99 protein-coding genes (1 of these 99 running past the window's edge) are annotated in these 115343 nt (G+C 42.6%); 59 read left to right on the top strand and 40 right to left on the bottom strand.

Translation table 11 applies throughout. The features are described from left to right. The 3 genes from AC19MV_RS08930 to AC19MV_RS08920 all read left to right on the top strand — a co-directional run. A protein-coding gene (locus AC19MV_RS08930; RefSeq protein ID WP_498307079.1) for a beta-helix domain-containing protein crosses the window boundary here: on the top strand, positions 1–2127 show its 3' portion. The gene continues 690 nt to the left of window position 1, outside the view; 2127 of the gene's 2817 nt are visible here — the last part of the coding sequence; its start codon lies off the left edge, out of view; its stop codon occupies positions 2125–2127. Between the two features lie 85 nt (positions 2128–2212). Further along, complete coding sequence (locus AC19MV_RS08925) at positions 2213–4897, top strand: TonB-dependent receptor domain-containing protein (RefSeq protein WP_498307077.1); 2685 nt, start codon at positions 2213–2215, stop codon at positions 4895–4897. Between the two features lie 244 nt (positions 4898–5141). Continuing rightward, positions 5142–6101 (top strand): hypothetical protein, encoded by a 960-nt coding sequence (locus AC19MV_RS08920; protein WP_498307075.1) that lies wholly within the window; start codon positions 5142–5144, stop codon positions 6099–6101. Between the two features lie 129 nt (positions 6102–6230). Here the strand turns inward: AC19MV_RS08920 and AC19MV_RS08915 are convergent, their stop codons facing one another. Further along, the gene (locus AC19MV_RS08915) at positions 6231–6821 is read right to left on the bottom strand and encodes a protein tyrosine phosphatase family protein (protein WP_498307073.1); all 591 of its coding nucleotides are present in this window, start codon (positions 6819–6821) and stop codon (positions 6231–6233) included. Between the two features lie 348 nt (positions 6822–7169). Here AC19MV_RS08915 and AC19MV_RS08910 point away from each other — a divergent pair, with 348 nt between their 5' ends. The 4 genes from AC19MV_RS08910 to AC19MV_RS08895 all read left to right on the top strand — a co-directional run bounded on the left by AC19MV_RS08910 (position 7170) and on the right by AC19MV_RS08895 (position 9193). Continuing rightward, positions 7170–7637, top strand: a complete 468-nt coding sequence (locus tag AC19MV_RS08910) for a hypothetical protein (RefSeq protein ID WP_498307072.1) — start codon at positions 7170–7172, stop codon at positions 7635–7637. 104 nt (positions 7638–7741) lie between these two features. Further along, the gene (locus AC19MV_RS08905) at positions 7742–7984 is read left to right on the top strand and encodes a hypothetical protein (protein WP_498307070.1); all 243 of its coding nucleotides are present in this window, start codon (positions 7742–7744) and stop codon (positions 7982–7984) included. A 119-nt stretch (positions 7985–8103) separates the two neighbouring features. Beyond that, a complete protein-coding gene (locus tag AC19MV_RS08900) occupies positions 8104–8742 on the top strand; it encodes a DUF1287 domain-containing protein (protein ID WP_432401161.1) in 639 nt (212 codons plus the stop codon). Positions 8743–8782: 40 nt separating this feature from the next. Further along, the gene (locus AC19MV_RS08895; protein ID WP_498307068.1) at positions 8783–9193 is read left to right on the top strand and encodes a hypothetical protein; all 411 of its coding nucleotides are present in this window, start codon (positions 8783–8785) and stop codon (positions 9191–9193) included. Positions 9194–9627: 434 nt separating this feature from the next. On the opposite strand, the gene AC19MV_RS08890 is transcribed toward AC19MV_RS08895, so the two are convergent. Beyond that, positions 9628–10062 carry a dCMP deaminase family protein gene (locus AC19MV_RS08890; RefSeq protein ID WP_350431827.1) on the bottom strand — a complete coding sequence of 145 codons (435 nt, stop codon included), beginning with the start codon at positions 10060–10062 and terminating at the stop codon, positions 9628–9630. Between the two features lie 158 nt (positions 10063–10220). Further along, positions 10221–11174: a LysR family transcriptional regulator gene (locus tag AC19MV_RS08885; protein WP_498307066.1), complete on the bottom strand. Its 954-nt coding sequence runs from the start codon at positions 11172–11174 to the stop codon at positions 10221–10223. Positions 11175–11503: 329 nt separating this feature from the next. Between AC19MV_RS08885 and AC19MV_RS08880 the strand changes: the two genes are divergently transcribed. The 6 genes from AC19MV_RS08880 (at position 11504) to AC19MV_RS08855 (ending at position 16661) form a co-directional block, all read left to right on the top strand. Further along, entirely contained in the window at positions 11504–12262 is a 759-nt protein-coding gene (locus AC19MV_RS08880; RefSeq protein WP_498307232.1) for a DUF4437 domain-containing protein, read from the top strand. Positions 12263–13279: 1017 nt separating this feature from the next. After that, on the top strand, positions 13280–13924 hold the full coding sequence (locus AC19MV_RS08875; RefSeq protein ID WP_498307065.1) for a hypothetical protein: 645 nt from the start codon (positions 13280–13282) through the stop codon (positions 13922–13924). Positions 13925–13942: 18 nt separating this feature from the next. After that, a complete protein-coding gene (locus AC19MV_RS08870; protein ID WP_498307063.1) occupies positions 13943–14410 on the top strand; it encodes a hypothetical protein in 468 nt (155 codons plus the stop codon). 88 nt (positions 14411–14498) lie between these two features. Beyond that, entirely contained in the window at positions 14499–14927 is a 429-nt protein-coding gene (locus tag AC19MV_RS08865; protein WP_498307062.1) for a hypothetical protein, read from the top strand. A 359-nt stretch (positions 14928–15286) separates the two neighbouring features. Continuing rightward, positions 15287–15868 (top strand): hypothetical protein, encoded by a 582-nt coding sequence (locus AC19MV_RS08860; RefSeq protein WP_188918343.1) that lies wholly within the window; start codon positions 15287–15289, stop codon positions 15866–15868. A gap of 508 nt (positions 15869–16376) precedes the next feature. Continuing rightward, positions 16377–16661: a hypothetical protein gene (locus tag AC19MV_RS08855; protein WP_498307060.1), complete on the top strand. Its 285-nt coding sequence runs from the start codon at positions 16377–16379 to the stop codon at positions 16659–16661. A 127-nt stretch (positions 16662–16788) separates the two neighbouring features. On the opposite strand, the gene AC19MV_RS08850 is transcribed toward AC19MV_RS08855, so the two are convergent. The 3 genes from AC19MV_RS08850 to AC19MV_RS08840 form a co-directional block, all read right to left on the bottom strand. After that, positions 16789–18723: a B12-binding domain-containing radical SAM protein gene (locus AC19MV_RS08850; protein ID WP_498307058.1), complete on the bottom strand. Its 1935-nt coding sequence runs from the start codon at positions 18721–18723 to the stop codon at positions 16789–16791. A gap of 242 nt (positions 18724–18965) precedes the next feature. Continuing rightward, complete coding sequence (gene mtgA / locus AC19MV_RS08845) at positions 18966–19643, bottom strand: monofunctional biosynthetic peptidoglycan transglycosylase (protein WP_498307056.1); 678 nt, start codon at positions 19641–19643, stop codon at positions 18966–18968. A gap of 137 nt (positions 19644–19780) precedes the next feature. Further along, positions 19781–20413 carry a DsbA family protein gene (locus AC19MV_RS08840; protein WP_498307230.1) on the bottom strand — a complete coding sequence of 211 codons (633 nt, stop codon included), beginning with the start codon at positions 20411–20413 and terminating at the stop codon, positions 19781–19783. 164 nt (positions 20414–20577) lie between these two features. On the opposite strand from AC19MV_RS08840, the gene AC19MV_RS08835 reads away from it, so the two are divergent. The 4 genes from AC19MV_RS08835 (at position 20578) to AC19MV_RS08820 (ending at position 25749) form a co-directional block, all read left to right on the top strand. After that, positions 20578–21855: a glycerophosphodiester phosphodiesterase family protein gene (locus tag AC19MV_RS08835; protein WP_498307055.1), complete on the top strand. Its 1278-nt coding sequence runs from the start codon at positions 20578–20580 to the stop codon at positions 21853–21855. A 373-nt stretch (positions 21856–22228) separates the two neighbouring features. Next, a complete protein-coding gene (locus tag AC19MV_RS08830; protein ID WP_498307053.1) occupies positions 22229–23182 on the top strand; it encodes a TAXI family TRAP transporter solute-binding subunit in 954 nt (317 codons plus the stop codon). Between the two features lie 108 nt (positions 23183–23290). Continuing rightward, positions 23291–25348, top strand: coding sequence for a TRAP transporter permease (locus AC19MV_RS08825; RefSeq protein ID WP_432400114.1), 2058 nt, complete (start codon positions 23291–23293; stop codon positions 25346–25348). Continuing rightward, positions 25348–25749, top strand: coding sequence for a DUF1850 domain-containing protein (locus AC19MV_RS08820; RefSeq protein ID WP_498299686.1), 402 nt, complete (start codon positions 25348–25350; stop codon positions 25747–25749). The genes AC19MV_RS08825 and AC19MV_RS08820 overlap by 1 nt, the downstream gene beginning before the upstream one ends. 120 nt (positions 25750–25869) lie before the next feature. Here the strand turns inward: AC19MV_RS08820 and AC19MV_RS08815 are convergent, their stop codons facing one another. Both AC19MV_RS08815 and AC19MV_RS08810 read right to left on the bottom strand, forming a co-directional pair. Continuing rightward, positions 25870–26793, bottom strand: a complete 924-nt coding sequence (locus AC19MV_RS08815) for a manganese-dependent inorganic pyrophosphatase (protein ID WP_432400112.1) — start codon at positions 26791–26793, stop codon at positions 25870–25872. Between the two features lie 392 nt (positions 26794–27185). Then, on the bottom strand, positions 27186–27647 hold the full coding sequence (locus AC19MV_RS08810) for a NanQ anomerase/TabA/YiaL family protein (protein WP_160056070.1): 462 nt from the start codon (positions 27645–27647) through the stop codon (positions 27186–27188). Positions 27648–27746: 99 nt separating this feature from the next. Here AC19MV_RS08810 and AC19MV_RS08805 point away from each other — a divergent pair, with 99 nt between their 5' ends. From AC19MV_RS08805 to AC19MV_RS08795, 3 genes are all read left to right on the top strand, one after another. Continuing rightward, the gene (locus tag AC19MV_RS08805; RefSeq protein ID WP_498307051.1) at positions 27747–28805 is read left to right on the top strand and encodes an alpha/beta hydrolase; all 1059 of its coding nucleotides are present in this window, start codon (positions 27747–27749) and stop codon (positions 28803–28805) included. A 226-nt stretch (positions 28806–29031) separates the two neighbouring features. Beyond that, entirely contained in the window at positions 29032–29610 is a 579-nt protein-coding gene (locus AC19MV_RS08800) for an LON peptidase substrate-binding domain-containing protein (RefSeq protein WP_432400109.1), read from the top strand. Between the two features lie 74 nt (positions 29611–29684). Next, positions 29685–30686 (top strand): pseudouridine synthase, encoded by a 1002-nt coding sequence (locus AC19MV_RS08795; protein WP_498307049.1) that lies wholly within the window; start codon positions 29685–29687, stop codon positions 30684–30686. Positions 30687–30749: 63 nt separating this feature from the next. Here AC19MV_RS08795 and AC19MV_RS08790 read toward each other — a convergent pair whose 3' ends face one another. The 5 genes from AC19MV_RS08790 to metJ all read right to left on the bottom strand — a co-directional run bounded on the left by AC19MV_RS08790 (position 30750) and on the right by metJ (position 35773). After that, entirely contained in the window at positions 30750–32144 is a 1395-nt protein-coding gene (locus tag AC19MV_RS08790; protein ID WP_498307047.1) for a tetrathionate reductase family octaheme c-type cytochrome, read from the bottom strand. Positions 32145–32199: 55 nt separating this feature from the next. Further along, a complete protein-coding gene (locus AC19MV_RS08785; protein ID WP_432400106.1) occupies positions 32200–33912 on the bottom strand; it encodes a DUF3373 domain-containing protein in 1713 nt (570 codons plus the stop codon). A gap of 151 nt (positions 33913–34063) precedes the next feature. Beyond that, positions 34064–34393, bottom strand: a complete 330-nt coding sequence (locus AC19MV_RS08780) for a c-type cytochrome (RefSeq protein ID WP_498307046.1) — start codon at positions 34391–34393, stop codon at positions 34064–34066. 255 nt (positions 34394–34648) lie between these two features. Continuing rightward, a complete protein-coding gene (locus AC19MV_RS08775; protein ID WP_498307044.1) occupies positions 34649–35389 on the bottom strand; it encodes a sulfite exporter TauE/SafE family protein in 741 nt (246 codons plus the stop codon). Between the two features lie 69 nt (positions 35390–35458). Next, complete coding sequence (gene metJ / locus AC19MV_RS08770; RefSeq protein WP_160056923.1) at positions 35459–35773, bottom strand: met regulon transcriptional regulator MetJ; 315 nt, start codon at positions 35771–35773, stop codon at positions 35459–35461. Positions 35774–35983: 210 nt separating this feature from the next. Here metJ and metB point away from each other — a divergent pair, with 210 nt between their 5' ends. The 9 genes from metB to AC19MV_RS08725 all read left to right on the top strand — a co-directional run bounded on the left by metB (position 35984) and on the right by AC19MV_RS08725 (position 45603). After that, the gene (gene metB, locus AC19MV_RS08765; RefSeq protein WP_498307042.1) at positions 35984–37147 is read left to right on the top strand and encodes a cystathionine gamma-synthase; all 1164 of its coding nucleotides are present in this window, start codon (positions 35984–35986) and stop codon (positions 37145–37147) included. A 114-nt stretch (positions 37148–37261) separates the two neighbouring features. Beyond that, entirely contained in the window at positions 37262–39655 is a 2394-nt protein-coding gene (locus AC19MV_RS08760; protein WP_498307040.1) for a bifunctional aspartate kinase/homoserine dehydrogenase II, read from the top strand. 98 nt (positions 39656–39753) lie between these two features. Continuing rightward, a complete protein-coding gene (locus tag AC19MV_RS08755) occupies positions 39754–40344 on the top strand; it encodes a 3'-5' exonuclease (RefSeq protein ID WP_498307039.1) in 591 nt (196 codons plus the stop codon). A 215-nt stretch (positions 40345–40559) separates the two neighbouring features. Continuing rightward, on the top strand, positions 40560–41045 hold the full coding sequence (locus AC19MV_RS08750; protein ID WP_498307037.1) for a VOC family protein: 486 nt from the start codon (positions 40560–40562) through the stop codon (positions 41043–41045). Between the two features lie 337 nt (positions 41046–41382). After that, positions 41383–42267, top strand: a complete 885-nt coding sequence (gene metF, locus AC19MV_RS08745; protein WP_432400100.1) for a methylenetetrahydrofolate reductase — start codon at positions 41383–41385, stop codon at positions 42265–42267. Between the two features lie 77 nt (positions 42268–42344). Further along, entirely contained in the window at positions 42345–42596 is a 252-nt protein-coding gene (locus AC19MV_RS08740; protein ID WP_498307036.1) for a cysteine-rich CWC family protein, read from the top strand. Positions 42597–42974: 378 nt separating this feature from the next. Next, positions 42975–43511 (top strand): SRPBCC family protein, encoded by a 537-nt coding sequence (locus AC19MV_RS08735; RefSeq protein ID WP_432400098.1) that lies wholly within the window; start codon positions 42975–42977, stop codon positions 43509–43511. 191 nt (positions 43512–43702) lie between these two features. Beyond that, positions 43703–45067: an alanine/glycine:cation symporter family protein gene (locus tag AC19MV_RS08730; RefSeq protein WP_498307034.1), complete on the top strand. Its 1365-nt coding sequence runs from the start codon at positions 43703–43705 to the stop codon at positions 45065–45067. Positions 45068–45204: 137 nt separating this feature from the next. Continuing rightward, positions 45205–45603, top strand: coding sequence for a hypothetical protein (locus AC19MV_RS08725; RefSeq protein ID WP_498307032.1), 399 nt, complete (start codon positions 45205–45207; stop codon positions 45601–45603). A 40-nt stretch (positions 45604–45643) separates the two neighbouring features. On the opposite strand, the gene AC19MV_RS08720 is transcribed toward AC19MV_RS08725, so the two are convergent. The 4 genes from AC19MV_RS08720 to AC19MV_RS08705 all read right to left on the bottom strand — a co-directional run bounded on the left by AC19MV_RS08720 (position 45644) and on the right by AC19MV_RS08705 (position 50211). Beyond that, positions 45644–46762: an ABC transporter permease gene (locus AC19MV_RS08720; protein ID WP_498307031.1), complete on the bottom strand. Its 1119-nt coding sequence runs from the start codon at positions 46760–46762 to the stop codon at positions 45644–45646. Between the two features lie 4 nt (positions 46763–46766). Continuing rightward, complete coding sequence (locus AC19MV_RS08715; protein WP_498307029.1) at positions 46767–47744, bottom strand: ABC transporter ATP-binding protein; 978 nt, start codon at positions 47742–47744, stop codon at positions 46767–46769. Further along, the gene (locus AC19MV_RS08710; RefSeq protein WP_498307027.1) at positions 47741–48700 is read right to left on the bottom strand and encodes an HlyD family secretion protein; all 960 of its coding nucleotides are present in this window, start codon (positions 48698–48700) and stop codon (positions 47741–47743) included. Before AC19MV_RS08710 ends, AC19MV_RS08715 begins: the two co-directional genes overlap by 4 nt. Before the next feature lie 158 nt (positions 48701–48858). Then, entirely contained in the window at positions 48859–50211 is a 1353-nt protein-coding gene (locus AC19MV_RS08705) for a flavohemoglobin expression-modulating QEGLA motif protein (RefSeq protein WP_498307025.1), read from the bottom strand. A gap of 538 nt (positions 50212–50749) precedes the next feature. On the opposite strand from AC19MV_RS08705, the gene AC19MV_RS08700 reads away from it, so the two are divergent. Further along, the gene (locus tag AC19MV_RS08700; RefSeq protein ID WP_498296814.1) at positions 50750–51727 is read left to right on the top strand and encodes a PDC sensor domain-containing protein; all 978 of its coding nucleotides are present in this window, start codon (positions 50750–50752) and stop codon (positions 51725–51727) included. 51 nt (positions 51728–51778) lie between these two features. On the opposite strand, the gene AC19MV_RS08695 is transcribed toward AC19MV_RS08700, so the two are convergent. The 5 genes from AC19MV_RS08695 to AC19MV_RS08675 all read right to left on the bottom strand — a co-directional run bounded on the left by AC19MV_RS08695 (position 51779) and on the right by AC19MV_RS08675 (position 55326). Then, positions 51779–51955: a PA3496 family putative envelope integrity protein gene (locus AC19MV_RS08695; protein ID WP_170293502.1), complete on the bottom strand. Its 177-nt coding sequence runs from the start codon at positions 51953–51955 to the stop codon at positions 51779–51781. A gap of 291 nt (positions 51956–52246) precedes the next feature. Further along, entirely contained in the window at positions 52247–52933 is a 687-nt protein-coding gene (locus tag AC19MV_RS08690; RefSeq protein ID WP_432400090.1) for a TorF family putative porin, read from the bottom strand. 636 nt (positions 52934–53569) lie between these two features. After that, positions 53570–53842, bottom strand: a complete 273-nt coding sequence (gene hbs / locus AC19MV_RS08685; RefSeq protein WP_011638950.1) for a non-specific DNA-binding protein Hbs — start codon at positions 53840–53842, stop codon at positions 53570–53572. A gap of 156 nt (positions 53843–53998) precedes the next feature. Further along, a complete protein-coding gene (locus AC19MV_RS08680; RefSeq protein WP_498307023.1) occupies positions 53999–54796 on the bottom strand; it encodes a response regulator in 798 nt (265 codons plus the stop codon). Positions 54797–54912: 116 nt separating this feature from the next. Beyond that, positions 54913–55326 carry a hypothetical protein gene (locus AC19MV_RS08675; RefSeq protein WP_498307021.1) on the bottom strand — a complete coding sequence of 138 codons (414 nt, stop codon included), beginning with the start codon at positions 55324–55326 and terminating at the stop codon, positions 54913–54915. 66 nt (positions 55327–55392) lie between these two features. Here AC19MV_RS08675 and AC19MV_RS08670 point away from each other — a divergent pair, with 66 nt between their 5' ends. Next, on the top strand, positions 55393–55902 hold the full coding sequence (locus tag AC19MV_RS08670) for a DUF4240 domain-containing protein (RefSeq protein ID WP_498307019.1): 510 nt from the start codon (positions 55393–55395) through the stop codon (positions 55900–55902). 160 nt (positions 55903–56062) lie between these two features. Continuing rightward, positions 56063–56587, top strand: coding sequence for a DUF3016 domain-containing protein (locus AC19MV_RS08665; protein WP_432400086.1), 525 nt, complete (start codon positions 56063–56065; stop codon positions 56585–56587). A 128-nt stretch (positions 56588–56715) separates the two neighbouring features. On the opposite strand, the gene AC19MV_RS08660 is transcribed toward AC19MV_RS08665, so the two are convergent. Further along, positions 56716–57024 (bottom strand): prephenate dehydrogenase, encoded by a 309-nt coding sequence (locus tag AC19MV_RS08660; RefSeq protein WP_188956114.1) that lies wholly within the window; start codon positions 57022–57024, stop codon positions 56716–56718. A gap of 52 nt (positions 57025–57076) precedes the next feature. Here AC19MV_RS08660 and AC19MV_RS08655 point away from each other — a divergent pair, with 52 nt between their 5' ends. After that, entirely contained in the window at positions 57077–57985 is a 909-nt protein-coding gene (locus AC19MV_RS08655) for a TraB/GumN family protein (RefSeq protein ID WP_498307017.1), read from the top strand. 28 nt (positions 57986–58013) lie between these two features. Here AC19MV_RS08655 and AC19MV_RS08650 read toward each other — a convergent pair whose 3' ends face one another. After that, entirely contained in the window at positions 58014–58787 is a 774-nt protein-coding gene (locus AC19MV_RS08650) for a methyltransferase domain-containing protein (RefSeq protein WP_498296804.1), read from the bottom strand. A 286-nt stretch (positions 58788–59073) separates the two neighbouring features. On the opposite strand from AC19MV_RS08650, the gene AC19MV_RS08645 reads away from it, so the two are divergent. Continuing rightward, complete coding sequence (locus tag AC19MV_RS08645; RefSeq protein WP_498307229.1) at positions 59074–59907, top strand: MaoC family dehydratase; 834 nt, start codon at positions 59074–59076, stop codon at positions 59905–59907. A 61-nt stretch (positions 59908–59968) separates the two neighbouring features. Here the strand turns inward: AC19MV_RS08645 and AC19MV_RS08640 are convergent, their stop codons facing one another. Next, entirely contained in the window at positions 59969–61618 is a 1650-nt protein-coding gene (locus AC19MV_RS08640) for a mechanosensitive ion channel family protein (RefSeq protein ID WP_498307015.1), read from the bottom strand. A gap of 129 nt (positions 61619–61747) precedes the next feature. Between AC19MV_RS08640 and AC19MV_RS08635 the strand changes: the two genes are divergently transcribed. Next, complete coding sequence (locus tag AC19MV_RS08635; RefSeq protein WP_498307013.1) at positions 61748–62071, top strand: hypothetical protein; 324 nt, start codon at positions 61748–61750, stop codon at positions 62069–62071. Between the two features lie 16 nt (positions 62072–62087). Here AC19MV_RS08635 and AC19MV_RS08630 read toward each other — a convergent pair whose 3' ends face one another. Then, positions 62088–62213 (bottom strand): hypothetical protein, encoded by a 126-nt coding sequence (locus AC19MV_RS08630; protein WP_498307012.1) that lies wholly within the window; start codon positions 62211–62213, stop codon positions 62088–62090. A gap of 213 nt (positions 62214–62426) precedes the next feature. On the opposite strand from AC19MV_RS08630, the gene AC19MV_RS08625 reads away from it, so the two are divergent. From AC19MV_RS08625 to rraB, 6 genes are all read left to right on the top strand, one after another. Continuing rightward, positions 62427–62717 (top strand): ABC-type zinc uptake system zinc chaperone, encoded by a 291-nt coding sequence (locus AC19MV_RS08625; protein WP_432400080.1) that lies wholly within the window; start codon positions 62427–62429, stop codon positions 62715–62717. Between the two features lie 265 nt (positions 62718–62982). Beyond that, on the top strand, positions 62983–64191 hold the full coding sequence (locus tag AC19MV_RS08620) for a hypothetical protein (RefSeq protein WP_498307010.1): 1209 nt from the start codon (positions 62983–62985) through the stop codon (positions 64189–64191). After that, entirely contained in the window at positions 64175–65080 is a 906-nt protein-coding gene (locus AC19MV_RS08615; protein ID WP_498307008.1) for a metal ABC transporter solute-binding protein, Zn/Mn family, read from the top strand. Before AC19MV_RS08620 ends, AC19MV_RS08615 begins: the two co-directional genes overlap by 17 nt. A gap of 4 nt (positions 65081–65084) precedes the next feature. After that, a complete protein-coding gene (locus tag AC19MV_RS08610; RefSeq protein ID WP_498307007.1) occupies positions 65085–65852 on the top strand; it encodes a metal ABC transporter permease in 768 nt (255 codons plus the stop codon). Positions 65853–66049: 197 nt separating this feature from the next. Continuing rightward, complete coding sequence (locus AC19MV_RS08605; RefSeq protein WP_498296796.1) at positions 66050–66784, top strand: 1-acylglycerol-3-phosphate O-acyltransferase; 735 nt, start codon at positions 66050–66052, stop codon at positions 66782–66784. An 81-nt stretch (positions 66785–66865) separates the two neighbouring features. Then, positions 66866–67303, top strand: coding sequence for a ribonuclease E inhibitor RraB (rraB, locus tag AC19MV_RS08600; protein WP_498307005.1), 438 nt, complete (start codon positions 66866–66868; stop codon positions 67301–67303). 133 nt (positions 67304–67436) lie between these two features. On the opposite strand, the gene AC19MV_RS08595 is transcribed toward rraB, so the two are convergent. Then, entirely contained in the window at positions 67437–68393 is a 957-nt protein-coding gene (locus tag AC19MV_RS08595; protein ID WP_432400074.1) for a GGDEF domain-containing protein, read from the bottom strand. A 17-nt stretch (positions 68394–68410) separates the two neighbouring features. After that, entirely contained in the window at positions 68411–69406 is a 996-nt protein-coding gene (locus tag AC19MV_RS08590) for a response regulator (protein ID WP_432400073.1), read from the bottom strand. Between the two features lie 392 nt (positions 69407–69798). Here AC19MV_RS08590 and AC19MV_RS08585 point away from each other — a divergent pair, with 392 nt between their 5' ends. Then, positions 69799–70605 carry a crotonase/enoyl-CoA hydratase family protein gene (locus tag AC19MV_RS08585; RefSeq protein WP_498307003.1) on the top strand — a complete coding sequence of 269 codons (807 nt, stop codon included), beginning with the start codon at positions 69799–69801 and terminating at the stop codon, positions 70603–70605. A 35-nt stretch (positions 70606–70640) separates the two neighbouring features. On the opposite strand, the gene AC19MV_RS08580 is transcribed toward AC19MV_RS08585, so the two are convergent. Then, positions 70641–71513, bottom strand: a complete 873-nt coding sequence (locus tag AC19MV_RS08580) for a DUF3530 family protein (protein ID WP_498307002.1) — start codon at positions 71511–71513, stop codon at positions 70641–70643. A 96-nt stretch (positions 71514–71609) separates the two neighbouring features. Beyond that, on the bottom strand, positions 71610–74516 hold the full coding sequence (gene rapA, locus AC19MV_RS08575) for an RNA polymerase-associated protein RapA (RefSeq protein WP_498307000.1): 2907 nt from the start codon (positions 74514–74516) through the stop codon (positions 71610–71612). A 372-nt stretch (positions 74517–74888) separates the two neighbouring features. Here rapA and AC19MV_RS08570 point away from each other — a divergent pair, with 372 nt between their 5' ends. From AC19MV_RS08570 to AC19MV_RS08560, 3 genes are all read left to right on the top strand, one after another. Beyond that, on the top strand, positions 74889–76283 hold the full coding sequence (locus tag AC19MV_RS08570) for a PhoH family protein (RefSeq protein WP_498306999.1): 1395 nt from the start codon (positions 74889–74891) through the stop codon (positions 76281–76283). Between the two features lie 243 nt (positions 76284–76526). Beyond that, positions 76527–80231 carry a response regulator gene (locus AC19MV_RS08565; protein ID WP_498296786.1) on the top strand — a complete coding sequence of 1235 codons (3705 nt, stop codon included), beginning with the start codon at positions 76527–76529 and terminating at the stop codon, positions 80229–80231. A gap of 69 nt (positions 80232–80300) precedes the next feature. After that, positions 80301–82697 (top strand): zinc-dependent metalloprotease, encoded by a 2397-nt coding sequence (locus AC19MV_RS08560; RefSeq protein ID WP_498306997.1) that lies wholly within the window; start codon positions 80301–80303, stop codon positions 82695–82697. Positions 82698–82759: 62 nt separating this feature from the next. Here AC19MV_RS08560 and AC19MV_RS08555 read toward each other — a convergent pair whose 3' ends face one another. Next, the gene (locus AC19MV_RS08555; RefSeq protein WP_498296861.1) at positions 82760–84574 is read right to left on the bottom strand and encodes a protein kinase domain-containing protein; all 1815 of its coding nucleotides are present in this window, start codon (positions 84572–84574) and stop codon (positions 82760–82762) included. Between the two features lie 171 nt (positions 84575–84745). On the opposite strand from AC19MV_RS08555, the gene AC19MV_RS08550 reads away from it, so the two are divergent. Both AC19MV_RS08550 and AC19MV_RS08545 read left to right on the top strand, forming a co-directional pair. Next, the gene (locus tag AC19MV_RS08550; protein ID WP_432400067.1) at positions 84746–85093 is read left to right on the top strand and encodes a hypothetical protein; all 348 of its coding nucleotides are present in this window, start codon (positions 84746–84748) and stop codon (positions 85091–85093) included. Positions 85094–85173: 80 nt separating this feature from the next. Continuing rightward, entirely contained in the window at positions 85174–85833 is a 660-nt protein-coding gene (locus tag AC19MV_RS08545) for a thiopurine S-methyltransferase (RefSeq protein WP_432400066.1), read from the top strand. 69 nt (positions 85834–85902) lie between these two features. Here AC19MV_RS08545 and AC19MV_RS08540 read toward each other — a convergent pair whose 3' ends face one another. Next, entirely contained in the window at positions 85903–86160 is a 258-nt protein-coding gene (locus AC19MV_RS08540) for a hypothetical protein (RefSeq protein ID WP_432400065.1), read from the bottom strand. 940 nt (positions 86161–87100) lie between these two features. On the opposite strand from AC19MV_RS08540, the gene AC19MV_RS08535 reads away from it, so the two are divergent. Together AC19MV_RS08535 and udp are read left to right on the top strand one after the other, a co-directional pair. Next, the gene (locus AC19MV_RS08535) at positions 87101–88276 is read left to right on the top strand and encodes a type III PLP-dependent enzyme (protein ID WP_432400064.1); all 1176 of its coding nucleotides are present in this window, start codon (positions 87101–87103) and stop codon (positions 88274–88276) included. A 414-nt stretch (positions 88277–88690) separates the two neighbouring features. Further along, the gene (udp, locus tag AC19MV_RS08530) at positions 88691–89449 is read left to right on the top strand and encodes a uridine phosphorylase (RefSeq protein ID WP_432400063.1); all 759 of its coding nucleotides are present in this window, start codon (positions 88691–88693) and stop codon (positions 89447–89449) included. 99 nt (positions 89450–89548) lie between these two features. On the opposite strand, the gene AC19MV_RS08525 is transcribed toward udp, so the two are convergent. Continuing rightward, entirely contained in the window at positions 89549–90301 is a 753-nt protein-coding gene (locus AC19MV_RS08525; protein ID WP_498306995.1) for an outer membrane protein OmpK, read from the bottom strand. 375 nt (positions 90302–90676) lie between these two features. Here AC19MV_RS08525 and AC19MV_RS08520 point away from each other — a divergent pair, with 375 nt between their 5' ends. The 3 genes from AC19MV_RS08520 (at position 90677) to AC19MV_RS08510 (ending at position 93092) form a co-directional block, all read left to right on the top strand. Further along, a complete protein-coding gene (locus AC19MV_RS08520) occupies positions 90677–91138 on the top strand; it encodes an NfeD family protein (protein WP_432400061.1) in 462 nt (153 codons plus the stop codon). An 86-nt stretch (positions 91139–91224) separates the two neighbouring features. Further along, complete coding sequence (locus AC19MV_RS08515; protein WP_432400060.1) at positions 91225–92154, top strand: SPFH domain-containing protein; 930 nt, start codon at positions 91225–91227, stop codon at positions 92152–92154. Further along, on the top strand, positions 92154–93092 hold the full coding sequence (locus AC19MV_RS08510) for an SPFH domain-containing protein (protein ID WP_498306993.1): 939 nt from the start codon (positions 92154–92156) through the stop codon (positions 93090–93092). The genes AC19MV_RS08515 and AC19MV_RS08510 overlap by 1 nt, the downstream gene beginning before the upstream one ends. 233 nt (positions 93093–93325) lie before the next feature. Here the strand turns inward: AC19MV_RS08510 and AC19MV_RS08505 are convergent, their stop codons facing one another. Continuing rightward, a complete protein-coding gene (locus AC19MV_RS08505) occupies positions 93326–94198 on the bottom strand; it encodes a LysR family transcriptional regulator (protein WP_498306991.1) in 873 nt (290 codons plus the stop codon). A gap of 191 nt (positions 94199–94389) precedes the next feature. Here AC19MV_RS08505 and uvrD point away from each other — a divergent pair, with 191 nt between their 5' ends. The 4 genes from uvrD (at position 94390) to AC19MV_RS08485 (ending at position 99635) form a co-directional block, all read left to right on the top strand. After that, complete coding sequence (gene uvrD / locus AC19MV_RS08500; protein ID WP_498296774.1) at positions 94390–96579, top strand: DNA helicase II; 2190 nt, start codon at positions 94390–94392, stop codon at positions 96577–96579. A gap of 36 nt (positions 96580–96615) precedes the next feature. After that, positions 96616–97476 carry a 4-hydroxybenzoate octaprenyltransferase gene (ubiA, locus tag AC19MV_RS08495; RefSeq protein WP_498307227.1) on the top strand — a complete coding sequence of 287 codons (861 nt, stop codon included), beginning with the start codon at positions 96616–96618 and terminating at the stop codon, positions 97474–97476. Positions 97477–97508: 32 nt separating this feature from the next. Next, positions 97509–98438: an alpha/beta hydrolase gene (locus AC19MV_RS08490; protein WP_498306989.1), complete on the top strand. Its 930-nt coding sequence runs from the start codon at positions 97509–97511 to the stop codon at positions 98436–98438. A gap of 186 nt (positions 98439–98624) precedes the next feature. Continuing rightward, positions 98625–99635 (top strand): hypothetical protein, encoded by a 1011-nt coding sequence (locus AC19MV_RS08485; protein WP_498306987.1) that lies wholly within the window; start codon positions 98625–98627, stop codon positions 99633–99635. A gap of 93 nt (positions 99636–99728) precedes the next feature. Here the strand turns inward: AC19MV_RS08485 and AC19MV_RS08480 are convergent, their stop codons facing one another. The 3 genes from AC19MV_RS08480 to ubiD form a co-directional block, all read right to left on the bottom strand. Beyond that, a complete protein-coding gene (locus AC19MV_RS08480) occupies positions 99729–100310 on the bottom strand; it encodes a nucleoside triphosphate pyrophosphohydrolase family protein (protein WP_498306985.1) in 582 nt (193 codons plus the stop codon). Between the two features lie 151 nt (positions 100311–100461). Then, positions 100462–101160 carry an NAD(P)H-flavin reductase gene (gene fre / locus AC19MV_RS08475; protein ID WP_498306983.1) on the bottom strand — a complete coding sequence of 233 codons (699 nt, stop codon included), beginning with the start codon at positions 101158–101160 and terminating at the stop codon, positions 100462–100464. Between the two features lie 78 nt (positions 101161–101238). Next, a complete protein-coding gene (ubiD, locus tag AC19MV_RS08470) occupies positions 101239–102720 on the bottom strand; it encodes a 4-hydroxy-3-polyprenylbenzoate decarboxylase (protein WP_432400051.1) in 1482 nt (493 codons plus the stop codon). 141 nt (positions 102721–102861) lie between these two features. Here ubiD and AC19MV_RS08465 point away from each other — a divergent pair, with 141 nt between their 5' ends. Beyond that, complete coding sequence (locus AC19MV_RS08465; protein ID WP_498306981.1) at positions 102862–103491, top strand: hypothetical protein; 630 nt, start codon at positions 102862–102864, stop codon at positions 103489–103491. Here AC19MV_RS08465 and AC19MV_RS08460 read toward each other — a convergent pair. From AC19MV_RS08460 to AC19MV_RS08450, 3 genes are all read right to left on the bottom strand, one after another. Then, positions 103461–104789 carry a diguanylate cyclase domain-containing protein gene (locus AC19MV_RS08460; protein WP_498306980.1) on the bottom strand — a complete coding sequence of 443 codons (1329 nt, stop codon included), beginning with the start codon at positions 104787–104789 and terminating at the stop codon, positions 103461–103463. The genes AC19MV_RS08465 and AC19MV_RS08460 overlap by 31 nt on opposite strands. Before the next feature lie 3 nt (positions 104790–104792). After that, a complete protein-coding gene (locus AC19MV_RS08455) occupies positions 104793–105800 on the bottom strand; it encodes an ABC transporter substrate-binding protein (RefSeq protein ID WP_498306978.1) in 1008 nt (335 codons plus the stop codon). Between the two features lie 214 nt (positions 105801–106014). Then, entirely contained in the window at positions 106015–109155 is a 3141-nt protein-coding gene (locus tag AC19MV_RS08450; protein ID WP_498306976.1) for a CHASE domain-containing protein, read from the bottom strand. A 174-nt stretch (positions 109156–109329) separates the two neighbouring features. Here AC19MV_RS08450 and AC19MV_RS08445 point away from each other — a divergent pair, with 174 nt between their 5' ends. Then, a complete protein-coding gene (locus AC19MV_RS08445) occupies positions 109330–111789 on the top strand; it encodes an EAL domain-containing protein (RefSeq protein WP_498306974.1) in 2460 nt (819 codons plus the stop codon). Positions 111790–111798: 9 nt separating this feature from the next. Next, positions 111799–114918, top strand: coding sequence for an ATP-binding protein (locus AC19MV_RS08440; protein ID WP_498306972.1), 3120 nt, complete (start codon positions 111799–111801; stop codon positions 114916–114918). Positions 114919–115343 lie beyond the last annotated feature (425 nt).

The following is a 115343-nucleotide window of genomic DNA, read 5'->3' as shown; positions in this document are numbered from 1 at the left end:
TTTAAAATCAATGATACCCAGGAAATGAATGGCATCAGCTTTGCGGGTGTCGGTGCGGGTACTGAAGTTGATCACGTACAAGTTCACATGAATAACGATGACGGCCTTGAGTTTTGGGGCGGTAATGTATCGGTTTCTAATGTGGTACTGACCGAAAACTTTGATGACTCGTTAGATTGGACCAACGGTTGGCAAGGTAGTGCACAGCACGTTTATATTCGTCTGGCAGATAATGCGTCTAACCGTGGTATTGAAGCAGACAGCAACAGCGATGCCGCAGCATCACCTATGTCGCAACCTGCATTAGCTAACATCACCATTCAAGTGGCTAACGGTACCAATAGCGGCGGTGACGATGCTGAAGGTATTCTATTCCGTAAGGGCACAGGCGCTCACGCTTATAACGTGTTAGTTAAAGGCGATGTAGATTCTGGTGAATGTTTAGAAGTTAACGACGATGCCACCGTTAACAATGCTAATACCGCAGAGTTAACCATGCAAAACAGCTTAATTGACTGTGTTGAACCCTTTAAAAATGCCAAAGTCGACGCTGCAGCTGGCACGACGTTGGCATTAGATGTTGAAGCCTGGTTTAACGGCCAGGATGGTAACCTAATGGGTGCCTCTGATCTAACTGACTACATGCCTAACTCATCTTCGGTTGCATTAACGGGCGGAAAAGCTGACTTAAGCAACGTTGATGCACGCTTGGATAACGCCAACTATATCGGTGCTTTTGATGGCACAAATGACTGGACAGCGGGTTGGACTACCGCCATTCATGACGATGTTGATACTACTCCTGCCGAGCTCCCTGTGATGACGTCTTGCCCAGTGGGTACAACGGCCTCTGACGCGGTAGCAGGTTTATATAAAGATTCATCTGTGACCTTAATCTGTACGCTTGAAGGCAATGTGTTAAGTAACACCACACTGCTTGCTGGCCAAAACGTAATGTACAAAATTGATGGCGGCGCAGTGCTTGTCGGTGCCGATAAAGGCACATCAGCCACCCTTGCTATTCAAGCTGGTGCTAAGTTATTTGCTACTTCTAACAGCTATATTGCCGTAAGCCGTGGGTCTAAAATTATGGCTCAAGGTAGTGCTGACTATCCTATTGTGATGACGTCTGAAGAAGATGTGATTGCCGGTGCAACCGCTGACCGTGGTCAATGGGGTGGTTTGGTTATTTTAGGTAAAGGCTTAACTAACACATGCCCAGATAAAAACGCATGTGATGCTTCGTTTGAGGTCGGTGACTTCCCTTATGGCGGTAACGACAATGCCGATAACAGCGGCCAAATCAGCTACGTTGTTGTTAAGTATGCCGGCTTTAAAGTTAACGATACGCAAGAAATGAACGGTATCTCGTTTGCAGCAGTGGGCAGTGGTACGCAAGTTGACCACATTCAAGTGCATGCTAATGGCGATGATGGCGTAGAGTTTTGGGGCGGTGCAGTTAATTTAAAATATGTTTACCTAACTGAAAACTTTGACGATTCATTAGATTGGACTAACGGTTGGACCGGTAAGGCACAGTTTGTATACATCACTCATGAAGATGGCAACGCAAACCGTGGTATCGAAGCAGACAGCAATAGCTCAGGCGCAGCGGCAACACCGGTGTCAGCTCCAAAGCTTGCTAACTTCACGATTTTACCGGGGGTTGATACGCCAAATGCTAGCGGCGACAACGGCGAAGGTATCTTACTGCGTGTCGGTACAGCAGGTGAGCTTTACAACATACTGGTACAAGGCCGTAAAGGCAGCACTGCTGAGACAGAATCGGGCGAGTGTTTAGAGCTTGACGGTTCGGTGTCGAGCCTAGTGGATAACGTTAATGACGGTTCACTAGTGATGACTCACTCAATCATTGATTGCAATGAGCCATTTAAAACCTCAGGTACTACCGCAATAAGCACAGAAACCTGGTTTATGGGCCAAGAAGGTAACTCAACTTCAGTGGTGAGCATTACCGATGGCATGCCAGCAGCAAGCGATACAACGCTACTTGGTACAGGTAAGGACTTAAGCATTGATGACAGCTTCTTCGAATCAACCAACTTTATTGGTGCATTCGATGGCCAGACTGACTGGCGTCAAGGTTGGGCTTTTGAGCCACAGTAATCACCTTGATAATCTAAATCAGTGACCTATTAATAGCCGCTCGCAAGGGCGGCTATCTCTGAACCGCATACAGGATAGTATAAGTATGAAAACCAAGCCGAGTTTTACCGTTAATAAGTTAAGTCTTGCCATTCTCTCTGTGATTTCGGCGGCAACGTTATTAACAGCTACCCCCGTATACTCGCAAGAACCAGCGCCTGTTCGTGACCCTGGTGAAGTGATTCCAATTGAACCAATTGAGGTTATTTCAGTGACCGGGCGTTTACGCAGCTCAGCATCAGAAGCCACTGAAGAACGTCGTGAACAAATTGCTGTAGCCGATATTATGGGCTCAGAACAAATTTCAAGAACCGGTGACGGTGACGCAGCCGCCGCGCTGCGTCGTGTGACCGGTTTAACCCTTAAAGATGGCAAGTTTATTTATGTGCGTGGTTTAGGTGAGCGCTATTCAAGCACCTCATTAAACGGGGCTACCGTGCCCTCGCCAGACCCAACACGCAATGTTGTGCCTTTAGATATGTTCCCTGCATCTATCATCGAATCTTTGTCGGTGCAAAAATCAGCGTCAGCTAATTCGCCTGCCGCATTTGGTGGCGGACATGTCGATATTCGCACTAAATCTATTCCGTCAGACTTCTTTTTTAAAGCCTCAGTGGGCGGCCGTTACAATACTAACGACTCAGATGACAGCTACACCTACAATGGCGGCGGCAATGATTGGACCGGCCAGGATGACGGCACCCGCAATATGCCTAGCACCATTAATGACACCATTAATCAATATGGTGGCATTAGCCCAATTGATATCGTAAGTGGCTCAAACGGGGCGATTAACTACCCTGCAGCACAAAAAATTAACCGCGACCTGGCCCTAGGCTTATATCGCGATATGACGATACAAAATCAAAGTACTGATCCTGCCGTGCGTGGCGACATTGCCATTGGCGATCGTTGGGACATTAGCGACGACATTATTTTTGGTGCTTTGTCGGCAGTGTCTTATAAAAAACAAGCTGAAAACTACACCAAGCGTGAAGTTGAGTTAGACGGCGACAGTAACCAGGTTCAAATTGAAAACCAAAAAGACACCGTGGGCACCGACTCGATTGTGCAAGTGTCGGGCATGCTTAACCTAGGGTTAGAAATTGGCTACAACCACAAAATCGAAACCTTCACCACTTACCTGCAAGACACCTCAGATGATGTGTCGCTGGGGATTGAAGAAACCATCGATACTCTTGGTGAGCCAAATGCGTTGCAAGTTTATAATATCGATTATGAAGAGCGATCGCTGATCAGTAACCAAATTAAAGGTCATCATTTTATTGAAGACTTAAATGATGCCGAGTTTAACTGGAAGTATTCTGACGCCCGTTCTGAGCGTTATTCCCCTAATGAAGTGTCGTACACTTATAACGTAGTGTTAGACGACAACAACGAGCTTTTGTCGCGTAATCTTAATACTCAAGATGCGCCAAAATATGTTTATAGTCGCCTCAACGACGACAGCACGAACTACGGTTGGGATTTCAGCTACCCAATCAATCTCGATGATGCAATTGTTAAGCTTACTGCTGGCTATGAGTACTTTGAGCGCACCCGCGAAAGCTATGCCACGCGTTTAGGTTTAGATGTTGATTTAAGCCCAACCGACATCAACGGCAACATTTTAGCCGGTGATTTTGACGAGATATTCTCAGACAGCAACATCAGCAACAACACGCTAGATTTAGAACTTAAAGATGCATCAACCGACACTGAAGATTACATTGCTGCCGAGAAAAACGATGCCGCATTTATCAGTATGGATATCGACTTTGACGATGTATGGCGCCTATATGCTGGTGTGCGTTACGAAGACTTTCGCCGTGTAACATTGCCAATCGATCCAGAGGGTGAGATTTCAGACGAAGGCGGCCGTTACGACTTAGCCGATTATGTGATTGCTGAAGACGGTTGGTTCCCATCGCTGTCATTAACCTGGAAACAAACCGACACTACGCAATGGCGTTTAGGTGCGAGTAAAACCATTGTGCGTCCTGACTTGCGTGAAGTCTCGCCTGTGCGCTTTCAAGATCCCGTTACCGGTTTTGATTTTTTTGGTAATCCAGAGTTAGAAAGCTCAGATATTCTAAACCTCGATTTACGTTGGGAGTACTACTCAGACTCGGGCAACAACTTCAGCGTGGGTGCATTTTATAAAGATGTCGATGCGCCGATTGAGCCGATTCAGCGTATTTCAGAAGCGGGCCGCCAGCTTAAGTTTTATAACGCCGAGTCGGGTTACATTTACGGTGTCGAAACTGAATTTTTACAAGAACTTGAATTCCTAGGCAGTGATGGCAGCATTTGGGAAGACTTTTTTGTTGCCGGTAACTTAACGGTAGGGGACTCTGAGATTGATATCGCTCCTAACGGCGAAATCGATCCAACAAATCAAACTCGCCGCATGACAGGGCATTCACAATGGGTGGCTAACGTGCAATTGAGCTACGACTCATCCGACAGTTATCACAGTGCCACATTGGTGTATAACGTGTTTGGTGAACGCATTGCTTACGGTGGGCGTGGTGGCTTAGATGACGTATATGAAAAGCCATTTCATAGCCTGGACTTTACCTATACATTCTTTCCAACAACCAGCACCACGGTGAAATTGAAAGCCCAAAATATTTTAGGTGAAACCACCGAGTACGAGCAGCAAGACTACCAAGTGTATGCCAAAGACCCTGGCACAGAATACACTTTACAGTTCAGCTATGAGTATTAATGTTCTAGTAAGCTAAGATTAAAACGAGTACTGGTTTTTAGTGGTTTTTACTCATCATTTCAATCACTAAAAACGTGCATGGCCACTTTCTTCGGAACAAAGAAAGTGGCCTTTTTTATTCCATTTACTGTCATGTGAGCGATTATCGAACGATATGTTTTATCAATCTTTTTCAACTCAATATTGTTAATATACCCAACATACCTCTACTTTTTGCCAGCGGCTGCTCGAGTAACTCATCATTATGTTTAAGCGTATTTCTGTTTTTTTCTATTTAATCTTAGCGTTATCAACCAGTGCTTGTGCGATGCCAACAGGCATGAGCCAGGCGGGCAGCATTACAGCGCCGTCTATTGACGAAGCAAGTGGATTAGCGGTATCGCGGATTAATGATCAGATATTGTGGGTGCACAACGACAGTGGTGATACCGCAAGGATTTTTGCTATCGATACCCAGGGGCAGCAATTAGCCACACTCAATATTACTGGTGTAAAGAATACCGATTGGGAAGATATCGCCTCGTTTGTTTATCAAGGCGAATCGTATTTATTGATCGCCGATGTGGGTGATAATCAGGCGAAACGATCGCAGTATCAGTTACATTTGCTCAAAGAGCCCGATTTAAGCCTGCTCAATGGCCAAAAAAACCTGTCGGCCCAACCAGTTTGGAGCATGACATTTACTTACCCAGATGGGGCTCACGATTGTGAGTCAGTCGCGGTGGACAGTGTAAAGGGTAAAATACTGCTATTGACCAAACGCGATACGCTGCCAATATTATACGAGCTACCTTTAATGGCTCCGTTAGTACAAAGTGGCTCAAATAATTCACCTGCTCAAGTTATGAATAAGCAAGCTAAAAGACTCGGTGAAATTGCACCTTTACCTACCGCAGTGCTCGATTATGTCAGTATTTATACCTGGGCAGGGTTTGCCGGAAAGCCCACCGCGATGGATATCTCTGCTGATGGGTTATCGGCGGTCATTTTAACCTACACCCACGCGTTTTATTTTAGCCGCACTCAACCCGGTGATTGGTTAAGCTTGTTTTCTACAGCGCCACAACAGATTGCTCTGCCGGCAATAAAACAAGCCGAAGCGGTAGCGTTTAGCCAGGACGGCCAGAGTATTTATATCACCTCAGAGATGATCCCTGCACCTGTGTATAAAATGGATTTGAACAGTGCTGGTACGCCGCAGTAGATAACGTTATTTGCTTTTCCAGATGCAGTCAAGGGTATCGCTTTAAGCCATTATCCTCGAGTGCTTATAACTCGGTTTTCAGCGTTACCTGCACAGCGTCAGCCCTTGCTTTGGATTTTTTCAGTCTGGCTATTGGGTTTGATATTGCTGCGTTGTTTCTTCAATAAGTTGCTGCCACTGTGGATATTCTACAAAACTTTGTTGTAAATCGCCCCATGGCGTTAGCGCCTCGGCCATTGACGGCGCTTTGTTTTGGCTGGCCTGGTATAAATAATAAAAGGCAGAGGCGCGGTAATTAGCGGCGCAATGCACTAGCACTGGTGCATCGCCATTTTGCTGCATCAGGCTGTAAAACTGCGCTAGATTTTCTTGTGTAGGGTTTTGCCAATCAACGCTAATATTGTGATAGTTCATGCCCAGTTGAGTGACGATTTGCTGCTCATTGGCTAATGCATTTGGATTGTCGTTAGGGATAAGGTTTATCACGGTTTTAATACCCGCCTGAGCAAGTTGTTCAAATTGCAGCTCTGTCGGTAAACCCGAGGTCATCACTTGTGGGTTATTAAACTTAACCGCTTTAATGTCACCCAGTTTGCTGGTGTCGATATTCGTCGTACTTTCTGCACTATTCACTCCCACACTGTACACTCCCACGCTGAAAAACAAACAACACATTAATATGCTGGTGGACAGTAGGTTAAAACCTTGTGGTGTATTCATGTGGTTTCCTTGAGTTGATACGTGATAGCGTGTGATGAACTTTCGTTGTGTTCAAGTTAACCATATCATTGTTATGTTTGCAGATAAAAGTGACCTGCTTACAGTGACTGCTTGAGCAGGCCAAGCCTACCGTTATTTCGGTAATGTTTTAGAGCCAGAATCGAGCTCTATCTTTGTGTTCTGCGCCTATGGCTATTAACGTCGTGATGTATAGGCTGAGTAACGTTTAATCGCTTTACAACAATAAGATAGCAACTGTAGGATGATATTAATCAATACGTTAAGGTGCTGGCTTTACTGAGCAAGTTCTTCAATAAGCTTTTAGGGCTTCCAAGGATCAATTCTGTTATGGAGAAGATTAAAGGTATATGTTTTTTTGCTCTGACATTTTTTAGTTTTTTTGGTGTGGTTGTTTTCACCCCTGCGTTTGTTTATGAAGTTTTTCAAACGGCAGAGTCGAAAAGTGTCGAAGCTGAAGTGATAGAGTCTTATTTTGGATATGAAGAGCTTTTTGGTCGTGAAGCTTGCTCTTTAGAAGTTGAACTTAACATTTTATCGACCAACGAAAACGTCATTGTCAGAAATGCCAAGCCTGGTGATATTGCAATATGTAGCTCAAAGAAGAAGTTTGCAGCCAATTATCAGCCAGGAGAATTTACGATTGTTTTTTTATCAAAAAATGGGGAATATTATCTTGCTTTAGGTTCATACCTCGAAGCTATGACACCAGGAATACTTAGTATCGTATGGTTTGTATTTTTCTACTCATATATAAAAATACACCGTAAGAGGGCCTCACAAGTAAGCCCTAACTAAGCAGTTAAACAAGGACTAAAAACAGTGGGCTGTTGGCTTCGCTCTATTTTAACCCACTATTTTTTCGCTTAATGCGGCTTTAAATTTCTAAATGAGTATCAGTAATGTTTAAGCGTAGAATTTTACCAAAAGAATCGGATTTTCCGCTAGGTACTGAATTTTATATCTTTGAGTGGGATGTACCATTGTCTAAAGAGCCTGATGAAAATGGTGAAACAGTTTCCTATTTTAATTGGTGTGGCTCTAAGAGGCAGGCCTATCCAATAGACCGGCTAAAAATTGATAATAATTGGCCTGCTGATTCATTTGAACATTGGCTTGAAATAGTAAAAGATTCATCTAAATAGGTGTTGTAGTGAAACAGAATTTAACAAAGCGTCGAAAAAACACAGTTTTGACTTTGGCGTTAAGCATTTTAACCAACAATCTCTCTCCGCTCAATTGGGCGTATATTCTAAGGATGGTTATGAGTAAATTTGCATTTCTTCTTTTCTTTTTAAGCTCAGCCGGTAATGCTTCTGAATTTAATAAAGATATTGTTTCAAGCTTAATTGAAAGAACGACTCATCATGTGACTTATGACGGTTCTTATTTTTCGATTCCATACCCAAATGGAGATGTACCGAAAGACAAAGGAGTCTGTACTGACGTTATAATTAGAGCTTATCGTAAGTTAGGTACTGATCTACAAAAACTCGTTCATGAAGATATGAAATCTAACTTTTCACTTTATCCTTCGAAAAGGATTTGGGGATTAAATTCAACAGACAAAAATATAGATCACCGCCGAGTCCCTAACTTACAAACCTTCTTTAAAAGACATGGTGTAAATTTAAACGTTAGTGATAATAAAACCGACTACTCTGTTGGAGACATTGTTACATGGATGCTTCCAGGTAACTTACCTCATATTGGGATAGTCATAGATCAGATCAATCCAATATCAGGTAACCCTATGATTGTCCATAATATTGGCCGGGGCCCTGAAGTTGATGATATGATTTTTGATTATAAAATAACTGGCCATTATCGTTTTGTGCCAGAGAAATATAATAAGGATAGTCCGCGCGAAACGTCGCCCATATCCCAAGTGTTAACCCATTAACCATGTCACTTATTGTTAAATTTCTGGAGTTATGTGCATTTTGAGTACTTTTCTCGGCATTTGTTTACTGGTTTTGCCATTGATCATTTTCAATATATATTCAAATCACGAGTTCGATTTATCGTTGTCTGATAACTTAAAAAAATGGAAATGGGCTAAGTATTTTGCCATTATTCTCGTACTTGCTTACGTCATCTATTTACTGATTTATGGGCACAGTTATGTTGTAACGGGGGCCTATGAAACAAGCATCTATATAGAAGATTGGGTGCAGTATTATCTTGTACCAGGTTTATGCTTAGCGGCAGTGATATATTCCAAACCGGTAGGGTACTTTTTTGGTGACAATAGCTCAGAGTTTGGCTCATCGATGAAAGAAGATGTCGCTTTTACTCTTGGTCTTCTGTGGTTGTTGTTTTTTACTTGGCAAATATTCTTAGAAAGCTTGTAAGCGACACGAATTAATCATGACACCCATTGTTTTACCCATTACATTGCCAATGGTTGAGCTTTTGTTCAATATTGACCTAGCTTTTTAAAGCCTGCCAGTAAAGTGAAGTTAGACTGTTCATTCTTTGTTGTGGCGAAGCATTAAGACGCTAATTGGCGTAGGCATAAACGCATAGCATAAACACCTGGATTTCGGCTTAACAGCATTAACTGCAATGCCGGAACGACGTAAGGATTAGCCTCAAGTGAACCCAGTAAATCATTGCTAAGAGTCGCAGAGTGAATGTCAGGGTTAACCTGTAATGAAGTTAGACGGTTTATTGCTTAGCTTTGGCGAAGCGTTAGGAATTGGCACAGGTTAATAATGCAAAGCAAACACCTGGATTCCGGCTTAACAACTTAACTGCATTGCCGGAACGCCGGTGAAAAGTAGGGTTAATCTACTTGCATCCAATCGACTTCAACGCCAGCTTGTTCAAACATATCTTCGCTGACTTTAATCTTGTCTCCCCAGCGTGACAGGAAATCGTCGTTGGGTTTTGGGCTATGTACGGCGCGCAATCCAGTTTGGATAATCTTGGCAGCGCAGTTAGGGCAGGGGAAGTGAGTCACCCAAATTTCACAGCTACTGAGATCGCGTTTTGCATGCAATATGGCATTTTCTTCAGCATGAAGTGTCTTTAGCAGTTTCATTTCGCGGTTATCGGTTTCGGCGCTGTCAGATATTCCGTGAGGGTAACCATTAAAGCCTAGTGATACGATGCGATTGTTTTCGGTAATTACCGCACCAACTCGGGTGGAGGGATCTTTACTCCAAGATGCTACGAGTTCGGCCATCTGTAAAAAACGTATCGCCCATTTTGTCATCATCTTATTGCCGTTCCTATGCGTTATTTATCGTTTTGACTATCACATTAACTGTCGTATTAACTGTCGAATTAACTATCACGTTAACTATTGCTTCAACTAGGCGCTATTCTCTATGCAGAACAGTGATAAATCAACCTTCAATCAGATGCGTATTACTTTTATTCATCTGTTGGCCATTCATGTTCCGCTAGCGTTTTATTTTCAATGAGTTGTTCTCTCAAATCACTAATTTTTTGTTTTAGCTCATCGCGGATCAAACGGATAGCAGGTGTGATCATTTGCCGACTTGGTAATACTAACCATAATTCAGTCACTGGGATTTGGTAGTCAGACATCACTCTTTGTAATCGACCGGCCAGCATGTCTTGAGCAACATCAATCGCTGATTTTTTTGCAATCCCAACACCGTCAACACACCAGCGGCGTACCAAGTCGCCATCGTTACATGCCCGATTACTGGTCATCTTAATTTTATGCTCTTCGTTGCCATGAAGTAACAACCAGCTGTCATGGGTCACTTTATACAACTTATAAAGCAATGCATTGTGTTTCATCAGTTCGCTAGGATTAGTCGGTGTGCCGTGTTTGGCGAGGTACTGAGGTGAAGCACACAGAAAATGGGGGATGTTACAGATTTTAAAGCCATAAAAATTCGACTCGTCAGCCACGCCAGCAATCATTGCCCTCAGCGCCACATCAACACCATCACGATAAAAATCGACTTGGGTATCGCTAACATGCAAGCGTAAGCTCACATCTGGATGTTGTGCTAGTACATCATTCAGTAATTCGCGCATGAGGTTACGGCCCATTTCAGACGACATCGCCATGCGCACTTCGCCATTGATAGATTGGCGTTCGTCGTTAATAACTAGCTGGCCTTGTTGCAATAAATCCAGTGCTTGCTGACATAATGGAAGATAACGCTCGCCCTCAGAAGACAAGCGTAATTGCCTCGTGGTGCGCACAAATAACTGCGCCCCGACTTCTTTTTCAATACGCTTTAACGCAATACTTGCAGCAGAAGAGCTAATATCGAGTTGATTCGCGGCAGCGGTGATAGATTGAAGTTCTGCGATTTTTAGCAGTACCCGTAAATCAGCAATCTTCATGCACTTTCCTGTTGGTTTGTCTGTAAGCCCAGATCCAGCTTAACTAGCTAGCATCAGTGTTGATACTAAACCCTATCTGATTATCCACGTTTTCACGAAAGTATATTAAAGATTACCCCATTTATCGAATAAATATAATTGATTAATATGTACATCATTACACCGATGTGAATACGTACTAACCTTGATATATAAAAGGCTCTAGAAACGAATGTTGTTTAATGCGTCGATGAAAGCAAGACCACTTTTGTCTTTGAACTTTTGAATATGATGGAATGTAACTCATGAATAGATTAACTACGACCGCTATTGCAACCCTTTTAGGTGCGATGACTTTACCCGTGATGGCAAATGACCACACAGCTATTTCTACTGACAACATTGATTGGGGCATGCTTAACCCTGCACGTGGTGACGCCAGCCCGAAAGCGGCAGATCTTTGGGGCGACCGCACTAAAGATGTGGCAACCGGAATGCTTGTGAAATTCCAAAAAGGCTTTTCATCACCGCCTCATATTCATAACATCACTTACCGCGGTATCGTGATTGAAGGCTTAATGCATAACGATGACCCAAGCGCCGATAATATGTGGATGCCAAGCGGTTCATTTTGGATTCAGCCAGCGGGTGAAAACCATATCACCTCAGCCAATGCGCAAGACAACCTTATTTACCTCGAAATCGACAGCGGCCCTTATTTAGTTAAACCAGCAGACCAGGCGTTTGATAATGGCGAACGTCCAATTAACATTTCTGAAAACAACTTGTTTTGGTTAAATGTAGATGACGCAACCTGGTTGAAATCAGGCAACGCTCAAATCAGTTATTTATGGGGCAAACCAGACGCCGCCAATGGCAGTTTTGTTAAGCTTCCCGCAGGTTTTAAAGGCAGTATTGAAAGCCAAAACCCACTTAAAGCCGTGGTAGTAAAAGGCAGTGCAACCTATCAATGGGACAATCAAAAAGCAGTAACAGCATTAACCCCAAGTAGCTTTTTTAGTTCTGATGCACAAGGCAAACATATGATTGATGCCAAAACTGAAGTCGTGCTGTATGTAAAATCAACAGGACAGTTTAGCGTAAAATAGCTCTTTGTTAGCAATGGCCTAATCATCACGAATACAGAGATGATTAGGCTTTTTATTATCATGCGGTAGTGGTTTTTAGCTGTAGGCAGCTCTACTTGTGTGTTGTACTTATGGCCAGCGGTAACTGATGTCGTGGCGCTTCGCCGATACCAGAGCAAAGGTAGTAAGTTGTCAGCTTACGCAAGCTCGTGTCATCGTCTTCCCGGTAACGCTTGTAAGCCGGGATCCAGGTGTTTGCTTTGTACTTTTGTACTCATGGCCTACGGCTGGCGCTTCACCGACACCAGATAAAGAGGAAACCCACGGCTGTTACCTCTTTACTCTTTATAAAACAATTGGCCCAGCCGCCATATCAAAATCATCTGAAAAGCGATAATTTCGCGACGTGGTTAGCTCCAGATTTTAACTTCGTCTGTGGCATTCTTCGGCCTTATTCAAAAATGCTAACGCTTCAGATGGGGCGTCCCTTCCCCTCTAAAGCTAGCTGGCCGTCCATGGCCAGCTCACGTCATTTTCTTCAAACTGCCTCAAGTTTAGAGTTGAATTTGTCCTTTTAAAGACAATATAACTAACTCATTTCTGCCCCAAAGTTACTTAGAACCAAAGCTCTATTTAACAATGCTTACCTTCGTTTTCCATACAAAATTTAATTGATATTGCTCTTTTACAGATGTCATTTTTACTGCCTAGATTGCATAATTTAATGAACTGGTTTTATATACAGATATAATGAGATCTGGCTTAATTTAAATCAAACAACTCATTAAGTAAGCTTAAAGTCGTAACGTAGGCTTAATTAGAAAACTATAATTAGTTGATAATAATGAAAATAAATTTTATCGTTTATTTTTTTAACAAAATTAACGCGTGAGCTCGTTTTATTTTAGGATGTTGAGAGTATTTTATCGCTTTACATCAAAGACATAGAGAATGTAGGATGATATAAATCAATAACTTGAACAGCCGACTTTATCGGGCGAGTCGTTCAATAAGCGTTAACTGTACACATGGATGAGAATGAAACTAAATATTCCTTATGCACTAATACTTTCAGGTACAGGCATTCTTGTAGTGATAATTCTCACTGGAGCCTGGGTCCTCAATTTTCGCCAATATCAAATATCTGGCAGTCCAAGTGACTGGGCCAGTTTTGGTGGATACATGGGAGGAACTGTCAGTTCAATTATTTCCATGTTAGCTCTTTTCGGTGTTGCAATTGGTATATCTGAACAAACAAAATCAAATAAACTTCTCTCAAGTCAAAGTTTACTTGAAGGCATACGCAGTTTTGAGAAAGATATTGATTCTTCTTTGAAAGAGTCTCATGTAAAACTGATGATTGGCGAGCAAGGCGTTGAGATAGATATTTATCAACTTTTAATGACTGCAAGGCTAGCTCATATTGTTGCGGATGTTTTGCCAAAATATAAAGAAAGCCAAGAACGTATTGAAACTGAGGAGATATCCCTTCTTGATGGCCGTCTTGCTCAAGAGGAGTTGCTCAGCAAAACCGCATCTAGAATTAAGATGCTTGGTAGCTTAATTGCAGACCATGAAATTCTCGCTGGGAATAGTCATGTAGCAACTTATTATCGAAGTAAATATAAAGCAGTTTTTAGTAAATTAGATAGCTTGAATTATGACTGTGGCAGTGAATTTTAGTGAAAAAGTTAACAAAGCATGGCAAATTCGCCAGCAAGCTGGCTGGACGCACTACGTGCGCCTTTGCTTGCGGCGTTAGTTGCCAAGGATGATATGTCTGCTATTTCCCAAATTGTCGAAAAATTAAAGAAATATCCTGAACTAGATTATGAGCAGGATGAAAGCTCTATTTCTGTTAACCCTGTTAACCCTGTTAACGGCTTTACGGTTTGGCTTACAGAAAATGGAAATAGTTTTACCGTTGGCTTTTCTGGATGGCACGAAGAATTCACAGAAATAGAAGAAGCCCTAAATTGCTTTGCTTTTGGCCTCAGCGATAAGTGCCGTCTTAAAGTATTCAAACGTGGCTCGTCTGAATACAAGTGGGTAGTTCAGGCTTTACATGAAAACGAGTGGTATGACGACAGTGAAATTGGATTGTTGTTTTTCCCTTTTTGGCGTAAGAAACAGGTTTTAACTTTACAGAACGCAATAATTGGCAACTAACAAGCCAAGCCAGCGGGAATTTTACTCGCTGAAAATCGCTCATAAAATCCCCTGCATGGGGCGTTAGGTATACAAAAGGAACTTGTGCATGAATCAACCTCTTAACTCAATCTGGCAGATAACAGGAGCTTCCCTTTTAGGTGGTCCATTCGCTGGATTTTACTTAATGCACAAAAATTTCAAGGTTTTGGGGCAATCATCATCTGCCAAGTTTTCTTTAAATTTAGGCTTCATCTTTGGACTTTTACTAGTCTTAGTTACAATCTTCGCTCCTGAAAACTTCAATGGTATTGTTTTTGCAGGAATATATTGTGGCTTAATTAGAATTTATGCGGAAAAAACACAAGGTGAAAATTACTCTAAACATATAGAAAATGGCGGTTCTAAAGCGTCACAATGGCAATGGTTTTTGACTGGCATCGTTTCCATGCTTATTTTTTTCGTAGTAGCTTTTCTTGTCGCATTCCTACTGATGACTTTTGCACCTGAAATTTTGCCAGACCACTGGTACGAGTAAAGTATACCTAACACATATGAGCCTTCCGCCAGTCAATAGGCGAGCCTAACTGATTTGACTGCTTTTGCAGTCAAATACCTTTAGTATCCAAGATGGTCAATCAACAAACTCATCTACTTCATCTGTCATTTAGCTGTCAAAGCATCGTACCTCAAAAAACGCTTCGAATCCGTCTCAATTATCCCTAAAGCGCACTAGTTCACCAACAAAACAGCATGTTAAATAATAATCTAAACACCACTAAACAATTGAATCAAAATATAAACTCAGATATTGTTTATTCAATAATCAAAATGAGTTTAAAAACGAGTAATTCTACAGGCTCGTTATGTATTTAAAGGAAGCTCGGAGAAGCATTCATGGAAATAAAGCAAAAGAAATTTTCTAACCACCACACATATACTTTTGAGTCTGAATACGTGAATTTCGCATATAAAGATAAATCAGGCTCTGGAGATTTTGACTTTAATTATGCTGACTTTCCGGAAAAGTCTTCGATAACAATAGAGCAAAACGAGTGGTTACGAAATGTAGGTATATTGTGGTGTTTGCTAGGGTGTTACAGAATTGGGTCTGCCGTTTATAGTGGCTCTTCTCTTTCTGGAACAGGTTTATGGCTTGTTCTTGGTGTTATATGTTTAATTTGGTTCGCTCTTACTAAGGTTAAATATTCGGTTTTTAAAACTGAAAGAGGCAATGTCTTTGTAATTCAGGATAAAAATCATGAGAACATCGTTTCGGAGTTAAATAAACGTAAAAAGGATCAACTATTAGCTTGGTATGGTGAGGTAAACCCTGAAAATGATAAAGAAAATGAAATCGAAAAATTTAGATGGTTAGAACAACAAAATGTAATGACAAATGACGAAGCTGAGAAAAAAATAGCAGAAGTAGAATTTGCGCATAAGGATCCTGATTTGAAACCTCAAGAGTTAAATTAAATACCTAACAAATAAGGATAGGCCGCGCGAAGCCGCGTTCTTATCCCAAGTGTTGAACAAGCCCGAACAGCTGAGAGTGACTCTTTATTATGTAAATATCAGCTCGAGAAAACGCGCTGTTTGATGTGATGGTTATCTGGCAACTTTTCTGTAGTCAGCAGGTCCCCTTAGCTAATCTGCTAATGATTTAACTCTATATGTTTCAGTGCGTTAAATTAATCCTCCAGAATTTAATGGGGTCAGTGTAAACTTTAATTGAACCCCATACATTTACTAATCCCACTACCCATTTTTAGACCTTTTGCCACTAACAAACTTTTGTCCAAAAATGATTTAAACGTCTGGTTTGCAAATGCCCAAATTCAACTCTGAACTTGAGGCCGTTGAAGACTCTTTACAAAAGAATACGTGAGCTGGCCATGGGCTTTCTCGCACATCTGACCGATAAGGATATTGGAAATGTCATTATGATGTCGGGAACATCATTGACCATGCCACCACGACATTCGTGAATCCATTCACATCAGACGCCCCATCTGAAGCGTTAGCATTTTCATTCTTTACCATAAAGAGGTGGCCGAAGCCGGCTAAATACGCGGCCAAAAGCTCGATAGTTTTCCGTCGCAATTTTTTCGCGGCTTTTGTTTGGTTAAAAAGCGAAAATGTTGCCGGAACGGCAGGGGTGATCCAAGAGGGGATTGCTGTTGATCCCCTTTTGGCCTGTGCAGGGTGGAACCTTGCGATCTTAATTCAAACGAAGTTTGATAAATCTGGTGTGGCCGCAGGCCATTAAAAAAATACACCTGGATCCCCGATTAAAGCACTCGAGGATAACGGCGTAGAGCTCGACTCCGGCTTAAAAGCATTGCCGGAATAATGACATCAGGGAATGACTGTTGAGTTAACCCAAACCTTTGTATCTACTCTTCTTGGCTCAGAATAAAATTGCTAATGGCTTTTGAAATCATGTCTTTCTTCATCGTGGTACGTGACACGCGTTGATCAAACCAAAAGCTCATGGGTTGGTCGAAGCCGATGCCGTGCATATAATTGTAAAGTGCTTTGCGCAGGCCTTCGCCGAGCATGTCGTGATCGGTGCCGGTTGGGTCGGTAAAGTCGACATCGTTTTCAGCAAAAAATACCTCAGGGCGTGGGTCAAGGGTGATGCCAAACTGTTCTGGGTTCATGCCGATTGGGCTGTGGGCGGTGGCAACAAAACGGTGCCAGTAAGCAGACTGGAAACAACCTTGTTGCATCAACTGGCGGACCATTTCTAATGCATCAATGGTTTCTTGTTCAGTTTGAGTCGGGAAGCCATACATCAAATAAGCGTGTACCAAAATGCCAGCGTCACTAAATGCTTTGGTGACCTGGGCAACGCGCTCAACACTGACGCCTTTCTTCATCAGTTTTAATAATCTGTCTGACGCCACTTCAAGGCCGCCGCTGACTGCGATACAACCTGAGTCTGCCAATAGCTGACAACGTGCTGGGCTAAAGGTGCGCTCAAAACGAATATTGCCCCACCAACTGATCACCACGTTACGTTCAATCAATCGTTTGGCAAATGCGAATAAGGTTTTTGGCGGTAACGCTTCATCGACAAAGTGAAAACCAGTTTGCCCGGTTTCGGCGACAAGCGCTTCGATGCGGTCGACCAGAACATCTGCGCCAGCGGTATCGTAGCGGTCGATATAATCTAAGCTGACATCGCAAAAGCTGCATTTGCGCCAGTAGCACCCGTGGGCGATGGTTAATTTATTCCAGCGGCCATCACTCCATATGCGGTGCATTGGGTTGAGCATTTCACATAATGACAGGTATTCGGTTAATGGCAGGCCATCGTATATTGGTGCACCGACCTCAGATTGGGGAATGTCATGTAACTCAGTATTTTGATTAAGATGAACGTAAGGTTCACCGTTTTCATCCTCTGCGAGAAAGTAAGTGCGTACTAACTCTTCAATGCCGCGCTTGCCTTCAAAGTATTCTAGCAAGGTAATGAGTGGACGTTCACCGTCATCGAGACAGATATAGTCGACAAATTCGAATACCCGTGGGTCTTTTAATGCCCGCAGCTCAGTATTGACAAAGCCGCCACCCATAACGATAGGTAAATCAGGGTTAATGGCTTTACAGGTTTGCGCAATGCGTAAGGCGCCAAGCATATTACCGGGAAACGGCACGGTTAATGCCACCACGCTAGGCTGGGTGTCTTCTAAATATTGTTCAACGAGTTGTTCTAAAATGTCTGAACTGAAGCTTGGTTCGCCCATCAAGGTGTCGTATAAATTATCAAAACTTGGGTTGGCGGCGGCTAAGCGTTCACCATAACGACTGACTTCAAAGTAAGGGTCAACGCCTTGGGTGATGACGTTCGACAGATCGTTAATGAATAACGTGGCGAGAAATTTGGCTTTATCTTGCACGCCAAGGTTACCAAAGGCCGCTTGCAGTACATCGCCCGACACGGCTTCCATTTGCGCGATGGCTTCAAATGCTGGGCCTTCGGGTAAAAAACGACGGGTGTTAATTCGCATGGCTAGGCTTGGGTCTTTGCCTTGTAAAAAGCGAATAGCAGGCTCAACGGTAAGATGATAACGATCAAACTCAGCTAAAAAATCAAACACCGAATCGGGTAATTCATCGTCTTCAAAGTGCTCGAAGTTCTCTTCTACATGTTGACGGATCACCTCCAGCGCCGGCGCGGTCATCATTTCAAGAAACAACTCTATTGCAGGATCTCGCTGTACCGCTTCATAGCCTCGTGAACGTAAAAAACCGGTTAAATATGCCGTTGCTGGATACGGCGTATTAAGTTGGGTCATTGGAGGGGTCATCAGAAGAACGGTCATAGCCTGCCTTTATCGTAAAGCCAATAGGAATAAGGCTGCATTCTACCAGTAAAAATGGCTCAAATCCTTTTAATTAAGGCTTTCATCTTGAACGTTCAGCAGTGCTAGAGAGTCGGCAGATTAGTGCCTTTTGCGCAAGATATTGCGCAATTAACGGCGAAGACCTGAATAATGAGCAATATATTGCTCATTTTATATTTTTTAAGAGGAGGTTCTTTAAGAGCAGGTTGTTTAAGTTCAGGCTATTTAAGAATAGGGGTTAAATAAGCGCTGCCCAGTTGTTTCATTTGCCGTTCAACCCATACGACACGTTGGCTAAGGTAAGGCGTTAAATAGTTTGGGTTACGATTACGCGGGCTTGGCAATAATACCGCCAGTTTTGCCGCTTCTTTGCTGCTAAGATATTTGGCGGGTTTATTAAAATAATGCTGGCTAGCAGCTTCTACGCCATAAATACCTTTGCCAAATTCGGCCACGTTTACGTACACTTCTAAAATGCGTTTTTTGCCCCAAATGACCTCAAGCCCTACAGCTAACATGGCTTCTAATCCTTTACGAACAAAGCTTTGTCCTGGCCACAATAAAAGATTTTTGGCGGTTTGTTGAGTAATGGTGCTGGCACCACGCAGGCCCTGACCGTCATCGTATTGCTGAAGGGCTTTACTGATAGCGCTAAAATCGACGCCAAAGTGTTCGGGGAAAAGCTGATCTTCTGATGCCACCATGGCGAGCGATATGTGGGTCGGTAGCTCATCAATGCTGACCCAGTGTTGCGACACAGGATAGTCGCTTTGCAGCATAAATGACGTTGTCGGTGGCGGGACAAATCTGAGTAATAGCAACAATAACGTTAGTAATGCTAAAAAACGCCATGTTACGTACCAGGTCCATCCGAAAAAACCGCGCTTACGATTTGCCATTCATTGCCTCATGTTAGATATCATGTCGTGTTCAACGCGCAAGAGTATAGGATATTGCTAATTAAAGCGAAACGCCCGCACAAGCTTAGGCCTAGAGCCTAGAATCTAGAGTCTAGAATCTAATCCCCTAGCATCACCTAAATCTTAGCTAACACCGCTTGAATGTCAGCCAAACTGGTTTGCCATTGCTGATAATCAAGCGTGATAGGGTAAGCATGATTATTGGCTACGAGCACTAATGACGGAAATCCTTGAATTGGCAGTTTACGGGCAAAATGAATCTCTTTTTGCAGTTGCTGTTCAGTTTGTTCACTTAATAATTGCTGTTTAAATTGCTCAGTATTCATGCCTAATGTTGCGGCCAATGCGCATAGCACCTCAGTATCAGATGGATTGCTGGCATGTAAATAATAAGCATGCTGAATGGCATTCACCATGGCTTGCTCCTGGCCATATTGGCGCGCGACCAAAGTAGCTCGACAAGCTGGGTAGGTAGAGCGTCGTGGCTGACATACACGCCAAAAATCGTGATTAAACAGAGTGCCTAATTGCTGGTTAATTCTTTGCCATGTCTGCTCAAGCATCTGCTGCATCGCTTCTGGCATTGGCTCCGCTGAGTCAGGCGCTAAGCCGCCGACAAGGTAGCTGATATCAAGTTGCTCAGCAAACTCTCGTTGCAGTTGTTGTTGCAGCATGTCCCAGGTAGGGCGGTAACCCCAGCACCAACTACACATAGGGTCGTGAACATAATAAAGTGTTGCTTTAGCCATGGTGACCTCAAGAAGTGTCATATAACTTCATTATTTCTTTCATATTTAACCAATAGACTATGCCATCTACACAATCTATGCCATGCAAATAAGTGGCTAGATTTAAATGGTGCAACACACCGTCAGTAACGTTAGATTAATGATTACAGTTAAGGAGCAATGGAATGACAAGGAACAACAAGACGGCATTGGGCGCGTTGGCAATATTGAGCAGTTTAATCTGTTTATCAGCGTGTAACAGCAACGACAGCGATAGTACCGCTACAACGGGTGTTGATAAAAGTGTCAGCGCGCAAGTGGGGCCGAGACCACTTTTTTTAGTGGATCAAATGCAAGACAGCGAACTGAAAACCCAATTAGCGCAATGCGAGTCTGGCCCATTTTATCGTACCGACTTTTCTATTGGTCACCGTGGTGCCTCAATGCAATTTCCTGAGCACACTAAAGAAGCCTATCAAGCTGCTATTGATTCAGGTGCAGGTATTGTTGAGTGTGACGTTACCTTTACCAACGACAAAGCCTTGGTATGCCGTCATTCGCAATGTGATTTAGCCACAACCACCAATATTTTAGCGATACCGGCATTAGCCAATAAGTGCTCTGTGCCATTTACACCTGCCGACGCTGCAAACGGTGTTAGCGCAACCGCGACCTGTTGTACTAGCGATATCAGCCTTGCAGAATTTAAAACCTTAAAAGGCAAGATGGACGGCTTTAATCCTAAAGCGACCACGGTAGCCGAGTTTATGGATGGCACGCCAAGCTGGCGCACAGACCTCTATGCAGGTACCGGCACGTTAATGACTCATGCTGAAAGTATCGAATTATTTAAATCGGCTGGCGTAAAAATGACCCCAGAACTTAAGTCGGCCAGTGTCAGCATGCCGTTTGATGGCTTTAGCCAACAAGATTATGCGCAAAAAATGCTTGATGAGTATGGCGCCGCAGGAGTGGATGCGTCGCAGGTGTTCCCGCAATCATTTAATTTAGATGATGTGAAATACTGGATAGCAAACGCGCCAGAGTTTGCCGAACAAGCGGTATACCTTGATGGTCGCGATAGTGAAGCTGGATTTGATCCACAAAACAGTGCGACCTGGTCACCGAGTATGGACACTCTAGCTGCAGACGGGGTGAAGATTATTGCGCCGCCATTATGGATGTTAGTCACCTTAGATGACAATAACGCCATTGTGCCGTCTGAATACGCCAATGCTGCTAATGCCGCAGGATTGAAAATGATTGCCTGGTCACTAGAGCGATCTGGTTTACTCAGCCAGGGCGGTGGCGGTTGGTATTATCAAAGTATTGCGGATGCGATAGATAATGAAGGTGACACTTACGAGTTGGTTGATGTGTTAGCCAAAGATGTGGGGGTGATAGGTATCTTTTCTGATTGGCCCGCCACTGTGACTTACTATGCTAATTGCATGGGCATGTAACGAACTGGCCTGCGAATAACCAAGTCGTGATGGCTTTAAAACAACGTCACTGAGCACCAAGACCGCTCACATCAATACCGCTCACACCAATACAAATATCAAAGGTGCCCACATTGTTGGCACCTTTTTTATTAAGCGAACTATACTCGAGATGACGGCGTTATTGTTCCCATAAATGGACGATAAAACACGCTATTAGCACCTTCAATTTGATTGAGACTTTTTCATCGACAACCGAAGTGACTGAAATCGAAAACAAATAATATTTAGATTAGCGGTATTAGCCTTTAGTCTATATAGATCACACTGAATGTCGGTGTTAGGGTATCAGCACAATAAGACAGATAACCATATAAGAAATAAGGATATTGTAATGAAATTAACTAAACGCTTTTGCATGATCGGCGCCGCGGCTGCGTTATCAATCAGTACCGCAGTGATGGCCGCTCCTACTTTTATCAATATTCTCACCGGCGGTACCAGTGGTGTTTACTACCCTATCGGTGTTGCGCTTTCTCAGCTTTACAGTAACGGTATTGAAGGTTCTAAAACTTCAGTACAAGCTACTAAAGCCTCAGTCGAAAACCTTAACTTATTACAAGCTGGCCGTGGTGAATTAGCGCTTGCACTAGGTGACTCAGTGTCTGCAGCATGGGAAGGCGATACTGAAGCGGGTTTTAAAGCACCATTGAAAAACCTGCGTATCATTGCATCTACGTACCCTAACTTTATTCAAATCGTGGCCAATAAAGATGCTGGCATCAAGACGTTGGCTGACTTAAAAGGTAAACGTATTTCTGTTGGTGCACCTAAATCGGGGACTGAACTTAATGCCCGCGCTATTTTTACTGCTGCTGGTTTAAGCTATGACGACATGGGTAAAGTGGAGTATTTACCTTATGCCGAGTCTGTCGAGCTGATTAAAAACCGTCAACTTGATGCCACGTTACAATCATCTGGTTTAGGTATGGCTGCTATTCGCGACCTAGCCGCAACAATGGACATTAACTTTGTGGCGATTCCTGAAGATGTGGTTGCTAAAATCAATAACCCTGCTTACCAGGTTGGGGTGATTACTGCTAATACCTATGAAGGCCAAACTGAGGATGTCAGTACGGTTGCGATTCAAAACTTACTGGTAAGCCACAGTAAAGTGTCTGATGAAGTGGCGTACCAAATGACTAAGCTGATGTTCGACAACCTAGAACGTTTAGGCACTGCACACTCAGCAGCTAAAGATATCAGTTTAGACAAAGCGACTAAAAACTTACCCATTCCATTACATCCAGGTGCAGAGCGCTACTACAAAGAAGTGAATGCGCTGTAATTCAATGTTTTAACTCTTGAAGCGCTTGTTTGGATAATACATACCAAACAAGCGCTTAGTTGTTTTTAGGCATATCGATTTTAGCTGTAGTCAGTACAGAGGCATACCATGAGCGATCCATCCATTAACCAGAACACAATGTCAGAGCAAGGCTTAAGTGCCGACACTCGTGACTGGCCAAAAGCCTTATTTGTGGTGGCATTGGTTTTTTCTATTTTCCAAATCACTACAGCAGCGTTTCATCCGGTTTCAACCCAGGTTTTACGCGCTGTACACGTGGGCTTTTTATTATTAGTGGTGTTTATCAGTTACCCAGGATGGGGTAAAAGCAAACCCTGGCAACCTCTAGCCTGGGTACTTGGCTTAGCAGGCATGGCGACAGCAGCTTATCAGTGGGTGTTTGAGGCTGACTTAATTCAGCGCTCAGGCGACCTTACTCAAGGCGATATGATTATCGGTACCGTACTTGTGGTGCTGGTGTTTGAGGCGGCAAGACGAGTGATGGGAATTGCCTTGCCGATCATTTGTGGCTTGTTTCTCGCTTATGGATTATTCGGTGAATTTTTGCCTGGCGAGTTAATGCATCGTGGCTATGGCATTGACCAGATCATTAACCAATTAGCCTTTGGTACTGAAGGACTATACGGTACGCCAACGTATGTGTCGGCCACTTATATCTTCTTATTTATTCTGTTTGGTGCGTTTTTAGAGCAAGCCGGAATGATCCGCTTATTTACCGACTTTGCGATGGGTTTATTTGGTCATAAGGTTGGCGGCCCGGCAAAAGTGTCGGTGGTGTCATCGGCATTAATGGGCACCATTACCGGTTCTGGGGTGGCCAACGTAGTGACTACTGGGCAATTTACCATTCCATTAATGAAACGTTTTGGCTATAAGTCTGCATTTGCTGGAGGGGTAGAAGCCACGTCGAGTATGGGCAGTCAGATTATGCCGCCGATTATGGGTGCAGTGGCGTTTATTATGGCCGAAACCATTAACGTGCCGTTTATTGAAATTGCTAAAGCGGCAATGATCCCCGCGGTATTGTATTTTTGCTCAGTGTTTTGGATGGTGCATTTAGAAGCTAAGCGCGCTAACTTATCGGGTTTACCGAAAGACCAATGTCCTGATCCCTGGGCGGCTATTAAGTTGCGCTGGTACTTACTTATCCCGCTATTTATCCTAATTGGTTTACTGTTTTCTGGCCGTACGCCGCTGTTTTCTGGCATGGTCGGTTTAGCATTAACTGCGATTGTGATTCTAGGTTCGGCGATTATTTTAAATGTGTCGTCAAAGATAATGCGTTTTGCTTTTTGGATTGCATTAGGCGTGTTATGTGCCGGATTTTTCCAATTAGGCATAGGTGTCGTATTTGGGGTTATTGCTTTGCTGGTGGTCATTAGCTGGTTTGTAAAAGGCGGCAAAGAAACCCTAATGCTGTGTTTGCATGCTTTAGTTGAAGGTGCACGTCATGCGGTGCCTGTAGGTATCGCCTGTGCGCTGGTTGGGGTGATAATTGGTATTGTGTCGTTAACCGGTATTGCTTCTACCTTTGCGGGTTACATTTTGGCAGTGGGCCAAGACAATCTATTTTTGTCTTTGGTATTAACCATGGTGACGTGTTTAGTATTAGGCATGGGTATTCCAACAATCCCTAACTACATTATTACTAGCTCTATTGCCGCGCCGGCATTATTAGACCTAGGCGTACCGTTAATTGTGTCGCACATGTTTGTGTTTTATTTTGGCATTATGGCCGATTTAACACCGCCAGTGGCATTGGCCTGTTTTGCCGCAGCACCCATCGCCAAAGAGAAAGGCTTAAAAATCAGTTTATGGGCTATTCGTATTGCCATTGCCGGATTTATTATTCCGTTTATGGCGGTGTACGACCCAGCGTTAATGCTTCAAGGTGGCGGAGTGCTTGCCACAATATTTGTAGTGTTAAAGGCTACGGTTGCCATTGGTATTTGGGGTGTTATTTTTACCGGCTACTTATTACAAAAACTGTATATGTGGGAGCGTATTTTAGGCTTTATTGCGGGTGGCAGCTTAATTTTAGCCACGCCATTAAGTGATGAAATTGGTTTTGGCTTGGCACTGGCGTTTATTTTGCAACACGCATGGCGCGCTCGTAAGTTAAAACGTTTGGCACAGGAAGGCTAATGCTAGGGTTGTGTTTAGGTTTAGCGGGTAGCATTTGGGCACAAGTTCCTGCTGAGCAGATGACCTTGTCGTGGACTCATACTATTGAGAAAGTACGTTGGGCAGAAGATTATCGTCTCTTGCCTGACGGCTTTATCCTTGAGCAAGCTAGAGTCAAAGGCAGCGGCGCCGGAATGGAAATCCCAGCTGATGCTGTGTTAATTGACGGCAGCTGGCAATATAAGCCAACGTTGCCCGTGCTGCCAATGTTAAAGCTGGGGCGCACGCCTGAGGCTGGAGATTATCAGTTGTGTGTCTCGTCTGCCAATACCGAACAACAATGTCACCCCATGAGTTACTGGGTGGGCGAGCCAACGACTGCGCAGCCGTCGATAGAACTGTGGGGCTGCGATATTAAGTAATTTGAGTTGTTATTGAGTTCTCATTAAGCCTGTTTGGGTATAAAAAAAGCTGAATCAATGGATTCAGCTTTTTTGTTTTTCATCACGGATAAAATTAACACGCAGTTAATTTTGCACGTATTAGCTTGTAAACGCGTCTTGCAGTGATGGAACCACTTGTTTCTTACGGCTTAATACACCATCTAACCATACACGACCATTAACAGTTGGCTTGCCATAGGCGCGCTCTGTTAAATCAGCAGAATCAGAAACTACTAACATTTCTGAGCCTTCTTTCATGATATCGGTAAGCAGTAGTAATACGCTGTGACGGTTGCCTTCGACTTTTAGTTTAGCGATGTCCGCTTCTAGGTCAGCTTTAATGTCGTCAAAAACCGATAAGTCGATCACTTCTAATTGGCCGATACCGACTAGGTTTCCGTTCATGTTGAAGTCTTTGAAATCACGCATTACAAGGTCGCGCGCTGGCGTGCCTTCAACGGCTGATTTGACTTTAAACATGTCCATGCCGACTTCTTTAAAGTCTTCAATGCCGGCGATTTCAGCTAAGGCTTCAACGCAACGAATATCGGCAGTGGTGCAAGTTGGTGATTTAAAAATGACGGTATCGCTTAAAATAGCGCACATCATGATGCCAGCGATGTTAGCTGGGATTTTTACCTGGTAAAAATCGTACATCATTTTAATGACGGTGTTACTACAACCTACTGGACGGATCCAACATTCTAACGGAGTAGAAGTGGTTAAATCGCCTAGTTTATGGTGATCAACAATCCCAACGATAGTCGCTTGGGCAATATCGTCTGGTGCTTGAGTGATTTCAGAGTGGTCGACAATATACACATCTTCGCCAGCGTAGCTGGTTTTGTATTCTGGCGCTTCAAAACCAAATTTCTCTAAAATAAAGGCGGTTTCTGGTGATAATTCACCTAAACGTGCCGCGATAGCTGGCTCGCCGATTTGGTTTTTTAAATATGCTAATGCGATAGCACCACAAATTGAATCTGAATCAGGGATCTTGTGACCCACTACATACATTGCCATTGAAAGACTCTCCTATAAAGTTGTGCTGATTTTAACAAGGATTAATCGTCATAGCATTAAAAAATGCAGCCGCTGAATTCCTACCATAAAAAAAGCCCCAAGCGGAGAGTCTCGGGGCCTTTTTTATACTACTCAGGGTATGTGTACTTGTGGCGTGCTGTTTTGCTTTTTAGTATTGCTCATCTGTATGTTAAGTCTGCTTTGACTCTGAACATATATAGGCGCTTAATGTGCAAAACGTAGCCCTAATCGTTTCATTAGACTTATGTCACTAAAAACTTATGTCACTAAAAACTCATATCACTCAAATCAGTCTAGCAGAACTTGCGCCAATAAGGAGTCAGACCAGCTGCTGAGTTTTTAATCATAATGATGAGCCGTCAACGCGGATGTTACACCCGCACTTTTATCACGACTTTTCGCACCTGTTGCGGTAAGGCGCTGGTGCCTGGCATATGGATGTCACCTGGGAAAAACAAGGCAAACATCCCTGCTTTTAACGGAATAAAGGCAGCATCTTGTTTATTTGATTCATAGTCGTAATTAGCATAATCGTGGTCAGCAAAATACGCTTTAGACGGCGTTTGGTCTGCTAACGGTAAATAGCCAAACTCTTCCTCGCCGCTAACCACATATTGCACATCAATGTACTTTTCGTGTGCTTCAAAAGGCTGTGTTTCTTTTGGCTTGGTTTGGTAGTCATTTACAATGACAAAAATATCTTTGCCATCTAATGGGTAATTACCGATTTCAAGTTGGCTAAAGTCAGTGTCAGCAAGGTGCGCTAGTGCCGTGGCTAAACGAGGGCTAAGCTGAGTATAAATGTGACGGTTTGCTAGGGTATCGACAATCATAAAAATTCCGTAAGATGTAAACGATAGAAACATGATAACTTGTTAAAGCATACAGTTTTACTGAAAAATCAGCATTAGAAAAATAAGAAGGATTGTACATTGCCTGCATTACGTTTACTTGCTGGACCTACCGCTTACGCACAAATAGAAGCGAATGGCTTAGAACAATCATTATTTACTCAGTTGTTTGCTGCATCAGGCGGGCCGAAGTGGCTTGCCATCGCTGGATTAGATAAATATTTATTCAGTGAATTTTTTCAAGGGCGAGAAGATCCGCTCTATACCATGGGGGCTTCGTCTGGCGCATGGCGTTTAGCCTGTATGGCGCAGCAAAATCCATTGGCAGCTTATGAACGCTTTGAGCATTTTTATATTAACCAACGTTATGACGTGGCTAAGCCGACGCGTGAGCAAGTGAGCGCGCAAGTGCTTAAGATTGTTGACGGTATTTTGGGCGAGCAACAGGGCGCTGATATTTTAGTAAACCCATTAATTCGACATCATATGGTGGCGTGTCGTGCACGTCATTTAAACCGCATCCATGCAAAATTTGGCTTAATGGTCGGTTTGTCGATGGCAGCGGTAAGCAATATTGTTAATCGTAAAAGTTTAGGCTGGCACTTTGAGCGGGTGATTTTAAGTCATAAAGATGCGGCATCTCCGTTTAGACGCTTAAAAGACTTACCCACCAAGCAAGTTCAACTGACTCAAGAGAATATTCGTCATGGCTTATTGGCGACAGGATCGATCCCTTTGTTGCTTGATCCCGTGAAAGATCTGCAAGGATCGCCTAAAGGTCATTATTACGATGGCGGCATTACCGATTATCATTTTGATATGCCATTGCCTGCAGCGACAGGTTTGAGTTTGTATCCTCACTTTTACCCTTACATGAGTCCGGGTTGGTTTGATAAGTCGTTACTGTGGCGCAAAGCCAAAGCTAATTACCACAATGGACTGATTTTAGCGCCGAGTAAGCAATTTATTGCCAGCTTACCCTTTGGTAAAATTCCAGATCGCGAAGATTTTAAACACCTCGATAGCGACAGTCGCATTGCTTATTGGCAACAAAGCGTGCAGCAAAGCCAGGTGCTTGCTGACGAATTTGCTGAAATAGTGGCTAAGGGCAACATTATGGATAGGATTGAACGTCTGTAACCTTGAGTGAAAATGGGACTTTTTTTGTTTGAATTTGTTGTTTGTGTGAAATATAGCCTAATTAAACTAGGTCTAATTAACTAGTCGAGTGCGCGCAATTGCAGGTCAATGTCGTCAGTTAGCATTATTTACGGTGCTTATGTTGTTGAAATATTGACCACTGCTACACTTATTCTATTGATTTGATTTTGGTTCAGTAACTTCACCTTTGGTGTGGGAGGCTGCTATGCAAACACAAGAAATGGCGTTATTAATTCAAGATGGCGTGTTATTGCCCGGTGGACGACTCGAGATCCGTGTTGTGTCACCGTGCGATCTCAGCATGATTGCCCGAGTGTTAAAGGGCCATTATCAACTTGCCTTTGCAGCGCTAAAAGCCAACAGCGAACTCCCTTGTTACATCACCGCCACTCGTTGCAATATCATCGATTTTAATCAATTAGCAGACAACAGTTTAAGCATTGTGATTGAAGGATCGCAGCGAGTAAAAATCTTATCCGCAGCGCAGCAGCGCGATGGCAGCTGGATTGCACGTGCCTTACCTTGTCAAAACTGGAGCCAGGAGCCTATAGCAGGTGAGTTTGAAATTATCAGTGCGGCGCTGGAGCAATTTTATCAAGTGAACCCTGATTTACTTGAGCTGTATTCGCAAGTGCATTTAGAAGATGCCACCTGGGTTAGCCAGCGTTGGCTTGAAGTGTTACCTATGTATAGTCGCGATAAGTTAGTATTAGTTGAGCAGCCAAACTGCCATAAAACCATGGATTTTGTATTACAGTTGCTTAAATCTCATGTCGATGTGTAAGCGGTGCATCAGGGGCGATACACTGATAACATAGGGTGATTACCCTTTGCCAATGTTTGTACATAGCCCATTTTATGCCAAATTCAGACTCAAACGATTCACTCTCAAACGATTTAGCCCTACATTCAACCTCAGCCATCGCGGCGCAACCTTCGTATATTGTGCTACCTAGAGAAAGCGAATTGGCGGGTAAATCATATGCCACCGTTTTTGAGTTTTTGGTTGATCATTTTAAGCAAATTGAGGCCAGCGTATGGCAGCAGCGCATTAATGAAGGCAAGGTGCATTGGCAACATGGTGAGTTAATTGATGCGACGAGTGAGTATCAAGCGACGGCACGAGTCTATTACTATCGTGAGGTAAAGGCTGAAACCAAAGTGCCGTTTTATGAACAAATACTTCATCAAGACAGCGATATCATTATTGTTTATAAACCGCATTTTTTACCGGTAACCCCTGGCGGTAATTTTGTTAACGAATGCCTTGTGCATCGATTACGTATTGCCACACAAATCGATACCGTAGCGCCTGCCCATCGGCTTGATAAAGATACTGCTGGGGTGATGTTAATGACACTAAACCCGCAAACGCGTCATGCCTATCACCAGCTGTTTTTAGACGACAAGATCACTAAAGACTATCAAGCTATCGCCAAGGTTACTCCAGATTTATTAGCGCAATTAGCCGACAACACCTGTGAGTTACCGCTACATTGGACGGTTAAAAATCGTATTGTTGCGGCCAATCCTAGCTTTACCATGCAGGTGGCAGAGGGTGAGGCGAATAGCCATTCTGAAATAAGTCTGGTGGCAGTTAAAGACGGTTTGGGTTTGTTTGAGCTCAGCCCTATTACCGGTAAAACTCATCAATTAAGAGTGCATATGTTGAGTTTGGGTATGCCAATACTCAATGATCGCTTTTACCCGGTGTTACAGCCTAAAGGGCCAGATAATTATGATAAACCATTGCAGTTATTGGCCAAACGCTTACGGTTTAGCGATCCGCTAAGTGGTATTGAACACGATGTTGAGTGTCAGGGATTAGATTTGTTAGCGATGATGTTGTCGATGAAATAAAACCGCCATCGATAAGTCGATGGCGGTTTGGTTTTTAGCATTGATGCATGCTCTTTTACTCAGCTATTTAGCCGTAGCGTGTTTAACCCCTTTGCGGTTTTTCATGGGGTCGCCATCGTAACCTAGGGCTTTCCAATCTAGGCGCTCGCCTTTGTTATGGCAGTCATTACACTGTAATGCTTTGTCTTTTGGGGTCACCATATGGTTGATACGCCACCACATTTCGGTTTCAACAAAACCGTGTTTACCACTGTATTTAAGACCTTTTTCTACCATGGTTGGGTTTGCTTCCATACCCAGTTTAGCGGCGAGATCCCAGTCAAATTTATCCCAATATCCACCTTCACCGTAAGTTTTTGGTGTGAGTAAAATATTAAGTTCTGTGTCGTAAATTTGCTTACCGGTATGCACTTTAAAAGGGTAAATCTTGGCTTTAGGGTCATTAATATTACCTAATGGATAAGCGAGTTTTACCGTTTTAGTCGGGTCAATTTTATCGCCAGCCATGTAGGCGTCGGCGTTGCCATTAAACCAGGCGTATTGTGGTGGCACATCTTTTTGCCAAATAAAGCTGCCTTTCTTTTTGTTAAAGGTGTGCTTGCCATTTTCATCAGTAGTGTCTTTCAAATCTTGCCCTGCAGCAGACCAGTCCCAACGCATTTTTGTTGGTTCTACTTTGGCAAAAGTGGGAATATGACAGGTTTGGCATGCCACGGTTGCGGTATGGGTGTTGAGTTTTTTGTTTTGATGCGGCGCGTCGTCATGACAATTGACACAACCAATTTTGGTTTCTCCTCCAGGTGAAACGCCCATGGCATTACCACTGATTTGATGTTTTTCAGTCACGTGGCATTCTTGGCATTGAAAGTCATTACCGTCGGTGTCCATGTGTACATCGGTTTCGCGATCTGGATAAGACATTGACGAGTCTAAGTCGCCATGTTTAACCGCATCACCACCGCCGCCGTAAAAATGGCAACTGCCGCAGTTATCGCGTACGGGCGCACCAACATTTTGGGCTACTCTGGCTAAGTCTACTTTACCAAATACTTCACCGGCACCCGCTGGGTCTTTCATGTAAGTCCCTGTGGTGTCGTGACACACTAAGCAGTCCACTTTGGTCATGTCTTTAAAATCGAATGTTGAATCTTTCCAACCATAACCGGCATGGCAACTTGTGCAGCGGGGCTCGTTACCTGAAATCGACACACAAAAGTTGTTAATACTGTTCTTTTTACCACGCTTGACGGTACGTCCTGGTAACTCTTGCTCTAGCTCCCATGTCCAGTGAGAAGATTTCATAAAGTCTTCGGCATGTTCTTTATGGCAGGTTAAGCATTGTGTGGTGACTTCGGGACCATTGGCAAAGGGCCCTTGCAGTGCATCTTTGTGATTAAAGGCAGCCTGAGCACTACTGCTTAACATCAGTAATACTGCCAGTGCTGTGAATGTTTTCATGATATGTGTCCTTACCCCTGAGTTTGTGCTCAGGGGGACCAATGAGAAGTTCAAGTTAGAAATTGATGGTCAGTGATGCATTGATGTCGTAGGCGGTGTCGACTACGGGCAACATTGAGTAAGCATTGCCTGCAATCACATCGTCTACTTTTTGTGGTGCACCCACTGGAGAACCACTGCCTGTGTATTCATAGTCGTAGTACAAACCGGCTAACTTGATAAACATTTTAGGATTAATATCAAAGATATAATAAGCTTCGGCAACATGACCGCGGGTGGCTAATTTACTGCCCATAGGGTCATCTTGTGCTTGGGTGAATGGGCTCCAGTATTTAGAACCATAGTTATATTCAAGGCCAAACTTGCCATATGGTGCTGGAATTTGCATTCCCACATATACGCCATAACCGTCTTTAGTGTCAGAGTCGACGGTTGAGGTTGGCACCATAATGATTTCTGTGCCTGTGCTGTTTAATGCCGCTTCAAATACGGCATCACTTAACATGCCACCAAATAAACCCGCATTGCCTGTCGGTTCAGCACGAGTCCAACCGAGTGAGGCAAACATTTTCATGTCTTCGTCTGATTCATAGGCATAGCCTAGGCCACCTAGGTACATATCACCAATCACACTGCTAGGCTGCACTCGGGTAACAAAGTTAAAGTTTTCAAACTTTTGCATATCTTGATACATGGTTGGCGCAAAAATACTGGCCAATTGTGTTGGGAATGCCATGGTGCCGGTGAAGCCGTCGTTTACATCTTTAGCGCCGAATAAGGTGAACTGTAAAAAGTGGTTGCCGTCATTGATGACGTCGATATTAAATCCACCTAGATGGGTATCTTTGGTGATGATATCGCCAAATAATTCACCGTTACCGTATTGTGATTCAAAGCCCTGGCCGTAGCAGAAACGGACCGTTTGGCCTTCAATGCCGGTAATATCGGTTAAGTCATACCCTAACGTTGCACCGTCGAAGTTAAAGTTAACGAGGTGGCCAGAGGGTGTACCGCCGCGAAGCTCATTTTCACGATAGTGACTTGGAGGCCCGTAAGTTGAAGGACGACGACCAATAGACAGGTATGCGCCGCTGCCATTAATGTCTTTCCAGTTAAAGTAGGCGCGCTCAACTTTTAATTCATCGCCACTGGTACTACCGCTGCTAGTGCCGTCCATGGTGAAGGAATTCCATGAATCAAATACTTTAACGCCTGTTGAGTCGCCCCAACTTTTGTACATAGTAAGACGTCCAGCAAAACTGACGTTATCCCACACTTTTGCATTAAGGTTTAGGCGAAGGCGGGTGGTGTAAAAAATATCATTATCGATATCTTGTTGGGTCTTTTGCCCCAATACCATCGGCATTACGCCTTGCAGCATACCGCTTTGGAATGCTGCGGCTAAATCAGGATTGGCCATCATCATTTGCCCTAAAGGTGAGCTGGCACTGCTTGGGTCGCCAAATTCACCGGCCATTGCTTTAGCGGCAAAGTCAGAAAAGTTGACGTTCATGGCGGGGTTCCAGGTGACATTTTGATAGTGTAATGAATGCACTTTCGTTCTAAAGTCACCGGTAATTTCGATTCTGTCTAATGCGCTATGACGTTCAGTTTTGTCAACGCGTGAGTTTAAGTAATCTAAATCTTCAGATATTTCGGCCAACTGCTTTTCTAGTTCGGCAATTTTTTGTACATCGGTGTCAGTTGCTACGGCTGCACCACTCATAAAGAGCGCGTTAGCAACCAGTATTGAGATAAGTGTTCTCATGATGTTTCTCCCCGTATTTGCCTAATATTGAATCAATTAAGCAAATTTTGGTTGTCAGATTCCCTGAGGCTAAGCCTCATTATTTTTTAATTCGATTCGGTTACTGGCTGATGTTGGCGTTTACTCAGAAACGTTGATCAGCTGGGCTGACTTAGCCGCAGGTTGCTGGCTGGTCTGAGTCGGCAGCATGGTCATACAAAAACTGTTGAATATCTTTTAGTTCTTGTTCAGACAATGCCTCAAAAACGGCAGGTTTTGCTTTGTGTTTGTCGCGCGAGAAGAAGCGATCCCATTGGCTCATGGTTTTGCTCATCGGGGTGAGCTCTTGACCTTCGCTATTGGCACTGTGACAGGCTTTACATTCTTTTTTGTACAGGTGTTTACCTTTTTTAGGGTTGCCGCCATCGGCTGCCATGACCTGGCTACCGAGAGATAATGCAATAGCGACTGCGATACCAACTTTAATATAAGTGTTCATCATGTTTATCCTCTATGGGCTTTTATAGGTTGTGCCTTAGCAATATTGCTGTATTGCTTTGCTGTAAATAATGTTACCTAAAAAGAGGTATTGTTAATTTGAAGTAGATCATATTCATGAGAAAAATCTAATTGAAAAAAAGTTAATTGAAAAAAATCTAATGAACTTGTGTGACGCAGATCTATTGCTAATTTGGCTGGATGCTTGATAGGCGGGTTAGGGTATATTTTGAGATGTAAAAAGAGATCGCTTTTAGGGTTAGTTGGCTAATGCCATCACTGATTTAACCACTAAAACCGTGGCGCTGATGCTGCAGAGCACGAGAGTGGCAAGACGGGTTTTGTTTTTATCGACGTGGTTGATTAACAAACCCGAGACAAGATAGCCGCCAATGACTGACGGTAGCAGCATCAGTGACAACCACAAATGCTTTATTTCTACTAAACCGACCACGGCTAAAATGGCTAACGCAATCAGTGAGCTGAATACAAAAAAGGCTGACAATGCCGCTCTAAATTGGCTAGCATCTTGTCCGGCGAGTAAAATCGCCATCGGTGGGCCACCAATCGCGGCGATGTTGCCAAAAATACCGGAGAATACTCCAGCAATAAATAAGCTTATACGGTTGATGGGGGCGGTAATCTTGTAAACACTCAGAATCACGGCAATGTATACGATAGCCGCAATAATTAAGCCGAGTATGGCTTGTGGGGCAAACAGTAATAATCCTGCACCCACAAATCCACCGGGGATCCGGCCGAGTAAGGCGTATTGCAAGCCATTAAATTGCAGGTGACCGCGTTCTCTGTATAAGGTCATTGCCGAAATGGCAAATCCCATAACAATTATGGGGACAGGGACAAGTTGGGGATTAACAATATACAGCAGAGGGCTTGCGACAACGGCTAACCCAAAGCCAATTAAGCTTTGGGTTAGCGCGCCAAAAAAAACGATAACTGATGCCAGTATCAATGTAGATGGATCGATAAATGACATCATAAGTTCTCTATAAAAATATCACGACTTCTTATTAGGGTCGCTTCAAAGTCTGTTGATTAAGTCTGTGGGTTATTCCATTTCTTCCCACTCAATACCCATCTCATCCATTAACTTTTTCGCTTCACTTGGAATGCTATCCGGTTCATCTTTGGATAAATCACCGTCATGAGGTAATGGTTGGCCTGTGTATGCATGCAAAAATGCCTCGCATAACAGTTCACTGTTGGTCGCATGACGCAGATTATTTATCTGGCGACGGGTACGCTCATCTGTCAGTACTTTTAATACTTTTAAAGGGATAGAAACTGTAATCTTTTTTACTTGTTCATTCTTTTTGCCGTGTTCGGCATATGGGCTGATATATTCGCCATTCCACTCAGTCATTAACTTACCCTTAACGATAAATACGGGGCAGATTTTAACCCCTTACAATCTCTAGTCAAATTATTGCTACTATTTAGTGACGATTGCAAATAGATTTCTTTATGTTTAGACGTCTAAACGTCTAATTTAGGTTGACGTACGCTAACCTCTTAGGTAAATTTGGACGTCTAGACATCTATTTTGTGTGTTTGTGAATTTTTAGGAGTCTTTATGACTAAGTATCAAAGCGCCACATTGGCCGTTCGCCAGGGTATAGAATCAGACACACAACATGGAGCCGTAGTACCACCGATTTATTTATCGACCAATTATTCGTTCGACGGCCATAAAAATCCGCGCGAATTTGACTACAGCCGATCAGGCAATCCTACTCGTTGCATATTAGGTGACGCGCTGGCAAAACTTGAGCAAGGTGCAACCGGAGTGGTGACATGCACAGGTATGGCGGCCATTACATTGGTGACCAGCTTACTCGGCCCTGATGATTTATTAGTGGTTCCGCACGACTGTTATGGTGGCAGTTATCGCTTGTTTACCAATTTGGCTAAAAAAGGCCAATTTAAATTAGTGGTTGTCGACCAAACCGATGCTCAAGCATTGAGCCAAGCCATAGCGCAAAAACCTAAAATGGTGTGGTTAGAAACCCCGTCAAACCCATTACTACGCGTGGTTGATATTGAATCGATTAGCCATGCTTGTCGCGACGTTGGTGCATTAGTTACGGTAGATAACACCTTTTTATCACCCATTTTACAGCAACCTTTATTGTTAGGTGCTGATATCGTTATTCACTCAACCACTAAATACATTAACGGCCATAGTGATGTGGTTGGCGGCGCTGTGGTGGCTAAAGATCCTGAATTAGGTGAGCTACTACATTGGTGGTCAAACACCCTTGGGTTAACCGGCTCTGCGTTTGACAGTTACTTAACCTTACGCGGTTTACGCACACTAGCAGTGCGAATTCGAGAGCATCAACGTAATGCACAAAAGATTGTGGAACTGCTTAATGCCAGCGACGTGGTTGCTAAAGTGTACTATCCCGGTTTAAAAGACCATCCAGGTCACGAAATTGCGGCAAAACAACAACAAGGCTTTGGTGCTATGTTAAGTTTTGAATTGCAAGGTGGCGAGGCAGAAGTGGTGGCATTTTTAAATGCGCTGACATTGTTCAGTGTTGCTGAAAGTTTAGGCGGAGTGGAAAGTTTAGTCGCCGTTCCGGCCACGATGACCCACAGAGCAATGGATGCAGAAGCACGCCAAGAGGCTGGTATTAAAGACACTTTATTGAGACTATCTGTCGGCATTGAAGATGCTGAAGATTTGGTTGCTGATATTAAAGCCGGTTTAGCCGCAGTTGCAGCAATTAAATAGCCTGAACTTGGGTAAAATTAGCTTAATTTACGTTTATGTTAGCTGTAGTTTTCGTTAAATAAAGTAAAATAGCAGTCGCAATAAAAAAAGTCGTAGTTGTTTAAGGAGTGCGTAATGGCGCGAGGTCATTTACATAAGTTTGGTGGTTCTAGTTTAGCGGATGCTGATTGCTATCGTCGTGTTGCCCATATTTTACTGACTCATGGTAACAGTGATGATCTTGTGGTGGTGTCTGCTGCCGGTAAAACCACTAACTTCTTATATAAATTACTCAGTTTGCGCGACAGCGGTCAACTTTGGCAAGAAGAGCTGCAAGTGCTCATTAGTTATCAGCAAACCTTAATTGAGCAACTATTGTCAAACGAGCAGGCGCGTGATTTGCGTGAGCGCTTGTCTACCGACAGAGCGCAATTAGTTAGCTTGTTGTCTTTAGAGCAGCACAACGATTATCAGTTAAACCAGGTTGTGAGTTTTGGTGAACGCTGGTCTGCACGCTTAATGGCAGCATTACTGCGCGAAACTGGCGTGGCTGCAACGCATGTTGATGCCTGTTCTATTTTGGTTGCCGACGAAGGATCAGTGCCTAATATTTTAGTGCAAGAGTCGCGCGACAAGGTGCAAGCTTTGTTGGCTTTGCATCCGCAAGAGCGTTTAGTGATTACCGGTTTTATTTGTGCTAACCGCCATGGTGATACCTTATTGCTGGGCCGTAATGGTTCTGACTTTAGCGCCACGCTAATAGCTAGCCTGGCTGACATTGAACGTGTCACCATTTGGACTGATGTTGAAGGGGTGTTTAACGCTGACCCTAACAAAATTAATGATGCCAAATTGCTTAAAAGCATGTCTTTAGCAGAAGCTGATCGCCTTGCGCGTTTAGGCTCGCCTGTTTTGCACTCACGTACTTTGCAGCCATTATTTAACACCGATGTGAGTTTAGCTGTACGTTCAAGCTACGCATCTCACACCGACTTTACCTTAATTGCTCCACTGAGTTCATCGGCTAGCGCACCTGTGGTGACTAACCTCAATGAAGTGGTGTTATTTAGCTTTAAACTCAACACCGAGATTGCACCACTGCTGGCTATTTTAGATCAAGCAGGCCTGACGCCATTAGCATATTGGGAGCTCGCCCAACATAAATTTGAGCTGGCATTTACCCTAGAAAGCCAAAAACAGGTTCAAGCACTGTTGGTAAAACATGGCGAGCAATGGGCGATTGATGAATTAGCCATACAAACTGACCTAGGATTGGTGGCGTTAGTCAGTGCAGATGCACATCATTTTAGACGCAGCTTTGCCCGTTTATTAAGCCGCGATGCCAAACCTGTTTATCAAGACTCGTTAAGCTTAGTGACCTTAGTGCCACAAGCGCAGGTGAGTTTATTAACCCAAAAGGTGCATCGTCGCTGCGCCGGCCCCAGAATGCGCATCGGCGTGTTGCTGCTAGGTGTCGGTAATATTGGCGAAGCATGGGTCGATTTATTTAAGCGTGCCAGCCAAACATTAGATCGCGAACTTGAAGCGTCGGTAGAGCTTATCGGTGTGGTTGGGTCGCAAAAGGCATTAATTTCAAATGACGGTATACGCCTTAATCATTGGCAGCAAGATTACCAAGCCCATGCTACAGATTGGGATTACGACTCATTGTTTGAGCAATTAGCGCAATTGTCTTGTGATGAAATTGTCGCGTTAGACATCAGTGCCAGTGCCACATTAACCTTGCAGTATCCTGAGCTATTTGCACGTGGCATTCATGTGGTGAGCGCAAATAAACTGGCGGGTTCTGGGCCATTACCTTTTTATCGTGAATTAAAGCAACAGCTCAGTAATCGTCGGTTATTTTGGCGTTATAACGCCAGTTGCGGAGCGGGTTTACCGATACAACACGCGTTAAACGATTTGCGTAATAGTGGCGATACCATTGAAGCTGTCGGCGGAATTTTTTCGGGTACCTTATGTTGGTTATTTGAAAACTACGATGGCAGCAAACCGTTTTCGGAATTAGTCCTAGAAGCGCGCGGTTTAGGGATTACCGAGCCCGATCCGCGTGATGATTTGTCTGGCCGTGATATGCAGCGTAAATTGCTGATTTTAGCCCGTGAGATTGGTTTAGCCGTTGAGCTCGATGATATTACGCTTAATTCGTTAGTGCCTAAGGCATTAGCTGAGTTGTCGTTAGACGATTTTTTACCGCGTATTAGCGAGTTAGATGATGACTTGTTACAACAATATGTTGCAGCCGCTGAGCAAAACAAAGTGCTGCGTTACGTGGCATCGTTAGACAAAGTCGAGGGTAAACTGCAGGCCGAGGTCGGTTTGCAGTGGGTAGACAATAATCATCCTTATGCCAACTTAACCCCTGGCGATAATGTGTTTGTTATTCGCAGTGCGTTTTATCAAGGTAACCCATTGATTATCCGCGGCCCAGGTGCTGGACGAGAGGTTACCGCAGCCGCAGTGCAGTCGGATTTAGTGCATATTTGTAAAGACTTACTGCAAGAGTAATATTGATTAAAAAGACCATGTGATGGTCTTTTTTTTCGTCCTCTATTAGTTTTTCGTCCTCTATTAGATAGTGCTGCTTACGATTAAAAGGATATTAAATGCAAAGGCCAACAAAGGAGCAAATTCGAGATTTACCACTTTATGAGGGTATTGGTCTTGATAATATCATCGTTGTCACAAACACCGCTGACGCTATTAGTGCAATAGCAGAGTTAAAAACACACTCTTGCTTAGGCTTTGATACCGAGAGTAAACCTTGTTTTATAAAAGGTGAGGTAAGCGATGGACCTCATTTAATTCAAATAGCCACACAGTCCAAAGTATTTTTATTTCCTACTCAGTTTTATGAACACTTCACTGACATTGCTAAAATACTGTCGGATCCTACGATAAAAAAGGTGGGGTTTGGGCTAAAGGAAGACAGAAAAATACTCTTGAGAAAATTTGGCATTACGTTAACCAATACAGAAGAGCTTTCTTCAAAAGTGATGCGTTTTGCACGCGTTAAACAACGTGTAGGCGCTAGGGTTGCGGTTGCGATGTTTTTTAATCAACGACTATCTAAGAGTGCACAACAATCCAATTGGTCAATATTCCCTCTGCATAACCATCAGAAAAAATATGCGGCAAATGATGCCCATACTGCATTACTCATCGAGCTCGAAATTGAAAGGCTGAGTCAGCAATAATTATACCGGCATGGCTCTTTCACCACTCCATAGGTTTTATTATTCTTAATATTTTCTCTTTTTTGCCGAACGTAGCTACAGAATAAACTCAAACATACATAAATATTTATTATTAAATCAATAAGATTTGATAATTTTTATTAATATCGTGTTCGCCGTAAGATTACTCCATCGAAACAAATGACGAATCAATTAATCGTTTTTAGGAGTAAGTTATGAAAATGAATCACGTAGGTTTAATGGTTGGCGACATGGATAAAGCGGTTGAGTTTTATACCAAAGCGCTAGGGTTACGAGTGGTAATGGGTAACACTAAGGTGCAAGAAGAGCGCAAAACGGCGATTGGCAGAATGTGTGTCGCTGTATTTGGTGAAGGCTTTAAAGGTTTTAACATTGCGCACTTAGTCACCACCGACGGTATTGGTGTTGAGTTGTTTGAAATGATCGATCGCCAAGAGCGACACGACGTTGACTTTACGCGTCTTGGTATTTTTCACTTTTGTTTGCAAACAGATGACTTTGAAGGTGCAATTGCACGTACCGAACAATATGGCGGCAAGGTGCGTATGGATATTATGCGTTACCACCCTGAAGACGATAGCAAACCCGCTAAAATGGTTTATTTAGAAGATCCGTTTGGTAACCTATTTGAATTCTACTCGCATACTTATGAAGAAACGTACGCTTCTGATTACGCGTAAGTTATACCGTTGAACCTCACCCCAAAGCGACCTTAAAGGTCGCTTTCTTGTTTTATACCAATCCGCATTAATAAATGACCACTCAGAATGCAACCAACGACTTCAATCAAGTCTTTAAAATAGATTCATTTGAATCGGTTTTACTTATGGGAGAAGTGTTATGCCACTAAATCGTGTGATTGATGTTTTTTTAGCTTGACATAGCATGCAGTTAAACTAGTATATGGACGTATAGACGTCCAAACGGCTAAATGGTTTGGTTGAAATAAACTGAAATGAGTCAAGTTAGCCGCTTGGTATAGACTCCGAAGTGTTACAGAAGTTGAAGGAATACATTATGGCTTTTCATCATGCACAACATGCCCAGTCGTTAAATCAGAGCTTGTCTGAGCTGAGTGATATTAATGTATCATTTGAGTTTTTCCCGCCTTCAACACCTGAGATGGAAGAGATCCTGTGGAATTCTATTCGTCGTTTAGAGCCATTAAACCCTAAGTTTGTCTCGGTAACTTATGGTGCTAACTCTGGGGTGCGTGACCGTACACACAGTGTGATTGAGCGTATTCAAAAAGAAACTAATTTGTTAGCTGCGCCGCATTTAACCTTAGTTGATGCCAGTGATGAAGAGCTCGTTGAGTTAGCAAAACATTATTGGAACTCAGGCATTAGAGACATTGTTGCGCTGCGGGGTGACTTACCAGAAGGCAGTCCAAAACCAACCCGTTTTGCCAATGATTTAGTCAGCTTATTGCGCTCTGTTGCTGATTTTGATATTTCGGTTGCAGCCTATCCTGAGGTGCACCCAGATGCACGTAATGCTCAAGCTGACCTGATAAATTTAAAGAAAAAAATTGATGCCGGTGCCAATCGCGCCATTACCCAGTTTTTCTATGATGTTGAATCATATTTGCGCTTTCGCGATCGTTGTGTCACTGCAGGCATTGATGTTGAGATTATCCCGGGGATCTTACCTGTGACTAATTTTAAGCAGACGAAACGTTTTGCCGATATGACCAATGTTGCTATTCCGCATTGGTTACACCGCCAATTTGAAGGTTTAGATGATGACCCCGCAACGCGTCAATTGGTTGGTGCAAATGTGGCCATTGATATGGTTAAAGTATTAGCGCGTGAAGGCGTTAAAGATTTCCATTTTTATACCCTTAATCGTGCAGAATTAACCTATGCGATTTGCCACACACTAGGTGTGCGTCCAAAGTAAGGTAATCTGGGATTGGGTATTGAAGCCTTCTGTAATATGATTACAGAAGGCTTTTTGATTTTTAACGAGGAAATTCAGTGTCTGAGTTAGCGGGTCTATGCCCTATTTGTCATCAACAAAATGCGTGTTCAATGGCGCTTGGACAAGATATTTCAAGTTGTTGGTGTGTCGATTCTGCTTATAGTGCGGTTGAATTGATTCAGCAATATGTAACGACATATCCAGACAAGGCTATCCGTTCAGATCAATGTGTCTGTGCTTCCTGTTTAGCGAAAATAGCACTCATCACAGCAACAGAACCCCCAGCAGTACAATTATTTATTCCTTGATCCGCTATTTTTCCATTATCTGATATATACCCAATCAACTTGAAAATACGTGTTTCAGAGCTTCACCTTGTTTTCAATACTAGGCGAGTTAATGTAGTTACCTTGTAAATTAACGCAACAACGCTTTTGTTTTAAAAATCAGGAGAACACAGTGAAACTCCCAAAGGGCAAGTTTTACACGCGTTTATGCAGCGTTATTGATTTTGGAAAGGGAATAACCATTACCCGCAATCAATGCCTTGCCTAAACGCGTGTAAATTCTTGCTGAAATCGAGCATCTTCAGGTTGGTTGTATATAGTCATTTCAATTGTTAATTATTTGTTGTTTACAAGCGCTTGGTAGGTATACTAAAACCTCAATATTTGAGGATAATAATAATGTTAAAAAAAATTCTCCTAGGGCTTGCTGTCATCATCGCCATCCCTTTTATCGCCGCATTGTTTATTAAAACCGATTACTCCGTTACCCGCACCGTTACCATAGACAAGCCTGTTACTGAGGTTTTTGACTATATTAAACATCTAAAAAACCAAGATAATTTTAGTAAGTGGGCGCAAATGGACCCAGAAATGGTTAAAACCTTTCGAGGAACAGATGCGACAGTGGGTTTTGTATCTGCATGGGCGAGTGAAAACCCTGATGTTGGGGTTGGTGAGCAAGAGATTATTGCCATTGACGAAGGTAAGCGTATCGATTTTGAATTACGCTTTATCTCGCCGTTTGAAGCGACGTCACCTGCTTACATGACAACTGAAGCTATCAGCACTCAACAAACTAAAGTGGATTGGGACTTTAGCGGCCACATGGACTATCCAATGAACTTGATGTTTCTATTTGTCGATTTTGAAACCATGATTGGGGCCGATTTACAGCAAGGATTAGATTCGTTGAAAGTGATACTTGAAAAAGAGTAACGGACAAACCTGTTTTATCTTGAAGATGATTCATCACATCTTGTCTTAGGTTGCCTTGATTAACGTAATCGGGGTAACCTAAAAAATCCAATCGTGACAATGGAGTTGGGCCGTTGTCATGATAATAATAATAACCAAACATCTAATAATAATAATTTCGACAATAGTCATTACTCATTATGAGGTTTTACATGGAAGCAATCACAAGTTTTGTCAGTACGGTCAACGGTATTGTGTGGGGTATCCCCATGCTAGTTATGATTTTAGGCGTAGGCTTATTTCTGTCTATTGGGTTAAAACTCATGCCTATTTTAAAACTGGGTCGCGGGTTTAAATTATTATGGTCTGGTCGCCAAGTCACAGACGAAAGCGAAAAAGGCGATGTGAGTCCGTTTAATGCGTTAATGACTTCGTTATCGGCAACAATAGGCACGGGTAATATTGCGGGTGTTGCTACGGCAATCTTTATTGGTGGCCCAGGTGCCTTATTTTGGATGTGGTGTACTGCGCTTGTAGGTATGGCGACCAAGTTTTCTGAAGCGGTACTGGCGGTAAAATATCGTGAAACAGATGCCAACGGCAACCATGTTGGTGGCCCAATGTATTACATCAAAAATGGCTTAGGCAGCAAGTGGGCATGGCTCGGTACCGCCTTTGCTATTTTTGGTTCTATTGCCGGCTTTGGTATTGGTAATACAGTACAAGCTAACTCCGTTGCCGATGCCATGAGCAGTAACTTTGGCGTACCAAGTTGGGTGACTGGCGTGATATTGATGGTATTGGTTGGTGCGGTATTAATGGGCGGTATTAAGCGTATTGCTGAAGTTGCTGGCAAGTTAGTACCATTAATGACGGTGTTTTATATTACTGCGGGTATTGCAGTATTGGTGGTGTACGCCGACCAAGTACCAGCGGCGTTTATGTTAATTATTGAAAGTGCCTTTAACCCTGTTGCTGCCCAAGGTGGTTTTGCAGGCGCAGCGGTATGGGCGGCTATCCGTTTCGGTGTGGCCCGTGGAGTATTTTCAAACGAAGCTGGTTTAGGGAGTGCACCTATCGCTCACGCGGCAGCGCAAACCAGTAATCCGGTAAAACAAGGTTTAGTGGCCATGTTAGGCACATTTATCGATACGTTAATTGTGTGTTCAATTACCGGTTTAGCCATTGTAGTTTCAGGTGCTTGGACCTCGGGTGAAAATGGTGCGGCATTAACCTCATTTGCTTTTTCGCATGCATTGCCTATGGGTAATTACATTGTGGCTATCGCATTAGCTGTTTTTGCCTTTACCACCATTTTAGGTTGGAGCTTTTATAGCGAAAAGTGTGTTCAATACCTTTTAGGTGATAAAGCTGTTAAGCCATTTCGTTTAATTTGGACGTTAGTGGTGCCATTAGGTGCAGTGAGTTCTTTAGAGTTTATTTGGTTATTGGCCGACACATTAAATGCCATGATGGCGATTCCAAACTTAATCGCGTTAGTGTTACTGAGCCCTGTGGTATTTAGTTTAACCCGTGAGTACTTTCTCAAGCAGCGCGCACTCAAAGCGCAGCGCTAATGTTGCTGAATTATTGATGAGCAGGTGAACTTAATCTTATAATTCATAGTCTCTGTTAGACACGTTAATCAATTTTGGTACTCAGTTTAAGCATGTTCATTATTTTAGTGAGCATGCTTTTTTAAAAGGATTTTTACATGAACAAAGCATTTTTGGCCACATTAGGCGCGACCGTGTTGGCGGTGTTATTTGCCGCGGGTTGTTCTAATTTGGGGTTTAGAACCAATGCGGGCGATATCGCGGTAGGTAACGTAAAAGCAGGTAATGTTGATACATACACCTCTGCAGAGATGTCGAGGTTTAAAGCGAGGTTTTTGGGCGAAGTCACGACATATTATTGCGAAAACTCATTAGACCCGGCGAAATTGGATAATTTACCCAGTTTGTCGTCTATGGCTAAGTCGCTTAAGGTACAAGTGTCGCAACGCGGAGGTAATGCGATTGTGATGAAGCAATGCGGTCGCCTTGTTGATCCATCTTGTAGTGCTTATTTAGAATGTAATGGCGAAGCTTATAGTATTGATAGAGGCTTTTAATACATCGCAGGTCCAGCCTATTGCTGCTTAGCAATAGGCACTAATCTAAGCGTTTATTAAAGCGCTTAGCGGCTACCCACAATCCAACTAACGTAAATCCTACTAGCCATAAAATATCCTTGTAGAGCTCGCCTAGCGTTGCCCCTTTTAACACTATTGCCCGAATGACCCGCATAAAGTGGGTGCCAGGCAGGACTTCTGCAATCCATTTTGCTGTGGTTGGCATGGCTTCTAACGGGGTGATAAATCCCGACAGTAATATGGTTGGCAGTAAAATAAAAATCGTCATCTGCATGGCTTGAAGTTGAGTTTGGGCAATGGTTGAAATGATTAAGCCTAAGGTTAAGCTAGCGGTAATAAACAGTAATGTAGCAAGCAATAAATGACTGATTGCACCATTGATCGGCACGGCAAAAATGAGGTTACCTAACCCTAAAATAATGGTCATTTGTATGAGGCCAATAACGATATACGGTAAAATTTTTCCTATCATCAACTCAAGCGGTTTAATTGGGGTGGTGATCAATAGTTCCAAATTGCCGCGCTCTCGTTCTCGCACAATGGCGGACGACGTAAATAACACCATGGTCATGGTAAGGATCACTGCGATGAGTCCCGGCACAATATTGACTGCCGATCGCTGCTCAGGATTATAAAAAAGACTCACTTCAAACCGAGATGAACTGCTCGTTTGCTCAGGCACAATGTCGTTGAGAGACAGGTTTTTGAGTTGTTTGATCGCGCCTGCGATCATGGTGTCTGACCCATCGACTATCCATTGGCCTATCGGTTCGTTATGCGCTAATTTTGCAGTTAAGGTTGGCGGTAAAATTAACGCGGCTTTAATGTCGCCACGCCTGATGGCGGCTTGCGCTTGCTCTGCTGTGGTTAAAAATTGTTTTACCTCCACCACTTGAGTGACTTTAACCGCTTCAACTATCCATCGCCCAGCCGCGGAGTCACTTTGATCGACAATTGCCACGGGGATGGCACGCACATCGGTATTGATAGCATAGCCAAATAGCAGTAATTGAATGAGCGGGATCATAATCACCATGGCAAAGGTAATGCGATCGCGGCTTAGTTGTTTGATTTCTTTGGCGGTAATGGCATAAATGCGCAAGTAGCTGTGACGAATGCTGCTTAATAAACTCGCCATGACCTTAGCCCTCTTGTTGCATAGGTTTGGCGGGTACGGGCTGGCCTGTATAGCTAACAAACACATCTTCTAGATTAGCAGTCACTAGGCGTATGTCTTGCGGATTCAACTGCCGATTGTGCTGCTGGCATTGATGTAATATCCAGGGGATAGGATCGCTGATGTTCTTACTCACCAATACCCGTAGGCGATGACCTAATTGCGCTGCTGAGGTAACGTGCTCAATGGTAATTAGCATCTGTTTTAATTGCCTTAAATCTGTGGTGGTGATTTCAACAACGTGGGCATTGATATTGTCCATTAATGATTTTGGTGTGTCATCGGCTCTAATGTGACCTTTTTCCATTATCGCGATTTTATGGCAGCGCTCGGCTTCATCCATATAGTGTGTGGTCACTAAAATACTGGTGCCTTGCTCTGATAAGTCGAATAACTGTTCCCAAAAGTCGCGCCTGTTTTGTGGGTCGACGGCTGAAGTGGGCTCATCTAAAAACAGTAATGAAGGCTGATTTAAACAGGCACAGGCTAATGCAAGCCGTTGCCGTTGTCCGCCGCTGAGTGTGCCTGCTAATTGGTGTTGATATTGATTGAGCTTATAAGTGCTTTGCAGTTGATCAATTCGTTTCTTACAATGGTCTGCATTAATGCCATAAATTCGCCCAATAAATTGCAGGTTCTCTTTGACGGTGAGATCGTCATAGAGCGAAAACTTTTGTGTCATATACCCAATATGATGGCGTAATGCTTCAGCTTGTTTAGGGATGCTTAACCCCATGACATTAATGTCGCCTTCGCTTGGTGTTAACAAGCCGGTTAGCATTCTGATGGTAGTTGATTTACCACAGCCATTGGGGCCTAAAAAGCCATATATATGGCCTTTAGGCACAGATAAATTTAAGCGTTCAACCGCAGCAAAGTCGCCAAAGCGTTTAGTGAGATTATGTGCTTGAATTACCCATTGAGGGTCTGTTGTTGGCTTCATTTTTGCGCCGGTAAGATAACTTGAACAGGTATACCTGTAGGGAGTTCGCTAGCGGTGTCATCTAAACTCACTTCAGCTAAAAATGCCAGTCGTGAACGATCAGTTTGATTGAGTGCGTAATAGGGCGTGAATGCGGGTTCGGTGCTTATCCAGCGAAGCGTGCCGTTAAAGTCGTTATCGATACCGTCGACCGTTACCGACAAGCTTTGGCCTATTTTCAGTTTAGCGGCGTAAGGCTCGGGGATATACACTCTGGCATAAGGCGCTGCATCGGCCTGTATTACCGCCACTACAGCACTTAGAGGAACACGTTCGCCGATATTGTAAGGCAGGTTGTCTAATTTTCCGCTGCGAGTTGCGCGGATACTCAAATCGCTATACACCTGTTGCTCGTAGCTTAAATTAGCTGTGGCTGCATCGAGTGCCGCTTGAGCTTGAAAGATATCTTCTTGGCGAACACCTTTGATCAAAACCGTTAAGCGATCGTTTGCTGCATCGTATTCGGCAGTAGTTTGATCTCTAAGGGCTAAAGCCCGATCGCGTTCGGCCTCACTGACTAAGCGCTTAGCCAATAAACTGGCTGTGCGTTGATAGGACTTTTGCGCTTCAATTTTGGCGGCATTGGCACTTTTTAATGCTGAGTTTGCGCTGGCAATGTCTTCTGGTCGCTCGCCATTGGTGAGCTTTAATAAATAGGCTTTGGCTTTAACCACTTCGGCTTGCATCACGGCTAATCGTGCCGCTTGTTTGTGGGTATCAAATTGAACTAATAAATCTCCATGATTAATGTTCATGCCTTTTTTTATGGGTTGGGCAGTAATGATTTCAGCGGCTGTGGCGCGCAGTAATACGCGATCGCGCTCTAAGGTCCCTAAAGCTTGGTCGGGTGTGGACGGCGTGCAACCACTGAGGATTATGACGCAGGATAAGAACGCTGAAAATAGCAGATGCTTCATAGCAAGTCTCATATAAGGATATGATTACACTATAGCATTGCATTTGATGAGTCAGCTAAGTGTGATTTACACCACACTTAGCCAATGAGTCTTAGAAAATGAGCTTAGACAATAGTGATTAAGCGGTAACCATTACTCTAAATAATTGCCCGAAATAATTACTCGAAGTTATTGTCAAATTCTGAGTCTTCAAACAAGTCGACAGCCAATGATGGAGCCACGTGCTTAAATTGGCGGGCAAAGTGTCGTTGCACCCCTTTAAGATCAATATTACCGATCCCAGAAGCAAAACCAAACCAGGCATAAAGGCCACTGATGTCTTCAAACATCGGCGGTAAATATTTGGGCTTGGCAATGATGCCTTCTTGGTAAGCTTGATACAGTACCGGAATATCTTCAATCGCGAGCTTACCTAAAAATAACATTGGGATCAGTTCTGGTAAGCCGGTGCTAATGGCACTGCGGATAAAGTTAATGTTTTCAACATAACCGCGCACATATGAAATATCTTTAGTAAAAAAGCTGCCGCCAGCGACCATGCCGCCACGAAACACCCGTTGAGTGACTCGGTAACTGTCTTTTGAACTTAGATTAAGATTTCTAAAGTAGCGATACACTTCGATAAAGTCGGCGCCTTGTTCAGCCATGTCGACCGCAGAAACTCGGTCGCTAATACGACGAGCACGCCCTGGGTTTGAGCTTAAGGTAAGCATTTCCATCAGTACTGCCAGGCCTTCTTGCGACGCAGTAACCCGTGGTGACCCGACACTGAGCCAGGTTGCATGTGGCTGAGCACGACCATTAAGCGTTGTGCCCACATGAACCCAGCCCTCATGGACTTCATACACATTGAGATCGGATTCGCTAAACATGGCGCTAGTATTCAGTTTTACTGTATCGCCACCCACCGCGGCGTCAGAGGCGATACCATCGCTTAATTTGACGTGAATTTCATCGTTATGGAAATACTTAACTAAGCGCTCGCTCAGCACGTTAACGGCTTCTGGGGCGGTAATAATTTTAGGATGACGATTGCTCATATGGCGCGCTGCTGGCAACGAGAAAATATGGCTCAAGCGGTCGCCAAGTTGGCGAAGCGTATGGCGGTCGCCATGCAATTTATGGCTTGCACTGCCGTATAGCTCTTGGCTGAGTTTACCAAAGGTAGGGTTACCGCGATTATGCAGCATATCGATCACGATTCGGTATTGATCAATGTTAGCCAGAAGGATTTTTCCTAATTTATCGCGCTTACCTAGGCCTCGTTCAATGACACTTTTTAAACCTTGTAGATCGGTTTGGGTTTGAGCAGCATTGAATGACAACGGTATCGATTGATAAAAGTCATTGCTGACGTTGGGCAATACTTTAGTTTGTTTGGCTAAAAAGTCATCTTCAATTTGTTTAGGCCACTTAATCGAATCTAAAATTTTAATGGGTGCTTGGATACGAATTAATTCATCAGAAAAACGACGAATATCTTGCTGATAACGCAATAAAGAGTCAGACATTGTCTTTTCCTAATCTAGAAAACCTGAGCCATAAAGTTTTGTGGCATATTCCTCATGCTAATGAGTTTATACCCAAACAACCTGAAGACGCTCGATTTCAGCAAGAATTTACACGCGTTTAGGCAAGGCATTGATTGCGGGTAATGGTTGTTCCCTTTCCAAAATCAATAACGCAGCATAAACGCGTGTAAAACTTGCCCTTTGGGAGTTTCACCGTGTTCCCCGGATTATTAAATCAAGAGCGTTGTTGCGCTAATTTATAAGGTGCCTACATTACCGCATTAACGCGCCTAGTATTGAAAACACGGTGAAGCTCTGAAACACGTATCTTCAAGTTGATTGGGTATATATTAGCAGAAGTCGATCACAAAACCGCAATGAAAAAATATAGCGGTATAAGCCCTATTTTGGTGCGTGTTGAGCGTTAATTAAGTAAATATTATATTGGTTTAGACTTTATCGTATTGAAAATAATGGATTTACTTGTTGGCATTAAAAGTGCTTTGTTTCATTGTCGTGTCGATGAAGAGGACAGCATATGGCTGCAATGAGTTATTTAAGCGTGATTGAGCGTTATCACGAATATGAAAATCTAGTACACGAACTGCTTGAATCCATTTTAGTGGGTGTGGGTGATGTGAATTTATTCGATAAGCCTGTTTCTGCAAAAGTGTTTGAAGATATGGCGGTGAGTTATCCGTTTGTTGAGCTGATTTATTTACTCGATGAACAAGGGATACAGGTTAGCCCCAATATCAGTGTTGTTAATCAGCAAGTGAAGCTACTCAATAACGGTAAACAGGCCGATAGAAGCCAGCGGCCTTATTTTACTCAACTTTCTCAAGCCAATACCGCACACATTACCCGGCCTTACTTGTCTAATGCCGGCGGTGGTTTGTGTTTATCTGCGTCACAAATTTTAACCTCATCAACGGGTGAGACAGGTATTGTGGTGATAGATGTCAATTTAACTCGGCTCATTGAGTTCATGATGGGGGACAGCGCAAGACGCAAAATGTCGCCGTTTTTTAAGAGTATTTACGCTGCTATAGTGTTGTGTCTTTTTGTGTTGGTGACCGTACTGATGTGGACGGTGACATTAGATATTTATGAGCTCTTTAGCCAGGCCTCGGCCCGGCATGATCCATTGCAGCCCTTTGGCATTATTATCTTTTTAACTTTGGCACTGGCTATTTTTGACTTGGGTAAAACCATATTGGAAGAGGAAGTGCTGATGCATAAAGATATTTTTAGGCACAGCTCGACGCGTAGAACCATTACCCGGTTTATTTCAACGATTTTAATAGCGATTTCGATTGAAGCCTTACTGACCATGTTTAAAGCTTCATTAGGTGAAAAACAATATATTGAGCCAGCCATTTTAATGATGCTTGCGGTGGTGGGATTGTTGGTCGGCCTAGGCATTTATGTTTACCTTGGCGCGAAAGCTGAATTGTTATTAACCCAAACTCAGGCCAACAGGCACGGCGGCAGAGCAGAAAAAAATACCCCGTAACGGTATGGAGATAAATTAAAAAGGGATAAACACAATGTTTATCCCTTTTTGCTAGAAAAAGTCGTCATCACCAATGGCTTTGCGTAATTGCGCTTGCTCGAGGAAATCCTCTAACCTGCGTTTGATTTGACGCTTATGCTGTAATGACTCGGTTGACTTACTGCCTCTAGGCGTTGTCATCGCGTCAATTTCTGTGTCATCTGGCACTCGATCTGTAAGATTAGCCATAACGAAACCCTCAAGTTGAATGGTAAAAACGAAACGAATTCAATGAGCACTTTCTAACTAAAAAAACACCAATAGAAAAGTAAAAGTTTTTGTCTGATATGGACAGCTATTTTCACCTTTCATTTTGAGCTTAGCAGTAAATTTTTTTGTTGCTATAAAGCGGGCTAAAATTTGTGACTAATATTGCCAATATAAAAAATGCCATTGCATATGGCAATGGCATTTTTTTGAATAAAAAGAGCATGATAGCTTAATTTTATTGCAGATTCTTTATAGTTTGTTACAGATGTTTTAAAGCGTAAAACCGTATGAATAGCCTAAAACAATTTTAGCATCGCTGTCTGGTAGATCTGTATCAGACGCCATGAACGACACGGTACCAATGTCTGTTTCTGCGCTTAATGTCACGTTGTAGTCTGTGTATGTATCGCCAAATAGATCTTCGACGACATCACCTTGTGAGTAACCGTAGTGGAACGCTACGCTGAGCTTTTCAGTTAATGGGAAGCTCGCATTCGCTTGGATATAGCTCCAATCTTTTTCGTCTGATGCGCCTGATACATCTGAGTCAGCGTTAACAACTTGAGAGTAGCCTACGTCTAACCATTTCCAACCGAGTACGATAGATATTTCACCAAAATCAATGCTAGCTTCTGCATCTGGGTAAGCGTAATACAGGTAGCTTATATCATAGGTCAGGTCTTCAGTGAAGTTACCGCCGTAACCACCATAGAAGTCTAACTCGTAGCTGGTTTCATCTCCAAAATCGACGTTTGAAGCCCAAGTACCGGCATAAAAACCAGAGTCATGCGCGTAATCAAGCCCACCTTGAATTGCCGCTTCATTACTGGTTTGTGTAGTACCGCGCCATAAGTAGTTTGATGTCGCGCCAATATTGCCAGTGACTTCAGCAAGGGCACTGCCGCTCAATAGTAAACCTGTTGATAACGCAATTGCTTGATATAGTGATTTTTTCATCTTCATCCCTTAACGTTTTATTGTCACTGAGTCATTTATTTATACTTAAACGTACTCAATGTTGGTTTGTCTGATGATCAATTAGCGAATCGCATGCCACTTTTTTTATTTGTTATTAATCAATTACTTAATTGGTTGTGCTACATTTTGTAGCAATGCTGTTGCGGCTTAATGATGCAGCACTGCACTTTTTTTGTGCAATTGCGGATTGTTGATAAAGGCTTTATACCAATTCCATTAGTTATGTGACCAATCAGAGTCACTCAGATTGTTCAGTTTGAGGCGCATTGTTGAAATAATGGTTATTCCCTTCTAAGACAATGCAACAAAGAAATGAACGGTCTGAGTGCCTCCTGCAAGGCGGGTTTCTGTGCCTTCTATGCTGCTTAATAGCATTTTGACGTACGACTGCATGGATGCAGGAGGTAGAGCAACGCAGGAACAGTTGCCGAGAGCAACTATGTCTTCAATCCTATTACTTGCCTAGAAGGCACAGAACTCCCGCTGAATGACCAGATAATTAATGGAATTGGTATCAGATTAAGCCATAAACTGAATTGATCTTTGGCATTTGTTAAATGTTACGCATAAAAAAACCTCCCAAGGGAGGTTTTCGTCAAAAGGTGTTAGCGAAAATTAATTCACGCTGTCTTTTAATGTCTTACCAGCTTTAAACTTAGGCACTGTCGCTGCTGCGATTTGAATTTCTTTGCCAGTTTGTGGGTTACGGCCAGTACGAGCTGCACGTTGAGTGGTTTCAAATGAACCAAAACCAACGATTGAAATCTTGTCACCATTTTTCATGGCTTCAGTTACCGCTTCTTCGAAAGATTTAAGTGCGCGGCCAGCTTCAGCTTTAGTTAGTTCTGCATTTTCTGCGATTTTTGCTATTAATTCACTTTTGTTCATATTGATATTCTCTGCTTTCCATAGAAGTGTTTTTTAAAACATCATTAACATGCCACAAGCCATGCAGGTTTAAAAGCACTTTATCCTATAAATTCAGTATCTGTAATGGTTTTGGAGCAAAATAAGCCTAAATCATTCGCCTAAAGGGTGATCAATTTACTCTTCTAGCAATTGGTAAAGAATTTTCTTTACCAATTGTGGCTCGAAAGGCTTATCACATAAGGCGTTAACCCCGGCACTGAATACATTACTTAGATGAGTGTCGTTTGCTTCAGATGACACCATTAAAATTGGAATATGCGACTGTTGGCTTTCGTTACGAATGTATTGAGTGAGTGCTAAACCATCTACCGAAGGCATGTTGTAGTCGGTGATGACTAAGTCATACATGTTTTCTTTCATCAAGCTTATTGCTTGCTCTCCATCTTCGGCTTCTGTAATGAGTTGCATACCTAAATTGCCGATAGTGCGTTTAATCACGTTACGTGCCATTCGACTGTCATCGACCACTAATACGCGAATATTGTGGACATCAAAATGGCTTAAATCGAGTTCATCATTACTCAGTAAATCAACGGTTGAGTTGAGCGCAGTGGCGAGGTTTTCGGCGTTAAATGGCTTAGGTAAAATAGCGACTACGCCAGATTGTCTAAATATTTCTAATTGTTCACGGCGGCATTCACTGGAGACCAACATAAATTGAATGTCGTTTAACCCTGGAGTGCTTTTGATATATTGCAATAACTCAGTCGATTCACCATCAATAAAGTGCAATGCACTGGCTATCAAGTCGGGTTTATGACGTTGAATGATCTCTTTTGCTTGGGTAATTGTGGCGGCCGTTTGTATGCTACTAACGCCTTCTTGTTGTAAGCGGCTAATGATTATTTTTCGCTGCGTGTCAGACGATTCGACTAGCAGAATAGACAGTTCGCTCGGAGATAGACTTTTCATGATTAACGTTCCGCATTGTTGTATTTATTATTTTAGTTTTAGGGTGTTGCTGCGTAGCTGATTGTTTTAACAAATCATACTCAAACTTATGAGGAGATTATAGACGACAAGTTATGTTATGTCGTTTTGCTCTGCTTTTGAGCTAAATAAGTGCCAGTGACCGTTGATAATCCAACCCACCATTGAAATCCAATAAGTGCTGCGAGTAATAACCATAAGGGAATAAGCGGAATGTCGTTCCCTTGAAATATTAAATTAACGTCATTAGGGGTAATTTGATACGCGATGATCGCGGTTGTGCTGATAGCGGCTAGGCCAAGGGTTTGTAAGCCGACATAAAAAAATAGCACCACTTTCGTCCACTGTGCTCGGGTCAAAATGCCAAATAATAACGGTAAGACACCTAGGGTAAGCAAATCAAATGCATAAAAAGTGGTCATACGCCAAAGCGCGATTAACGCAAGAAGTGCATACAGTGCTACCAGCATTTTTACTCTTAAAGGCATGGCGGTTTGTGCTATCTGATTCATATTGGTCATCTGGCTATAAAATTTGAGGTAGAATATCGCACAAACACGCTATGTGGGTATATTTTGATGACTGAAAACGATTTTTGGGCCCTGGTTACACGTGAGCACCCGAGCCAATCTTCTGATGACACCGCGCAACAACTGCGTGATAAATTAACCGTTTTAGACGATGATTCGCTAAAAGCGTTTGATAAAATGTTTGGCCAACAATTGCGTCGCAGCTATTTGTGGTCAGTCTGGGGCGCTGCTTACATTATTACTGGGTGTGATAGCGATTATGCCTTTGCTGAATTTAGATGCTTCTTATTGTCTTTAGGCCAGCAATGGTATGACAACATAGTAGAAAACCCCGATTGCTTAGGTGAATTAAACGACTGGCCGTTAGTGGATAATTACGCTTATCCATTTGTTGAAGATTATGATCTTATTGCCGGGCAGATTTACGAAGACCGTACCGGAGATGAATTACCTTTTGTGCCGTCTGGGCAAAATACGCCAGTGGGTAAAAAATTCAGCACTAAGCCAAAAATTATGCGTCAAACCTATCCATTATTAAGTGCACGTTTTCCATTTTAAGCGCGTGACTAGATTGTTCTTGTTAAGCGTTGGTTCAGCTTGATAGCGCTAAAGTGAATGCATTGAATATGTCACTATGAGTGGCGACTCATGTTACTGCTGCGCGGCTCAAGTTATCTGCGTTAAAGTAGAGAACGGTTAGGTATTTTGGAGGTTTATTATGAAGATTAAATATTTACTATTGGCTTCGGTATTTTCGGGGCAAGTTGCGATGGCTGAAGATGCGCCTGAGCCTAATCCGCTAACCGAAGTCGGTGTGGTAAAAATTGAATGGCAAAATCCAAAAGATTTTCGGGATATTAAAACCTCTACGGAGCTGCAGTCTCGTTTTGAAAAGCGGTTATTTGAAACCTTAACCAAGAATATTAATAAACAAGCTGAAAAGTCGCTTAAATCGGGGCAAACCTTGCACATGCAAGTGACTAACCTTGATTTAGCGGGTGATATGCGCCCAACCTTTGGTGCGACACCAGGTGATTTACGTATCGTAAAAGATTTGTATCCGCCAAGAGCGACGTTTAGTTTTACGGTCAATGAGGGTGATAAGGTGATAATTAGCGGCGATGAAAAAATCACTGATATGAGCTTTATGTACAATTCTCGTCGTTTCAATGACAGACCGTTTCAGTATGAAACCACGCTGTTTACCGATTGGCTTCAAAAGAGTGTTGAGCCTAAGCTATAGTGCTTTTGGTGACTTCATTGGGTATATCGCTTTAAAAGCAAAAGCTCCACAGTTGGAGCTTTTATTTTTTATTCAGCCAATGAAGTCACCATTAAAGCCAACATAACCACAGTTAATGAAACGTTAGGTTACTTAGCAAGCTTAAACACTTGCAGTGTTTGTAACAGTGTCGCAAGCTTTTTAACAAACGCCTCTAGGGTTTCTTGCGCTACATGCGTACTGTTTTGCATCTTATCGAACTCAATGACAAGCTCTTGTACATAAGGCAAAAAGCGATTACTGCTCTCGGTAAAACCTTGATCTTCAGTAAAAATCGCCACAAACTTACCATGACCGGCTTTACGCAACTCGTCTAGGCGGGCATCTGAATCAATGGCTTGTCTATAGGCTATTTGCAGGTTTTCTTTTATCTGTAGAAAAACATTGGTGTACGGCATAATTGCCTCATAGTGCATGAATAAAGAATATAACTAATTATAAGGAGCTGCTATGCAAGCAACAAGGAAAAGTCGGCTTAATTTGAATATCAATTTGATTCATCGACTTTTAGCACTCAATCTCAAGCGATGTGTTGTGTTGATATTGTGCTTAGTCGCACTCCCTGCCGCGGCATTAGGCTCGCCCGTTTTTTATAAAGTAGAGTATCAGCAACAGCAAGCCTACTTATTAGGTTCGATTCATATTGGCCAGACAGATTTTTATCCCTTAGCGCAACATATCGAATCGGCGTTTAAGCAGTCGGATGCATTGGTGGTTGAGGCTGATATCACTCAAGGTAATGCGGCTGCGTTGTTGCAGCAATACGGAGTCTTATCGCCAGAGATTGCTGCCGATGTCGATGCCACACGTAAGGTATATTGCCAAACTCATCAAGCGATGTGCCAGGCGTTAGCGCCATATGCGCCCTGGCTGCAGTCAACGCAGATTAGCGTAAACCGCTTTGCAGGGTTAGGTTATAGTGCAGAGCAAGGTGTGGACACTTATTTTACCGCGAATAAAGAGGGCAAAGCGTTAATTGAGCTTGAAAGCATTCAGTTTCAATTTGAGCTTATTTCATCATTTTCGACAGAAACCCAATTACAAATGCTCGACGATGCCATTAACGCCAGCGACGCTGAAATGCTTGATTTGATCCATGCTTGGCGTCAAGGTGATGCTCAGGCATTAGCGCAGATTATGGAAGCGCAAGCGGGAGACTCTGATGAGTTTTTAGATAAATTATTGTGGCAGCGTAATCATTCTATGACACACAAGATAATCCAGTTACTGCAAGACAAAACCCAAAAGCAGCTGTTTATTGTGGTAGGTGCGGGACATATTGTAGGCCAACAAGCCATTCCTGATTTGCTTAGACAACAAGGCGCAATCGTCACTCGCTGCACTTTGTTGCAATGCTGATACTGTGAGTAAATAACAATTACGAGTGTTATTTTGTCGATGATTGCGCTAAAAAATGCACGTAACGACCTAGAGATAAATAAGGTTCTCGTTGCGAGTAGGCCAATTCCATTTCGATAAGCTGTTTAGTGTCAAAGTCAGGCGGTAAATGTGTTTTTAAGTAATCGTTAATAACCCGTACCCCTGACTGAGTCACCATTGTGAGCTGCCATTGTGCAAACCACTGGCGCACATCTTCGATATATAGTGGGTGTGTAGGGGTTAAGCCGACCTTCTTTTTTACCACTAAATCGCGTTTTACATAGTCAAAATTACCCGACACCAGGCTGTGGAATCGTAACGCTTCTTTGTTATAAAACATCAGTGAAAATAAACCATTAGGTTTAAGTAAACTCAGCAATCCGTTAAGGGTGGTGTTGGCATCAATAAGCCACTCAGCCACGGCATGGCACAATATGACATCAAATTGTCCATATTGTGCGGCCGTTAACGCTTGAATAGGACTGTGTACTAATTCAATCGATAAGGGTGTCTGGGATGCGGCAATTTGTTGTTTGGCCAGTGCGAGCATTTGTTCTGAAATATCACACAGCACCACATCGTGACCTAAAGCCGCTAATTTTTGACTCAAAAAACCAAATCCACCTCCCGCATCTAAAATGCGTAATCGTGGTTTACCCTGCGCGGCAAGCGCGGGGGCGAGATCTCGCCACAATACGGCTGCGCGGATTTCACCTTTGGTGGTGCCGTAAATGTTTTTAGCAAATTTAAGGCTCAGTTTATCGAAGTTTTTATCTTGCACGGTATCATCACGTTTTGGGTCAATGTCAGTGCGGCAATTGTCTCATTGTGAATGAAAAAAGGTAAAGACAAATCATTAATTGTGTACAGACAGTAAAGAAAAGTTTGCCGATAAATCAACAAGGACTGTCACTACAACGGATATTAAACGCATTTAACAATTAGCTATTTAGTAACCTCAATGCAGTAAGGTATAATGATCTATTAACCATTTTGCAGCTTAGTATTTTGGCTGCCTATATAGGGTACATATTGTGAGTCACGACTTCGCTATCGAATTAAAGGCAATGCCTTCGCTTTTGTCTTTATATCGCAAAATTCTGTTTGGGCGTAAACCTGGATGGGATCAGCAACCGCTGCCGACGATTTATGTGCAAGCATCAAATGTGGTGATGTCACAAGAGAAAATTCGCCAATATGCTGAAGTGTGTGGCTTTGAATTCGACGGTGTGACGCTACCGCCAACGTATTTATATGTGTGGGCATTTCGATTACATGCGACTATTTTTACCCATAAAGCGGTGACATTCCCGTTGCTAGGAATGATCCACCTTAAAAATAGCATCAGTGTATTTCGCCCCGTGCGAGCAGATGAAACCTTAACGGTGCAATGTGAACTCTCTGGCAGTCGTAATACTGACTCAGGGCTTGAGTTTGACTTAGTCTCTAAGGTATTTGTCGCGGACGAATTAGTATGGCAAGCGTTGTCGACGTATTTATATCGTATCGACACACCCGGTCGTCGTGCTCGTACTCCGAAGGCGTCGGAAATGGCCTGGGAAGATATAAAGCAATGGCGTTTAACGGAAGATTTAGGTCGTCGTTACGCTAAAGCCTCTGGCGATTATAATCTGATTCACTTGCATCCTTTATTGTCTAAACGTTTCGGCTTTGAGCGTGTACTTGCCCATGGTATGTGGTCTAAAGCGCGTGTATTATCGCAATTAATGACCTTTATTGGCGATAAACCTTTTCAGGTGGATGTTGAGTTTAAGCTACCTGTGTTTATGCCATCTGAAGTCACTTTTGGCTTTGAAACTATTGAAAACGGTAAACGTTTTGAAATGCGTGACGTTAAAGGGCGCAGACCACATTTGCAGGGCAATGTGACTTATTTATAAGCAATAAGTGTTAATGCCAATAGCAAAAAGCTCAAGTCACTGACTTGAGCTTTTTCGTTTATTATTTTTGATAAATATGCACATCGCGTTGTGGGAACGGAATGCTAATACCCTCAGCGTCAAAGCGCATTTTAACTTCGCGAGTAATATCCCAATACACTTCCCAGTAATCATCTGGTTTTACCCAGGGTCTGACAATAAAGTCGACCGATGACTCGCCTAATGTATGCAGTTTTACAATCGGTTCTGGTTGGGCATTCACTTTAGGGTGTTGCTCAACAATGCTTTTTAAAATCGTTTCCGCATGCTCAATATTGTCGCTGTAACTAATACCAAACGTCATGTCGACACGGCGTTGATGTTCTGCGGTAATATTGTTAATCGTGTCTCCCCAAATTTTATTGTTAGGGACAATCAGTCTTTGGTTGTCCAACGTTTTGATAGTGGTCGACACTAAGCTCATGTGGCTTACTCGGCCGGTAACGCCGGCGGCATTAATCAAGTTACCTACATCAAATGGGCGATAAATTAAGATCATCATGCCCGAGGCAAAGTTTGACAGTGTGTCTTGTAATGCAAACCCGATAATCACACCGGCGATACCAAAGCCTGCCAGTAATGGCCCAAGTTCAAATCCCAGTTGTGATAAGGCGATTAATAAGCCCACCGCGTAGACGACTTTGCTCGACAGCGAGATAAAAAACTCTTGTAACAGCTGGCTAAATTGTAATTTAGAGGCGCGGACTGTCTTGGCAATAATTTGGGTTACGATTTTGGCAACTAAACTGGTCACGAACAAAATGAACAAAAACACCAAAATTTTAAACGTGAGGTTAGGGCCATTATTGATGGTTTGATCTTTAATCACTTTTGCCCAGCCCTGAAGTAAATTAGACGCCACGCTAAAGTTCAACACGTCCTGGGTAATGTCGCCAGACACACTAAATAAGGTTTGTTTTAGTTGCGATACATTTTGCCCTAAGCTTTCAAGTATCGATGCTGAAATCGCTAAGCTTGAACTGTTTTGGCCTAAACGTTCTTTTAGAGAGAGCACATTGGCTTTTTGTTCGGCGCTAATGTCTGCACCTGCAGTAGCGGCTTCTGCCACGGCTTTTTGTAATTCGTCTTGGGTGTAATTCACTAAACTGTCAAATTGATCCGCTCGCTGAAGCATAAAATCAGTAAACGTTTGCTTTTGCGTGGTGACATCAATGGCTAGCATTTCTGCCCATTGCAGCGTGTCTAATGTCGCTTTTAAGTAATGGTCGCGCTCAAATTCACGGTCAGACATGGCGGCAATCACGTTACTGTCATCGTCACTGCCTAATTGATTACTGAGTAACAATAAATCGGCATCTAAATAGTTAATCACCTGGCGTAAAAACACCAATTGATTTTGCACTAAGGGGATAAGGTATTGTGGATCTGTTGTGCCGGCCCTAATCAATTGGTCGATTTCGTCACGCAGTTGTGAGGACTTATTTTTAATACGGTATTCGGTAATGGTCCGCATCTCGCCTTTGGTTACTGGTAGTAGCTTCGTGTCATGGTCAATGGTTTGTTGCAACAAGGTCATTTTATTGAGCGTATTAGTGTCGATAGCGACACTGGTTGTTTCTGGTACTGCTGCAACGGGGTCTTGTGCTAACACTGATGGAGTCAGTAACAATGTAGTTATCAATAAAAGTAAAGCAGGTAAAATCCGTAACATCTAAGCGCGTCCTATGAGGCTAAGTTGCGATTATGATAGTAGAAAACCACAGATGGAGCTATGTTCAGCGATGTTATTAGCAGGGTTATTTGTTAAACTTGCGGCCATTATTGATTAACGGTACTCAACATGGCACTGCAATGCGCCCATTGCTACAAACACTTTTCTATTGCTAAAGTCACAGAAAGCCGCGGCAAGGGGTTATCGGTTGAGGTGCAATGTCCGCATTGTGCAGCATGGCTTGGGCACAATAAAGCGTTAGCTATGATCAAAATAGTCGGTTTTTATAGTGGGGTGATAGCAGCGTTAGTGACTTATTTTGTTGAAGGCGTTACACATATCACCACGCCATTGATTATTTTAGCGGTAATTGTAGTGGGGTTATCACATATTATGGATCATTTAAACATGGTTGAAGCGCCAGAAGATGACGCTAGCATAAATAAAAAATAAGCTTGGCCAGATTGGTTTAGTCAACCACGATGACTTGGCTTTCTAATGACGACTCTACATAGTAAATTCCGCCGAGTACGACAATGCCTACGATGACCATGACTAAAATGATGCCGATATTTTCGCGAATAAATTGTGTCATGATGTGGATCCTATTGAGGTGGTATTGTCTATTGGGTTAATGGTATAAGTCACAGCTTAAGCTTATCTTAAAAATACTCAACGTGATGAAAAAGTCGACTGTGACGCCATGGATTTATCCCATGTTCATGAATTGTCACAATCTATGTGTTGCTTTTCAGCACGGCTCTTTTACACTACCACTCACATTTATTAACCTGATGGAGTTTTGCCGTTGAGTTCACGCATCCACATTAGACAAACAATCGCAATCTGGCTCAGTGCCATTTTGATTGTGCTGTCTATTGCTGCGTCTGCCCACTCAGTGCGCCATCTTGATGATGGGGTGCAAAATCACTGTACCTTATGTTTTCATCAACATCAGTTAAATAAAACGATTCACACCAGCGAACTTGTATTTAACGCAAGTAAGCAAACTTTTGAACGTCAACAATATACGCTACCATTTCTGCTTAGCGTATTTCATGCTTATTATCAAAGCCGCGCCCCACCTGTTTCTCGTTAATCCAACAACGTATTTTACCTAAACTCAGGATAGTAAACGACGCTAAAGCCGCCTTTTACTTTGCGAACTGTATTCTTCACCTGCAATAGACAAGCTATTGTGGTGTCAATTCAGTGTCTTAGCAAAGCTAAATAGCCAGTTTAATCGCGTTTAATCAATAAGATTATCAATCTTTTACCCCTGATTTAGGCACATCAACTTTTCTGTTATCAGCCGGTGTATTTATACCTAGAAAGTCGGCTATTTGTTGTATTTTGGAGATATCATGTCTGCGTTAAACACTCGCGTTTCTTTATTAGCACTAGCATGTGCGTTTAGTTCTTATTCAGCAATGGCTGAGGATTCAAGCTTAACTAACCCTAATATTAGTGCCGTTTTAGACGGTTATTATCAAACGGGCGATCGCCCTTTAGCTGAGCGTGAAGAAGGCTTTGGACTAGGCGAAACGGAGTTGGCGTTAAGTGCCAATATTGATGACAACTTTTACGGTAAAGTCACAGCCGTAATTGAGTCAGCCGATGGCGAAACTGAATTGAATTTGGAAGAAGCTTTTATCCAAACGCTGGCTTTACCAAGTGGCCTTTCTGCTCGTGCAGGTCGTTTTTTATCTGATATTGGTTATTTAAATAATCAACATAAGCATACCGATTCGTTTACTGAGCGTCCTGCGGCATACCGTGCATTTTTAGGTAATCATTATTTTGATGATGGTATTCGTTTAAGTTACGTAGCGCCAACGGATCTGTACTGGACCATGGGTGTTGAAGCCTTCTCTGGAGATAGCTTGCGCGCTGCAGATGAACATGGTGATCGTGATTTTGACGATGTCGGTGTATTTACTGCACTAACCAAAATTGGTGGTGATATTGGCGTTGAGAGTTCATGGCAGTTAGGGTTAAGTTATTTACGCAATGAAAATGGCTTAGCCTATGCCGAAGAGCATGAAGGCGAAGAAGAGGAGGCGGAAGAAGAGCATGAACATAGCCACAGCGCGTCTTACACAGGTGAGAATACTTACATCGCAGACTTTGTCTATAAGTGGGCTCCTAATGGTAACTACAAATATCAGAACTTAACCGTTAGTGGTGAATACTTTAGAGTGACAGATATTTTTGGTGAAGAACCAGGACATGTTGATGATGTCGGCGATGTAGATGACCATGACCATGAATTAAGCGGTGATGATTATCATGAAGGTTGGTATTTAAGCAGCGTTTATCAGTTTTCTCCAAGCTGGTCTGCTGGTGTACGTTATGGACAAGTCGATACTTATGAAATTCATGAAGATCACCTTGATCCACAAAAACTAAAAGAAACTGAAGTCAGCCTTGCTTGGCACAGCAGCCATTTCACCTCAGTTCGCTTTCAGTTTACTCACCAAGATGGAACTAACTTTGACGGAGTAGAAGATGATAACATCTTTACTTTACAATATGTTATGACACTAGGAGCTCACGGTGCGCATCAATTCTAAAATGCTTTTAGCAGTGACGTCATTGTCACTGCTGTTTACCGCGACAGCAAAAGCGGAACTTAATGTATTTGCCTGTGAAGCAGAATACGGTGCTTTAGCTAAAACGTTAGCTCCGTCGGCTGATGTATATTCAGCTACGACAGCCATGCAAGACCCTCATCAAGTGCAAGCACGTCCAAGCTTAATTGCTAAAATGCGTCAGGCAGATTTAGTGGTATGTGCGGGTGCCGATTTAGAAATTGGCTGGCTACCTATGCTGCAGATGAAAGCCTCTAACCCTAAGGTTAAATCAACCGATGAAGGGCTGTTTTTTGCCGCTGAGCAAATCGATACGTTAGATAAACTCACCAGTGTTGACCGCTCAATGGGCGATGTTCATGCAAAGGGGAACCCTCATTTGCACTTAGATCCTGAGCGTATGCTTACCATTGCCAAAGCACTTAGCGCCAAGATGATTAAACTCGACCCGCAAAACAGCAGCGAATATCAGCAGTCTTTAGCTGATTTTAGCCAACGTTGGGAGGCTAAAATTCCTCAGTGGCAAGCGCAAGCTAAAGGTTTGGCCGGTAAAAAGGTTATCGCTTATCACTCAAGTTTCCGTTATTTATTTAACTGGACTGGAATAGAACAAGTTGCCGACCTCGAACCAAAACCAGGTTTGGCCCCTACCAGTAGCCACTTAGCAAGTTTACTGACTCGCGCAGAAAAAGGCGATGTTATGGCCGTAATAGTGGCGTCTTATCAGGACGAACGTGGTGCAAAATGGTTAGGTGAACGTGCTAATTTACCCGTTGTGATGTTACCTATGTCTGTGGGTGGCAATGAGCAAAGCCAAGATTTATTCAGCCTATATGACAGCTTATTAGCCCTACTAAATGGGGTGAAATAACGCCATGTTTGATGTTGAGCTTCTGTCGATATTATTACCCGCGTTAGCGGCAGGTTTGTTGGTGTTATCAACTCATGTGTTGCTGGGCCAGCAAGTGCTAAAGCGCGGTATTATTTTTATCGACTTAGCCATTGCACAAATCGCAGCGTTAGGGGCGATAGTGTCTCACATGGATCATGATGTCGAAGGTTTACCTTTTGTTCATATGTGGATGCCGGCATTGTTTGCACTTGCTGGCGCTGGCGTTATAGCCTGGATGGCTAAGCGGCTGACAGGTGAACTTGAGGCCATGATTGGTTGCTTTTATGTGTTAAGCGCAGTTGCGGCGATGCTATTGCTAGCAAACGATCCTCATGGTGCAGAGTTGTTAAAACAGCTTATGTCTGGGCAAATTTTGTGGGTGAGTTGGTCGCAGTTGATGATACCTGCTGTGGTCTCTGTTGCGATTTTGGCATTAATTGCGATTAAGCCCAATATACTCGACGGGGCGGGTTTTTACTTTTTATTTGCGTTAGTGATTACCTTATCGGTAGAGCTTGTTGGGGTGTATTTAGTGTTCAGCACCCTTATTTTACCGGCATTGGCATTAAACAAATACTTAGGTAAATATAAACTCGGGTGGGCTTATGCAGTTGGTATCGTTGGTTATGTAGCAGGCTTATTATTGTCTGCTAGCTACGACTTGCCAAGCGGCGCAGCGATTGTCGCGACATTGGCGATCAGCGCGCTAGTGTTTAGACAGTTACTCAAACTTCGTCCTACAGCGGCTTAGTTTGCAGCGTTGGTATGACATCATTAAACATTGCGACATTCCTTTAACCTAGGAATGTCGCATGGTTGTCACATAAATCGTGTTATTCTGCCCTGTATAGCAGGGCAGAGTATTTCAGCGTACATATGTAAACAAAATAATTGAGTCCCTAGACCTGCATCGTTATACTGTCGACAATTATTTTGCAGGAGTATGCTGTGCTGCTAATCGCTCGTTTAATTATTCTCGCCGTGCTATTGTTTTTAGCCTTTGTTTTCGTAATGGTTTTTTGCCTTTTAAGGCCAATGCATCGCAATAACGTTCATGTCGTGGCTAAGATTTTCTCTTCTGTTGCGCCGGTGCTGGGCATAAAAGTCATTACTCGGGTTCATCCTGTCAGTGACATGCCACAACCGTGCATCTATTTAGCAAACCATCAAAACAACTTCGATTTGTTCACTCACACCTCTGCAGTGCCAAAAGGTACCGTAAGCCTAGGTAAAAAGAGTTTGGCGTGGATGCCATTGTTTGGGCAGATTTATTGGTTGTCTGGCAATATTCTGATTGACCGTAAAAACCGTCATAGCGCGTTTGATACGATGGCTAAAACCGTAGAGAAAATGAAAACTAAGTTGTTATCAGTGTGGATTTTCCCTGAGGGAACTCGTTCACGTGGTCGCGGTTTATTACCCTTTAAAGTGGGCGCATTTCACACGGCTATCGCAGCGCAAGTGCCTGTTGTACCGGTATTAGCTTCATGTCAGAACCATATTAAGCTAAATCGTTGGAATAACGGTATTGTGATTGTCGAAATGATGCCACCGATGCCGACAGAAGGGTTAACTAAAAATGACGTTAAAGCCTTTAGCGCTAAAGTTCATGAGGCCATGTCAGCAAGACTGGTTGAGTTAAATAAAGAAGCGTTAGCATTAAATCAAACCGTTAAACACTAAACCGCGTTGATAAGTTCGCAACTTACTTGAGTTTGGGTATAATTGGCTAAAATTTATATGTGTTTATTAACGGAGTAATCCATGTCTGTCGAGCGTCAGTTAAAAGAGCAATTTGCTGAAAACCGCGAAATTGTTGATGCCTTACTTGCTGATGGTTCAGAGCCTGATGCGGAATATACAATTGAACATCATTTTTCGGCGACCAACTTTGACCGTTTAGAAAAAGCCGCTGTTGATGCATTTAAGCTTGGCTTTGAAGTTAACGATGCCGAAGAAATGGAATTAGACGATGGTTCTATCATTTTTTGTTTTGACGCAATTGCCCATCACAAGTTAGAAACGCCTTTGCTTGATAAGGCCTGTGAACAACTGATTCAGCTTGCTGTTAAGCAAAAAGTGGATTACGACGGTTGGGGTACTTACTTTGTTGGCGATGAAGCAGATGCTGAAGATGACGACGAAGATGATGAATTTGAAGATGACGGTTTTGACGACGATGATACCGATTCGTTTCATTAATCCGCAACGGTAAACATTAAAAAAACGCTCATCATTGATGAGCGTTTTTTATTTTAGCCGATGTGGATTATTGTCGCGAGGGCCACTGACATCATGTCGCTCTATCGATTAATCTAAAGGTCGTTTCGGTTTGTTATTTAAACACCACGCTCTTATTACGGCCTTCTTGTTTAGCCATATATAATGCTTTGTCTGCACCAGATAACCAGTTAGAACTGTTATCAATTTGCGAGCTAAGATCGTTAATGCCTAAACTCACTGTGACTTTAATGAGGCGATTATCAAAGGCGACTTCAGACTCTTCAATGCGCTGTCTTAGGCGCTCTGTAAAGTGTAATGCTTCGTCAGCCGTGGTTTTCGACAGCACAACAGCAAACTCTTCTCCGCCATATCTGCCAGCGCAATCGGTTTCGCGTAGCGACTGTTTTAATAGATACGCAATGTGTTGAATCACTTTATCGCCCGCAGGGTGACCATATTTATCGTTAACCTGCTTAAAGTTATCGATATCGATCATCACTAAGGTTGAGGTATCGCCGTAACGCGAATGACGCTCAAACTCTTTTTCCATACAAAGTTGCCAATGACGGCGATTATGCAGTTGGGTTAAACCATCGGTTTGGCTTAACTCTTCTAATTGCTCGTTAGCGGCCTTTAATTGTAATTTATTGACCGCAATGTCGGTAACATCATAAACAATAATACTGATATGAGTAATTTGCCCAGTAAGCGATGCAAGTGGTAGTAAAGTGATGTTTTGGAACATAAAATCAGCGCGACCAGTAACCGGACGATAATTTTTAAATTTGAATACATATGGGCGCTGTTCCCAACTAATAAAAGTGCGGTTTTTTAAGACAAACACCGACTCCATCTTTTGCTTAAGCCAATCTGCAGGCAACTCGGGAAACTTTTCAAATAAGTTATGGCCTTTAATTGAATTAGGCGATACGCCGCTGTGGTTTTCCATAAACCCGTTCCACAGCTGAATATTATAGTCGCGATCGAGCACCACTAGGCCTACTTCAATGGTTTGTACCATATCGATTAGCCAGTGTAGTTCGTTCATCGCACTTTGGTCATTTGACATAATAAAGTTATCCAGCGTTAGTCGAGTAGGTAGCCGAGCTTGTAGTTAAGCGTAGGGATTGAATCTTCTGTAAACAGCAGCAATAAGTCGCATTGGATATTGTAATCTTCAATGCGATAATTAATTTCCATAGCGAGAGTGCGCTGCCATTTTTCTGAATTGTCGTGTATGAGTTCGTTAACGCTGCAATGTCTACCAAGTACCACGGGATGCGCCTGGCTGAATTTCATGTCGAGCTGTTCTGAAATACCATTTAAAAAAGCCCCAATGAGCACATTACCTGTGTCCATCATGACTTCGATTTCAGTATTAATATCATCTGGGTTCTCTAACCCCATGAGTTTTGCCATGTCTTCAAAGCTAGAATCATGGAATAGCAACAATGCTTCACCCGCAATGCCTGCACCAATAAATCCTTGGCAAAGCCCTGATACTTTTGCACTCTGCTCAGTGGCTTTTAATGCCATGGTGAGCTCGCTAACTTCAAGCACGTTAACGTTTGGAATAGGCAGTAATACGAATACATCGAGTAATTTTGCTAATAAATCGGCAGCGCGGCCCATCGCAACGTTAGCGATTTCTTGACATGCATCGCGCAAGTCCACTTTCATTATTGGCGTGTCGTCGGCTTTAGAGCCTTGAGTCAGAGTCAGAATGCCATATTCTTGCAAGATGTTACTGATGGCATCGGCGCTCACAGGCTTTTGAATAAAGTCGAGTGCGCCCAATGCTTTAACCCGTTCATGGGCTTTAATTTGAATATCGCCAGACACCACAATGATCAGTGCGGGCAAATCTTGTTGTTGTACTGCCTGGAGCACTTCGTAACCGTCCATCACAGGCATGTTAAGGTCGAGAAATACAATTTCGCCTTTACCGGCACGGATAATATCGAGACCTTCTGCACCATTTGTGGCGTAGCTAATTTCAACGTCCCAATCTTTGGGCAGAGTTCGTGCCATTTGTTTTCTGGCTAATGCAGAATCATCACATATCAATATCGGTATAGTCATTGTGACAGGTGTTCCTTAATTCGCCTTTAGGAAAAAGCACTCTTAAATGCAGTCGCGAGTGGTGCGAGGCGTCATCGTTATTATTAGGGCTGTTTTACAGCACTTTGTTTTTGAACATTCATTATACTTAATTGTTAATAAAATGGGTAATTCAACATCATAAAAAACAACTTTGTAACATAAGTTGCGGTGTAACTCCCATTATTAACAGTTTCAAGCACGATATTACCTGTTGGGTGTTAATCGAAAATAAGTCATCTTCATTATTCTACTATAAACATCATGGCAATATTTTGACCAGTGACGCTTATTTGTCATGTTATTACTATTCGACAGATAGTCCAGATATGTTAACCTGAAAACTGGACTGACCAGATGAGCGGAACCCATTTATGGAAAAGGATTTAATTAAGCTTAGTATCGAACACGGAATAGCGCATGTCTGTTTAAACCGTCCGAGTAAAATCAATGCGCTCAGTTTTGAGATGTTTAAGGCGATTGATAAGGTGATTAAGCAAATTGCTGCAGATAAAAGTGTTAACGCGGTGGTGTTGTCTGGTGCTGAAGGGAATTTTTGTTCCGGTTTAGATGTTAAAAGTGTGGCGAGTTCGCCGAGCAAAGCCATGAAGTTATTGTTTAAGTGGCTACCCGGTAATGCCAATTTAGCACAACGAGTGTCTCTGGGGTGGCAGCGGTTGCCTATGCCTGTTATTGCGGTTCTTGAAGGCTGTTGCTACGGTGGCGGCATGCAAATAGCACTGGGCGCCGATATTCGTATTGCCAGTCCTGATTGCAAATTATCGATTATGGAAGCGAAATGGGGCTTAGTACCTGATATGGCGGGGTTAGTGGCGTTACGTCAAATTATGCCTAAAGATAAAGCGTTAATGCTGACTTATACTGCTGATATTTTAACGGCGCCACAAGCGCTTGAACTTGGCATGATCACTCAAATTAGCGATACGGCTTATGAAACCGCAGTGGCATTAGCCAATAAAATTATGCGTACTTCTCCTGATGCGAATGCCGCCATTAAGCTAAGCATCAACCGAAATTGGACAGGGTCGATCCGCAGCTTATTAGCTCGAGAATCTCTGAGCCAAATTCGCTTGTTAATAGGAAAAAACCGAGTGATTGCGGCCATTAGGCAAACTAAAAATCCTGACAAGGCTTATCACGCTAGACAATCTTGGTGGTAGGAAGGATACCGACAATACGATGTTGCAAAAGCCCATTAACGGCCGATAACGGTTCGTGAAAAACCTTCTATTTGATCGAGAGCCTCTTCCCAGCCGCTTTGATTGCTAAAATCCAAACTCATTTGATATTGGCGATAATAGCGAGCGGGTTTCACTTGGTTGTAATTCAGTCTTGTGGGCGCTTCGGTAATCGAAATAGGATGGGCATCGCTCGATTGAATGTCGAGGATCGGTAATGACATTGTCACTAACTGCTCAGCGATCGATTTACGCTGACTTTGCGGATCGATTAAATATTCAAACTCGCGGTAAGGGTTAACCACCACAAATACATCGGGTGTGGGGATTTTTTTGTCATAAAGTAAGTTGGTTACCATGCCCGCGCTGTCGTCAATAGCAACGAGAATACTGGCCCCCGGAAATAAGCTTACGGTTGAGCCGAGCTGATTTATTGCTTCGCTTAGCGCCGCTTGTTGAAAATTACGCAGTTCGAGCAATTGTTCTGAGGTGTACTTAGGGATGCTTTTATTGGTGCTGAGGGTGATTTGTTCGCTGCCGGCTTTACTAATATCTTCAGGTTTGGTGGCATAGTTGGGGCGATAAAGACCTTTTGCCGGGGTTAAGCTGATGCTGGCCCAGCCGCGAGTATTAATTTGAGTGCGTAAATAACTCGCCAGCCCGTTAGCGTCTGCATCGGTGTCTGATGGTCCTACAATCATCAGCGAACCAAATTGTTTTTTACTCTGCCATGAGCGCACTAATACTTCAGATTGTTTACCGTCAACGGTAATAAACTTAATTTCATTGCTGTTTAAGTGAGCGTACTTTTGCTGCGCACTTGCGGCAGGGACGAGTGCCCACAGCCCAACTGCAATCATTACTATGTGGCAAAAATGTCTTACTTGCACAAAAACCTCATCAGTAAATATAAAATCTAAAAACAATAATGCCCTGAAAACAGGGCATTATCAAAGCACTAAATGTTTTCCCTAAAGTAATAGGGATTAAACGTGACTCACTAACACCATGCGGATGGCATCAAGCTGTAACTGGCTGTTGTCCATGTAACCGGTTAGCTCGACCATTTGGTTGCGAATATACTCTAGCTCATCTTCGCGAATGTTCGGGTTAACGGCTTTTAGGGCTTCAAGTCGTTCAAGCTCACCAGTTAATTGTTGGGTCATCTTAGCGCGTGCATCGGTGACTAAGTCGCCCAGAGCTTGTTTTGCATGCTCTTCACCTTTAGCAAATAAAGGGTGCAATATTGGCTGCGATGCATTGACTAGTTTACTGGCGATATGGCGATTTACTGCACTTAGCTGTTTATCAAAGCTGGCATAATCGACTTTATCGGCCAGATTTAAGCCGTTTTTATCGAGCAACACACGGATAGGTGTTGGCGGTAAATAACGGTATAACTGAGTTGATTTAGGGGCTGATGCGTCAGCCATGTAGATCAATTCTAAAAATAATGTGCCAGCAGGCAGCGCTTTATTTTTAAGGATTGCCACGCTAGTGGTGCCTGTTTCAGAGCTTGTGATTAAATCTAAGCCTGTTTGCACTAGCGGATGTTCTTGCGAGATAAACGCAATATCATCACGTGATAAGGCTGTAGTACGATCAAAGGTTACCGTTATGCCATCTTCATACAAGCCTGGGTAAGTGGGAAACATCATGTGCTCGCTAGGGCGCAAAATAATCGAGTTTTCACCACGGTCTTCTTGATCAACACCAATGATGTCCCAAAGGCGAATAACCGAACCAATCAACTGGGTGTCGTTGTCGCTGTCTGACAAACGTTGTACTAATTTATTGGCACGCTCACCACCATGAGAGTTAATCTCTAGCAGCTTGTCGCGGCCTTGTTCCATGGCCTGTTTGAGTTCTTTATAGCGGTGCTGCGTATGGTTAAGTAGCTGCACCATGGCATCTTCATCGTCGTGACTCAGTACGCCTATCAACTCATCGGCAAACTCACCAAATAACACATGGCCACTAGGACACGTTAACTCAAATGAATTAAGGCCTTCATGATACCAACGCATTAAACGTTCTTGCGCAGTGTCGCGTAGGTAAGGTAAATGTATTTGAATATCGTTTTGTTGGCCGATGCGATCCAAACGACCAATACGCTGCTCAAGTAAGTCTGGATTGAGCGGTAAGTCGAACAATACTAAGTGGCTCGCAAACTGGAAGTTACGTCCTTCAGAACCAATTTCAGAACAAATGAGTGCCTGTGCACCGCCTTCTTCTTGGGCAAAGTAAGCACCGGCTTTATCGCGCTCGATGATCGACATGCCCTCGTGGAATACTGTTGCTTGAATCCCTTCGCGAGTACGCAAGGCTTCTTCAAGGCTAAGGGCTGTTTCTGCCTGGCTGGCAATAATCAGCACTTTTTTGCTGCGATGCGATTTTAAAAATTCGATTAACCAATCTACGCGCGGATCAAACTTCCACCAACTGGCACTGTCATTTTCAAATGCTTGGTAGAGTTTTTCAGGGCTTAACGCTTGTATCGCTTTAGCTTGCGCCGTTTTTGCGCTGCCCATCATGGCATTAACACGCTCTGCGGTGACATATTGAGCCGGCATTTCTTGTGGGTAGGCATTAAAGAAACGCTTAGGGAAGCCTTTTACCGAGGCGCGGCTGTTACGGTACAGCACGCGGCCAGTCCCGTGACGGTCGAGTAACTCTTGCAATAAGTCTTGGCGCGCCACTTGTTGTAGCTCGCTATCAACCTCTTTTGATTGGATTAAGCGAATACTTGGCTCAATGTCTTTTTCGCTGAGCAGTTCCGTTAAACTGTTGATTGCACTGTCGGGCAACTTAGCGTCTTTACTTAATGCTTCAGCGGCATCAGCAACGTCTTTGTAGCTCGATTCTTCTGCTAAAAATGCGTCGTAATCGTAAAAACGATCTGGATCGAGTAAACGTAAACGCGCAAAGTGACTTTGATGACCTAATTGATCTGGGGTCGCGGTAAGCAGTAAAACACCAGGCACCACTTCACTTAATGCTTCTACGATTTGATAGGCGCGGCTTGGCGCGTCTTCAGACCATTCTAAGTGATGTGCTTCGTCGACAACCATTAAGTCCCAGTCAGCGTCTAAAGCTTGTTCTAGGCGTTTTTTCTTGCGCAATAAATCAAGTGAGCAAATGATTAACTGTTCGGTATAAAACGGGTTGTCATTGTCGGCATAGGCTTCAACGCAACGGTCTTCATCAAATACAGAGAAACGCAGGTTAAAGCGGCGTAGCATTTCGACTAACCACTGATGACGCAGTGTGTCTGGCACAATCACTAAAATACGTTCAGCGCGACCGGTTAATAACTGCTGATGGATAATCAGGCCTGCTTCAATGGTTTTACCTAAACCCACTTCATCGGCCAGCAATACACGCGGCGCATAACGACGACCGACTTCGTGAGCAATCCACTGCTGATGCGCAATCAGTCCAACGCGCGGGCCTTGCTGGCCCAGTAAATCTGATGTGGCTAATTTATGGCGTAATAGCTGACATTGGTAACGCACACCAAAACGCTCTAAACGATCGATTTGCCCAGCAAATAAACGATCTTGTGGCTTATTAAAACGAATATTGTGGCTCAGCATTGTTTCACGAAGGCTGACGTTTTCTTGGGTTTCGCTATGAATCCCGTGATAAATCACCAATTGGCTTTTTTCTTCAACCTCATTGATGGTGATACTCCAGCCTTCACCGCTTTCTACGGTGTCACCGGGGTTAAAAATAACCCGAGTTAAGGGAGCTTCACTGCGAGAAAACATCCGGTTTTCTCCAGTGGCAGGGAACAGCAGCGTAACCATGCGGCCTTCAATTTGAACGACGGTTCCTAATCCGAGCTCCGACTCGGTATCACTAATCCAGCGTTGACCTAAAGCAAAAGGCATCTTTAATTCTCTATTTGAAGCGGGGGAAACAAAAAGGGGGCGTATGTTAAACCAAACCCATGCAGATTGAAATTCTAGCATCGATTTATCTATCAGTTGGGTGTTTTTACAACAAATTGACATTTCAGTGTCACATTGACGTCATACTGTGGAACAAGGGATAACCATATTTTATTGAGTTATGATGATGCAGGTGCCATAGTCATTTTAAGTATGTTGTTGAGTCATATTAAGTATGTTGTTGAGTCATATTAAGTTTGCTAATGACTAAACATACAGCCTGTTTTCAATAATGAAATAAATTATCCTTTTATGTTAAGCGTTTAAGTCGATAGATTGAAATCAATTAATTGAGAGCACACTGGAGGCGCCATGGAACAACACGACAAGAAGTTGTTTGTACTGGATACCAACGTGTTACTGCATGAACCTTTAGCGATATATTCGTTTAAAGAGCATGACGTAATCATCCCGATGACTGTGTTAGAAGAGCTCGACAGTATTAAAGATAGAAAGCGCGATGTGAGTCGCGATGCACGGGTCGCCATACGTGCATTAGAAGATATTCTTGGCGGCCCCACGACACCTGAACAGATCCTAAAAGGTGTTGCATTACCCACCCGTGAAGAACACTCTGAAGTATCAGGCCATTTGTCGATATTTCCAGACCATCAAGTTGAGTTTATCATCGGCTCTTTGCCAGGCGACAATAACGATAACCGCATTATTAATACCGCACTGCATCTGCAAAAAATTCATTTTCCTCGTACCGTAGTCTTAGTCACAAAAGACATTAATATGCGTTTAAAAGCCAAAGGTGCAGGTATCGAACGAGTGGAAGATTACCGCACCGATCAGCTCATTGACGATATTCGCTTTTTAGCCAAAGGCTTTTATCAGTTTGCGGGTGATTTTTGGCAAAACGTTGATAATGTCTCAACAGATCGTAAAGGACGACACACAGTGCATCAGGTGCCATCGGATCATTTAGGTAATGAACACTATTATCTAAATCAATATCTTATTGATGAGGATTCTGATTTTTGTGGCCGAGTGGCCAGTAAAACCGATAAGCATCTTGAGATCATTGATCGAGGTCGCGATCGCTTAATGCACCATGAAGCATGGGGGGTAAAACCTAAAAATATCTATCAAGGTATGGCGCTTGATGCCTTACTCGATCCCGATATCGAACTGATTATTTTGACCGGCCCTGCAGGCTGTGGCAAAACCTTATTGGCCATGGCCGCCGCGCTTGAGTTGGTAGTTGAACGTAAACTGTATGACAAGGTTATCGTGACACGTAATACCCCTGACATTGCCGAATCTATAGGCTTTTTACCCGGTACCGAAGAGGAGAAAATGGCACCATGGTTAGCAGCCATTACCGACACGCTTGAGGTGTTACATAAGAATGATGTTAATCCTACGGGCAGCGTGAATTACATTATGGAAAAAGCCAACATCCAATTTAAGTCGATTAACTTTATGCGCGGCCGCTCGATTCAAAACTCTGTGGTGATTTTAGATGAATGCCAAAACTTAACCGCATCACAAATTAAAACCATGATTACCCGTATGGGTGAGGGGACAAAGCTGATTTGTAGCGGCAATTTAGCGCAAATCGATTCTACTTATCTCACCGCTGTGACTTCAGGTCTTACCTATATCGTGGAGCGTTTTAAAGATTTTGAGGGCAGTGCCAATATTTACTTAAACGGCGTAGTACGTTCACGCTTGGCAGAATTTGCAGAGGAACATTTGTAACCGCTGCAAAAATGGTACAGCGTTAAGTCAATAAGGTTACCTTGGTAACCTTATTTATTTTTATCTGTATTTTATTCTATGATTACAGCACTATTTTTGAGGTTGGACGAGTCGTTAACCGGTCATTATTACATGTGCTTGAGCTTATCTTCCTGATATCATGACCATTCGTTTTTTTATTGCCTATTTTTTGGTGTTATTCGTTCGACAGCGCGCTATTTCCCGCTGTATCAAGGGTCGTTAATGAAACCGACAGAGCCAGATTTACAACTAAAATCTCCAATTCAACGCAATTATAACCAAGCGGTGTTTTACACCTACATTGGGGTAATTGTAATGGCCTTATTGTCGGCCGGTATGATGTTTGAACGCCAAAAAGATCAGCAAATTCAACAACGAGAAGAACAAGTAGCACGGCATGTATTGCAAATCGATTTGTTACTCGAATCAAGCATTAGAGCCGTTAAAAGTTTGCGAGATGTGGCGGTTGATCATTTACGTCTCGGCGAATTCGTGCGTAAAGATCGCCTACCCAAATATGAAAAGTTTAATGAAGACGGCCAATACTTCACTTTAGAACCCATGTATGGCCAAAGTGATGTGCCTTTTACCAATATGGGCCGGATCACCGGAGCGGGATCGCTCAGCGATCGCACTGAGCCTTTTTATCAAGAACTTGAAATGCTGTTTGAGTTGTCGCTATCGTTTCCGGTCGCCAAAGAAGCCGCGCCAAAAGCCTCGTCAATTTATTATATTTCGAAACGCCGCATGATGTCGTTTTACCCTTGGGAAAATAACGAACTGCGTTTTAGAGATGAACTACTGAATAAAAAACAATTCCAATTATCGACACCGTCGATGAATCCACAGCGCAGTGTATTTTGGAGCGAAGCCTACATTGACTCTGCTCATCAAGGTTTAATCACCACCCTTGGGCTGCCGGTATATTTGCAAGATGAGTTTATTGGTTCAATTAACCTCGACATGACATTGTCGTCATTAGATAAACAAATTCGCACCTATTTTAAAATGCCGGGCACGGTGATTTTGCTAGATCAGCAAAATAATATTTTATCGCACAGTGATTTTGACTCCAACGAAATGAACAAGGTGTATCACATCAGCCAGCGCATTCCTGCGGCGCTGCACTCTTTGTCAGAATCGGAACTGTTTGATGCCCATGAAGGGATTATTCGCAATGGTTATTACATTCACTCTGTCGCCTTGCATAATGCCCCATGGCGATTATTGTATTTACAAGATGAAGATGACTTGTTTAAAGACTCATGGGACAAGTTACAGCTGAGTTTTTTATTAGTCGTTTTAGCTTTATCGCTGCTGGTCACTATTGTGCATTGGCAAACGCGGCGTGCCTTTGTAAGCCCTGCATCGCGTTTATTAACTCACCTTGAAGCGTGTTCACAAGAGCCAATACGCCCACCTGAAAAAATCACTAATGGTTGGGAACCCTGGTTTGCGTTAGTGAGCCGTATTTTTGAAGAAAACCGCCAATATACTCACCATTTGGCAGAGCAAAATAAACGTCTAGACAACTTAGTCGCCAGACGAACTCAGCGCTTACGTGAAACCACAGAGCGACGAGAGCGTGAATACGCATTATTGCGATCGCTCATTGACTCGATCCCTGAAGCCATTGTGTTTAAAGACAAAGAAGGCAAATACCTAGGCTGTAACAAGTCTGCTGAACGCATGCTCGGCTACAGCGAAAATGAAATTATTGGCTTAACCTCGTCTGAAGTCGTGAGTCCAGAACAGGGCGAGCGTATCCGTGAAGAAGACAAAGAAGTCCTCAGCCAACAACATTCATTGCGCTATCAAGAACGGATTATAGTTGAGGGTAAAGCCGTATTGCTCGACACCTTTAAGTTGCCATTTTATAACCGCCGCGGTGATTTACTGGGGTTAATTTGTGTGTGGCGTGACATCACCAAAGAACATGATGCCGCAGAACAACTGCGTATGTCAGAACAGCGTTATCACCTTGCGATGGATGCGGTAGAGGATGGGCTATGGGATTGGTATATCGATTCTGAGCAGATTATTTGTAACCCTGCTTTTTATTCGATGCTGGGGTATCAGGCGCATGAATTTCCGCCATTACTCGCGTCAATCGATGCATTATTCCATCCAGACGATCGTGAACGTGTGCAGCAGTATCGCAGTGGATATGTCGAAAACCCTAATGGCACTTATGAAATCGAATTTAGAATGCTGGGCAAAAATGGCAAGTATTTCTGGGTGTTATCTCGTGGCCGTGCCGTTGAGTTTAGTGAAAACGGTCGCAGCAAACGTATGCTGGGTACCCATAAAGACATCACTCGTCAAAAGAGTAACGAAGTGGCCTTGCTAGAAGCTAAGCAAGATGCTGAGTTAGCCAACATGTATAAGAGTGAATTCTTAGCGAACATGAGCCATGAAATCCGTACGCCAATGAATGCCATTATTGGTATGGTGCAATTGGCGCAGCGAACCAACTTAACGGCGCAGCAGCAAGATTACCTCAATAAAGCCGGTTTCTCGGCGCAGTCGCTATTACGTATTATTAATGACATTCTAGACTTCTCGAAAATTGAAGCGGGTAAATTAGAACTTGAACGCGTTGCGTTTCCGTTAGATACCGTGCTCGATCACGTCATCGATATTAATGCCATTAAAGCTCAAGAAAAGGGTGTGGAACTGCTACTGTATGCACCCGTCACGGCAGGATTAATTTTAAATGGCGATCCGTTACGATTAGGCCAGGTGCTAGTTAACTTATTGTCTAATGCCGTTAAGTTTACCCAAACGGGTGAAGTCGAGCTCGGCTGTGAAGATGTGGGTGAACGTGACGACCGGATCACCATGAAATTCTGGGTACGTGACACCGGTATCGGCATCGGTAAAGACCAACAAGCCATGCTATTTGATGCATTCTCTCAAGCAGACGGCTCAACTACCCGTAAATATGGCGGTACCGGTTTGGGGCTCTCTATCAGTAAGCACTTAGTGTCGATGATGGGCGGTACGATGCAGGTAGAGTCTGAAATGGACGTGGGCAGTACCTTTAGTTTTACCATCAGTTTTGAAATTGCAGAAGAGCAAGTGATTGAGCCATTAGTGGTGCCAGAACAACTCAATAACCTAAGCACTTTGGTTGTTGACGATAACCCAAGCGCATTACAAATGTATTCGACCTTAATGCAAGACTTCAGTTTTGGTGTCGACACGGCTGACAGTGGCCAAAAAGCGTTAGATATTTTGCGTCAAAAGCCGATAGATTTACTGTTGCTCGATTGGATGATGCCAGAAATGAATGGCTGCGATGTGATTAAGATCTTGGACGAAATGATCCGTGACGGGGTGATTGCAAAACGTCCGATTATTATTCTCATGACCGCCTACGCAGCAGAGCCTCTCGATACAGAACTCGCCAAAGATAGCGTCTATGCCATTTTACAAAAACCGTTCAAAGCGTCTGACTTATTTGATGAAATTATTAATGCATTTGCAACAGAGCCCAAGTTAAATGCAATGCCAATCATTAAAGCCGATGAGCCGAGTAAAGATGCTGGGTTAGTCTTGTTAGTTGAAGATAACTTTATTAATCAGCAAGTCGCCTCTGAATTGCTTAAAAGCGCAGGTTATGAGGTGGTGATTGCAGATAATGGCCAAATTGCGTTAGACATTATTGATTCTAAGCCTTTTGATGCCGTGTTAATGGATATTCAAATGCCAGTGATGGATGGCCTAACCGCCTCTACTGAACTGCGTAAGCGTTACACAAAAGAGCAAATGCCGATTATTGCCATGACCGCACATGCCATGTCTGGCGATCGCGAAAAAAGTTTAGCGGCGGGAATGAACGCGCACATTACCAAACCCATTGTATTAACGGAGTTATTTGAAACGTTATCGCATTGGATTACTTATAAAAACAATCATAAATAATGCGATTAAATACACAATCTTACTCGCATTATTTTCGTTGATAGGATATTCACGACAGGGAGATAATTTATGGTTCGCCGCAGTATTTCATTGGCACTTTTACTGGCAATCGCGCCAGCAACGGTTGTTTCAGGCGTTGCGATTGCCGCGAGCGATCCAGCACAAAAAATCATAAAACAAGCGCAAGCAGCCCAGGGATTTATTAACCTGTTTTATGATGCCAAAGCGGGTCAATTATATCTTGAAGTCAATAAGCTCAACCAACCCTTTTTAATGTTAACCAGTTTGCCTCACGGCGTGGGCTCAAACGACATTGGTTTAGACCGTGGTCAACTAGGTCAAACCCGTATGGTGCAATTTGAGCAACATGGGCCTTATCTCATTTTAAAGCAGCTTAATACAGATTACCGCGCTTCAAGCGACAATATTGCTGAGCAACAAGCCGTTACTCAGGCATTTGCTGAGTCTATTTTATGGCGCGGTAAAATTGTGGTGGGTAAACAGGCTATTGTTTCAGTAAATGATTTAGTGATTAATGACTTACATGGTGTAGCTGATGTGCTTGCTGCGACCAAACAAGGCCAATATAGTTTAGATGACAGCCGTTCGGTGATATTGCCACAAGGGATTAAATCGTTTGAACGCAATGCCGATGTTGACGTTAATTTAACCTTCAGGACCAGTAAAGCGGGTGAACAAGTTGCGAGCGTGACACCCGATGCTAAGTTTTTATCTGTACGGGTGCGTTACTCTTTTGTGCAACTGCCAGATGAAGGCTTTGAGCCGCGTCGTTATCATCCAATGAGCGGCTATTTATCTGATCAATATATCGATTATTCAACCGCAGTTGACCAACCTTTAATGCAACGTCATTTATTAAAACACCGCCTGCAAAAAGTGATCCCCGGTGATGCTCCAAGCAAAGTGGTTAATCCTATTGTGTATTATTTAGACCCTGGCGTGCCAGAGCCTATCCGAGGTGCGTTATTAGCGGGCGCGCGCTGGTGGGAAGATGCGTTTACTGCGGCCGGTTTTATTGATGGATTTAAAGTGGCGTTATTACCTGAGGGCGCGGATCCTCAAGATGTACGCTATAACATGATCCAATGGGTGCATCGCGCAACACGCGGTTGGTCATATGGTGCTGCAGTCACCGACCCTCGTACCGGCGAAATTATTAAAGGTAATGTCACATTGGGCAGCCTTAGAGTGCGCCAGGATCATTTAATCGCAAGAGGCTTAACGGCTGGCTGGCCAGATCGCAGCGCCGCAAGTGAAGCGGCAATGGCATTGTCGCTAGCCCGTATTCGCCAACTGGCTGCTCATGAAATTGGCCACACGCTGGGCCTCGATCATAACTTTTCCGCATCGACTAACGATAATTCGTCAGTGATGGATTATCCTCACCCTTATGCCAGCATTGAAGGCCAGCAAATTGATATTAGCCAGCCATATCGCGAAGGTATTGGCGAATGGGACAAGTACACCATTGCTTATGGGTATGGTTCTTCATCGCAAGCGGAAGCATTATTAGCATCGAGTTTAGAGAAAGGTTTTCGATATATTGGTGAAGCTGATTCTCGCCGTGCGAGTGCCAGCAATGCTTATGCGAGTTTATGGGACCGTGGTAACGATGCAGTGGCAGAATTATTGCGTTTAGAAACGGTTCGCCTAAAAGCCATTAATGAATTTAATTCAGATGCGTTATTGGCAGGTGAGCCCAACGGTGAGCTCGCCGATGTATTTGTGCCAATGTATTTGCTCACCCGCTACCAAATTGAGGCCGCAGCTAAATGGATAGGTGGCGCTGATTACAGTTATCAGCAAGTTGGTGGCGGAGTGCGGTGGAGTTATGTACCGCCTAAAATGCAATTAGCGGCATTAGAGGGCTTATTGGGCAGTTTGCAAAGCAGTAGTTTGGCGATCCCTGCCAATGTGCTTCAGACATTGGTACCTAAAGCAGGTAATTACCGCAAAACCCGCGAAAGCTTTAGCTCTAACCTAGGCGTATTGAGCGATCCAGTTACAATGGCTGAAATGTTGAGTCGTCATATTACGGGCTTGATATTAACTCCAGAGCGTTTAAATAGAGTCAATCAAGCTTATATGGAAGACAGTTCGCAGTTATCGATAGTCACTCTAGTCGACAAACTTGTTGGCAAAAGCTTATATCAAGATTTACCAAATGGCCGTGAATTAGCGATACAAATGCGTATTAACGCTGTGGTTGTTGATGCGTTGTTGGCAGCATATCGCGATCCAAAAACTGCGCCAGAAGTACAAGCTCAGCTAACTGCGCGTTTTGACTATATCGTGAAACAATTAAAGCGTCGCAGTAATCGTGGCAGCGACTATCAATCGGCTCATTACGATTGGTTGTATAAGGGCATAGTGAACGGTTTAGAACACCCTGAGTTTAGACTCATTAAGAAACCCGCAGCAATGCCGCCAGGTTCGCCTATTTAAGGTGATATCAAATGAAAAAATGCGACCGAGAACGGTCGCATTTTTTATGTTTAAAATGAATCTTATTGCTGTTGGTCGAACGCTTTAGGGTTTTTAGGGTAAAAGCGATCGGCCTTACGATCGAGATGACTAAACTGGCGGGTATTTCGGTAAGGCAGCTTCATAAACCCAGAAATACCATGTCCCTGAATTTTATTGGCGTGGGAAATGATACGGTCAAGACATGCCCTAAATGCTGCTTGTTTACGTGGATTGAGCAAGCGTAAATAGCTGTGGATTTTTAAATGGTTTGGTAGCGCTTCAAAAATAATACATCCGGTGTGATGTATTTGGTTTAACCAACCCAATTCTGTCATGATCTCGGCGGGTAATTCGAGGTTTTCTTCAGGATCTTTACCGTCTTCAAAGTACGAGTGCAGCCTGGATTTATCTTCTAATGTGGGTACATCACCAACTTCAAACGGCAGTTGTAATTCACCTGTGATGGTGTATTCATGTTCGGTACTTTTTCGCTCTAGGTGCAAGGTGTCTTTGGCATTAAAGAAACAGGCTTTAAATACCCCAATACGTTTAATGCCACGAGCCATAGTAACCATATTATTCACCGCTAAAGTTAGCGGTGCTTTGCAGTCTGGGTCGTAAATCGCCAAGTTTGAGTCAATAAAGACCCCAGACTCTTGCCAGTGGATCACCAACCCCCCCACAATAGGATATTGAGCTAAACGTCCCACTGCGGCTATAAACCCTTTTTCGGTATCGGCCATTCCAGCCATAAAGTTTCGGTAGTATTTTTCTAACTGCACATCATCCATTTTAGCGATAGGATCTTGAGTGTTGTGCTCTTTTAAAAATGATTTACGCGAGCTGTAACTCACTGTCTCAACTGTTTTTGAACGAGGCTGCGCCCATACAGGAATATCAGGCACTAACGGCGGCTCTGGCAATATGGGTAAATGCATTCGATGGCTATGACGTAGGCTTGTTAAAAAGTAGTCGCCTGCAAGATTACGCCGTGTAACATCATCGCTTAACATGGCGTCCAGCGTTTTAGCCAATTCAATGGGTAAGCCGATGCTGGTGGCAGGGATAACCTTAGTGCCAAAGCGGCTGATTTGTCCCGAGGCTAAAGCATATAAGGTTGCGGCTGCGCCTTGCTCGTCAAACCTTGGGGTAGATAAAGCGCCACTAAGTTGTTCCTCGCCAATAAAATACACATCGCCCATACGGGCATTGGTGTGTTGTTGATCGCTAGACAATAACGACATCACGTTGTCATCAACGGCGCGATTATGCTCATCGCGTTGGGCAAACACGGCAGAGCCCCAATCGATTAACGACAGTTTGTCTGTTTCAATGTCGTATACCAAATTAGAGGGTTTAATGTCGCCGTGTACCAAAGGCTTACCCTTACGCAGGTAATACAAAATATTGGCCAGTTGTCTGGCGATACTCACTACCATCACTGGTGGGAGTGCGCCTAAGCGTTGGCAAATTTTATCGAGGTCTTCACCAATTGCCCGCTCCATGACTAAAATGCCTTGCTTGCCAACGCGTTCAAATTTTATCGCGCTGGGCACATTGGGGTGCTTAACCTGGCTAAGCATGTAAGCTTCTTCTTCAAGCCTGTCTTGCACACTTTGCGGTAGGTTAACGCGTGAAAACTTAAACACATGCGATTGACCAAATTCATTTATTCCGGCAAATACAAACCCATAAGCACCTTTACCAATAAATTCAATTTGCTGGTATCCCAATTTGCTGAGCTGTTGTTTACATAAACGTACCCATGCTTTGTGCTTGCGGGCATCATTGGCACTGAGTAAGTATATTGATTGCTCTTCATTGATATAAAAGTGCTGTAGCTGTGGAGTTTGCAAAGTCATCCCTCTTTAGTTATCTCTCCATTAAACCTTGATTCGCCTGTGTGCGGCAAGTGCTTCCTAGCTAAAAAATTACGATATGTAAACCTTGACCTACATCAAATCAAAATCAATCAACAGTAGGTAGTATGGATGTAAGATCACTTAACGCTTTTAGCAGAGGTATTCATGCCTAACATTGATAAAGCACAACTAATTCAGTTATTTAATTTTCCTCGAACTCGTATTTTGCAATCGATGGAAGTGACTCATTGTCCTCATGCCGTCTTTTTTAATCACAGTGATGAGGAGTGTATCACTTGCCATCAAGGGGAAGAGTGCTTGTGGATTAATCATAATGATGAAATGGTTGCACTCGAAATGAAATCTGTCGACGAACTCAAGCAGCAGTTGCTGATTGCAGTTGATTTTGTTGATTCAAACTTGAGTCCACACCATATGTCGCGTCGTAAATGCCAGTGCGAAAATTGCCGTTGGTTAAGACAAGTTCAGTTAACGCTGGACGGTAAAGCCTAAGTTAATGTGTTTAGTTGCATCTGTTTTTTTTAGTCTTTAAAGTAGCCTGTAATATTGGTAAATAGACTAAAGAGACCATCATGGAACCACGCTTTTGGCATGAAAAATGGCAACTACAACAAATTGGTTTTCACCAGCAACAAGTTAATCCGTTTTTAGTGAAATACTGGTCGCGTTTAGGCTTAGCTGAACAAGCTGAGGTGTTTGTGCCTTTATGCGGTAAATCACTCGACATGTGCTACCTCGCAGAGCAACGGCACCGTGTGTTAGGTTGCGAATTAAATCCCATCGCAGTGGAGCATTTTTTTACTGACAACGAGTTAGCATATCAGGTTGAGCAAATCGGCGAGCATGGCGTGTTTAGTGCCGACGAAGTTCGTATTTATCAAGGTGATATTTTTACTTTACCGCACCAATTAACCACTGACATAGGTGGTTTTTACGATCGCGCGGCATTGATCGCGTGGCCAGAAGCCATGCGCCAACAATATGCCGATGCATTAGCTAAATTGATCCCCGCGAATGTGAGCGGTTTATTAATTACCCTCGATTACCCACAAGATACCCTTAAAGGACCTCCATTTGCAGTCAGCCCGGATTGGGTAGAGACTCATTTGGCGCCGCACTTTGATGTTGAATTATTAGAATGTGTTGATGTGTTGGCAGACAATCCTCGTTTTGTGAATAAGCAGGTGCCTTGGTTAAACGAAGCTGTTTATAAACTGACTCGCAAAGCGTAAAACGAGGATCGCAAGGTATAAAAAAACCTACGCCAATTGGGGTAGGTTTTTTATTGCACATCGGCAACATTAATGAATATCGCGCAGGGTAATCTTTGGGCGCAAATCAACTTCACCATCGGCATAAATCGCTGCTATATCATCATGCTGGCTTATTACTGCAACCGGTCCTGTCAGCATGTGGCGCACAAACAGTAAGCGGTAACCATAGCGGTGCAAATCATACAGTGCGAGTTTTTGGTCTGCTGTAGTTAAATCCCAATGCTCGTCGTGCTTTAACATATCCTTGTGTCGACGCTCATTTATTTGATATGCAACTTGAGTCATAATCCCTTCGCCTAAGTCGTTTAAATATTGAAAAGTAAATGGTCAACTCAGTGTTTAATATTTCAAGCTAACATGAGATTGTGCAACATGTTGCTTGTCTATGAGCAGACCATTATTGAACACTGTTCTTTAATACGAACAATTATAACAATAAAACTTTCGATTGATAGTTTTTTATCAGTATTTAGTATGAAAAATTGATTTTTTATGATCAATTACCGATAACCCGCATTTCGTCTCCTTATTCAGAATAGCGGTCTCTCATACTCCAAGTGATCGATGAGTATCGCTGGGGAAAGTGTCGTGTTTCAAGGTTCACCATCAGCATGATAGTGAGTATCACCTATTTGATGTGAAGTTATATTACGTAAACCGCGATTTACACAGCGATAATATTTGCCGTTTTCTTGGTGAGTTTAGGCTCAATAAAAAATGTAAATCTCATCGATTAATTCACTTATTAAATTGCACACTGGCATAAGTTAGTGATCTAAGTGTGGTTGGTTTTTGTGACTGATTCATACTTGATAATGATAGGTTATTACATTTATTTCAATGTGTTATTGATTAATGCGGGTTGTTTGGTCAATATGGTTCAGGCATCAATTTTTGGATTTTATTTAAAGTAAATGTAATAATTGTGTTAATCTGGTCGCAGTAAAACAAAAAAAGAGTTGCTACTTTTAGCGAATATTTCGTTGTTTTAAAATCTATTTTATTCAACAGAGTCTATACTTTTTAAGGTTGTTGAACTCGGCATTAATTTTGTTGACTAATTAAATAGGTTATTGAGTGTTAATGACATTTATGCAGGAATAAAAAAGTAGAGTTTTTGCATAAAAATTCGTTGCGTATCGGTTAAAAATATCGTTTACTGCGCATGTTTTTACAAACCAGAAAACGCACTTTTATTGCCCAACTAACAGGAGGCACTGGCCTAATGAGCCAATTTCAATCGATTGATGTTGCAGATTATTATGACAAGGACACGTTTGAGCGCATTAAGGCATTTGCTGAAGATAAGCCAACGCCGTTTGTAGTTATTGACACCCAAATCGTTGCGAAACAATACGATGACATGGTTAATAATTTTCCTTTCGCAAACGTTTATTATGCGGTTAAGGCAAATCCGGCCAAAGAAATTCTTACTTTGCTGCGTGACAAAGGCTCAAACTTTGACATCGCCTCTATTTATGAGCTTGAGATGGTCACATCGATTGGTGTTTCTGCTGACCGTATCAGTTACGGCAACACCATTAAAAAGCGCGTAGATGTGCGTTCTTTTTACGAGCAAGGCGTGCGCATGTTCGCTTCAGATTCTGAAGCTGATTTACGCATGATTGCAGAAGAAGCTCCAGGCGCTAAAGTGTATGTGCGTATTTTAACTGAAGGCACACACACCGCCGATTGGCCTTTATCGCGTAAGTTTGGTTGCCAAAACGAAATGGCATACGATTTATTGGTATTAGCTAAAGAGCTTGGATTACAACCGCATGGTATTTCGTTCCATGTTGGCTCACAGCAACGTGATATCGGTGCGTGGGATTCGGCGATTGGTAAAGTGAAAAGTATTTATGACCGTTTAAAAGAAGAACACGGCATTGTGCTTAAAATGATCAATTTAGGTGGTGGTTTTCCTGCCAACTATATGGATAAAACCAATGAACTTGGTGTTTATGCACAACAGATTAAGCACTTTCTAGAAGAAGATTTTGGTGATGAATTACCAGAGATTATTTTAGAGCCTGGTCGTTCATTATTGTCAAATGCCGGTGTATTGATCTCTGAAGTGGTATTGATTTCTCGTAAATCAAATACAGCACTAGAGCGTTGGGTATTTACTGATGTGGGTAAATTTTCAGGGTTAATTGAAACCATGGATGAAGCCATTAAGTTCCCTATCTATACAGACCGTAATGGTGAGTTAGATAAGTGTGTTATTGCTGGCCCAACCTGTGACAGTGCCGATATTATGTATGAGCACTACAGTTATGGTTTACCGGTTGATTTAGCCATTGGTGATCGTATGTATTGGTTAACAGCCGGTGCTTATACTACAACTTATTCAGCTGTGTGTTTTAATGGTTTCCCACCGTTAAAAGATTACTACCTGTAGTATGCCTGCTCAGTATTAAGAAAAGGACGCTTAGCGTCCTTTTTTGTTTTAGCGAATGAATCACGGCTTAATACCAATCCGCATTACACCTTATTTAAGTCCTTTTAAACTCTCGCTGAGTCATCACTTATTAACGCTGAATGGTATAATTCAAATTGTGTGACAAGGTTAATTTGATGTGAATCACGTTAATGGTTTTTAAGTTAGATAAATAGCTTGTTGTTTTTCACCGTATTCAACTATGCTCAAAGCCATGATTTTTGTGGGTTTTGGTCATATATTGGTAATAATTTAACGAAACTATATTAACTATTATGAATTTATATGTGATCAAGTTAACCTTATCCTCCTAAAGACTAGGTTAAAGTCTGGAATATAAGAATTTAATATTCAAAAATGAAAGGGGTTTTCAAAATGTCCGATGTATTTCACTTAGGATTAACTAAAAAAATGTTAGATGGCGCTACCTTAGCAATCGTTCCTGGTGATCCAGAACGTGTTAAGCGTATTGCTGAGCTAATGGATAATGCAACGTTCCTAGCTAGCCATCGTGAATACACAAGCTACTTAGCTTATATTGATGGTAAGCCAGTTGTTGTTTGTTCAACAGGTATCGGTGGACCGTCGACTTCTATTGCTGTTGAAGAGTTAGCACAATTAGGTGTGAGAACGTTCCTACGCGTAGGTACCACTGGTGCAATTCAACCACATGTTAACGTGGGTGATGTTATTGTCACTCAGGCTTCTGTTCGTTTAGATGGTGCCAGCTTGCATTTTGCTCCGCTTGAGTTCCCTGCAGCCGCCAACTTTGATTGTACTACCGCTATGGTTGCAGCATGTCGCGATGCAGGTTTAGAACCGCATATCGGTATTACAGCTTCTTCTGACACGTTCTATCCTGGTCAAGAGCGTTACGATACCGTTTCAGGTCGCATTACTCAGCGTTATGTTGGCTCTATGAAAGAGTGGCAGTCAATGGGCGTGCTTAACTATGAAATGGAGTCAGCCACATTATTCACTATGTGTGCAACTCAAGGCTGGCGTGCAGCATGTGTAGCAGGTGTGATTGTTAACCGTACACAACAAGAAATTCCTGATGAAGCTACAATGAAGAAAACTGAAGTGAGTGCAGTTTCTATTGTTGTTGCAGCAGCGAAAAAACTATTAGCATAATGTCATTGAGTAATACGTTTACCATGGTTGCTTGCTAAGACTAGCGTAAACAGTAAAAAAGGTGCCTAGGCACCTTTTTTGTTATCTTATTTTCGCCATTTAGAAATGATACTGGGCAATAATAGAGTACGTATTTTGGTCAACACCATTCACGCCGTACTTGCTTTGCCAGTAATCGTATTCAAATCCGACTAGCAATTTGTCCTTTTTGTGTTCGCCAAATAAACTTTTACCTAAATCGTATTTAATCTGTGGATTAATGTGTAGGTTTTCATCGTAACCATTATTGTCTGCAACAAATACCCAATCAATAAAGCCATCGATAATGATGTTTGCATCACCGATTGGCATGTCGATTCTAAATACTGGCGTAAACTGCCAACCATCGCTGATATTGCCATTGCTAATAGCATCACGGCGATAAGTATTGAGCTGCAAGTAAGTGAAAAATGGCACATCAAAGTCAAGCCCCACACCATACAGCATGCTTTCTACAGGGCCATCGCCATGCTCGTACGTCAAGGCAACAGACATATCCTTAATCGCACCAAACTCTACTGGCTGACCAAGGATTTTACTGGCACTAAAGCGCGGTGAAATTTCACCATAATGGCTGTTATCGTCACCACCATTGTTGCCGTTAAAGTTAATAAAATCGTGAAACACGAACCAATCGCCATATGTCCAGCCACCTGCGGTTTCTAAGGTAATCGTGGTTTGTCTTTCTGATGGTGCGAGGTCATAGTTTTCGCCATGCAAGACAGTTGCACTTAAATCCCACCACTGGATAACATCGTTTGCAAACACGTTTGGTGAAAGCACTAGCGTGGCTAAAAGGCAGATTTTTTTCATTTTTATTCCGGTTAGTAACATGGTTGTGATGCCATAATGATTGTAAATTCAGCTTAATCGAGATGAAAAGGCAACTGGTATTATTCCCGATCGTGCACAATGGGGCGCAATATATTCAAAATTGATAATCAGCACAATAAAAACTAAGGAAGCACTGCTGATTTCAGCGTTTTGTAGACAGAAACATCTTACTTTACACTTTTTACTATTGCGATGTGATGTGAAACATTGGACTAAATTATTGATACTGTTATGTTAACGGTGATTGATTTATTAGATGAGCTGTTTGTGATGAACTTTGACATATTATGTCGCAATAATAAAACGCAACTGATATAGTAAATGCACGGCATACTCATTTATTGAGGAGGATTTATGGAGCTTTCTAATCCGATCACAGTCTGGTTAGTGCTTGGGCTGTTATTAATGATATCGGAAATTATTGTTCCGGGCGGCATCGTCATTTTGCTTGGCGCTGCTTGTATTATTGTTGCATCGTCATTAGCGTTAGGGATTATCGACGGCTTTGTACAAAGCATGACGCTATGGTTTATGGCATCAATGGTGCTACTACTTAGTTTTCGTCATGTCACTCAACGCCTTGTCGGCGGTGATGCTCATGTGGCCAATACTGACGAAGAAGTTGATTTGTATAATCAGGTTGCCACGGTTAAAGAAGCCATAGGGCCAGGGCAGCAAACTGGGCGAATTCATTGCCTAGGTTCTGATTGGACTGCTTTGGGGGACGGTACAGAAATAAAAGTGGGCACCAAGGTCAGAATTATATGTCGCGATAATATTGGGTTTGTGGTTGAGCCTATTATCGATTCAGTTTAAAAGTGACTGTTTAGTTATGGTTGTTTAGTTATGATCGTTAGAAGTGATTGTTTAGGGATTCGTCAAATTACAAAAAGGAAGTGGATATGTTTGTGTTAACCATCGCATTTTTATTTATTATTTTCATATTATTCAAATTGATGCTCATAGTGCCCATGCGCGAAGTGCATGTGATTGAGCGCTTAGGTAAGTTTCGTACCGTGTTAGCTCCTGGGTTTCATTTTTTAGTGCCATTTGTAGACAGAGTGGCTTATCGACACGATACCCGTGAAGAGGTACTTGATGTACCGCCACAAAGCTGTATCTCTAAAGATAACACTCAGCTAGAAGTTGATGGGCTGGTGTATCTTAAAGTGATGGACGGCAAACTAGCCAGCTACGGTATTGAAAACTATCGCCGCGCGGCAGTAAATCTAGCGCAAACCACCATGCGTTCTGAAATCGGTAAGTTAACCTTATCGCAAACTTTTTCAGAGCGTGACAGTTTAAATGAATCGATAGTGCGTGAAATTGATAAAGCTTCAGACCCTTGGGGGATTAAAGTATTGCGTTATGAGATTAAAAATATTACTCCATCGCATAATGTTATTCATACCCTTGAAAAACAAATGGAAGCAGAGCGTCGTAAACGTGCTGAGATTACCTTAGCCAACGCTGAAAAAGCGGCGATGATCAATATGTCGCAAGGCGAGCGTCAAGAAGCGATTAACCTGTCAGAAGGTCAAAAACAAAGACGTATTAACGAGGCCATTGGTACCGGACAAGAAATATCAATTGTGGCCAATGCTAAAGCTGAAGGCATGGAAATGATATGCAAAGCGTTGACCATCAATGGCGGTAATGATGCCATGAACATGTTGCTTAAAGAGCAGTTTATTGGTCAAGTCGGCAAGATTTTATCTGAGGCCCAAGTGTCTGTTGTGCCTGCTGAGATGGCCAAACTTGAAGGTTTTTTTGAAGGCATGGAGCAAGTCACTCATGCGGTAAGTCATTCACCAGCGAAAGGAGCACGCTAATGTCGATTAACGGAATTGATACTGATTTTATTGTGATGGTGATTTGGGGTGTTATTTTTGCCATTTTCGTGTTGAAACTATTTCAATCGATTCGTTTAGTGCCCACTAAATCTGCCTATATTGTTGAGCGTTTAGGTAAATACCACAGCACCTTAGATGCTGGTTTTCATACCCTTATCCCTTTTGTTGATAAAGTGGCTTACATTCATGATTTAAAAGAAGAAACCATTGATGTTCCACCGCAGGAATGTTTTTCGAGTGACGAAGTTAACGTCGAAGTAGACGGCGTGATTTATATTTCGGTTACCGATCCAGTGAAAGCCAGTTATGGCATTACTGACTACCGTTACGCTGCGATTCAGCTCGCTCAAACAACAACCCGTTCGGTTATTGGTACGCTAGATTTAGACCGTACTTTTGAAGAGCGTGATTTAATCTCGGCTAAAGTCGTCGAGGTGCTAGATGAAGCTGGTTCTATGTGGGGAATGCGCGTTCACCGCTACGAGATTAAAAATATTACGCCACCAGAAACCGTTAAAAACGCCATGGAAATGCAGGTTAATGCCGAGCGTGAGCGCCGTGCGTTACTCGCTAAAAGTGAAGGTGATAAGCAAAGTAAAATTAACCGTTCAGAAGGTGTGATGGCAGAAACCATTAACCGCTCTGAGGGTGAAATGCAGCGCCGCATAAACGAAGCTGAAGGTAAGGCGCAAGAGATTTTAACCTTAGCTAAAGCCACGTCTGAGTCGATTGAGCGTTTAGCGGTAGTGATTTCAGCTGAAGGCGGACAAAGTGCATTGCGTATGCAGCTTGGTGAGCAATACATGAAGCAATTAGATGGTCTAAGCAAAAAAGATAGCCGCATTGTATTACCAGGCAACTTGGTCAACTTTGAATACTGGATGGACAGCATTGGTTTAAAAGACGATAAAAAATAGGTTGTTAAAAAATAGGTGGTTACGATGCACCATTCAGTAGGTTATCCGCTCGTTACAAACGCTGTATTGTACTGATGTTATTTAAGCTGATGTGATGAATGTTGTCACAGAATTATAAAAAGGGGCCAGCAGCAATGCTGACCCCTTTTTTGTATTTTTTAAGCCCTCGTTTTAGTCCCTTAGTTTTCGATACGTTGACCTTACTGGGTTAAGCTGGGTTTAGCCGAGGTGTACTATTTAACTATATCGCCAAGGTGTTCAACAAACACTTTGGCAACAGGCGAGAGGGCGCTATCTTTGGGTGAGAGAATATTAATATCGGTAAATCCAGCGCTTAACTCAGGCAGTACGTTAATGAGTTGCTGATTTTCTACGGCATCCACAGCAATAACTTGGGGTAGGAGAGTAATCCCGGCACCGCCGAGACAAAAGTGATACAAAGAATTGTAATCACTGCAAATGATTTTGTAGTTGGCACTCACGTTTGTGTGCTGGAAATTCCATTGATGCTCTAAAACACCTTCGGTATCACGATAACCAAGTAACGAGTGGTAATGTAAATCGTCAATGGTTTCTATCACAGATGATTTTTCTAGGTAAAGGCTGCTGGCATACATTTTTCGCTCAAACGTCATGAGCTTTTGTTTGCTGATATTGCCTTTAGTGACTTCTCCAGCATTAATCATGCAGTCTAAATTTAAGCGTTTTATGTCTTGATGTTGTCCTGGCACAATAAAGACTTCTAATTGAACCTGTGGATAGGCATGCACAAAATGGGCGATGTGTTTGTCCATCAACTTATCAACAAACGGTTGTAAGCCAATTCTTAATTTGCCTTGTACGTCGTCGTGACGATGTTTAAATACGTCTCCAGCATGGTTAAGTTGACTAACCAGTGGCGTTATTTGGGCCAAATAACGTTTGCCCGAGGCGGTTAGGTTCATCACTCTAGTGGTACGGGTAAATAGTGGGGCGCCAAGTTGTTTTTCTAAATCAGCAATGCGCCGACTCACCAGAGCGCGGCGGGTATCAAGTGATTTGGCCGCCTTAGTAAAGCTACCTAGTTTAGCCACGGCAATAAACAGTTCTAAATCTTTGATGTTCAATGTGTCAGCCTAAGTCAGTCTCTTATTTTGTATAGTAATTTTCGTGATTGTTATTGTCAATTTAGTCCTAATGCAGCTTTAAGCCTTATCACTCGCTGTATTCTAGGTTTCTCGCCCCAAATAGGTAAACTATTGCACGGCTTTCCAACGCTAATTGATATATAATACATCGCAGATTTCTGGGAGGAAAAATGGACGTATCATCATTATTAGACGGCCTAAACGATAAGCAGCGTGAGGCAGTTGGCGCGCCACTTTCAAATATGTTGGTGTTAGCGGGTGCCGGCAGTGGTAAAACCCGTGTATTAACTCATCGTATTGCGTGGTTAATGCAAGTAGAACAACAAAGTCCATATTCTATTTTGGCAGTCACCTTTACCAATAAAGCGGCAGCAGAAATGCGTGAGCGCGTGGAAAAAGTGGTCGGTACTAACATGGGCCGCATGTGGATAGGCACCTTCCATGGGTTAGCACATCGTTTATTGCGTACCCATTATCAAGACGCTAATTTACCGCAAACTTTCCAGATTATTGATTCTGACGACCAGTTACGTTTGCTTAAACGTATTCTTAAGAGCCTTAACTTAGATGAGAAGCAATATCCTCCTCGTCAGGCTCAAGGTTACATTAACGGTAAAAAAGACCAAGGTTTACGCCCTAAGCATATTGATGCGGGTGGATTTCCTATTGAGCAAAATTTACTGAATATTTATAAAGTTTATCAAGAGTCGTGCGATCGCGCAGGCTTGGTTGATTTTGCTGAAATTCTATTACGTGCTCATGAGTTATGGCTCAATAAGCCACACTTATTAGCGCATTATCAAGAACGTTTCCGCCATATTTTGGTTGACGAATTTCAAGATACTAACGCCATCCAATATGCTTGGATCCGCGTATTAGCGGGTAATACGGCTAACGTGATGATTGTCGGTGATGACGATCAGTCTATTTACGGATGGCGCGGCGCACAAATTGAAAACTTGCACCGTTTCTTGAAAGACTTTTCTGGTGCACAAACTATCCGCTTAGAGCAAAACTATCGTTCAACAGCGAATATTTTGAACGCCTCTAACGCCGTGATTGCCAATAACCCTGACCGTTTAGGTAAAGAGTTATGGACCGAAGATAAAGATGGCGAACCTATTTCAGTTTATTGTGCCTTTAATGAAATGGACGAAGCCAAATTTATTGTAGCGCGCATTAGTGACTGGCAAGAAAAAGGCGGCAGCTTAAGTGAATGCGCTATTTTATATCGCTCAAATGCGCAATCACGAGTGCTCGAAGAAGCCTTTTTACACAAAGGCTTAGCTTACCGCATTTACGGTGGTTTACGCTTCTTCGAACGCCAGGAAATTAAAGATGCGATGGGCTATATGCGTCTTATCAATAATAAAGATGATGATGCCGCATTTGAACGTGTGGTGAATACACCAGCACGTGGAATTGGCGATCGCACCTTAGATATTTTGCGCTCTACTGCCAAACAGCATCAGTTAACGTTGTGGCAAGCCAGTGTGCACTTAATTGAAGAAAAAGTATTAGCCGGCCGTGCAGCAAATGCAGTGCGTGGCTTTATGGAACTCATTATTTCGATGCGCACAGATACTGCAGATATGTTGCTGTATCGAATGGCTGATAGCGTGATTGATCGTTCGGGTTTACGGACCATGTACGAAGCTGAAAAAGGCGAAAAAGCCCAAGCGCGTATTGAAAACTTAAACGAATTAGTGACTGCTGCCCGCAGTTTTGAAATGCCAGAAGAGCTTGAAGATATGGGCGAACTTAATGCCTTCTTATCACATGCGGCATTAGAAGCTGGTGAAGGACAAGCCGATGCCTTTACTGATGCTGTGCAATTAATGACATTGCATTCAGCCAAAGGACTTGAATTCCCGATGGTCTTTATGGCGGGTGTTGAAGAAGGCTTATTCCCGAGCAAGATGGCGTTAGATGAGGGCGATCGCTTAGATGAAGAGCGCCGCTTGTGTTATGTGGGCATGACTCGTGCGATGAAAAAACTATACATCAGTTATGCAGAATCTCGCCGTATTTATGGCCGTGAAGATTATGCTAGCCCATCACGCTTTATCAATGAAATTCCTGAAAAGTTTGTTGAGCAAATTCGTATCCGTGCTCAGGTTAAGCCTTCTGTTAGCCAGCGTTTCCCATCGCGAGCGGCAGATGCTGTGGCGACTAAAAAACCTCATGGGTTTAATGACACCGGTCATAAAGTGGGTTCTAGAGTGAAGCACTTTAAGTTTGGTGAAGGCATCGTCACAAGCTTTGAAGGCTCGGGAGAAAAAGGCCGTGTACAAGTCAATTTTGTTGATTTCGGCAGTAAATGGTTATTGGTATCACTCGCTAAGTTAGAGCGTTGTTAAGCTGTCAACATGCGAAATCATGGAGATATGACATCGATGTCATTGCAAGACAAACTTCGTGCTTATGCACGATTAATGCGAATCGATAGACCCATAGGTACGTTGCTTTTACTCTGGCCTTGTTTAATGGCGTTAGTATTAGCAGCGCAAGGTATGCCTTATATTACTGTACTGCTTATTTTTATTGTGGGTGTGGTCATAATGCGAGCTAACGGCTGCATTATTAATGACTATGCTGATCGCAATTTAGATGCACATGTGGAGCGCACCAATATGCGTCCATTGGTGTCGGGCGAAGTCAGTATCAAAGAGGCGCTTTGCTTATTTGTGGTGCTTGGGTTAGCTGCATTCAGCTTAGTGTTATGGCTTAATCCGTTGGTAGTACAGTTGTCGGTCGTTGGCATTATACTGACGATTATGTACCCGTTTATGAAACGGATTACCAATATGCCGCAGATGTTTTTAGGCATAGTGTGGAGCTGGTCTATACCGATGGCCTATGCCGCACAGCTGGGAGAAGTCCCCGTTGAGGCATGGTGGTTATTTATGGCTAACTGGTGTTGGACTGTGGCTTACGACACCATGTATGCCATGGTCGATCGTGATGACGATTTAAAGGTCGGTATTAAGTCGACTGCCATTTTATTTGGACGATTCGATAGGCAGATTATTGGTTTATTTCAACTGGCTGCGTTAGGTTGTTTCATTATGGCTGGCGTGTTGGCTGAGCGTGGCATGATTTACGCTTTAGGCATTGTGAGCTTTATTGGCTTTGCCGTTTACCAACAAGGGCTTATTTATCGTCGCGAGCGCGCGCCCTGTTTTAAAGCCTTTTTAAATAACAACTGGGCTGGAATGATACTGTTTATTTCGCTATCGCTAGATTATCTCGTTTAGTTCGTTACTGATATGGGCATGGATGCTTGAACATGATGAATACGCTATACCATTTTGTTGGCTTGTTGTGTTGTGGCTATTTATCACTTTATAGTTTGGTTGCTAGTGCTGAAAACAGCCACAATGTACCATCACAACTTGCGAGTCAGTGGGCCGAAGTATATGCGTCAGCTGCTGTAGTTAATATTCCCCGCACCCAGCAATTTACCCTTAAAGATGGTAGCCGTGATTATCAGGTGATGATCAAATTACCTAAAGATTATCAAAAAAATAGCACTCACTTTTATCCTGTTATCTACATGACCGATGGCATGTACAGTATGCAAGTGGTCTCCGGTGCAACGCGATTCCCGATGAACAGTAATATTATGCATCAGGCGATTTTGGTTGCTATTGGCTATCAAAAGGGCAGTAAAGGGGCGTCTAGTCGTATTCGAGATTATACTCCAAGCCATGATCCGAGTTGGAAACTCAACACCGGTGAGGCAAAACGACATGTTCGCTTTATACGCGACACTGTAATGCCTTTTGTTGAGCATTATTATCGTGTTGATAACCAGCAAAATACCTTTATGGGGAATTCGCTCGGCGGGTTATTTGGTGCATATGTGTTACTGGAGCAACCTACATTATTTACCAACTATGTGCTGGGCAGCCCTTCGTTGTGGTTTGATAATAAGCACTTGTTAAAGCAATTTATTCAAGGTGTTAGCCAAATCCCCGCCATATCCGCTAAGGTCTTTATTGGTATTGGCGAATTAGAAAGGCCGCCTTATACTCACGATAATCATCACATGGTGGCCGACGCTCAAGCGTTTTATCAAATACTCCTATCTCATCCCTCTGTCGAAGCGGACACATTGCAGCTAAAACTCTTGGTTATTCCTGAAGCCGATCATTCAATGGCGTTTCCAACAACAGCTATCCATGGTTTATCGTGGTTATTTAAACGCGCTGATTAGCTCAAGCGGCTAGATAAAAAACTCATTGGTATTGGTCATTTCCTGTAACAACTTTGTATGCAAGCAATATCCTTATTGGTCACTTTTATTGTTATGTTAATAACTTGTTTAAATAGATGTTGCCCCAATATCTATACTTAGCACACAGTATTAATGTGATTAAAATAGACCAAGGAAGAGTATTGAATGAGAGCAGCTGTAAAGTACCGGTTAATTTTTTTAGCCTTAATGATATTCAGTTTCGTGATAGGTGTTAACTGGACGCCACAGATGTTAGCTAGCGATGCTGACAAACGAGCTTTGTCTCTTATTTGTGCACTGTATTTTGTATTTCTGCCTTTAAGTTATTGGTATTGCATTATTAAAAAAGGTGCCCAAAAACTGTGGAAGTTGATTGTTGTTTTCAGTTTGAGCAGCCTTGTTGCGCGGTTAAGTTTCCCTGCTGAAATTGCCCATTACTTTGAATTTATTGCCTGGTTACGCTACCCGATTATTGCCGTGTTGCTGGTGATTGAATTGTATTTGATTGTGAGTGTGGTGCGCGGGTTATTAAAGGTACGTAAGCTTAAAGGAGATCCACGAGTTGGCGCCGTTGAAACTTATCGTGAAGGCGATGATAAAAGTTTAACGATTGCGCTTATTATGGCGAGCGAAGCGACAAACTGGTTTTATTCTATTCCGTGGTTTTCACGCAATCATCCGCCAGCAATTGCCAACATTAACCTTAAGAGTGCCGCGCGCTGGCATGTGTGGTTGATGTTAACCGGCTGTATTATTGCATCATGTAGCAGTTATTTTTTACTGGTGTCGTGGAGCGAGTTGGTGGCCATTATTGTCTCGAGTATTATCGGCTACACCTTAATGTCGATAGTTGCTAATCATAGGCTGTCGCGTTATTACTCGTTGTATTTAATGAGAGATAATCTGGTTATTAATAACTCATTATGGGGATTTATGGTGGTTAATATAGCGGATATTGCTGATGTTACTGAGCAAAAACCAACAGCGTTAAACCAAGATGGAGCGGAGACAATGAGTATCGGCCGCGGACAAAGTAATGTCACTGTTACGCTAAACCGTCCGGTTATTTATCATGGCGGTATGGGGCAGTTACCCGAACCGATGACAGTGATACATTTGAGTGTAGATGAGCCGCAGCGCCTAATTAACACACTCAACGATGCTAAATTGTCGTAAGCGGCATAGCACTAAATACCCATAAAAAATGCGCTTTTAAAGCGCATTTTTATGGTTAATTCTACAAGACTGAATAAACGAGTCTTGAATATTTTACTCATTACCCACTAACGTCGTTAAGTCTGCTGGGCGGTAATAAACAGATTTCAGCACCTTACCTTGACGCACTACTTTACCGGCCATATCAACATCTTTAGCGCACTTGGCAATAATAAACTCACCTTTCACACTGCCCACAATTTCGACACCTTGCTTAGCATAGTGAGCAATTGTTTCATCTAGCTCTTGCTGGTTACGGCACACTTTACTCATGTTGCTAGAGTGAACTTCATCCCAGCATTGAATAAAGTCGATTTCACGATTTTTAGCCACGTTAAGCAGTATATCTATAAGATAGCTTATCTCGATACGATCGCTTACCTGAGCCGCGCCTAGGTGGACTAGACGGCCCATTAACACATACACCGAGTCTACAATCGCATCGGCTTGCTCAATGCGCGAGTCCGCTTCAGTTAACTCGGTCATTTCTTCAATAATTAATGAGGTGTGCAGCGTATCGGCTTTATCATCTAAGCTAGCACTGTCGTTAACCGGTAAATCAAAGGTGCTGCGAAACTCAAAAATATCGCGATATAAATGGTCATAGATTGGTTGAGTTAATTGACTGAGTTTCATAGGATTACCTTAATGATAAATGTGACATAATTTTAAATAAATGAGTCGTGGAATACAAAGCGTTAATCGAATAAAAAAACCGGCAAGTTTGCCGGTTCTATGACGATTTACTGACAGGTTTAGTTAACCTTATTGCTTATCCGGATATAGCTTACTTAATGAATGCGAAAGCATCGCCGTATAAGTGGGCTTCTTCAACACCAAGTTCGCGGAATAACTCACGTGCTGCGCCAACCATATCAAAGCGACCAGCGATGTAGATGTCGTAACCGTTTAAGCTAATAAAATCATGTTTAATTTGTTCTAGCAGGTTGGCTTGTTTACCTTGCCAAGTGTCGCTAACTATTTCAACAATTGGGATAAACTCTAACCATTCGTGGTCTGCATGCCATTGACGTGCAATTTCTTGGTAGTACATGGCCTCTTCGTTACGACAACCCCAATACAATTTTGTATTTATGGTTTCGCCGTTAGCAATTTGCTGTTCAACAATACTTTTTATGTATGAAAAACCCGTGCCGCCAGCAATTAAAATGCGAGGTCTGTGGCTGTCGCTGCGTAAGTATGCATCACCAGCAGGTGCTTCAATGTCGATATGCGTTGATGTCTTTAAGCGTTCTACCACTTGCATTGGGTAGCTTTCACTTACTGCTGCACCGATATGTAATTCGATTAACGCAGAATTAGGCGCAGAAGCGATAGAAAAAGGACGTTTGTCTTTTTCACCCATGACTACACACAAGTATTGACCAGCCTTGAAGTCAAAGGCGGTTTCTGGTTTTAGCAACACTTGATAAACAGCGTCATTAAACGGGGTGACTTTTTCAATCTGACAACGAATGGTTTTCATCTAACGTCCTTTAAGGCCTTTTTAATTTTTATCAATCACTTATTTATAGCCAATAGTATCCTAATTGGATCACTCTGGTTACAGCGTAGGTCTTTCATCAATGCCAAGATCATCCCAAATTTGGTCTACTTTTTGTTTGACCTCAGGGTCCATCACAATAGGCGTGCCCCATTCTCGGGTGGTTTCACCTGGCCACTTATTCGTTGCATCTAAGCCCATTTTTGAGCCTAAACCAGCCACTGGAGAAGCAAAATCTAAATAATCGATGGGGGTGTTATCAACTAGCATCGTGTCGCGCGTAGGATCCATACGGGTCGTAATGGCCCAAATAACATCTTGCCAGTCACGGCAGTTAACATCTTCGTCAACGACAACAATGAATTTAGTGTACATAAATTGACGCAAGAAAGACCATGCGCCCATCATGACTCGTTTGGCATGCCCTGGATATTGTTTGCGAATTGATATTACCGCCATGCGATACGAACAACCTTCTGGCGGTAAGTAAAAGTCGATAATCTCAGGGTACTGTTTGCGTAAAATAGGCACAAATACTTCGTTTAATGCCACGCCCAACATGGCTGGCTCATCGGGTGGACGACCTGTATAGGTACTGTGATAAATCGCATCTTTACGATGAGTAATGTGAGTGACGGTAAATACTGGGAATGAGTCGGTTTCGTTATAGTAGCCAGTGTGATCGCCGTATGGACCTTCTACTGCTGTCTCATCTGGGTCAATATAGCCTTCAAGAATAATTTCACTGGTGGCTGGTACTTCAAGATCGCAACTAATAGCTTTACACACTTCTGTACGTTCGCCGCGCAGTAAACCCGCAAAAGCATATTCACTCATGGAATCTGGCACGGGAGTCACAGCACCTAAAATGGTGACAGGATCGCTGCCCAATGCCACTACGACAGGGTAACGCTCACCAGGATGCAGCTGTTTAAAGTCTTTAAAATCTAACGCGCCGCCACGGTGATCTAACCAGCGCATAATGAGCTTATTTTTGCCCAACAGCTGCTGACGATAAATGCCTAGGTTTTGACGTTTTTGACGTGGGCCTTTGGTAATCGTTAATCCCCATGTTACCAGCGGGGCAACATCTCCTGGCCAACAATGTTGTATAGGTAAACTGGTGAGGTCGACTTCATCGCCGGTTTTAACCACTTGTTGGCAAGGTGGATTACGTACTGTTTTAGGCGGCATGTTGAGTGCTTGCTTAAACATGGGGATTTTAGCTATAGCATCTTTAAAGCCGCTTGGCGGTTCTGGCTCTTTTAAAAAAGCCAGTAATTCGCCTACTTCACGCAGTGCCAATGGATCGTCTTTGCCCAATGCCATGGCAACGCGTTTGGGGGTACCAAATAAGTTTACCAATACTGGCATGGTGTTATTTTTAGGATTTTCAAATAGCAGCGCGGGACCGCCCGATCGTAAAACGCGATCAGCAATCTCAGTCATTTCTAAATAAGGGTCAACAGGGTAGCTAATACGTTTTAGCTCGCCATTTGCTTCTAAATGATCGATGAAGCTGCGTAAGTCCTTAAAACTCATGTTTACCGCCTGAATATCAAATCCAATATGGCGCGCACTATAGCATTTTTCTAATTTAGGGTTAAGCCAAAATGGAGGATATCGACTTTATCTCGACTTAGCGTAAAATGAATGCAGTCGATGACGACGTTGAGGTGACCCATGCAAAGAATTAAATCCCCATTATTGCTGAGTGTTGTAGCGGTAAGTGCTTGTTTATTAAATAGCGTATTTGTGCCTGTTCATGCAAAAGCGCCGGTCGATAATGATCGACTTATCCGCGAGTCACATTCGGTAGGTAACCAACATGATGGACGACGCCATTCACAGCATCGTTCTCGCCATCGAGATCCCTGGCGTTTGGGCTTAGGCCTAGGGTTAAGTCATGCCTGGGGATGGAGTAATGGTATGGGTGTTCACAGTGGCTGGGGCATTAACAGTGGTTGGGGCCCAACTATTGGGGTGAGTTGGCCTTATGGTGTTAACTCTCGCTATGGCGATCGCTATGATTATCGTCGACAAAACGAAGGTTTTTATCCTTACCGTAGCGTTAATATTGTGCCAACAACAGGTTATCGGGTCGTTGATGAGCCTATTATTGTGCCTACTCGCGTGTCTGCGCCACAACAAACAACCATAGTCACTCTGGTCAATAAAGGTTTACGTAGTTTGCCTCAGAACGCTAAAGTCATTCAACGCGACAGTGGCACTGTGTATGAGTGGCAAGGGGTAGAGTATTATTTTGACTGGAATACGCAAACTTACGAACTGGCTAACGTTGATATGCCATGATCGTCCGCGTAATAACAATACTCTATACTGTTATCTGCTTTAGCTTGGTACATGGCCGTATCTGCTGCGCTGATTAATTCTCTGCTACTTAATCCGTGTTTTGGTAGCACGCTAACGCCAATGCTGGCACCCACTTCTAAGGTGTGAGGCCCAATGTTTATCGGCTGTTTGATGAGATTTAAAAGCTGAGTTAATTTTTGGTCGATATCGATAGGTTCAACAATCAAATCTAGCCACACCACAAACTCATCGCCACCGAGCCGGCCAACAATATCGGTGGTTCTTAGGTTGCTCATTAACCGCTGAGCGAGGGTAACAATGACTTCATCTCCTACGCTGTGGCCTAACGTGTCATTGATCTGTTTAAACTTATTTAAATCGATAAACAGTAATGCTGCTTGATCGTCGGAACGTAAATCTCTGGCAATGGCACTGTCGATTTTTTTAATAAAAGCGCGTCGATTATAGATACCTGTTAATTCGTCATGTTCAGCCAGAAAAATAAGCCTGTCTTGCTGCTCTATCAGTTTATGAGTTTGCCGGTCGACTTCTTGTTTAAGGCTGTCTTTTTTGACTGTAATTTGAGTGAGCGAGTGTTTCATATGATTAAAATTACCCGCTAATGCAGACAATTCATCATCGTCACTAAATACAATCCGGCTGGTTAAATCACCAGACGCAAGCGCCTCCATACCTTGATTTAATGAATATAATCCGTTTCTAAAGCGGACTAAAGTCATAAACGACCATGCTGTGATTAATGTTGTTAATAACAATAAAATAGCGCCAACCATCCACAATAAGCTTTGTTGTTTAATCTTTGCTTGTTTAATCGATAACTGATGTAGGCTAAACATCTCTTCTGTCATCTCTTCAATAATCATGCTGTATTTTGTTTTAAATAAGCGCTCTGCTGTGGGGTTGACTGCATCATCGAGTTGTTTGCTGTGATGAGTATTTTGTGTGTTAATCAATACTCTGACATTGGTGTTGAGTCGATTGATATTTTGGATGATGATTTTTTGCTGCACATCCCAATCAATATCTTGCGATAACTCCGCAGCGAGCTCTGCTTGACGGTTGTTGAGTTCAATAAGCCCTTGTTTATCGGAATATTCTTGATATAACCACAATTGACTGCGTAAGCTGTCGATACTGAGTTGCAGCTTCATTGAGTAATTAAGTTGACGATAAATTTTTTGCTGATAATTATGAACTTGAATAAGCGACAAACCGACAATCAATGTCAAGATTGAGCATAATATGGCGGTCCATTTAAGGCGCTTTGATAACATCATAACTTACCAGCCTGCCTCTTGATTATTAAAGGTTTCAAGTAGTTGTCGGTCAAATACTTGTCTGAAATCGACTCGGTTTTCTTTAGGCACTAATTGGTTATCAATCGCCCACTGACTTTGAGTTTGAATGTTAGAAAACAATGCGTTACTGAGTGACAATCTAAAAGTATAGTCGGCCCATGAGTATTCGAGTTGCGATGGTGTAATATTCAAGACTTGGCTAAGGATCTTTTGAGCCTGTTTTGGGTGTGTGTGAATATATACCGTGGCATCAGTAATCGCTTTAAGCAGTGCAAGTTTATGATTTGTATCAACACTGGTATTTTTTAGTCCAATTAAATTAAATGACAGATGATATAAACCACGGCTATTAATCATTTCTGGGTTTTGCGAAAGATGCTCTGACAGCATATAACTCGATGGCTCCCAAGCCGAAATGATGTCTACTCTATTATTGAGTAATGCAGGTATGAGTTGGTCTGGGGTTAAATATACGCGCTCGATAGGCAGGTGAGTTTTGTTATACATAATTAATACACTGTCTAAAAAAAACTCACTGGCACTGCCTTTAATAATGCCAATACGGGTATTGGCAATATTATCAAGTTGTTGATACTTTTCTGGGGTTAAGCTGAGTAATTTAACGTCATTATCAGATTCAACAAAGCTCGCAATTACCGAAAAATCAGTGCGGTTAAAACTATTAAACATCACTACCGTTTCAGACGATGTTGCAAAATCAACTTGTTCGTTAATTAAGGCATTAAAGCAATTTACTCCGCCATCAAATCGGACAAGTTCAACATTGAGATTATTGTCTGCAAAAAAGCCCATTTTCTCAGCAATAAAAAAAGGGGCTGATAATGGAGTATTAGATACGGCAATTGTGATGGTTTCTTTTGACGTAGCCTTTAGCGATGTTGATTTAGCTGAAAAATCACAGCTAACGATACAACATAAGGCGCTAATGCTAATAATGATAAAAACACACTTTTTAAATGCTACTTTCATTAATTATGTTCAATCAGCATGGGGTATGATTAAGTGTAGTAATGGTAGCAATTTTTGTGGGTAAATATTTGTGTTATTTAGTCTTTATTAATAAAATCAAACAACAATACTAATACCTTAGTATTGGTTAGCTATCATATTATGCGACTTATTGATTTTTATCCGTCTGTGGAATTGTAAAAGCCCTAGCTGGCAGTGTTATCGTCGCTTCATTTTATGACTTTGTCTGATACTTTTGCAGTAACGTTGGCTGAATATTATTGAGGATCGCTTCTGCTTGTTGGAATTTAAGGTTTTTGATTGAATGTGCTAATAATTCATAATCAGTTGGCTCAAGTATTTTAAGAATATGAGCTATTTGAGGGAAAGTATTGGTCGCATTCATATTAAATGTGCCAATCTCTTCTCGTAATATATTAAATAACCTCAATACGTCATCGCTAATGTCTGTTGACGGTTTAACGCCTGACTCGTTTACTACAGGCTGTTTGTCTTGCAGTTGAGTGAGTAAACCCTGCGCGATAGGCAATGTAAGGTTTATTTGCCCAACAAGAGCGCTGTAGCCTTGTGCTAAATCGTAATTTTCAGTGGTTTTTATCTCAGTTTCCTGTTGCTTGGCAAAGTGGGCTAATTCAGTAAAGCCCAATGTGGCAGATGAGCTTTTAAGGGTATGAAACATCATTTTGAATTCAGTGTTAGCCTCTGTCGATAACACATCTAATGCTGCATATTGAGTGATATCTTCCATAAACAGCTCTAGTGCTTTCAGGTAGACAGTTTTGTTATAGCTGAGGCGAGATAACGCGCCCTGATAGTCGATGTTCTGTTGCTCGCAATAGCTTTCAATACTGTTATTACTAACATCTTCAATACTGATATTACTAACGTCTTCAATACTGACATTACTCGTGTTTTCTACAATAGGGTTATTAACATAATCGTCAACACTATCGGTAATATAGTCATTATCAGCGGTTAAGATGCAGGCGGATTCACTCGGTGCAATGGGTAATACGTGCTCAGCACTTAATTCTTTTACTGTTGCGGTCATCAAAGGTAAATTGGTGTGTCTTACTGCGATACTTTTAATTTCAATAAAAACAAATTCAACATCGTCAATACGGATTAATGTGGCCGACATCCGCACGGGTAGGGATGGGGTATTCAAGGTCTGAATGTTATATTCAAGTTCCTTATAGCTGCCATTAAGTAAATTAAGTTTTAAGTCTTGCCACGTTTGCTCGCTGTTGTGCGCGAGTATACTGTCGATATTTTGGCTTTGCATGTCTTTACTGCTGTAACCTAAAATCTGCTCAGCATATGTGTTGCTGTGAACAATATAACCTTCTCTATTGACCCACAATAAAATGTTCTGCGAACAATCTACTGCACTATTGATTAAATGCAGTTGCTTTAATAAACCCTTTTTTTCGGTTAAGTCTTCAACAACAAATACAAACCCCGTTATGCCTAATGTGCGTTGTTTTATTGCTGAGACATGCAAATATACCTGTTTATGGTCGCCATACTTTTGCTTTATCGCGCACGACAAGGTGAGATGCTCTTGCAGTTGTAAATGCTGATGTAAAAAACTGAATATTTTTTTACTGTCTTGAGGGATAACCTCTGGCGCTTTGGTGTTGTCATTTTCATTATTGAGTTTTTCATTATTGAGTAATCCAACGTCCTTTATCAGCATCGTTAGGTTGCAACTACCGACCATTTCATCGTGACTAAAACGCAGGCTTTTTTCTGCACCGCGACTAAAAAAGGACATTAGCCCAGATGAGTCGGTGGCAATAATAATCACGTTGCTGCTGTTTAAAATATTTTGTTGAAATAAAGCTGCTTGCTCAATTTCTAAATTACTTTCATTTACTTGGTTTTTCAGCTCACTGTTATGTTGTTGCAATTGAGCTTGTAGTAATTTGAAGTTGGACACATCGTTGATAGTAAAGCTAGCACCTAAAAAATGATTGTTTTTTAATAGTGGTGTAATGGATAGCTCAAGCGACCGAGCTTCAGTTTCGTTGTTGAGCTGGTAGTTAAACTCAATGTTACTGACTTGCTGACCGCGGGCTACTTTTTTAAAATAGGCAATTAACGTGGCCGGCGATATGCTTTCCCTTAAGTAGTTAATGATAGGCTTTTTGGAAGATCCCGCCTCTAAACCAAAAATAGTTGCCGCAGAATGGTTCCAATTTAAGATGGCAAAACTACTGTCTACACCGATTAAACACTCTGAGGAGTTGTCGATAAAGGAAGATAAGGATATTTTTTGTCTAATATTGTCCATTCTTCGAGTGATATAGCGTAATAAACCGTGGAGTATCATAATCAATAATAGCGTGGAGCCCAGTGTAATCATCAACACTCGTTCTGGGTCTGCTAAGTTAAGATCTGTTATCCATTGTGTCGATGGGGTGAACGTGATTTGCCAATGGCGACCATAAATTTGTATTTGTTGTTGGTGCATATGGCTATTGTCTATTGCTGGCGGCTCTATTGCTAATGATGCTGATGAATCACTTGTATCGGCTAAAGAAGACGTGAAAAATTGCACATTGTTGGTTGGGCTAATATCGGTTATATCAAGTTTTATACCATTATGTTGATCCGTTAATGTCGCTAGAATTTCATTGATCAGCAAAGGTGTATAGACCCAACCAAGCACTTCTGGTGGCGCTAAGCTCGGTGTATTAAGCGGTTCAAAAATCGGCAGTAATAATAAAAAACCATGGTTCACTTTATTGTCTGCTTGCACTAGGGTGATGGGAGCTGAGAGTGTTGCACTGCCTGCAATAGCTGAAGATAATGCTGCTCTGCGGCGGTTTTGCTCTGAACCAATATCTAACCCTAGCGATTCTATATTAGGGCGTTCTGGCTCAATATATTGCACAATAAATAAAGGATCTTGTGGCTCGTCTAGCTGTTTAAATGTGAACGCTTGTTGACGATCAAGCTTTGCTTGCTGTAAAAAAATATTTAAATCTTTTTTGGCCACGACTTTTATCACACCAAAACCCCGAGCGCCAGGGAACTCCCTGGCATAATCTCGACTTTGGAAGTAAGCTAAACTTTGTGAGTAATGAAAGTTATCCAGGCCAACAGTATTGATTGCCCCTCGTAATCCTTGTAAGCCATATTCAAATTTATTAACTCGTTCGACCACCTCTTGACTGACTTTATTTAGGTGTTGAGTTAAGCTGTTTTGTAGCAATACAGTATTACGTTGCTCGGTATTGTGTTTAAGCGTAAAAGCGATAAACAAGCCAATGATTAAGAGTAAAATAGAGGTTAGGTTTGCCCATTTGTATGTATTGAACTGTGCATCCATTTTAAACGTATTAGGCATAATGCTACCTGTTTTGAATGTGCATTGCTGAATGAATGCTGAAAAAGCTTAATGGATTTAACCCTAACCGTTTTCTACTTACTAATACAATGTAAAAATAGACTAAGTCGTTAAAAACCTAACAATATGTATAGGGTAAATGGATGTTAAGTCACCAAATGGAGAAAGGCGATCATGTTGTTGTCGGGTTTAGCTAACACCGTATATCGAATTTTGATTATCGATGACGATATTCAAAATATCTTTGTTTTAGAAGATATTTTATCACCTCTAGGCAATATTTATTTCTCGGAGTCTGGCAGCAATGCTTTGGCTTTAGTGGATAAAATTAAGCCTGATGTCATTTTGCTTGATATTGAAATGCCCGATATGGATGGTTGGCAAGTTTGTCGCGCCCTCAAATCTAATCCGCTTTACAGTGATATCCCGATTATCTTCATTACCGGTCATACTGAACCAGAATTCGAAAAGCTGGCACTAGAAAGTGGTGGTGTCGACTTTATCACCAAACCCTTTAATGCCTCTATTTGTTGCCTGCGAGTGCATACTCAACTTAAATTTAGGCAGCAAAGCCACCTGATTATTAAAGCAAAAGAAGAGCTACAGCAACTGGTTAACCAGGTGCCTATGTTGATTACCTATTGGGATGATGAAGGTAATAACTTATTTAGTAATGATTATTCTGGCGCATGGTTTGACAACTTAGCTGGCGAGGTCAATGGCAAACACATTTCCAGTCTATTTCCAAACGAGCTCAGTCGTGCAGTGCTGATGCATCAGCGAGAAGTCACTACCGAACCATTGAAGTACATCGTAACCGTGACGGATAAACCGGGCATGAGTTTTTATGAAGTCTTTCAGTCCAAAATGAAGTCAAGCGCTGGCGTTGATGGTTATTTGGTTACAGTGGTTGATGTGTCCGAAGTTAAACATGCAAAACAAGCCTTATATTCAGAAAAAGAACGTTTACGTGTCACGTTAAACTCTATCGGCGACGCTGTGATTGCCACAGATACTAAAGGGCTCATTACCTTTATGAACCCGATAGCTGAACGCATGACAGGCTGGCGCATTAAAGATGCGCTACACCAAAAGATTGAAAATGTGATGCAATTGCGTGACGCCAATACTCGGCATACGTTGCTCAATCCACTTTACATTGCGCTGCGTGAACAGCGTATTGTGGCGATGGCATTAAACAGTCAGCTAACGGCCAGAGGCGGTCAAGTCTTTGCTGTTGAAGATTCCGCAGCACCTATTCGTAATGAAAATGGAGAAGTTATTGGCGCCATTATGGTATTTCATGATGTGAGTGAAACGATGGCGATGGCGATGAAAATGAGCCATTTAGCAAACCATGATCAACTCACCGATTTACCCAACCGGATTTTATTACAAGACCGCTTAAGTGTAGCCTGCTCCACAGCTCAGTCTTTTGGCACCAAAGCAGCGGCATTACTCGTCGATATCGACCACTTTAAATACTTAAATGATTCACTTGGGCACCAACTGGGTGATGAAATGATTTGTTTAATGGCGCAACGTCTGCGCTCGTTAATTCCGCCTTCGTATACACTTGCAAGACTGGGAGGCGATGAATTTGTGATTTTGATGAGTGACACTCACTCTGTAGAGGCGTCATCGGTGTTGGCCTCTAAATTAGTCGAGGCCATGCACGAGCCCTTTACCCTGGCGGGGCAAAAACTCAGTGTGTCGATCAGTATCGGCATTAGTGTTTACCCAAATGATGCTGCCGATGCCGAAGAGTTAATGCGTCATGCTGATGTAGCGATGTACAGAGCCAAACAAGAAGGCCGAAATCGGTTTAGCTTTTTCTCACATGACTTAGAAAATAGTATTCGCGAGCGGCACCAGTTAGAAACTTGCTTACGAAATGCCATCGCGAATGATGAATTACTTGTGCATTATCAGCCCAAGTTTGATTTAGCCACTAAACAGATTATTGGTGCCGAAGCCTTAGTCAGGCTGGTGGGCGCAGATGGCGTCTATATTTCTCCGATAGAATTTATTCCGTTAGCCGAAGAGACGGGACTGATTATTAAGCTGGGTAAGCAAGTGTTATTTAAAGCCTGTGCAGAAGCAAAGCGCTGGCTTGATATGGGGCGCATAATCCCTGTTTCGGTTAACGTTGCCGTGGCACAATTTTCCGATCCTAATCTTGCCAATATGATTGAAAAAGCCTTAACAGATTATCAGTTACCTGCCGATTTACTCGAACTTGAAATCACAGAAACGGCGTTAATGATTGATGCCGCTGAAATGCAAACCAAATTAAGTCAGTTAAAGTCGTTAGGTATTAAGATTTCGATTGATGATTTTGGTACTGGGTATTCGAGTTTATCTTACTTGAAAAAGTTTAATGTTGATGTAATGAAAATTGACATGTCATTTGTGAAAGACATGCTCAATAATAAACATGATTATGAAATTGTAAAAACGATTATTTCATTAGGAAAATCAATGTCACTGGCGTTAATTGCTGAAGGTGTAGAAACTGAGGGGCAGCGTCAGGCACTACTTGAGCTTGAATGCACTATGGGGCAGGGTTATTTATTGAGCCGTCCCTTATCTGCAAAGGATTTTAATGCGTTTTTGGTAGCAAACGAAAGCTAAAGGAAGACTATGTTCAAACAATGGTTTGATAGGAGTAATACGGCGAGATACCAAACATTGTCTTACTTAGGTTATTTTGTTATTGGCTGCTGTTGTTTGATGTTTTATTTGGTGTTTTCTCATTTTGCCAAACAAACGATTATCGATAATAATAAAAAAACGTTAGTACAGTTGAGCCATACCGCTTCACAAGAAATGACCAATGTTTTTGATGTTTATGCTAATAAGGTGTCATTTTTACATTCTACTTCCTCTGTTATTGGTATCAGTCGAACCATGCAACATGGTGATATCGACCCAATAGATGGCACCACTACAGCGCAATGGACGCGCCGTTTGCAAGATATGTTTACCGCATTTATTGAAACTAACCCAGAAGTACGTCAATTACGCTTTATTAGCCGTTTAAACAATGGCCATGAAGTCGTTAGAGTTGAGCGGCGTAATGGCAAGATTTTAGTCGTGCCTGAAGGTTTGTTACAAGAGAAGGGCAATACTGATTATTATTCGGATATTGCAGCATTAAATGCTAATGAACATTATATTTCTGATATCAGTTTAAACCGCGAGTATGGGGTAATTGAAACGCCAATTTGGCCAACCTTTAGAGTCGCAAGGTCAATGTTTGACGATAACGGTGATTTTTTTGGTTTTGTTATCGCTAATATTGACGCCAGTTTATTGCTTGAACAGCTACAAAGAGATTTTAAACATTCGTTGTTTGACCTGGTTATTTTGAACTCAAATGGTTATTTTATTTCGTCACCGAATCAGGCACTGCGTTTTGGTTTTGACTTACAGATCCCTCATGCCACATGGCAGGCACAAACCGGCAATACTCCATTACCGACGCTAGGCAACATTCAATCCGTTAAAATGGGCAAACAACATTATTGGTCTATTGGTGAAACCATTTCTTTATCGAGTGGTGAGCATCGACAGTTAACGGTTATAGGCTTATTTCCAGAAACTGCCGTTGATACATTATGGCAGCCGCAACGCAATATCATGCTGCTGTTGATGCTGGTTATTTATGGCATTATCGTGGCAATTATTCTGGTATATCAAAAATACGTGAATAAAATTATTGTGCTGTATGACAATCAGTCATTGTATCAAGCGATTATTGCTGGCTCGTCAGATGCCATTATTAGTATTGATCGCCAAGGGCTGATACTCAGCTGGAATGAGTCGGCAACATTTTTGTTTGGTATTGCACAAAGCCAGGCAATCAAGAGCAATTTATTAGATATTATTGATGAAACTGCAAATGAGACCGGTGATGAAAAGAAGCTAAGCCCACGTTTAATTGCTGAGGTTTTTGATGCCAAAGAACATACGATGGTTACGGTAGAATCGGCATTTAACGGGTTACAAAGTAAAGTGCTGACAGTGAGTTTATCACCTGTGATTGCCATTAACTCAAAGCAAATAAGCAGTATCTCTGCGATCATTCGTGATGTAACTGATTCGCGGCGCAGTGAGAAAAAAATTCTGCAGATGAACGAATCCTTAGAGCAACAAGTCATTTCACGGACTCAAGAACTTGAAGCCGCAACGGCGGAAGCTATCTCTGCTAATCAACTTAAGAGTGAGTTTGTGGCCAATATTAGCCACGAAATACGCACGCCATTGAATGGTATTGGCGGCTTGGTTGAATTACTCAAACGTGATTATTTATCTGAGAAACAGCTCAGTTATTTAATGATGGCTAAAAATAGTATTGCCACACTAACAGTGTTGATAAATGACTTACTGGATTTATCTAAAATTGAGTCGGGTAATTTACAGGTTGAACTGGACTCTTTCGATTTACTCGAAAACGTCTGCGGCGTCATTAACATGATGTCAATTAGAGCAGAAGAGAAAGGCTTGATTTTATTGCTCGACAGCGTTGATCTAAGGCACAGGAAGTTAATTTGTGACCCTTATCGAATCAAGCAGGTTTTGGTTAACCTTATTGGCAATGCGATTAAGTTTTCTGTGCAAGGGCATGTGATTGTAAAGGTCAGTACGCGTGCTTTTGATGACCAACCCGACAATATTAATGTTGAATTTTCAATTACTGATAATGGTATTGGTATCACGAAAGAGCAGCAGAAAAAATTATTTAAACCTTTTATTCAAGCTAACGGCTCAATTACGCGTGATTTTGGCGGTACTGGATTAGGCTTATCTATTTCTAAGCAATTAGTCACCTTGCTGGGTGGCGATATTGGTGTGAGTAGCGTGTTGGACCAAGGAAGTACCTTCACGTTTAACGTGTGTGCTAAACAAAATCGCGACATACACAACAACCCCATAGTGTTACCAATGGCTAATCAAGCTGTGCTGATTTTTATTGCTGATAAACTAACGGCCAGCATGTTGCAAAAACATTGTGAGTCGTGGTCTGCCAATGCGACCCTCATTCAATCGTATCAGCACCTTGTCGATGAATATGCACTACAACACGCAGATGTAGTGATTGTAGATAACAGTTTAGTGACGGGAAAAACGAAGCAATGGCTCGAACATTACCAAGCCTCAAAAGGTGCTTTGTTGGTAATGATTGGTCGCGATGAAGTAGACGTTACAATGCTTGAAAATGCTCATTGTAAGCACCTCGTTAAACCTGTACTGCCGATTCAGCTGATGGATGTTTACCGTAAACTGTTAAGTGAAAACAGTGAAAATACTTCTTTATTGGCACAACCTGATGACAATCATACTCCAGTAGTCAAAGATAAAAAGTACAGCGTTTTAGTGGTTGATGATAACCAAATTAATCGGATTGTAGCCGAAGGGTTGTTAGAAGAATTACCGGTTATTGTCCATACTGCCAATAATGGCGCCGAAGCAATAACCTTTTTGCAGAACATCAAACATAAAAATGAGTTGCAGTTAGTCTTAATGGATGGACAAATGCCGATATTGGATGGCTATAAAGCTACAGAGCTTATCCGCAACGGGGATGCTGGCGACGTTATGGCTGAAGTGACTATTATTGCGATGACAGCTGATGCAATGGCTGGCGATCGCGAAAGGTGCTTAACCATAGGGATGAATGACTTTATTTCTAAGCCGATAGACAAAGGGGCCTTTTTACATAAAGTGATGTATTGGCTAGAACAAACAGAAACGCATTAGCGAGTATTGAAATTGACTATCTTTAGGGGGAAAAACACCTCTTTATAGAGTGATAAAAATAAAAGCCCCAGAGCATCCTTTGCTTTGGGGCTTTTGTTTGCATTGCTTGCGCTTTTTTGTCGTTATTGCTCAAGTCTCTTTATCCTTCTTAGAGGATATTATTGATGACCTAAAGCTCAATTCTGCCAATGGCATGAATAAAAATGACGTTATTGGATATAGAGTCTGGGGACCCAATAACGCCTGAACTGTCGCGTTAATGACTATGTTCGTTACAGCAACACACGGCATTAACGGTAAAAATAAAGCGGCAAGGATGCAAGATGTTGTGCGCTTATTATTAGTTTGTTTGCTGTGTTATCGACATGCTGGGGGCGAGTGATAATACGGTCAAACATCCTTGCCATAACATGGGTAGAGCGGCG

It is taken from the genome of Shewanella sp. MF05913 (assembly GCF_059758095.1).
This window is presented reverse-complemented; position numbering and strand designations above follow the sequence as displayed.

Coding starts and splice junctions, on each gene's coding strand:
- AC19MV_RS08925 (WP_498307077.1), top strand. CDS start 2,213: ATGAAAACCAAGCCGAGTTTTACCGTTAATAAGTTAAGTCTTGCCATT.
- AC19MV_RS08920 (WP_498307075.1), top strand. CDS start 5,142: ATGTTTAAGCGTATTTCTGTTTTTTTCTATTTAATCTTAGCGTTATCA.
- AC19MV_RS08915 (WP_498307073.1), bottom strand. CDS start 6,821: ATGAATACACCACAAGGTTTTAACCTACTGTCCACCAGCATATTAATG.
- AC19MV_RS08910 (WP_498307072.1), top strand. CDS start 7,170: ATGGAGAAGATTAAAGGTATATGTTTTTTTGCTCTGACATTTTTTAGT.
- AC19MV_RS08905 (WP_498307070.1), top strand. CDS start 7,742: ATGTTTAAGCGTAGAATTTTACCAAAAGAATCGGATTTTCCGCTAGGT.
- AC19MV_RS08900 (WP_432401161.1), top strand. CDS start 8,104: ATGAGTAAATTTGCATTTCTTCTTTTCTTTTTAAGCTCAGCCGGTAAT.
- AC19MV_RS08890 (WP_350431827.1), bottom strand. CDS start 10,062: ATGATGACAAAATGGGCGATACGTTTTTTACAGATGGCCGAACTCGTA.
- AC19MV_RS08885 (WP_498307066.1), bottom strand. CDS start 11,174: ATGAAGATTGCTGATTTACGGGTACTGCTAAAAATCGCAGAACTTCAA.
- AC19MV_RS08880 (WP_498307232.1), top strand. CDS start 11,504: ATGACTTTACCCGTGATGGCAAATGACCACACAGCTATTTCTACTGAC.
- AC19MV_RS08875 (WP_498307065.1), top strand. CDS start 13,280: ATGAAACTAAATATTCCTTATGCACTAATACTTTCAGGTACAGGCATT.
- AC19MV_RS08870 (WP_498307063.1), top strand. CDS start 13,943: ATGGCAAATTCGCCAGCAAGCTGGCTGGACGCACTACGTGCGCCTTTG.
- AC19MV_RS08865 (WP_498307062.1), top strand. CDS start 14,499: ATGAATCAACCTCTTAACTCAATCTGGCAGATAACAGGAGCTTCCCTT.
- AC19MV_RS08860 (WP_188918343.1), top strand. CDS start 15,287: ATGGAAATAAAGCAAAAGAAATTTTCTAACCACCACACATATACTTTT.
- AC19MV_RS08850 (WP_498307058.1), bottom strand. CDS start 18,723: ATGACCGTTCTTCTGATGACCCCTCCAATGACCCAACTTAATACGCCG.
- mtgA (WP_498307056.1), bottom strand. CDS start 19,643: ATGGCAAATCGTAAGCGCGGTTTTTTCGGATGGACCTGGTACGTAACA.
- AC19MV_RS08840 (WP_498307230.1), bottom strand. CDS start 20,413: ATGGCTAAAGCAACACTTTATTATGTTCACGACCCTATGTGTAGTTGG.
- AC19MV_RS08835 (WP_498307055.1), top strand. CDS start 20,578: ATGACAAGGAACAACAAGACGGCATTGGGCGCGTTGGCAATATTGAGC.
- AC19MV_RS08830 (WP_498307053.1), top strand. CDS start 22,229: ATGAAATTAACTAAACGCTTTTGCATGATCGGCGCCGCGGCTGCGTTA.
- AC19MV_RS08825 (WP_432400114.1), top strand. CDS start 23,291: ATGAGCGATCCATCCATTAACCAGAACACAATGTCAGAGCAAGGCTTA.
- AC19MV_RS08820 (WP_498299686.1), top strand. CDS start 25,348: ATGCTAGGGTTGTGTTTAGGTTTAGCGGGTAGCATTTGGGCACAAGTT.
- AC19MV_RS08815 (WP_432400112.1), bottom strand. CDS start 26,793: ATGGCAATGTATGTAGTGGGTCACAAGATCCCTGATTCAGATTCAATT.
- AC19MV_RS08810 (WP_160056070.1), bottom strand. CDS start 27,647: ATGATTGTCGATACCCTAGCAAACCGTCACATTTATACTCAGCTTAGC.
- AC19MV_RS08800 (WP_432400109.1), top strand. CDS start 29,032: ATGCAAACACAAGAAATGGCGTTATTAATTCAAGATGGCGTGTTATTG.
- AC19MV_RS08795 (WP_498307049.1), top strand. CDS start 29,685: ATGCCAAATTCAGACTCAAACGATTCACTCTCAAACGATTTAGCCCTA.
- AC19MV_RS08790 (WP_498307047.1), bottom strand. CDS start 32,144: ATGAAAACATTCACAGCACTGGCAGTATTACTGATGTTAAGCAGTAGT.
- AC19MV_RS08785 (WP_432400106.1), bottom strand. CDS start 33,912: ATGAGAACACTTATCTCAATACTGGTTGCTAACGCGCTCTTTATGAGT.
- AC19MV_RS08780 (WP_498307046.1), bottom strand. CDS start 34,393: ATGATGAACACTTATATTAAAGTTGGTATCGCAGTCGCTATTGCATTA.
- AC19MV_RS08775 (WP_498307044.1), bottom strand. CDS start 35,389: ATGATGTCATTTATCGATCCATCTACATTGATACTGGCATCAGTTATC.
- metJ (WP_160056923.1), bottom strand. CDS start 35,773: ATGACTGAGTGGAATGGCGAATATATCAGCCCATATGCCGAACACGGC.
- metB (WP_498307042.1), top strand. CDS start 35,984: ATGACTAAGTATCAAAGCGCCACATTGGCCGTTCGCCAGGGTATAGAA.
- AC19MV_RS08760 (WP_498307040.1), top strand. CDS start 37,262: ATGGCGCGAGGTCATTTACATAAGTTTGGTGGTTCTAGTTTAGCGGAT.
- AC19MV_RS08755 (WP_498307039.1), top strand. CDS start 39,754: ATGCAAAGGCCAACAAAGGAGCAAATTCGAGATTTACCACTTTATGAG.
- AC19MV_RS08750 (WP_498307037.1), top strand. CDS start 40,560: ATGAAAATGAATCACGTAGGTTTAATGGTTGGCGACATGGATAAAGCG.
- metF (WP_432400100.1), top strand. CDS start 41,383: ATGGCTTTTCATCATGCACAACATGCCCAGTCGTTAAATCAGAGCTTG.
- AC19MV_RS08735 (WP_432400098.1), top strand. CDS start 42,975: ATGTTAAAAAAAATTCTCCTAGGGCTTGCTGTCATCATCGCCATCCCT.
- AC19MV_RS08730 (WP_498307034.1), top strand. CDS start 43,703: ATGGAAGCAATCACAAGTTTTGTCAGTACGGTCAACGGTATTGTGTGG.
- AC19MV_RS08725 (WP_498307032.1), top strand. CDS start 45,205: ATGAACAAAGCATTTTTGGCCACATTAGGCGCGACCGTGTTGGCGGTG.
- AC19MV_RS08720 (WP_498307031.1), bottom strand. CDS start 46,762: ATGGCGAGTTTATTAAGCAGCATTCGTCACAGCTACTTGCGCATTTAT.
- AC19MV_RS08715 (WP_498307029.1), bottom strand. CDS start 47,744: ATGAAGCCAACAACAGACCCTCAATGGGTAATTCAAGCACATAATCTC.
- AC19MV_RS08710 (WP_498307027.1), bottom strand. CDS start 48,700: ATGAAGCATCTGCTATTTTCAGCGTTCTTATCCTGCGTCATAATCCTC.
- AC19MV_RS08705 (WP_498307025.1), bottom strand. CDS start 50,211: ATGTCTGACTCTTTATTGCGTTATCAGCAAGATATTCGTCGTTTTTCT.
- AC19MV_RS08700 (WP_498296814.1), top strand. CDS start 50,750: ATGGCTGCAATGAGTTATTTAAGCGTGATTGAGCGTTATCACGAATAT.
- AC19MV_RS08695 (WP_170293502.1), bottom strand. CDS start 51,955: ATGGCTAATCTTACAGATCGAGTGCCAGATGACACAGAAATTGACGCG.
- AC19MV_RS08690 (WP_432400090.1), bottom strand. CDS start 52,933: ATGAAAAAATCACTATATCAAGCAATTGCGTTATCAACAGGTTTACTA.
- hbs (WP_011638950.1), bottom strand. CDS start 53,842: ATGAACAAAAGTGAATTAATAGCAAAAATCGCAGAAAATGCAGAACTA.
- AC19MV_RS08680 (WP_498307023.1), bottom strand. CDS start 54,796: ATGAAAAGTCTATCTCCGAGCGAACTGTCTATTCTGCTAGTCGAATCG.
- AC19MV_RS08675 (WP_498307021.1), bottom strand. CDS start 55,326: ATGAATCAGATAGCACAAACCGCCATGCCTTTAAGAGTAAAAATGCTG.
- AC19MV_RS08670 (WP_498307019.1), top strand. CDS start 55,393: ATGACTGAAAACGATTTTTGGGCCCTGGTTACACGTGAGCACCCGAGC.
- AC19MV_RS08665 (WP_432400086.1), top strand. CDS start 56,063: ATGAAGATTAAATATTTACTATTGGCTTCGGTATTTTCGGGGCAAGTT.
- AC19MV_RS08660 (WP_188956114.1), bottom strand. CDS start 57,024: ATGCCGTACACCAATGTTTTTCTACAGATAAAAGAAAACCTGCAAATA.
- AC19MV_RS08655 (WP_498307017.1), top strand. CDS start 57,077: ATGCAAGCAACAAGGAAAAGTCGGCTTAATTTGAATATCAATTTGATT.
- AC19MV_RS08645 (WP_498307229.1), top strand. CDS start 59,074: ATGCCTTCGCTTTTGTCTTTATATCGCAAAATTCTGTTTGGGCGTAAA.
- AC19MV_RS08640 (WP_498307015.1), bottom strand. CDS start 61,618: ATGTTACGGATTTTACCTGCTTTACTTTTATTGATAACTACATTGTTA.
- AC19MV_RS08635 (WP_498307013.1), top strand. CDS start 61,748: ATGGCACTGCAATGCGCCCATTGCTACAAACACTTTTCTATTGCTAAA.
- AC19MV_RS08630 (WP_498307012.1), bottom strand. CDS start 62,213: ATGACACAATTTATTCGCGAAAATATCGGCATCATTTTAGTCATGGTC.
- AC19MV_RS08620 (WP_498307010.1), top strand. CDS start 62,983: ATGTCTGCGTTAAACACTCGCGTTTCTTTATTAGCACTAGCATGTGCG.
- AC19MV_RS08610 (WP_498307007.1), top strand. CDS start 65,085: ATGTTTGATGTTGAGCTTCTGTCGATATTATTACCCGCGTTAGCGGCA.
- rraB (WP_498307005.1), top strand. CDS start 66,866: ATGTCTGTCGAGCGTCAGTTAAAAGAGCAATTTGCTGAAAACCGCGAA.
- AC19MV_RS08595 (WP_432400074.1), bottom strand. CDS start 68,393: ATGTCAAATGACCAAAGTGCGATGAACGAACTACACTGGCTAATCGAT.
- AC19MV_RS08590 (WP_432400073.1), bottom strand. CDS start 69,406: ATGACTATACCGATATTGATATGTGATGATTCTGCATTAGCCAGAAAA.
- AC19MV_RS08585 (WP_498307003.1), top strand. CDS start 69,799: ATGGAAAAGGATTTAATTAAGCTTAGTATCGAACACGGAATAGCGCAT.
- rapA (WP_498307000.1), bottom strand. CDS start 74,516: ATGCCTTTTGCTTTAGGTCAACGCTGGATTAGTGATACCGAGTCGGAG.
- AC19MV_RS08570 (WP_498306999.1), top strand. CDS start 74,889: ATGGAACAACACGACAAGAAGTTGTTTGTACTGGATACCAACGTGTTA.
- AC19MV_RS08565 (WP_498296786.1), top strand. CDS start 76,527: ATGAAACCGACAGAGCCAGATTTACAACTAAAATCTCCAATTCAACGC.
- AC19MV_RS08560 (WP_498306997.1), top strand. CDS start 80,301: ATGGTTCGCCGCAGTATTTCATTGGCACTTTTACTGGCAATCGCGCCA.
- AC19MV_RS08550 (WP_432400067.1), top strand. CDS start 84,746: ATGCCTAACATTGATAAAGCACAACTAATTCAGTTATTTAATTTTCCT.
- AC19MV_RS08545 (WP_432400066.1), top strand. CDS start 85,174: ATGGAACCACGCTTTTGGCATGAAAAATGGCAACTACAACAAATTGGT.
- AC19MV_RS08540 (WP_432400065.1), bottom strand. CDS start 86,160: ATGACTCAAGTTGCATATCAAATAAATGAGCGTCGACACAAGGATATG.
- AC19MV_RS08535 (WP_432400064.1), top strand. CDS start 87,101: ATGAGCCAATTTCAATCGATTGATGTTGCAGATTATTATGACAAGGAC.
- udp (WP_432400063.1), top strand. CDS start 88,691: ATGTCCGATGTATTTCACTTAGGATTAACTAAAAAAATGTTAGATGGC.
- AC19MV_RS08525 (WP_498306995.1), bottom strand. CDS start 90,301: ATGAAAAAAATCTGCCTTTTAGCCACGCTAGTGCTTTCACCAAACGTG.
- AC19MV_RS08520 (WP_432400061.1), top strand. CDS start 90,677: ATGGAGCTTTCTAATCCGATCACAGTCTGGTTAGTGCTTGGGCTGTTA.
- AC19MV_RS08515 (WP_432400060.1), top strand. CDS start 91,225: ATGTTTGTGTTAACCATCGCATTTTTATTTATTATTTTCATATTATTC.
- AC19MV_RS08510 (WP_498306993.1), top strand. CDS start 92,154: ATGTCGATTAACGGAATTGATACTGATTTTATTGTGATGGTGATTTGG.
- uvrD (WP_498296774.1), top strand. CDS start 94,390: ATGGACGTATCATCATTATTAGACGGCCTAAACGATAAGCAGCGTGAG.
- ubiA (WP_498307227.1), top strand. CDS start 96,616: ATGTCATTGCAAGACAAACTTCGTGCTTATGCACGATTAATGCGAATC.
- AC19MV_RS08490 (WP_498306989.1), top strand. CDS start 97,509: ATGATGAATACGCTATACCATTTTGTTGGCTTGTTGTGTTGTGGCTAT.
- AC19MV_RS08485 (WP_498306987.1), top strand. CDS start 98,625: ATGAGAGCAGCTGTAAAGTACCGGTTAATTTTTTTAGCCTTAATGATA.
- AC19MV_RS08480 (WP_498306985.1), bottom strand. CDS start 100,310: ATGAAACTCAGTCAATTAACTCAACCAATCTATGACCATTTATATCGC.
- fre (WP_498306983.1), bottom strand. CDS start 101,160: ATGAAAACCATTCGTTGTCAGATTGAAAAAGTCACCCCGTTTAATGAC.
- ubiD (WP_432400051.1), bottom strand. CDS start 102,720: ATGAGTTTTAAGGACTTACGCAGCTTCATCGATCATTTAGAAGCAAAT.
- AC19MV_RS08465 (WP_498306981.1), top strand. CDS start 102,862: ATGCAAAGAATTAAATCCCCATTATTGCTGAGTGTTGTAGCGGTAAGT.
- AC19MV_RS08460 (WP_498306980.1), bottom strand. CDS start 104,789: ATGATGTTATCAAAGCGCCTTAAATGGACCGCCATATTATGCTCAATC.
- AC19MV_RS08455 (WP_498306978.1), bottom strand. CDS start 105,800: ATGAAAGTAGCATTTAAAAAGTGTGTTTTTATCATTATTAGCATTAGC.
- AC19MV_RS08450 (WP_498306976.1), bottom strand. CDS start 109,155: ATGCCTAATACGTTTAAAATGGATGCACAGTTCAATACATACAAATGG.
- AC19MV_RS08445 (WP_498306974.1), top strand. CDS start 109,330: ATGTTGTTGTCGGGTTTAGCTAACACCGTATATCGAATTTTGATTATC.
- AC19MV_RS08440 (WP_498306972.1), top strand. CDS start 111,799: ATGTTCAAACAATGGTTTGATAGGAGTAATACGGCGAGATACCAAACA.